Annotated in this window: 111 protein-coding genes, 1 tRNA gene and 1 pseudogene (2 of these 113 running past the window's edge); 54 read left to right on the top strand and 59 right to left on the bottom strand. The window is 68.4% G+C overall.

The annotated features are described in order from the left end of the window. A protein-coding gene (locus tag FFI97_RS16475) for a pirin family protein (protein WP_139700109.1) crosses the window boundary here: on the top strand, positions 1–735 show its 3' portion. It extends 144 nt beyond the left edge of the window; 735 of the gene's 879 nt are visible here — the last part of the coding sequence; its start codon lies off the left edge, out of view; its stop codon occupies positions 733–735. A 27-nt stretch (positions 736–762) separates the two neighbouring features. Here the strand turns inward: FFI97_RS16475 and ureG are convergent, their stop codons facing one another. The 3 genes from ureG to ureE form a co-directional block, all read right to left on the bottom strand. Then, on the bottom strand, positions 763–1,413 hold the full coding sequence (gene ureG, locus FFI97_RS16470; RefSeq protein WP_070063629.1) for an urease accessory protein UreG: 651 nt from the start codon (positions 1,411–1,413) through the stop codon (positions 763–765). Positions 1,414–1,434: 21 nt separating this feature from the next. Next, positions 1,435–2,106, bottom strand: coding sequence for an urease accessory protein UreF (locus FFI97_RS16465; RefSeq protein WP_139700111.1), 672 nt, complete (start codon positions 2,104–2,106; stop codon positions 1,435–1,437). A gap of 151 nt (positions 2,107–2,257) precedes the next feature. Next, entirely contained in the window at positions 2,258–2,863 is a 606-nt protein-coding gene (gene ureE, locus FFI97_RS16460) for an urease accessory protein UreE (protein ID WP_139700113.1), read from the bottom strand. Positions 2,864–2,934: 71 nt separating this feature from the next. Here ureE and FFI97_RS16455 point away from each other — a divergent pair, with 71 nt between their 5' ends. From FFI97_RS16455 to FFI97_RS16440, 4 genes and pseudogenes are all read left to right on the top strand, one after another. Then, complete coding sequence (locus tag FFI97_RS16455; RefSeq protein WP_095743901.1) at positions 2,935–3,162, top strand: AbrB/MazE/SpoVT family DNA-binding domain-containing protein; 228 nt, start codon at positions 2,935–2,937, stop codon at positions 3,160–3,162. After that, positions 3,159–3,563: a type II toxin-antitoxin system death-on-curing family toxin gene (locus tag FFI97_RS16450; protein WP_139700115.1), complete on the top strand. Its 405-nt coding sequence runs from the start codon at positions 3,159–3,161 to the stop codon at positions 3,561–3,563. Before FFI97_RS16455 ends, FFI97_RS16450 begins: the two co-directional genes overlap by 4 nt. A gap of 133 nt (positions 3,564–3,696) precedes the next feature. Beyond that, complete coding sequence (locus FFI97_RS16445) at positions 3,697–4,635, top strand: helix-turn-helix domain-containing protein (protein ID WP_139700117.1); 939 nt, start codon at positions 3,697–3,699, stop codon at positions 4,633–4,635. A gap of 151 nt (positions 4,636–4,786) precedes the next feature. Beyond that, positions 4,787–6,188 (top strand): annotated as a pseudogene (locus FFI97_RS16440) (amidase). A 30-nt stretch (positions 6,189–6,218) separates the two neighbouring features. On the opposite strand, the gene ureC reads toward FFI97_RS16440, so the two are convergent. The 4 genes from ureC to FFI97_RS16420 are packed head-to-tail and all read right to left on the bottom strand — an operon-like array spanning position 6,219 to position 9,185. Further along, complete coding sequence (ureC, locus tag FFI97_RS16435) at positions 6,219–7,937, bottom strand: urease subunit alpha (protein WP_139700120.1); 1,719 nt, start codon at positions 7,935–7,937, stop codon at positions 6,219–6,221. 3 nt (positions 7,938–7,940) lie between these two features. Continuing rightward, complete coding sequence (locus FFI97_RS16430; RefSeq protein ID WP_070063624.1) at positions 7,941–8,246, bottom strand: urease subunit beta; 306 nt, start codon at positions 8,244–8,246, stop codon at positions 7,941–7,943. Between the two features lie 7 nt (positions 8,247–8,253). Next, positions 8,254–8,853 carry a HupE/UreJ family protein gene (locus tag FFI97_RS16425; protein WP_144004464.1) on the bottom strand — a complete coding sequence of 200 codons (600 nt, stop codon included), beginning with the start codon at positions 8,851–8,853 and terminating at the stop codon, positions 8,254–8,256. Between the two features lie 29 nt (positions 8,854–8,882). Next, positions 8,883–9,185: an urease subunit gamma gene (locus FFI97_RS16420; protein ID WP_062474548.1), complete on the bottom strand. Its 303-nt coding sequence runs from the start codon at positions 9,183–9,185 to the stop codon at positions 8,883–8,885. 102 nt (positions 9,186–9,287) lie between these two features. Between FFI97_RS16420 and FFI97_RS16415 the strand changes: the two genes are divergently transcribed. The 4 genes from FFI97_RS16415 (at position 9,288) to FFI97_RS16400 (ending at position 16,061) form a co-directional block, all read left to right on the top strand. Continuing rightward, a complete protein-coding gene (locus FFI97_RS16415) occupies positions 9,288–12,914 on the top strand; it encodes an ATP-binding protein (protein ID WP_139700384.1) in 3,627 nt (1,208 codons plus the stop codon). Next, positions 12,911–13,942 (top strand): response regulator transcription factor, encoded by a 1,032-nt coding sequence (locus tag FFI97_RS16410; RefSeq protein WP_260685010.1) that lies wholly within the window; start codon positions 12,911–12,913, stop codon positions 13,940–13,942. Before FFI97_RS16415 ends, FFI97_RS16410 begins: the two co-directional genes overlap by 4 nt. 84 nt (positions 13,943–14,026) lie before the next feature. Continuing rightward, entirely contained in the window at positions 14,027–14,719 is a 693-nt protein-coding gene (locus tag FFI97_RS16405) for a hypothetical protein (RefSeq protein WP_260685009.1), read from the top strand. 109 nt (positions 14,720–14,828) lie between these two features. Beyond that, positions 14,829–16,061, top strand: coding sequence for a pyridoxal-phosphate dependent enzyme (locus FFI97_RS16400; protein ID WP_139700122.1), 1,233 nt, complete (start codon positions 14,829–14,831; stop codon positions 16,059–16,061). Between the two features lie 27 nt (positions 16,062–16,088). On the opposite strand, the gene FFI97_RS16395 is transcribed toward FFI97_RS16400, so the two are convergent. Further along, the gene (locus FFI97_RS16395; protein WP_062474543.1) at positions 16,089–16,397 is read right to left on the bottom strand and encodes a DciA family protein; all 309 of its coding nucleotides are present in this window, start codon (positions 16,395–16,397) and stop codon (positions 16,089–16,091) included. Between the two features lie 204 nt (positions 16,398–16,601). Between FFI97_RS16395 and secA the strand changes: the two genes are divergently transcribed. From secA to FFI97_RS16370, 5 genes are read left to right on the top strand one after another with little or no spacing between them, the layout of a single operon-like run. Continuing rightward, positions 16,602–19,388 carry a preprotein translocase subunit SecA gene (gene secA / locus FFI97_RS16390; RefSeq protein WP_139700124.1) on the top strand — a complete coding sequence of 929 codons (2,787 nt, stop codon included), beginning with the start codon at positions 16,602–16,604 and terminating at the stop codon, positions 19,386–19,388. 35 nt (positions 19,389–19,423) lie between these two features. Further along, positions 19,424–20,653 carry a bifunctional glutamate N-acetyltransferase/amino-acid acetyltransferase ArgJ gene (gene argJ / locus FFI97_RS16385; RefSeq protein WP_139700126.1) on the top strand — a complete coding sequence of 410 codons (1,230 nt, stop codon included), beginning with the start codon at positions 19,424–19,426 and terminating at the stop codon, positions 20,651–20,653. After that, a complete protein-coding gene (locus tag FFI97_RS16380; protein WP_062474537.1) occupies positions 20,650–21,525 on the top strand; it encodes an ATP-binding protein in 876 nt (291 codons plus the stop codon). The genes argJ and FFI97_RS16380 overlap by 4 nt, the downstream gene beginning before the upstream one ends. Beyond that, positions 21,522–21,980, top strand: a complete 459-nt coding sequence (locus tag FFI97_RS16375; protein ID WP_070063620.1) for an NUDIX domain-containing protein — start codon at positions 21,522–21,524, stop codon at positions 21,978–21,980. The genes FFI97_RS16380 and FFI97_RS16375 overlap by 4 nt, the downstream gene beginning before the upstream one ends. A 37-nt stretch (positions 21,981–22,017) precedes the next feature. Next, positions 22,018–23,982 carry an acyltransferase family protein gene (locus tag FFI97_RS16370; RefSeq protein WP_139700128.1) on the top strand — a complete coding sequence of 655 codons (1,965 nt, stop codon included), beginning with the start codon at positions 22,018–22,020 and terminating at the stop codon, positions 23,980–23,982. A gap of 39 nt (positions 23,983–24,021) precedes the next feature. Here the strand turns inward: FFI97_RS16370 and FFI97_RS16365 are convergent, their stop codons facing one another. The 10 genes from FFI97_RS16365 to FFI97_RS16320 all read right to left on the bottom strand — a co-directional run bounded on the left by FFI97_RS16365 (position 24,022) and on the right by FFI97_RS16320 (position 33,454). Next, positions 24,022–24,231, bottom strand: a complete 210-nt coding sequence (locus FFI97_RS16365) for a DNA gyrase inhibitor YacG (protein WP_062474531.1) — start codon at positions 24,229–24,231, stop codon at positions 24,022–24,024. An 8-nt stretch (positions 24,232–24,239) separates the two neighbouring features. Next, the gene (gene zapD, locus FFI97_RS16360) at positions 24,240–24,995 is read right to left on the bottom strand and encodes a cell division protein ZapD (protein ID WP_070063618.1); all 756 of its coding nucleotides are present in this window, start codon (positions 24,993–24,995) and stop codon (positions 24,240–24,242) included. Positions 24,996–25,031: 36 nt separating this feature from the next. Continuing rightward, positions 25,032–26,063 (bottom strand): hypothetical protein, encoded by a 1,032-nt coding sequence (locus FFI97_RS16355; protein WP_062474527.1) that lies wholly within the window; start codon positions 26,061–26,063, stop codon positions 25,032–25,034. Between the two features lie 6 nt (positions 26,064–26,069). Next, the gene (locus tag FFI97_RS16350) at positions 26,070–27,563 is read right to left on the bottom strand and encodes an MBOAT family O-acyltransferase (RefSeq protein ID WP_139700130.1); all 1,494 of its coding nucleotides are present in this window, start codon (positions 27,561–27,563) and stop codon (positions 26,070–26,072) included. 76 nt (positions 27,564–27,639) lie between these two features. Beyond that, positions 27,640–28,251 carry a dephospho-CoA kinase gene (coaE, locus tag FFI97_RS16345; RefSeq protein WP_185993620.1) on the bottom strand — a complete coding sequence of 204 codons (612 nt, stop codon included), beginning with the start codon at positions 28,249–28,251 and terminating at the stop codon, positions 27,640–27,642. Between the two features lie 13 nt (positions 28,252–28,264). Beyond that, the gene (locus FFI97_RS16340; RefSeq protein ID WP_139700133.1) at positions 28,265–29,230 is read right to left on the bottom strand and encodes a prepilin peptidase; all 966 of its coding nucleotides are present in this window, start codon (positions 29,228–29,230) and stop codon (positions 28,265–28,267) included. Continuing rightward, positions 29,230–30,459 (bottom strand): type II secretion system F family protein, encoded by a 1,230-nt coding sequence (locus tag FFI97_RS16335; RefSeq protein ID WP_139700134.1) that lies wholly within the window; start codon positions 30,457–30,459, stop codon positions 29,230–29,232. Before FFI97_RS16335 ends, FFI97_RS16340 begins: the two co-directional genes overlap by 1 nt. A gap of 24 nt (positions 30,460–30,483) precedes the next feature. Next, positions 30,484–32,217: a type IV-A pilus assembly ATPase PilB gene (pilB, locus tag FFI97_RS16330; protein ID WP_062474518.1), complete on the bottom strand. Its 1,734-nt coding sequence runs from the start codon at positions 32,215–32,217 to the stop codon at positions 30,484–30,486. Positions 32,218–32,332: 115 nt separating this feature from the next. Next, positions 32,333–32,409 (bottom strand) — tRNA-Pro (locus tag FFI97_RS16325). A 52-nt stretch (positions 32,410–32,461) separates the two neighbouring features. Next, positions 32,462–33,454 (bottom strand): polyprenyl synthetase family protein, encoded by a 993-nt coding sequence (locus FFI97_RS16320; protein ID WP_139700392.1) that lies wholly within the window; start codon positions 33,452–33,454, stop codon positions 32,462–32,464. A 182-nt stretch (positions 33,455–33,636) separates the two neighbouring features. On the opposite strand from FFI97_RS16320, the gene rplU reads away from it, so the two are divergent. From rplU to proB, 4 genes are all read left to right on the top strand, one after another. Beyond that, a complete protein-coding gene (gene rplU / locus FFI97_RS16315; RefSeq protein ID WP_062474515.1) occupies positions 33,637–33,948 on the top strand; it encodes a 50S ribosomal protein L21 in 312 nt (103 codons plus the stop codon). A 12-nt stretch (positions 33,949–33,960) separates the two neighbouring features. After that, positions 33,961–34,221, top strand: coding sequence for a 50S ribosomal protein L27 (gene rpmA / locus FFI97_RS16310; protein WP_013543198.1), 261 nt, complete (start codon positions 33,961–33,963; stop codon positions 34,219–34,221). A 72-nt stretch (positions 34,222–34,293) separates the two neighbouring features. Continuing rightward, the gene (gene cgtA, locus FFI97_RS16305; protein WP_062474512.1) at positions 34,294–35,370 is read left to right on the top strand and encodes an Obg family GTPase CgtA; all 1,077 of its coding nucleotides are present in this window, start codon (positions 34,294–34,296) and stop codon (positions 35,368–35,370) included. An 80-nt stretch (positions 35,371–35,450) separates the two neighbouring features. Further along, positions 35,451–36,590, top strand: a complete 1,140-nt coding sequence (gene proB / locus FFI97_RS16300; protein ID WP_062474510.1) for a glutamate 5-kinase — start codon at positions 35,451–35,453, stop codon at positions 36,588–36,590. A gap of 34 nt (positions 36,591–36,624) precedes the next feature. Here the strand turns inward: proB and FFI97_RS16295 are convergent, their stop codons facing one another. Then, positions 36,625–37,218, bottom strand: a complete 594-nt coding sequence (locus FFI97_RS16295; protein WP_139700136.1) for a CNP1-like family protein — start codon at positions 37,216–37,218, stop codon at positions 36,625–36,627. Then, positions 37,166–37,834, bottom strand: coding sequence for an RNA pyrophosphohydrolase (locus tag FFI97_RS16290; protein WP_062474507.1), 669 nt, complete (start codon positions 37,832–37,834; stop codon positions 37,166–37,168). Before FFI97_RS16290 ends, FFI97_RS16295 begins: the two co-directional genes overlap by 53 nt. Before the next feature lie 135 nt (positions 37,835–37,969). Between FFI97_RS16290 and FFI97_RS16285 the strand changes: the two genes are divergently transcribed. Continuing rightward, entirely contained in the window at positions 37,970–39,715 is a 1,746-nt protein-coding gene (locus tag FFI97_RS16285) for a proline--tRNA ligase (protein ID WP_139700138.1), read from the top strand. Beyond that, positions 39,712–40,368 carry a lytic transglycosylase domain-containing protein gene (locus tag FFI97_RS16280; protein ID WP_062474504.1) on the top strand — a complete coding sequence of 219 codons (657 nt, stop codon included), beginning with the start codon at positions 39,712–39,714 and terminating at the stop codon, positions 40,366–40,368. Before FFI97_RS16285 ends, FFI97_RS16280 begins: the two co-directional genes overlap by 4 nt. Positions 40,369–40,384: 16 nt before the next feature. Here FFI97_RS16280 and FFI97_RS16275 read toward each other — a convergent pair whose 3' ends face one another. The 5 genes from FFI97_RS16275 to hemA form a co-directional block, all read right to left on the bottom strand. Then, positions 40,385–41,704, bottom strand: coding sequence for a hemolysin family protein (locus FFI97_RS16275; RefSeq protein WP_070063609.1), 1,320 nt, complete (start codon positions 41,702–41,704; stop codon positions 40,385–40,387). Between the two features lie 92 nt (positions 41,705–41,796). Beyond that, positions 41,797–42,126, bottom strand: a complete 330-nt coding sequence (gene grxD / locus FFI97_RS16270; RefSeq protein ID WP_062474501.1) for a Grx4 family monothiol glutaredoxin — start codon at positions 42,124–42,126, stop codon at positions 41,797–41,799. Positions 42,127–42,158: 32 nt separating this feature from the next. Continuing rightward, complete coding sequence (gene prmC, locus FFI97_RS16265; RefSeq protein WP_139700141.1) at positions 42,159–43,007, bottom strand: peptide chain release factor N(5)-glutamine methyltransferase; 849 nt, start codon at positions 43,005–43,007, stop codon at positions 42,159–42,161. Beyond that, the gene (gene prfA / locus FFI97_RS16260) at positions 43,007–44,095 is read right to left on the bottom strand and encodes a peptide chain release factor 1 (protein ID WP_062474498.1); all 1,089 of its coding nucleotides are present in this window, start codon (positions 44,093–44,095) and stop codon (positions 43,007–43,009) included. Before prfA ends, prmC begins: the two co-directional genes overlap by 1 nt. A gap of 105 nt (positions 44,096–44,200) precedes the next feature. Further along, positions 44,201–45,472 (bottom strand): glutamyl-tRNA reductase, encoded by a 1,272-nt coding sequence (hemA, locus tag FFI97_RS16255; protein ID WP_139700143.1) that lies wholly within the window; start codon positions 45,470–45,472, stop codon positions 44,201–44,203. 111 nt (positions 45,473–45,583) lie between these two features. Here hemA and FFI97_RS16250 point away from each other — a divergent pair, with 111 nt between their 5' ends. Beyond that, complete coding sequence (locus tag FFI97_RS16250) at positions 45,584–45,862, top strand: hypothetical protein (protein ID WP_139700144.1); 279 nt, start codon at positions 45,584–45,586, stop codon at positions 45,860–45,862. 10 nt (positions 45,863–45,872) lie between these two features. Here the strand turns inward: FFI97_RS16250 and FFI97_RS16245 are convergent, their stop codons facing one another. From FFI97_RS16245 to FFI97_RS16230, 4 genes are all read right to left on the bottom strand, one after another. Next, the gene (locus FFI97_RS16245; protein WP_139700146.1) at positions 45,873–46,391 is read right to left on the bottom strand and encodes a GNAT family N-acetyltransferase; all 519 of its coding nucleotides are present in this window, start codon (positions 46,389–46,391) and stop codon (positions 45,873–45,875) included. Then, positions 46,391–47,185 carry an ABC transporter ATP-binding protein gene (locus tag FFI97_RS16240; protein WP_062474493.1) on the bottom strand — a complete coding sequence of 265 codons (795 nt, stop codon included), beginning with the start codon at positions 47,183–47,185 and terminating at the stop codon, positions 46,391–46,393. The genes FFI97_RS16245 and FFI97_RS16240 overlap by 1 nt, the downstream gene beginning before the upstream one ends. Next, entirely contained in the window at positions 47,185–48,081 is an 897-nt protein-coding gene (locus tag FFI97_RS16235; RefSeq protein WP_062474491.1) for an ABC transporter permease, read from the bottom strand. The genes FFI97_RS16240 and FFI97_RS16235 overlap by 1 nt, the downstream gene beginning before the upstream one ends. Before the next feature lie 80 nt (positions 48,082–48,161). Continuing rightward, complete coding sequence (locus FFI97_RS16230) at positions 48,162–49,139, bottom strand: ABC transporter substrate-binding protein (protein ID WP_174250233.1); 978 nt, start codon at positions 49,137–49,139, stop codon at positions 48,162–48,164. A gap of 225 nt (positions 49,140–49,364) precedes the next feature. On the opposite strand from FFI97_RS16230, the gene FFI97_RS16225 reads away from it, so the two are divergent. Beyond that, positions 49,365–49,835, top strand: a complete 471-nt coding sequence (locus FFI97_RS16225; protein WP_056578260.1) for an Lrp/AsnC family transcriptional regulator — start codon at positions 49,365–49,367, stop codon at positions 49,833–49,835. 22 nt (positions 49,836–49,857) lie between these two features. On the opposite strand, the gene FFI97_RS16220 is transcribed toward FFI97_RS16225, so the two are convergent. The 6 genes from FFI97_RS16220 to ugpB all read right to left on the bottom strand — a co-directional run bounded on the left by FFI97_RS16220 (position 49,858) and on the right by ugpB (position 57,355). Further along, positions 49,858–52,362, bottom strand: a complete 2,505-nt coding sequence (locus tag FFI97_RS16220; RefSeq protein WP_139700148.1) for a DUF3772 domain-containing protein — start codon at positions 52,360–52,362, stop codon at positions 49,858–49,860. 51 nt (positions 52,363–52,413) lie between these two features. After that, positions 52,414–53,160 carry a glycerophosphodiester phosphodiesterase gene (gene ugpQ / locus FFI97_RS16215; protein ID WP_139700150.1) on the bottom strand — a complete coding sequence of 249 codons (747 nt, stop codon included), beginning with the start codon at positions 53,158–53,160 and terminating at the stop codon, positions 52,414–52,416. 3 nt (positions 53,161–53,163) lie between these two features. Beyond that, a complete protein-coding gene (gene ugpC / locus FFI97_RS16210; RefSeq protein ID WP_062474484.1) occupies positions 53,164–54,171 on the bottom strand; it encodes a sn-glycerol-3-phosphate ABC transporter ATP-binding protein UgpC in 1,008 nt (335 codons plus the stop codon). Positions 54,172–54,173: 2 nt separating this feature from the next. Further along, entirely contained in the window at positions 54,174–55,025 is an 852-nt protein-coding gene (gene ugpE / locus FFI97_RS16205; RefSeq protein ID WP_062474482.1) for a sn-glycerol-3-phosphate ABC transporter permease UgpE, read from the bottom strand. A gap of 39 nt (positions 55,026–55,064) precedes the next feature. Beyond that, complete coding sequence (ugpA, locus tag FFI97_RS16200; protein WP_062474481.1) at positions 55,065–55,946, bottom strand: sn-glycerol-3-phosphate ABC transporter permease UgpA; 882 nt, start codon at positions 55,944–55,946, stop codon at positions 55,065–55,067. A 98-nt stretch (positions 55,947–56,044) separates the two neighbouring features. Beyond that, positions 56,045–57,355: a sn-glycerol-3-phosphate ABC transporter substrate-binding protein UgpB gene (gene ugpB, locus FFI97_RS16195; RefSeq protein WP_139700152.1), complete on the bottom strand. Its 1,311-nt coding sequence runs from the start codon at positions 57,353–57,355 to the stop codon at positions 56,045–56,047. 227 nt (positions 57,356–57,582) lie between these two features. On the opposite strand from ugpB, the gene serA reads away from it, so the two are divergent. From serA to FFI97_RS16180, 3 genes are all read left to right on the top strand, one after another. Further along, a complete protein-coding gene (gene serA / locus FFI97_RS16190; protein ID WP_070063599.1) occupies positions 57,583–58,815 on the top strand; it encodes a phosphoglycerate dehydrogenase in 1,233 nt (410 codons plus the stop codon). A 129-nt stretch (positions 58,816–58,944) separates the two neighbouring features. Continuing rightward, positions 58,945–62,823, top strand: a complete 3,879-nt coding sequence (locus tag FFI97_RS16185) for a DUF3683 domain-containing protein (protein ID WP_139700154.1) — start codon at positions 58,945–58,947, stop codon at positions 62,821–62,823. Continuing rightward, positions 62,820–63,257 (top strand): HIT family protein, encoded by a 438-nt coding sequence (locus FFI97_RS16180; protein ID WP_139700156.1) that lies wholly within the window; start codon positions 62,820–62,822, stop codon positions 63,255–63,257. The genes FFI97_RS16185 and FFI97_RS16180 overlap by 4 nt, the downstream gene beginning before the upstream one ends. A 15-nt stretch (positions 63,258–63,272) precedes the next feature. Here FFI97_RS16180 and FFI97_RS16175 read toward each other — a convergent pair whose 3' ends face one another. Next, complete coding sequence (locus FFI97_RS16175; RefSeq protein ID WP_139700157.1) at positions 63,273–64,034, bottom strand: hypothetical protein; 762 nt, start codon at positions 64,032–64,034, stop codon at positions 63,273–63,275. Positions 64,035–64,170: 136 nt separating this feature from the next. Here FFI97_RS16175 and FFI97_RS16170 point away from each other — a divergent pair, with 136 nt between their 5' ends. The 16 genes from FFI97_RS16170 (at position 64,171) to FFI97_RS16095 (ending at position 78,028) form a co-directional block, all read left to right on the top strand. Continuing rightward, positions 64,171–64,584 (top strand): gamma-butyrobetaine hydroxylase-like domain-containing protein, encoded by a 414-nt coding sequence (locus FFI97_RS16170; RefSeq protein WP_062477026.1) that lies wholly within the window; start codon positions 64,171–64,173, stop codon positions 64,582–64,584. Positions 64,585–64,755: 171 nt separating this feature from the next. Continuing rightward, positions 64,756–65,487 (top strand): bifunctional demethylmenaquinone methyltransferase/2-methoxy-6-polyprenyl-1,4-benzoquinol methylase UbiE, encoded by a 732-nt coding sequence (gene ubiE / locus FFI97_RS16165; protein WP_056578284.1) that lies wholly within the window; start codon positions 64,756–64,758, stop codon positions 65,485–65,487. A gap of 41 nt (positions 65,488–65,528) precedes the next feature. Next, positions 65,529–66,533 carry a Tim44 domain-containing protein gene (locus FFI97_RS16160; RefSeq protein ID WP_139700159.1) on the top strand — a complete coding sequence of 335 codons (1,005 nt, stop codon included), beginning with the start codon at positions 65,529–65,531 and terminating at the stop codon, positions 66,531–66,533. 57 nt (positions 66,534–66,590) lie between these two features. Beyond that, positions 66,591–67,148, top strand: a complete 558-nt coding sequence (locus FFI97_RS16155) for an SCP2 domain-containing protein (protein WP_062477123.1) — start codon at positions 66,591–66,593, stop codon at positions 67,146–67,148. Further along, entirely contained in the window at positions 67,145–68,710 is a 1,566-nt protein-coding gene (gene ubiB, locus FFI97_RS16150) for a ubiquinone biosynthesis regulatory protein kinase UbiB (protein WP_139700161.1), read from the top strand. Before FFI97_RS16155 ends, ubiB begins: the two co-directional genes overlap by 4 nt. 19 nt (positions 68,711–68,729) lie before the next feature. Next, a complete protein-coding gene (locus FFI97_RS16145; protein ID WP_062477039.1) occupies positions 68,730–70,178 on the top strand; it encodes a sodium:solute symporter family protein in 1,449 nt (482 codons plus the stop codon). Positions 70,179–70,284: 106 nt separating this feature from the next. Then, complete coding sequence (locus FFI97_RS16140; protein WP_139700162.1) at positions 70,285–70,626, top strand: FmdB family zinc ribbon protein; 342 nt, start codon at positions 70,285–70,287, stop codon at positions 70,624–70,626. A gap of 14 nt (positions 70,627–70,640) precedes the next feature. Continuing rightward, a complete protein-coding gene (locus tag FFI97_RS16135; protein WP_062477045.1) occupies positions 70,641–71,273 on the top strand; it encodes a DUF502 domain-containing protein in 633 nt (210 codons plus the stop codon). Positions 71,274–71,310: 37 nt separating this feature from the next. Next, positions 71,311–73,116 carry an aspartate--tRNA ligase gene (gene aspS, locus FFI97_RS16130; protein WP_062477047.1) on the top strand — a complete coding sequence of 602 codons (1,806 nt, stop codon included), beginning with the start codon at positions 71,311–71,313 and terminating at the stop codon, positions 73,114–73,116. 7 nt (positions 73,117–73,123) lie between these two features. Next, complete coding sequence (nudB, locus tag FFI97_RS16125; RefSeq protein WP_139700164.1) at positions 73,124–73,600, top strand: dihydroneopterin triphosphate diphosphatase; 477 nt, start codon at positions 73,124–73,126, stop codon at positions 73,598–73,600. After that, entirely contained in the window at positions 73,597–74,364 is a 768-nt protein-coding gene (locus FFI97_RS16120) for an endonuclease/exonuclease/phosphatase family protein (protein WP_139700166.1), read from the top strand. The genes nudB and FFI97_RS16120 overlap by 4 nt, the downstream gene beginning before the upstream one ends. Positions 74,365–74,503: 139 nt before the next feature. Further along, entirely contained in the window at positions 74,504–75,235 is a 732-nt protein-coding gene (gene folE, locus FFI97_RS16115) for a GTP cyclohydrolase I (RefSeq protein WP_095743929.1), read from the top strand. A 3-nt stretch (positions 75,236–75,238) separates the two neighbouring features. Continuing rightward, a complete protein-coding gene (locus tag FFI97_RS16110; RefSeq protein ID WP_062477059.1) occupies positions 75,239–75,661 on the top strand; it encodes a BLUF domain-containing protein in 423 nt (140 codons plus the stop codon). A gap of 16 nt (positions 75,662–75,677) precedes the next feature. Then, a complete protein-coding gene (locus FFI97_RS16105) occupies positions 75,678–76,559 on the top strand; it encodes a DMT family transporter (protein ID WP_062477062.1) in 882 nt (293 codons plus the stop codon). Between the two features lie 13 nt (positions 76,560–76,572). Next, complete coding sequence (locus tag FFI97_RS16100; protein WP_139700168.1) at positions 76,573–77,397, top strand: DUF429 domain-containing protein; 825 nt, start codon at positions 76,573–76,575, stop codon at positions 77,395–77,397. A gap of 136 nt (positions 77,398–77,533) precedes the next feature. After that, on the top strand, positions 77,534–78,028 hold the full coding sequence (locus tag FFI97_RS16095) for a BON domain-containing protein (RefSeq protein ID WP_062477068.1): 495 nt from the start codon (positions 77,534–77,536) through the stop codon (positions 78,026–78,028). A gap of 81 nt (positions 78,029–78,109) precedes the next feature. Here the strand turns inward: FFI97_RS16095 and FFI97_RS16090 are convergent, their stop codons facing one another. The 5 genes from FFI97_RS16090 to FFI97_RS16070 all read right to left on the bottom strand — a co-directional run bounded on the left by FFI97_RS16090 (position 78,110) and on the right by FFI97_RS16070 (position 81,210). Next, the gene (locus FFI97_RS16090; protein WP_139700171.1) at positions 78,110–78,622 is read right to left on the bottom strand and encodes a hypothetical protein; all 513 of its coding nucleotides are present in this window, start codon (positions 78,620–78,622) and stop codon (positions 78,110–78,112) included. Further along, positions 78,609–78,992 carry a hypothetical protein gene (locus FFI97_RS16085; RefSeq protein ID WP_139700173.1) on the bottom strand — a complete coding sequence of 128 codons (384 nt, stop codon included), beginning with the start codon at positions 78,990–78,992 and terminating at the stop codon, positions 78,609–78,611. The genes FFI97_RS16090 and FFI97_RS16085 overlap by 14 nt, the downstream gene beginning before the upstream one ends. A 49-nt stretch (positions 78,993–79,041) precedes the next feature. Beyond that, the gene (locus tag FFI97_RS16080) at positions 79,042–79,416 is read right to left on the bottom strand and encodes a hypothetical protein (RefSeq protein WP_062477074.1); all 375 of its coding nucleotides are present in this window, start codon (positions 79,414–79,416) and stop codon (positions 79,042–79,044) included. Positions 79,417–79,470: 54 nt separating this feature from the next. Then, on the bottom strand, positions 79,471–79,635 hold the full coding sequence (locus FFI97_RS16075) for a DUF1328 domain-containing protein (RefSeq protein ID WP_070063586.1): 165 nt from the start codon (positions 79,633–79,635) through the stop codon (positions 79,471–79,473). 204 nt (positions 79,636–79,839) lie between these two features. Then, on the bottom strand, positions 79,840–81,210 hold the full coding sequence (locus FFI97_RS16070) for a CHASE3 domain-containing protein (protein WP_139700174.1): 1,371 nt from the start codon (positions 81,208–81,210) through the stop codon (positions 79,840–79,842). Positions 81,211–81,340: 130 nt separating this feature from the next. Between FFI97_RS16070 and FFI97_RS16065 the strand changes: the two genes are divergently transcribed. After that, complete coding sequence (locus FFI97_RS16065) at positions 81,341–81,973, top strand: response regulator transcription factor (protein WP_007837167.1); 633 nt, start codon at positions 81,341–81,343, stop codon at positions 81,971–81,973. Positions 81,974–81,980: 7 nt separating this feature from the next. On the opposite strand, the gene FFI97_RS16060 is transcribed toward FFI97_RS16065, so the two are convergent. After that, complete coding sequence (locus tag FFI97_RS16060; RefSeq protein WP_139700176.1) at positions 81,981–82,385, bottom strand: response regulator; 405 nt, start codon at positions 82,383–82,385, stop codon at positions 81,981–81,983. 257 nt (positions 82,386–82,642) lie between these two features. Between FFI97_RS16060 and FFI97_RS16055 the strand changes: the two genes are divergently transcribed. Further along, complete coding sequence (locus FFI97_RS16055) at positions 82,643–84,664, top strand: AsmA family protein (RefSeq protein WP_144004463.1); 2,022 nt, start codon at positions 82,643–82,645, stop codon at positions 84,662–84,664. A 28-nt stretch (positions 84,665–84,692) separates the two neighbouring features. Here the strand turns inward: FFI97_RS16055 and FFI97_RS16050 are convergent, their stop codons facing one another. The 3 genes from FFI97_RS16050 to gpmA form a co-directional block, all read right to left on the bottom strand. Further along, the gene (locus tag FFI97_RS16050; RefSeq protein WP_139700396.1) at positions 84,693–85,457 is read right to left on the bottom strand and encodes a HesA/MoeB/ThiF family protein; all 765 of its coding nucleotides are present in this window, start codon (positions 85,455–85,457) and stop codon (positions 84,693–84,695) included. A gap of 82 nt (positions 85,458–85,539) precedes the next feature. After that, the gene (locus tag FFI97_RS16045; RefSeq protein ID WP_062477129.1) at positions 85,540–86,982 is read right to left on the bottom strand and encodes a S41 family peptidase; all 1,443 of its coding nucleotides are present in this window, start codon (positions 86,980–86,982) and stop codon (positions 85,540–85,542) included. A gap of 123 nt (positions 86,983–87,105) precedes the next feature. Further along, positions 87,106–87,849 carry a 2,3-diphosphoglycerate-dependent phosphoglycerate mutase gene (gene gpmA, locus FFI97_RS16040; protein WP_013543140.1) on the bottom strand — a complete coding sequence of 248 codons (744 nt, stop codon included), beginning with the start codon at positions 87,847–87,849 and terminating at the stop codon, positions 87,106–87,108. Between the two features lie 105 nt (positions 87,850–87,954). Between gpmA and FFI97_RS16035 the strand changes: the two genes are divergently transcribed. From FFI97_RS16035 to nadA, 6 genes are all read left to right on the top strand, one after another. Further along, positions 87,955–88,338 carry a rhodanese-like domain-containing protein gene (locus FFI97_RS16035; RefSeq protein ID WP_370681259.1) on the top strand — a complete coding sequence of 128 codons (384 nt, stop codon included), beginning with the start codon at positions 87,955–87,957 and terminating at the stop codon, positions 88,336–88,338. A 20-nt stretch (positions 88,339–88,358) separates the two neighbouring features. After that, positions 88,359–88,619, top strand: coding sequence for a glutaredoxin 3 (grxC, locus tag FFI97_RS16030; RefSeq protein ID WP_139700178.1), 261 nt, complete (start codon positions 88,359–88,361; stop codon positions 88,617–88,619). Positions 88,620–88,747: 128 nt separating this feature from the next. Further along, positions 88,748–89,212 carry a protein-export chaperone SecB gene (secB, locus tag FFI97_RS16025; RefSeq protein ID WP_056578332.1) on the top strand — a complete coding sequence of 155 codons (465 nt, stop codon included), beginning with the start codon at positions 88,748–88,750 and terminating at the stop codon, positions 89,210–89,212. 28 nt (positions 89,213–89,240) lie between these two features. Further along, complete coding sequence (locus tag FFI97_RS16020; protein ID WP_139700180.1) at positions 89,241–90,287, top strand: NAD(P)H-dependent glycerol-3-phosphate dehydrogenase; 1,047 nt, start codon at positions 89,241–89,243, stop codon at positions 90,285–90,287. 23 nt (positions 90,288–90,310) lie between these two features. Beyond that, positions 90,311–91,189 carry a carboxylating nicotinate-nucleotide diphosphorylase gene (nadC, locus tag FFI97_RS16015; protein ID WP_139700182.1) on the top strand — a complete coding sequence of 293 codons (879 nt, stop codon included), beginning with the start codon at positions 90,311–90,313 and terminating at the stop codon, positions 91,187–91,189. A gap of 6 nt (positions 91,190–91,195) precedes the next feature. After that, the gene (gene nadA, locus FFI97_RS16010) at positions 91,196–92,311 is read left to right on the top strand and encodes a quinolinate synthase NadA (protein ID WP_070063580.1); all 1,116 of its coding nucleotides are present in this window, start codon (positions 91,196–91,198) and stop codon (positions 92,309–92,311) included. Positions 92,312–92,318: 7 nt separating this feature from the next. On the opposite strand, the gene FFI97_RS16005 is transcribed toward nadA, so the two are convergent. The 7 genes from FFI97_RS16005 to FFI97_RS15975 form a co-directional block, all read right to left on the bottom strand. Further along, positions 92,319–92,681, bottom strand: coding sequence for a 6-carboxytetrahydropterin synthase (locus tag FFI97_RS16005; protein WP_062477101.1), 363 nt, complete (start codon positions 92,679–92,681; stop codon positions 92,319–92,321). A gap of 41 nt (positions 92,682–92,722) precedes the next feature. After that, complete coding sequence (queE, locus tag FFI97_RS16000; protein ID WP_139700183.1) at positions 92,723–93,361, bottom strand: 7-carboxy-7-deazaguanine synthase; 639 nt, start codon at positions 93,359–93,361, stop codon at positions 92,723–92,725. Then, positions 93,358–94,200: a pantoate--beta-alanine ligase gene (gene panC / locus FFI97_RS15995; protein WP_139700186.1), complete on the bottom strand. Its 843-nt coding sequence runs from the start codon at positions 94,198–94,200 to the stop codon at positions 93,358–93,360. Before panC ends, queE begins: the two co-directional genes overlap by 4 nt. 19 nt (positions 94,201–94,219) lie before the next feature. Beyond that, positions 94,220–95,125, bottom strand: coding sequence for a 3-methyl-2-oxobutanoate hydroxymethyltransferase (gene panB / locus FFI97_RS15990; protein WP_139700187.1), 906 nt, complete (start codon positions 95,123–95,125; stop codon positions 94,220–94,222). A 72-nt stretch (positions 95,126–95,197) separates the two neighbouring features. Continuing rightward, positions 95,198–96,781, bottom strand: coding sequence for an L-aspartate oxidase (gene nadB / locus FFI97_RS15985; protein WP_062477111.1), 1,584 nt, complete (start codon positions 96,779–96,781; stop codon positions 95,198–95,200). Between the two features lie 20 nt (positions 96,782–96,801). Continuing rightward, the gene (locus FFI97_RS15980) at positions 96,802–97,638 is read right to left on the bottom strand and encodes a segregation and condensation protein A (RefSeq protein WP_056578351.1); all 837 of its coding nucleotides are present in this window, start codon (positions 97,636–97,638) and stop codon (positions 96,802–96,804) included. Positions 97,639–97,706: 68 nt separating this feature from the next. After that, complete coding sequence (locus tag FFI97_RS15975) at positions 97,707–97,913, bottom strand: DUF3460 family protein (protein WP_070061458.1); 207 nt, start codon at positions 97,911–97,913, stop codon at positions 97,707–97,709. A 39-nt stretch (positions 97,914–97,952) separates the two neighbouring features. Between FFI97_RS15975 and FFI97_RS15970 the strand changes: the two genes are divergently transcribed. Then, positions 97,953–98,456 (top strand): outer membrane protein assembly factor BamE, encoded by a 504-nt coding sequence (locus tag FFI97_RS15970; RefSeq protein ID WP_139700189.1) that lies wholly within the window; start codon positions 97,953–97,955, stop codon positions 98,454–98,456. Positions 98,457–98,465: 9 nt separating this feature from the next. Here the strand turns inward: FFI97_RS15970 and FFI97_RS15965 are convergent, their stop codons facing one another. Further along, a complete protein-coding gene (locus FFI97_RS15965) occupies positions 98,466–99,902 on the bottom strand; it encodes an amidase (protein ID WP_139700192.1) in 1,437 nt (478 codons plus the stop codon). A gap of 140 nt (positions 99,903–100,042) precedes the next feature. Here FFI97_RS15965 and FFI97_RS15960 point away from each other — a divergent pair, with 140 nt between their 5' ends. Beyond that, positions 100,043–100,801: a helix-turn-helix transcriptional regulator gene (locus FFI97_RS15960; protein WP_175497081.1), complete on the top strand. Its 759-nt coding sequence runs from the start codon at positions 100,043–100,045 to the stop codon at positions 100,799–100,801. Positions 100,802–100,811: 10 nt separating this feature from the next. On the opposite strand, the gene FFI97_RS15955 is transcribed toward FFI97_RS15960, so the two are convergent. Continuing rightward, entirely contained in the window at positions 100,812–102,485 is a 1,674-nt protein-coding gene (locus FFI97_RS15955; RefSeq protein WP_139700194.1) for a SulP family inorganic anion transporter, read from the bottom strand. A 134-nt stretch (positions 102,486–102,619) separates the two neighbouring features. Between FFI97_RS15955 and FFI97_RS15950 the strand changes: the two genes are divergently transcribed. Beyond that, positions 102,620–104,332, top strand: a complete 1,713-nt coding sequence (locus FFI97_RS15950; RefSeq protein ID WP_139700196.1) for a hydrogenase maturation protein — start codon at positions 102,620–102,622, stop codon at positions 104,330–104,332. A 7-nt stretch (positions 104,333–104,339) separates the two neighbouring features. On the opposite strand, the gene FFI97_RS15945 is transcribed toward FFI97_RS15950, so the two are convergent. Genes FFI97_RS15945 through FFI97_RS15930 form a run of 4 tightly spaced genes read right to left on the bottom strand, consistent with a single transcriptional unit; the run spans position 104,340 to position 107,519 of the window. Further along, complete coding sequence (locus tag FFI97_RS15945) at positions 104,340–104,564, bottom strand: hypothetical protein (protein WP_095743945.1); 225 nt, start codon at positions 104,562–104,564, stop codon at positions 104,340–104,342. Then, positions 104,551–105,750, bottom strand: a complete 1,200-nt coding sequence (locus FFI97_RS15940; RefSeq protein ID WP_139700198.1) for a CaiB/BaiF CoA transferase family protein — start codon at positions 105,748–105,750, stop codon at positions 104,551–104,553. The genes FFI97_RS15945 and FFI97_RS15940 overlap by 14 nt, the downstream gene beginning before the upstream one ends. Further along, complete coding sequence (locus tag FFI97_RS15935; protein WP_139700200.1) at positions 105,747–106,721, bottom strand: Bug family tripartite tricarboxylate transporter substrate binding protein; 975 nt, start codon at positions 106,719–106,721, stop codon at positions 105,747–105,749. Before FFI97_RS15935 ends, FFI97_RS15940 begins: the two co-directional genes overlap by 4 nt. A gap of 42 nt (positions 106,722–106,763) precedes the next feature. Continuing rightward, positions 106,764–107,519, bottom strand: coding sequence for an enoyl-CoA hydratase/isomerase family protein (locus FFI97_RS15930; protein ID WP_139700202.1), 756 nt, complete (start codon positions 107,517–107,519; stop codon positions 106,764–106,766). A gap of 58 nt (positions 107,520–107,577) precedes the next feature. On the opposite strand from FFI97_RS15930, the gene FFI97_RS15925 reads away from it, so the two are divergent. Further along, a complete protein-coding gene (locus tag FFI97_RS15925; protein ID WP_062478945.1) occupies positions 107,578–108,249 on the top strand; it encodes a GntR family transcriptional regulator in 672 nt (223 codons plus the stop codon). A gap of 20 nt (positions 108,250–108,269) precedes the next feature. Here the strand turns inward: FFI97_RS15925 and metG are convergent, their stop codons facing one another. Then, positions 108,270–110,366 carry a methionine--tRNA ligase gene (gene metG / locus FFI97_RS15920; RefSeq protein WP_139700204.1) on the bottom strand — a complete coding sequence of 699 codons (2,097 nt, stop codon included), beginning with the start codon at positions 110,364–110,366 and terminating at the stop codon, positions 108,270–108,272. 90 nt (positions 110,367–110,456) lie between these two features. Between metG and FFI97_RS15915 the strand changes: the two genes are divergently transcribed. Next, a protein-coding gene (locus FFI97_RS15915; protein WP_139700206.1) for an LpxA family transferase crosses the window boundary here: on the top strand, positions 110,457–110,758 show its 5' end (the start). Its footprint extends 337 nt past the window's final position; 302 of the gene's 639 nt are visible here — the first part of the coding sequence; the start codon lies at positions 110,457–110,459; its stop codon lies beyond the right edge, outside the window.

Genomic DNA, 110,758 nt, shown 5'->3' with positions numbered 1-110,758 from the left:
TTCACCCCGACCGCGCAGCCGCGCGGCGTGGGCCAGCACCCGCACCGCGGCTTCGAGACCGTGACCATCGTCTACAAGGGCGAGGTGTCGCACCGCGACTCGACCGGGCAGGGCGGCACCATCGGCCCCGGTGACGTGCAATGGATGACCGCCGGTGCGGGCATCCTGCATGAAGAGTTCCACTCCGAAGCGTTCACGCGCGACGGCGGCGAGCTCGAGATGGTGCAGCTGTGGGTCAACCTGCCCGCCAAGGACAAGATGGCCGCGCCCGGCTACCAGGCCATCGTCGATGCGCAGATTCCGTCGGTGCCGCTGCCGGAAGGCGCGGGCAGCGTGCGCGTGATCGCGGGCGACTACCTCGGCCACAAGGGACCGGCCCACACCTTCACGCCGATCGACGTGTGGGATCTGCGCCTGAACCAGGGTGCGCAGGTGACGCTGCCGGTGCCCGAAGGCCACACGGCCGCGGTGGTGGTGCTGCGCGGCACGGTGCAGGTGAATGGCGAGACGGTCGTGCGCGACGCGCAGATGGTGCTGCTCGACCGCGCGGGCGACGCGCTCACGCTGGACGCCAACAACGACGCGGTGGTGCTGCTGCTGAGCGGCGAGCCGATCGACGAACCCATCGTCGGCCACGGCCCGTTCGTGATGAACACGCGCGACGAGATCGTGCAGGCGATGAAGGACTTCGGCAGCGGGAAGTTCGGGCAGATGCCGGAGGCCGTGGCGCACTGAGCGCCCACCGCCGCCCTGGTTGAAGAATCAGGCGGCGGTGAGCATGCCGCGCGTTTCGATGAAGGCGACCACCTCGGCGACGCCCGTCAGAGTCTTGAGGTTGGTCATCACGTAAGGGCGCTGGCGGCGCATGCGCTGGGTGTCCTGTTCCATCACGTCGAGGTTCGCGCCCACGTAGGGCGCGAGGTCGGTCTTGTTGATGACGAACAGGTCGCTCTTGGTGATGCCGGGCCCGCCCTTGCGCGGGATCTTTTCGCCGGCGGCCACGTCGATGACGTAGATGGTGAGGTCCGACAGCTCGGGGCTGAAGGTGGCCGCGAGGTTGTCGCCGCCCGATTCGACGAACACCACGTCGGCGTCCGGAAAGTCTTCGAGCATGCGGTCGATGGCTTCGAGATTGATCGACGCGTCTTCGCGGATCGCGGTGTGCGGGCAGCCGCCGGTTTCCACGCCCATGATGCGCTCGGCCGGCAGCGCGCCGGCCACGGTGAGCAGGCGCTGGTCTTCCTTGGTGTAGATGTCGTTGGTGATGGCGACCAGGTCGTACTTGTCGCGCATCGCCTTGCAGAGCATTTCGAGCAGGGTGGTCTTGCCCGAGCCGACGGGGCCGCCGATGCCCACGCGCAGCGGCGGGAGCTTCTTGGTGCGGTTCGGGATGTGGTGCAGGGCGGAGGTCATGGGCGAAAAGGTCCGGTTCGGTCAGCTTCGGAAGAGGCGGGAATATTGTGTTTCATGGCGGGCCGACAACACCGCCAGCAGGGGCGCGAAGGCCTGGCGCTCGTCGTCGCTCAGTTGCATCGCGCGCTCGACGGCCGCAGGGATTTCGTTCGCCAGCCGCGCCAGGATGCGCTGGCCCGCGCTCTGGCCCAGCGGCACGGCCTTGACGGCGGCGGCCACCATGTTCTCGGCCCAGCCGAAGGCGAAGGCCAGGCAGCCGTCCTGCACCGAGGCTTCGGTGCGGCTGGCGGCGAATGCGAAGGCCACGGGGTAGGTCGCGGGCAGGCCGGCGAAGACCTCGGCGGTGTCGGCATGGTGCAGCTTGAGCCACTCGACGAAGGAACGGCCCATCTGCTCGGTCTGCAGGAAGAACTCGGCGGATTCGCGGGTGTGCAGCACCCAGTCGTTGAGGGTGCGGATGCGTTGCGCGTCGTTCGCGCGCCAGGCCGTGATCGCCTGGGCGGCCAGGGCGAGGTCGCCGCGCGCGAAGCTCAGGTGCAGCTGGTCGGAGAGCCACTCGGCGGCGCTGGCTTCGGAGTGGATGCCGGCCCATTCGACCGCGGCCTCGACGCCTTCGGAGTACGAGAAGCCTCCCACTGGCAGGGCGGGGGAGGCTAGCCAGATGAGCTGGAGGAGGCTGTGCGGGGTTGGCATTTGTTTATTGGCGCGCGCCGCTGTTCAGGGCGCGTGCGCAGGCCACCGGGTACTTCCCTCCGCGAATGTCCCCCGGGGCTTCGCCCCTCCTCCTTGATTTCGCTGCGGGAAGCACCCAGTGTCCTGCGCACGGGAAGGGCGGTGGGTCATTTCAATGCGAGTGGCCGTGGGAATGGTCGTGACCGTGGCCGTGATCGTCGTCGAGCAGTTCGGGGGCGAGCACGAGGGGCTTCGGGCCGCTGCTGTGCGAGTGCCCGTGGTCGTGGCCGTGATCATGGCTGTGGCCGCCATGCGAATGCCCCTGGGCGCCGTACGCACCGCCTTCGGGTTCAAAGGCTTCCTCGACGGCGACGACGATCAGGTGCATCGAGCGCAGCATGTCGGCCAGCACGTGGTCGGGTTCGATCTTCAGGTGGTCGGGCTTGAGCTCGATCGGCACATGCCGGTTGCCCAGGTGGTAGGCCGCGCGCGTCAGGTCGAAGGGCGTGCCGTGGGCGGTGCAGTGCGTGATGCGCAGCACGGGCTGCGGCGCCGCGATCACGCGCACCAGCGAGCCGTCTTCCGCCACCAGCACGTCGCCGCCGCGCACCGCGGTGCCGCGCGGCAGGAAGATGCCGATCTGCCGGCCTTGCGAGTCGGTGGCGTCGAAACGGCTTTTCTGGCGCACGTCCCAATCGAGTTCGATGGTGGCGGCACGCTTGAGCAGCACGGGCGCGAGACCGCGGCCCTGGGGCATGAGTTTGTTGGCGGTGAGCATGGCGGGTTGCGACTCCAGATGAGGCGGAATAATATAACGCTTGTTATAACTTTTGCTCGTGGGAGTCCGCCATGTCCGCACTCAAACTGACCCAGATCGGCAACTCGGTCGGTGTCATCCTGCCCAAGGAGGTGCTGGCCAGCATGAAGGTCGGCAAGGGCGACACGGTCTACCTCACGCAGGCCGCGGGTGGCGGCTTCACGCTAACGCCGTACGACGACGCCTTCGAACGCCAGATGGAGGCGGCGCGGCGCGTCATGAAGAAGCGGCGCAACGTGCTGCGCGAGCTGGCGAAATGAGCGCGGCCAACCAGGCCTGGGTCTGGCTCAGCCTGCAGTTGATCCATGCGGTGCATGAAGAGCAGTTGGCCGAGCACGGCGGGCCGGCCGGTGTGCGCGACGAAGGCCTTCTGGCCTCGGCCATGGGCTGGCCGCAGAACCGCGCGCTGTACGAGTCGCCCGATGCGGCCACGCTGGCCGCCGCCTATGCCTTCGGCATCGCGCGCAACCACCCCTTCACGGACGGCAACAAGCGAACCGCTTTCGTCGCGATGGAAGTGTTTCTCGACCTCAACGGCTTCGAGTTGGTGGCGTCCGACCATGACTGCGTGCTCATCACGCTGAAGCTCGCCGAAGGCGGGCTGGACGAAGACGCGCTCGCCCAGTGGATTCGCGAGCACCTGGCACCACGCAACGGCTGAAGCGGCGCGCGCGGCGCGGGTGAGTGAAAACGCAGGCATGGGCACGGTGCAACAAGGGTTCCTCCTTTCTTAGCAAGTACCGGGCCCCGCGAAGGACTTGCCTGCGCGCCCCATCCGCCCCAGCATCCGCGTCATGAACAGCCTGGCCTACCTGACGACCGACGTCGCCACCCCGCTGCGTTTCGACTACTGGCACGACGTCGTGTGCCGCCACTGCATTCCCGCGGCCAGCCGCGCGATGACGGCCGAGCCGTTCGAGGGGCGGCTCGACGTGCGCGAGGTGGGCGCGGTCAGCGTCAACCGCATGTCGGCGCCGATGCATCACTGGTCGCGCGACGCGCCCCACCTGCGCCGGCATCCGCTGGACGACCTGTGGCTGGCGTTCGTGCAGGAGGGCGAAGGCACCTTGGTGCAAGGCGGGCGGCAGGGGCGCCTGCGCAGTGGTGACATGCTGCTCTACGACGCCGGCCGGCCGTTCGAATGCACGCTGGACGCGCGCTCGGTCTACCTGGCGCGCATGCCGCGCCGGCTGCTGCTGCGGCGCTTCGCGAAGGCCGAAGAGTTCACCGCCCGCACCATCGCCGCGGACCGTCCCGGCGCGGCGCCGCTGCACGCGATGCTGCGGGAGACGGCGAATCCGGCCTTTGCGCAGCCGCATTCCGCCGCCGCCGAACGCTTCGGCGGCGCGCTCATCGACCTGCTGGCCGTGACGCTCGAGCTGCAGCAGGACATGGCTGGCGACGCCGGCGCCGAGCGCGGCCTGCATGCGCGCATGACGGCCTACATCGAGCGCCATCTGGACGACCCGGCGCTTTCGCTCGACACGCTGGCGCAGGCGCACCACGTCTCGGCGCGCACCGTGGCGCGGGCGTTCGCGCGCCAGGGCGCCACAGCGATGGGCGCGGTCTGGCAGGCGCGCCTGGCGGCCAGCCGCGAGGCGCTGGTGGGCGGGCGCGCGCACAGCGTGACCGACGTCGCGTTCCAGCATGGGTTCTCCGACCTGTCGCATTTCAGCCGGGTCTTCCGCAAGGCTTACGGCTGTGCGCCGCACACGCTGCTGAAGCCGCGCTGAGCGCCGCGCGCGGGGTGTCCGCCCCAGCACAAGTGCATGTCCGGAAGAGACCAGCGCGGGCCGCCGCGCGCCGATAAGGTTCGCCCGGGGTGGCGGTGTCGCCACTTGGATTCGGACCTTCTTTCTCAACCCTACACACGCGGAGTCAGTCATGGCGGACAAGGAATTGCATCATCTCGAACTGCTGGAGGTCGGCCGGCAGATCCAGTCGCGCGAACGCTCGTCGGAAGAAGTCACGCGCGCCATGCTCGCGCGCATCGAGGCCGTCGACGGCCGCTTGCGCAGCTACGCGACCCGCATGGACGCGCAGGCGCTCGACGAGGCGCGCCGCGCTGACACCGAGATCGCCGCCGGCCGCGCGCGCGGACCGCTGCACGGCGTGCCGCTGGCCGTGAAGGACCTGCTGTGGACCGAGGGCGTGCCGAGCGCGCACGGCATGACCATCCACCAATCGTTCCGCCCGACCGAGGACGCGACCGTGGTGCACCGCTTGCGCGAGGCCGGCGCGGTGATCCTGGGCAAGCTGCAGCAGACCGAAGGCGCCTTTGCCGACCACCATCCGCAGATCGCGTCGCCGGTCAACCCGTGGGACGCCACGCTGTGGCCCGGCGTGTCGTCCAGCGGCTCGGGCGTGGCCACGGCGGCGGGGCTGTGCTTCGGCGCGCTGGGCACCGACACGGGCGGATCGATCCGCTTTCCGTCGGCGGCCAACGGCATCACGGGCCTGAAGCCGACGTGGGGGCGGGTGAGCCGCCACGGCGCCTTTCGAACTCGCCGCGTCGCTCGACCACATCGGCCCGATGACGCGCAGCGCCGCCGATGCGGGCGCGATGCTGGCGGCCATCGCGGGCGCCGACCCGCGCGACCCCACGGCCAGCACGCTGCCGGTGCCCGACTACCTGGCGACGATGACGCGCGGCCTGGCCGGCTTGCGCGTGGGCATCGACCCCGCCTGGACGCTGGACCGCGTGGACGCACCCACGCGCGCCACGCTGGCGGCCGCGATCCGCACGGTGGAGTCGCTGGGCGCCTCGGTGCGCGAGGTGGTGTTTCCCGACACGACGCAGGCGGTGCTCGACTGGTCGCCGCTGTGCGCGGTCGAGACCGCCGTGGCGCACGAGGCCACGTACCCGTCGCGGCGCGATGAGTACGGCCCGGGCCTCGCGGGGCTGATCGACCTGGGCCTGTCGCAAAGCGCCACCGACTACCAGAAGCTGCTGCTGCGCCGCGCCGATTTCACCGGCCGCGTGCGCACGTTCTTCGAAGAGGTCGACCTGCTGCTGATCCCGGCCATTCCTTTCGCGGCGCCGACGCTCGAGCGCGCCGGCCAGCTCGGCGTGGACCCGGAGCTGCTGGCGGGCATGCTGCGCTACACCTGCCCGTTCGACCTCACGGGCAGCCCCACGCTCACCTTGCCGGGCGGCGCCACCGAGGCGGGCGTGCCGGTGGCCTTCCAGTTCGTGGCGCCGCACTTCGGCGAAGACCTGCTGGTGCGCGCGGGATGGGCGTTCCAGCGGGCGACGGACTGGCACCGCCGGCACCCGGCCGTGTGAGTCACCGCAGAAGCCGCAGCGCGGCTTCGTTCAGAACAGGAAGTAGCGCTGCGCCATCGGCAGCACCTTGGCCGGCTCGCAGGTCAGCAGCTGGCCGTCGGCGCGCACGGCATAGGTCTGCGCGTCGATCTCCATCTTCGGCGTGTAGCCGTTGTGGACCAGGTCCTGCTTGCGCACGTTGCGGATGTTCTTCACCGCGCTGAGGTGCTTGCTCAGGCCGTAGCGCTCCTTGATGCCAGCGGCCAGCCCGGCCTGCGAGACAAAGGTCAGCGAGCTCTTCGCCAGCGCGCCGCCGTAGGCGCCGAACATCGGCCGGAAGTGCACCGGCTGCGGCGTGGGAATCGACGCGCTGGGGTCGCCCATCGCGGCCATCGCGATGGTGCCGCCCTTGATGATGGTGAAGGGCTTCACGCCGAAGAAGGCCGGCTTCCAGACCACGAGGTCGGCCCACTTGCCGACCTCGATGGAGCCCACCTCGTGCGCGATGCCGTGCGCGAGGGCCGGGTTGATCGTGTACTTGGCCACGTAGCGCCGCGCGCGGAAGTTGTCGTTGCGTTCGCTGTCCTCGGGCAGCGTGCCGCGTTGCTGCTTCATCTTGTGCGCGGTCTGCCAGGTGCGGATGACGACCTCGCCGACGCGGCCCATGGCCTGGCTGTCGGAGCTGAACATGCTGATCGCGCCCAGGTCGTGCAGCACGTCTTCGGCAGCGATGGTTTCCTTGCGGATGCGCGACTCGGCAAAGGCCAGGTCTTCGGCGATGCCGGCATCGAGGTGGTGGCACACCATGAGCATGTCGACGTGCTCGTCGAGCGTGTTCACGGTGTAGGGCATCGTCGGGTTGGTCGACGAGGGCAGGAAGTTCGCCTCGCCCACCACGCGCAGGATGTCGGGCGCATGGCCGCCGCCCGCGCCCTCGGTGTGGAAGGCGCAGATGGCGCGCCCGCCCACGGCGGCGATGGTGTTCTCGACGAAGCCCGATTCGTTCAGCGTGTCGCTGTGGATCGCCACCTGCGTGTCGGTGGCGTCGGCCACGTCCAGGCAGTTGCTGATGGCCGCGGGCGTGGTGCCCCAGTCTTCGTGCAGCTTCAGGCCCATGACGCCGGCCTCGATCTGCTCGTGCAGCGCATCGGGCAGGCTGGCGTTGCCCTTGCCGAGAAAGCCCAGGTTCATCGGGAAGGCATCGGCCGCCTGCAGCATGCGTTCGATGTGCCAGGGGCCTGGCGTGGCCGTGGTCGCGAAGGTGCCGGTGGCTGGGCCGGTGCCGCCGCCGAGCATGGTCGTCACGCCCGAGGCCAGCGCCTCCTCGATCTGCTGCGGGCAGATGAAGTGGATGTGGCTGTCGATGCCGCCCGCGGTGACGATGGTGCCCTCGCAGCTGATGATCTCGGTGCCCGGGCCGATGACGATGTCCACGCCCGGTTGCACGTCAGGGTTGCCGGCCTTGCCGATGGCGGCGATGCGGCCGTCCTTCAGGCCGATGTCGGCCTTCACGATGCCCCAGTGGTCGAGGATGAGGGCGTTGGTCATCACCGTGTCGACCGCGCCCTGCGCGCGCGTGCGCTGCGACTGCGCCATGCCGTCGCGGATCGTCTTGCCGCCGCCGAACTTCACTTCTTCGCCGTAGCCGCCGGCGCGCAGCGTGTAGTCGGCTTCGACTTCGATCAGCAGGTCGGTGTCCGCAAGGCGGACCCGGTCGCCCACGGTGGGGCCGAAGATTTCTGCGTAGGCGCGTCGCCCGATGGTGGCCATGTTTTAGAGCTTCCCTTGAACGAGGCCGCGAAAGCCGTAGACGATGCGATCGCCGGAAAAATCGACCAGTTCGACGGTGCGCTGCTGGCCCGGCTCGAAGCGCACTGCGGCGCCCGAGGCGATGTTCAGCCGCATGCCGCGCGCGGCGGCGCGGTCGAAGTCGAGGGCGCCGTTGGTCTCGGCAAAGTGGTAGTGCGAGCCGACCTGGATCGGCCGGTCGGCCGTGTTGCGCACCACCAGCGTGAGGGCGCGGCGGCCGGGGTTGAGCGTGTGCTCGCCGTCGTCGGTGAGGAGTTCGCCGGGCGTCATGGCCGCCTCAGACCGCCTGGGCCAGCAGCGTGGCGCCCAGGGCGACGACGGCGGCACCGGCCACGCGCGGCAGCCAGGCGTTGGCATGGCGCAGCGCCCAGCCCAGCGCGATGCCGGCCGCGTGCAGCAGCAGCGTGGCGCTGACCATGCCGGCCAGCGTGAGGGCGGCGCCGTGCTCGCCCGCCAGCTCGTGGCCGTGCGCCACGCCGTGGAAGACGGCGAACAGGCCCACCACGGCCATGGCAACACCGGCCGGCAGGTGCACACGCGTGGCGACCAGCAGGCCCAGCACCAGCAGCGAGGCGGCGATCATCGGTTCGACGGCCGGCAGCTGCACGCCGGCCAGCCCGGCCAGCGCGCCCGCGAGCAGCATGCCCGCGAAGGCCAGCGGCGCCCACAGCAGGTCGGGCCAGGCGCGGCGCGCGACCAGCGCGCTCCACAGGCCGACAGCGACCATCGCCGCGAGGTGGTCCGCGCCGGTCAGCGGGTGCATGAAGCCGGTGACAAAGCCGTGGTGCACGCCACCGTCGACGCCCGTGTGGGCGCTGGCGGCCAGCGGCAGCAGGAGAAGGGTGGCGAGCAGGGCGGAAGTCTTTGCGAAGCGCATGGAGGGGTCTTTCTTCTTGTGGCGGAGGTTCAGACGATCGGCTGGTGGACGGTCACGAGCTTGGTGCCGTCGGGAAAACTGGCCTCGACCTGGATGTCGGGAATCATCTCGGCGATGCCGTCCATCACGTCGGCGCGGGTGAGCACGCTGCGGCCCTCGCTCATCAGCTCGGCGACGCTCTTGCCGTCGCGGGCGCCTTCCATCACGGCGGCGGTGATCAGCGCGACGGCTTCGGGGTAGTTGAGCTTGAGCCCGCGCGCCTTGCGGCGCTCGGCCAGCAGCGCGGCCGTGAAGATCAGCAGCTTGTCTTTTTCGCGCGGGGTCAGTTCCATGGCGGGGGTGGGGTCGGGTGGCGGTCGGTGATTATGGGCAAGGCTGTGGCTTTGCAACAGTCGTGCCCTGTTCGCCAAATGCCGTACCCGGTGGCACGGAAGCTGCACCGAAACGGTGTGAACCCCGCCGACACACCCCTCCTGACCGACGACGCCCCCCAGCGCATCGTCAAGGTGCGGCGCGACTACAACAGCTGGGTCGCGAGCGAAACGCTGGAGGACTACGCGTTGCGTTACACGCCGCAGCGCTTTCGCAAATGGTCCGAATGGCGGGTGGCCAACACGGCCTTCGGGGCGGCCTCGTTCCTGGTGCTGGAGGCGGTCGGCGCCACGCTGCTGGTGCAGTACGGCTTTGCCAATGCCTTCTGGGCGATCCTGGTCACGGGGCTCATCATCTTCCTGGCGGGACTGCCGATCAGCGTGTACGCGGCGCGCTACGGCGTCGACATGGATTTGCTCACGCGCGGCGCGGGCTTCGGCTACATCGGCTCCACGCTCACCTCGCTGATCTACGCGAGCTTCACCTTCATCTTCTTTGCGCTCGAGGCGGCCGTGATGGCCTATGCGCTCGAGCTGGCGCTGGGCATTCCGCCGGTGTGGGGCTACCTGGTGTGCGCGCTGGTGGTGATTCCGCTGGTCACGCACGGGGTGTCGGTGATCAGCCGGCTGCAGCTGTGGACGCAGCCGCTGTGGCTGCTGATGCTGGTGGTGCCCTTTGTCTTCGTGCTGGTGCGCGATCCTGGTGCGTTCGCGGGCATCACGCACTACGGCGGGGCGAAGTCGGGCGCGCAGGGATTCAACCTGCACCTGTTCGGTGCCGCGCTGACGGTCGGCATCGCGCTCATCACGCAGATGGGCGAGCAGGCCGACTACCTGCGCTTCATGCCCGCGCGCACCGCGGGCACGGCGCGTCGCTGGTGGGCGGGCGTGCTGGCGGGCGGGCCGGGCTGGGTGGTGCTGGGCGTGGTCAAGATGCTGGGCGGGGCGGCGCTGGCCTACCTGGCGATCACGCACATGGTGCCGGTGGAGCGCGCGGTCGACCCGAACCAGATGTACCTGGCGGCCTACGAGTACGTGTTTCCGAACTACGGCTGGGCGGTGGCGGCGACGGCGCTGTTCGTGGTGGTCTCGCAGCTGAAGATCAACGTGACGAACGCCTACGCGGGCTCGCTGGCCTGGAGCAACTTCTTCTCGCGCGTGGCGCACAGCCACCCGGGGCGCGTGGTGTGGGTGGTGTTCAACGCGCTCATCGCCTTCATGCTGATGGAGATGAACGTGTTCGAGGCGCTGGGCGACGTGCTGGGCCTGTTCGCCAACATCGCCATCGCCTGGATGATGGCCGTGGTGGCCGACCTGGTCGTCAACAAGCCGCTGGGGCTCTCGCCACCGGGCATCGAGTTCAAGCGCGCGCACCTGTGGGACATCAACCCGGTGGGCGTGGGCGCGATGGCGCTGGCGTCGGTGCTGTCGATCACGGCGCACCTGGGCGTGTTCGGGCCGCTGGCGCAGGCCTTCTCGGCGCTGATTGCGCTGGGCACGGCGCTGGTCGCGTCGCCGCTGCTGGCGTGGGCCACGGGGGGCAAGTACTACCTGGCGCGCACCTCCGATGCCGGCGGCTCCGTGCTGTTCGCGCCGGCCGCGGGTGGGCGCAAGGTGCGCTGGGCGCGGGTCGAGCCGTCGCCGGACGAGGGTGGCAGCTACCAGCGATTGAAGGTGCAGCACTGCGTGATCTGCGAGCGCGAGTACGAAGGCCCCGACATGGCGCACTGCCCGGCCTACCAGGGCGCGATCTGCTCGCTGTGCTGCACGCTCGACGCGCGCTGCGGCGACCTGTGCAAGCCGCACGCGAGCCTGTCGGCGCAGTGGTCCGCGGTGCTGCGCTGGTTGCTGCCGCGCCGCAGCTGGCGTTACCTCGACACGGGGCTCGGGCACTTCCTGCTGTTGATGCTGGTCATCGTGCCGCTGCTGGCGGTGGTGTTCGGCGTGCTCTACCAGCAGGAGCTGCGGGCCCTGAGCGAAAGCGCGCTCGCGCTGGCGGCGCAGGCCGACGTGGGCGGGGCGCTGGTCGCGGTGCAGCAGGCGTCGCTGCGCTCGGGTTTTCTCAAGGCCTACATGGCGTTGCTGGTCATCGCAGGCATCGTCGCGTGGTGGCTGGTGCTGGCGCACCAGAGCCGCAAGGTGGCGCAGGAAGAATCGAACCGGCAGACCCACCTGCTGGTGCGCGAGATTGCCCTGCACCGCGAGACCGACCGCGCACTGCAGGACGCGAAGCAAAGCGCCGAAGAAGCCCGCGAGATCGCCGAGCACGCCAAGCTCGCGGCCGACCAGGCGCGGCGGGCGGCGGACCTCGCGAACCAGGCCAAGAGCCGCTACATCAGCGCCATCAGCCACGAGCTGCGCACGCCGCTCAACAGCATCCTGGGCTACGCGCAGCTCATGGGCGAAGACCACTCGGTGCCGCCGCACCGCCAGCAGGCCGTGGCCGTCATCAAGCGCGGCGGCGAGCACCTGCTGTCGCTCATCGAGGGCACGCTGGCCATCGCCCACATCGAGGCCGGCAAGCTCACGCTCGATGCGCGGCCGATGCGCTTCGCCGATGCGATGCGCGAGCTGGCCGACATGTTCGAGCTGCAAGCGGCCGAGAAGGGCCTGCGCTTCCGTTTCGAGGCGGCCGGCACGCTGCCCGACGTGGTGCGCGCCGACGAAAAGCGCGTGAGCCAGATCCTCATCAACCTGCTGGGCAACGCGATCAAGTTCACGGCGGCGGGGCAGGTGACCTTGCGCGTTGCCTACGCGCGCGAGTTCGCCGCCATCGAGATCGAGGACACCGGGCCGGGCATGACGGCGGCCGACATCGAGCGCATCTTCGAGCCCTTCGCGCGCGGCCACGCGGCGGTGTCGTCGGCACCGGGCGCGGGCCTGGGCCTGACCATCGCGAAGATGCTGACCGACCTGATGGGCGGCGAGATGAAGGTGCGCAGCACGCCGGGCGAGGGCTCGCTGTTCTGCGTGCGGCTGTTCCTGCCGCGGGTGCATGAGGCGGTGGCGGGTGTCGCGCGCATCGCACCAGTGCCGCGCGCGCGGCGCGGCTACGAGGGCGTGCGCCGGCGCCTGCTGGTGGTCGACAACGAGGAGGCCGACCGCGAGCTGCTGGGCCATGTGCTCGCGCCGCTGGGCTTCGAGCTGCGCAGCGCGGCCAGCGGGCACGACGCGCTGGACCTCATCGCCGCGGGCTACCGGCCCGACGCCATGTTCGTCGACCTCGCGATGCCCGGCATCGACGGCTGGGAGACCATCCGTCGCGCGCGCAAGCTGGGGCTCGCCGACGCGTCGGTGGCCATCGTCTCGGCCAACGCCTTCGACAAGGGCCTGGACAACGACGTGGGCATTGCGCCCGAAGATTTCTTCGTCAAGCCTGTGCGCCACACCGAACTGCTCGACTGGCTGGAGCGCCGGCTCGCGCTGCAGTGGACCGACACCGCGGCGCGGCCCGCGCCCGCCGTGGCCGCGCCGCGCGCGATGCAGCCGCCGTCGCTGGCACGCCTGCGCGCGCTCGACGAGGCCGTGGGCCTAGGCTACTTCCGGGGCATCATGAACCAGCTCGACGACATCGATGCCGCGCAGCCCGAGTGCGCCGCGTGGACCGAGGCCCAGCGCGCGCTGGCCCGCCAGTTCCAGTTCGAAGCCATGGGCCGCGCGCTGGCCGAAGCCGCCGAGGGCGCCGCATGACCCTGTTGTCTCCACCGAACCTGCCCGCTTCACCGCTCGCCCGCACGCTGCGCGAGCAGCAGGGCGCCCACGGCGACCTGGTGCTGATCGTCGACGACGTGCCCGACAACCTCGCCGTGCTGCACGACGCGCTCGACGAATCGGGCTACACCGTGCTCATCGCCACCAACGGCGAGCAGGCGCTGCAGCGCGCCGCGCAGGCGCGCCCCGACATCGTGCTGCTCGACGCGATGATGCCGGGCATCGACGGCTTCGAGGTGGCGCGCCGGCTCAAGGCCGATGCGGCCACCGCGCACATTCCCATCGTGTTCATGACGGGCCTGACCGAAACCGAGCACCTCGTGGCCGCGCTCGAGGCGGGCGGGGTCGACTACGTCACCAAGCCGATCAAGCCCAAGGAAGTGCTGGCGCGCATGAACGTGCACCTGCAGGGCGCGCGCCGCGCGCGGCAGGAGGCGCACCAGGCCGGGCAGGCGCGCAATGCGCTCGACGCCTTCGGCTACGCGAGCATCACGGTGCGGCTGCCCGAGGGGCGGCTGATCTGGCAGACGGCGCTGGCGCGCGAGCTGCTCGCGCGCTACTGCGAGACGCAGGCGCCCGAGACGCCGCCGGCCGTGCTCGGCTGGCTGCGCCAGCACGCGCCCGACGCCCGCGCGCGCGGCATCGAGCCGCCCGCGCTGGTCATCGCGCAGGGCGCGCGCAGCCTGAGCCTGCGGCTGCACCGCCAGACCGGCGAGGACGATGCCGGCGACGAATGGATGATCGTCATGCGCGAGGTGTCCGACACCGCCGTGATCGAGGCCATGAGCCTGAGCCTGAAGCTCACGGCGCGCGAGGCCGAGGTGCTGTACTGGGTGGTCAAGGGCAAGACCAACAAGGACATCGGCGAGATCCTCGGCAGCAGCCCGGCCACCGCCAAGAAGCACCTGGAGCGCGTGTACGTGAAGCTGGGCGTGGAGACGCGCACGGCAGCGGCCGGCGTGGCGATCAAGCGCATCCGCGAGCTGCAGCCGCAGTTCGAACTCTGAAGGGTGGGGGATGGCGTTGCCGCGTCATGGCGCGGACTTTCCGGCTTCCTAGAATGAGGCAGGGCTCTCCGAGGGAAGCACGAAATGAAGAACAACAACACGCGCACCGCACGCCTGCTCCTGGCCGCCTTCGCGGCGCTGCCGGGCTTGGGCGCACAGGCCGCCGGCCACTTCGATGTCGACGACGCCGGCGCGCTCGACCCCGGCCAGTGCCAGTACGAAACCTGGTGGGGCCGCAGCGGCGCCGAGCCGGTCACGACGGGTTTCCATGTCGGGCCGGCCTGCCGGGTCGGGCCGGTCGAGCTGGGGCTGAACTTCGACCGGCTCTCGGCGCAGGGCGTGCATTCGGTCACGGGCGGCCCGCAGCTCAAGTGGACCTTTGCCGGCGCGGCCGCAGACGCGCCTTTCAGCGCTGCCGTGTCGATGGGCGCGGTGGCCGACCTGCGGCGCGGCGGTCGCTGGGGCGGCCAGCTGGTGGTGCCGCTGACTTGGCGGCCCACCGGGAGCTTGCAGATTCACGCCAACCTGGGCGCCGACTGGGCACTGGGCACCGGGGCGCGCACGCCGCGCGGCGGCCTGGCCGTGGAATGGGCGCTGAACGACGCCGTGTCGCTGATCGCCGAGCGCCACCGGGCCGGGGGCCTGTGGACCTCGCGCGTGGGCGGCCGCTTCAGCCTGACGCCGCTGATCAGCGTCGACATCAGCACCTCGCGCACCGGGCCGCAGGGCGTGCGCGGCGTGGTGATCGGGCTGAACCACGAATTCAGCTGGAAATGAAATAAGTGAAGGAAAACTGAAATCCGCTGCAATGGGATGAACTCCCGTATCGTGGATTTTGTTGATTTTGAATAAGATTCGGTCACATTTATTAACGAGTCAACGATCCGTGACCCCATCGCCCGTTCTGGACTTCAAGTTCACCGCGCCGCCGGAGAGCCCCGCGCAGACCTTCCTGCCGGGGCGGCCGGCCGGGGTGCTCGGCCGCTCGTTCACGCCGCAGCGCAATCCGCGCCTGCAGGGGCTGCAGTGCCTGCGCTGCGACGCGCTGTACCCGGTCACGCTCGCCAACGACGGCTGCCCGGCTTGCCGGCAGGCCGGCTTCCACGTCGGGCTGCGCGCCAGCTACCGGCCCGGCGGCCCGGACGTGGTGCCGATGCCGTACGTGCAGGGCTTTTCGCTCGGCGAAGGAAACACACCGCTGCACGACATGCCCGAGCTGGCGCGGCAGTTCGACATCGCGCGCCTGAGCATCAAGGACGAATCGCGCAACCCGACCGGCTCACCGAAAGATCGGCTGACCGCGATGGGCGTGGCGCAGGCGCTGGACGCCGGGGCCCACACGCTGGTGCTCGCCTCGTCGGGCAACACGGCGGTGTCGGCGGCGCACTACGCTTGGGCCGCGGGGCTCGGTTGCGAGGTGGCCTCCTACGAGGCGATGCCCGCCACCTACGCCCGCCAGCTCGACGCGCTGGGCGCGCGGCGCTATGTGTTCGCCGACAACACCGGCCGCTGGGGCTTCGTGCGCGAGCGCTCGCAGTACCCGGGGTATTTCGCGCTCTCCAACTACCGCCTGCCCGCGCTGGGCAGCGCACCCTTGGGCGTGGAGGGCTACAAGGCCATCGCCGAAGAGTGCCTGAAGGATGGTGGCCTGCCCGACCACGTCGTGGTGCCGACCGGGCGCGGCGACATGGCCTGGGGCATCTACGCCGGCTTTCGCGAGCTGCTGGCGGCGGGGCGCATCGCGCGGCTGCCGCGGATGTGGCTGGTCGAGCCTTTCCCGCGGCTGTCGCGCGTGCTCGGCGGCGGCGCGCTCAACGGCAGCTACCCCGGTCGCACGGCGCAGCTGTCGAGCGCGGGCGCGACGGTCACTTATCTGCAATGGAAGGCTGCCACGGCCAGCGGCGGCGGTGCCGTGGTGGTGGGCGACGACGAGGCCCGTGCGGCGCGGCGGCTGCTCACCGCGGCCGGCGTGAGCGCCGAACTGGCGGCAGCGGCGGGCCTGGGGGCCGTGCGGCAACTGCGCGAGGCCGAGACCATCGCGGCCGATGCGCATGTCGTGATGGTGCTGACCTCCGACGCGTCGAGCGACCCGAGCTGGCCTGACCGCGCCGTGGCCTGAGCCGCGCGTGCCGTGCAACCCCGGGGCTCAGCGCCCCGTGTGCACCTTGATGCGGATCGTCGCGACGTCCCAGCCCCGGTTCTTCAGCCGCGTGACCAGCATCGGCGACAGCTGGCGCAGCTTGGCGGCCGCGGCGCTGCCCTTGACCAGCAGGCACCACACGTCGCCCTCGGCCGGCCCCGGCTGGATGGCCGCGCGCATGGCCGGTGGAATCAACCCTTCGATCGCCTTCAGCCGCTCGGCCGTGTCCCGCGCGCGCGCCATCAGGCTCCCCAGGGTGGGGGCGCCTGCCGCAGCATCGTGCAGTGAAATGGCGGGGGGCAGTCGGCGATACATGGGTAATCCAGGGGTTAGAAACAAGACAGCTAAAATGCCCGGTTTGCCGACGCGTGCGTCGGCGTTTGTTCCGGAACGGGGCCATCCGACTTCGAGACTTGCGAAGCTTGCATTCGAAGAAGGTGCGCCCAACTGCTTTCACCATATCTTAGGGAATCCGGTCGCAGTGCCTGTCGTGTCAGGTGCCCGCCCCTCTCCACGCCCATGGCAACCAACTTCCTGACCCAGATCTTCGGCAGTCGCAACGACCGGCTCCTCAAGCAGTATCGCAAGACGGTGACGCGCATCAATGCGCTCGAACCCGAATTCGAAAAGCTCAGCGACGACGCGCTGCGCGCCAAGACGCAGGAATTCAAGGACCGCATTGCCAAGGGCGAGTCGCTCGACGACCTGTTGCCCGAAGCCTTCGCCACCGTGCGCGAAGGCTCCAAGCGCGTCATGAAGATGCGCCACTTCGACGTCCAGCTGCTCGGCGGCATGGCGCTGCACAACGGCAAGATCTCCGAAATGCGCACCGGCGAAGGCAAGACGCTGACCGCCACGCTGCCCGTGTACCTGAACGCGCTGTCCGGCAAGGGCGTGCACGTGGTCACGGTGAACGACTACCTGGCCAACCGCGACGCGACCTGGATGGGCCGCCTGTACAACTTCCTGGGCCTGTCGGTGGGCATCAACCTGCCGCAGATGCCGCGCGAGGAAAAGCAGGCCGCCTACGGCAGCGACATCACGTACGGCACGAACAACGAGTACGGCTTCGACTACCTGCGCGACAACATGGTCTACGAGCCCGGCGACCGGGTGCAGCGTGGCCTGAATTTCGCGATCGTCGACGAGGTGGACTCCATCCTGATCGACGAGGCCCGCACGCCGCTGATCATCAGCGGCCAGGCCGAAGACCACACCGACCTGTACCTGGCGATCAACAAGGTGGTGCCGCTGCTCAAGAAGCAGGAAGGCGAAGCTGATCCGCGCACGGGCGAGGGCGTCACGGTGCCCGGCGACTTCACGGTCGACGAAAAGACCCACCAGGTGTTCCTGACCGAAGACGGCCACGAGAACGCCGAGCGCATCCTGGGCGAGCTCAAGCTGATTCCCGAAGGCGCGTCGCTGTACGACCCGGCCAACATCACGCTGATGCATCACCTGAATGCCGCGCTGCGTGCCCGCCACCTGTACCACCGCGACCAGCACTACGTGGTGCAGCAGGGCGAAGTGGTCATCGTCGACGAATTCACCGGCCGCCTCATGAGCGGCCGCCGCTGGAGCGACGGCCTGCACCAGGCCGTGGAAGCCAAGGAAGGCGTCGAGATCCAGGCCGAGAACCAGACGCTGGCCTCGATCACCTTCCAGAATTACTTCCGCCTGTACGGCAAGCTGGCCGGCATGACCGGCACGGCCGACACCGAGGCCTACGAGTTCCAGGAAATCTACGGTCTCGAGACCACGATCATTCCGCCGAACCGCATCAGCAAGCGCGACGACCAGCTCGACCGCGTCTACAAGACCACGCGCGAGAAATACGAGGCGGCGATCCAGGACATCCGCGAGTGCTATGAGCGCGGCCAGCCGGTGCTGGTGGGCACCTCGTCCATCGAGAACTCGGAAATCATCGATGCCCTGCTCGAGAAGGCAGGCCTGCCGCACCAGGTGCTCAACGCCAAGCAGCACGCCCGCGAAGCCGACATCGTCGCGCAGGCCGGTCGCACGAAGATGATCACCATCGCGACCAACATGGCCGGCCGCGGTACCGACATCGTGCTGGGCGGCAACATCGAGAAGATGATCGAGGCGATCGAGGCCGACGAAGGCCGCGACGAAGCCACCAAGCAGGCCGACATCGCCCACGTGCGCGCCGAGTGGACCAAGGACCACGAGTTCGTGAAGTCGCTGGGCGGCCTGCGCATCATCGCCACCGAACGCCACGAGTCGCGCCGCATCGACAACCAGCTGCGCGGCCGTTCGGGCCGCCAGGGCGACCCGGGCTCCTCGCGCTTCTACCTGAGCCTGGACGATCCGCTCATGCGCATCTTCGCGGGCGACCGCGTGAAGGCGATCATGGACCGCCTGAAGATGCCCGACGGCGAAGCCATCGAGGCCGGCATCGTCACGCGCAGCATCGAGAGCGCGCAGCGCAAGGTCGAGGCGCGCAACTTCGACATCCGCAAGCAGCTGCTCGAATACGACGACGTGTCGAACGACCAGCGCAAGGTGATCTACCAGCAGCGCAACGACATCCTCGACGCGGCCGACCTCACGGCGCAGATCGCCGCGCTGCGCGAAGGCTGCTTCACCGACCTCGCGCGCCAGTACGTGCCGCGCGAATCGGTCGAGGAGCAATGGGACCTCGACGCCCTCGAGAAGAGCCTGTTCAGCGAGTGGGGCATCGACATGCCGCTCAAGCAGCAGGTCGAGGCCGCCGATGCCATCTCCGACGAGGAAGTGGTCGAGAAGATCGTGGCCTACGCCAACGAGAGCTTCGACGCCAAGGTCACGCTGATCGGCCAGGAGAACTTCACCCAGTTCGAACGCATGGTGCTGCTGCAGAGCATCGACACCCACTGGCGCGAACACCTGGCCTCGCTCGACTACCTGCGCCAGGGCATCCACCTGCGCGGCTATGCACAGAAGCAGCCCAAGCAGGAATACAAGCGCGAGGCCTTCGAGCTCTTCGGCCAGCTGCTCGACTCGGTCAAGAACGAAGTCACGCGCCAGCTCATGACGGTGCGCGTGCAGTCGGGCGAACAGCTCGAGCAGGCGGCCGAGGAAATGGAAAGCCGCGGCGAAAACGTCTCGAACATCACCTACACCGCGCCCACCGAGACCGGCGAGGTCGAGGTGCGCGTCGACGAAGAGAACCAGCGTCGCCTGGCGGCCGTCGGCACGGGCGCCCTGAGCGCCGAAGCCGCCGCCTTCGCGCGCGTCGGCCGCAACGACCCCTGCCCCTGCGGCAGCGGCAAGAAGTACAAGGCGTGCCACGGCAAGCTGAGCTGAGCTGAAGTCCCGCACCTTTCATTGAGAGAAATCCCATGCCCGTGAACCTGTCCGCTCCCGATCCCGCCGCCTTGTTCGCGGTGCCCGGCGTCCGCATCGGCGTGGCCGAAGCCGGCGTGCGCAAGGCCAACCGCAAGGACCTGACCGTCGTGCTGATCGACGAAGGCTCGGCGGTCGGCGGCGTGTTCACGCAGAACCGCTTCTGCGCCGCCCCGGTGCAGGTCTGCCGCGACCACCTGAAGGCCAACTACGGCATTCGTGCGATGGTGATCAACACCGGCAACGCCAACGCCGGCACCGGCGAAGACGGCCTGATGCGCACGCGCTCGACCTGCATCGCGCTGGCGCGCCACCTGGAGCTGGCACCCGAGCAGATCCTGCCGTTCTCGACCGGCGTGATCATGGAGCCGCTGCCCGTGGACCGCATCGAGGCCGGCCTGCCGGCCGCGCTGGCCGACGCGTCGGAAAACAACTGGGGCCGTGCCGCCGAAGGCATCATGACCACCGACACGATCCCCAAGGCGTTCAGCCGCCGGGTGCAGATCGGCGGTGCCACCGTCACGATCACCGGCATCAGCAAGGGCGCCGGCATGATTCGCCCGAACATGGCGACCATGCTCGGCTTCATGGCGACCGACGCGAAGATCGACCCGGCGCTGATCCAGCCGCTGGCCACGCAGCTGGCCGATGCCTCGTTCAACCGCGTGACCATCGACGGCGACACCTCGACCAACGATTCGTTCGTGGTCATCGCCACGCAGAAGGCCGCACACGCTCCCATCACCTCGCTCGACTCGGCCGACGGCCAGGCGCTCGTCGCCGCGATGCGCGACGTGGCCCGCCTGCTGGCGCAAGCCATCGTGCGCGACGGCGAAGGCGCGACCAAGTTCATCACCATCCAGGTCGACGGCGGCAAGGACGGGGCCGAGTGCCGCCAGGTGGCCTACGCCGTGGCGCATTCGCCGCTGGTCAAGACCGCCTTCTTCGCCAGCGACCCGAACCTGGGCCGCATCCTGGCGGCCGTCGGTTACGCCGGCATTGCCGACCTCGACCAGACCGGCATCGACCTGTTCCTCGATGACGTGCACGTGGCGGTGAAGGGCGGACGCAATCCGTCGTACCGCGAGGAAGACGGCCAGCGCGTGATGAAGCAGAGCGAAATCACCGTGCGCATCGGCCTGGGCCGCGGCGCCGCCAGCGACACCGTGTGGACCTGCGATTTCAGCCACGAATACGTCACGATCAACGCCGATTACCGGTCATGAACGAGCAGTTCCAGAAGCTCATCGAGCGCGCCGAACAGCTCATCGGCCGCATCGAATCGATCCTGCCGCAGCCGCTGGCCGCGCCGACCGACTGGAGCGCCTCCATCGCGTGGCGCTACCGCCGCCGCAGCTCCGGCCATGGCGTGCTGGAGCCCGTGAAGCACGTGGCCACGATGGCGCTCGATTCGCTGAGGGAAATCGACGTCCAGAAGGAAAAGATCGAGCGCAACACGCGCCAGTTCGTCGAAGGCAAGCCGGCCAACAACGTGCTGCTGACCGGCGCGCGCGGCACGGGCAAGTCGTCGCTGATCCGCGCCTGCCTGCAGGCCTACGCGCCGCAGGGCCTGCGCCTGATCGAGGTCGACAAGGCCGAGCTCACCGACCTGCCCGACATCGTCGAGGTGGTGTCGCAGCGTCCCGAGAAGTTCATCGTCTTCAGTGACGACCTGAGCTTCGACGAGGGCGAGCCGGGCTACAAGGCGCTCAAGTCGATCCTCGACGGCTCGATTGCCGCCTCGACGCCCAACGTGCTGATCTACGCCACCAGCAACCGGCGCCACCTGCTGCCCGAGTACATGAAGGACAACCTCACGTACAAGCACACGGACGACGGCGAGGTGCATCCGGGCGAGGTGATCGAAGAGAAGATTTCGCTGTCGGAGCGCTTCGGCCTCTGGGTGAGCTTCTACCCCTTCAGCCAGAACGAATACCTGACGATCGTGGGCCAGTGGCTCTCGTCGTTCGGCGTCGACGACGCGGCCATCGCGGCGGCGCGGCCCGAGGCGCTCGTGTGGGCGCTGGAGCGCGGCTCGCGCAGCGGCCGCGTGGCCTACCAGTTCGCGCGCGACTACGCAGGGCGGGCCGGCGCGTGAGCGAGGCTGTGACATCGGCGCGCAAGCACACCGAAGTGGCCGTCGGCGTGCTGATCCGGCTGGCCGACGAGGCGCTGCTGCTCACCACGCGCCCCGAAGGCAAGGCCTATGCGGGCTACTGGGAGTTCCCGGGCGGCAAGATCGAAGCCGGCGAGACGGTCGAGGAAGCCCTGCGCCGCGAGCTGCAGGAAGAACTGGGCATCACCATCGGCGGCGCCGAGGTCTGGAAGGTCACGGAGCACGACTACCCGCACGCGCTGGTGCGCCTGCACTGGTGCAAGGTGACGGACTGGACCGGCGAGTTCGAAATGCGCGAAAGCCAGGCCATGGCCTGGCAGCAACTGCCGCTCGACGTGGCGCCGGTGCTGCCGGGCGCACTGCCGGTGCTGGCGTGGCTGGTCGAGGAACGCGGCCTGCCCGCGTCGGCCGCCGAGGCGGTGTCGACCGTCGCCTGACGACGCACGGCACGACCGTGGTCCAGAAGTAAGAGATATGCATCCCAAGTACCGTGCCGACATCGACGGCCTGCGCGCCGTGGCCGTGGCCTCGGTCGTCATCTTCCACGCGTTTCCGAAGCTGCTGCCGGGCGGCTTCATCGGCGTCGACATCTTCTTCGTGATCTCGGGCTTCCTGATCACGACGATCATCATGCAGAGCCACGCGGCCGGCGATTTCAGCTACCGCGATTTCTATGCGCGGCGCATCCGCCGGATCTTCCCGGCGCTGATGCTGGTGCTGGCGGGCGTGCTCGCCTTCGGCTGGTACGTGCTGCTCAACAAGGAATTCGTCGAGCTGGGCAAGCAGGCGCTGGGCGGCGTGGGCTTCGTGGCCAACTTCGTCTTCTGGAGCGAGGCCGGGTATTTCGACACGGCCGCCGAGACCAAGCCGCTGCTGCACCTGTGGTCGCTGGGCATCGAAGAACAGTTCTACATTTTCTGGCCGCTGCTGCTCGGGCTGGCCTGGCGCCGTCGCTGGCCGATCGTGCGCGTGCTGTGGGTGCTGGCGGTGGTGTCGTTCCTCATCAACGTGACGACGATCCATCCGTTCCGTACGGCGGCCTTCTATTCGCCGGCCTCGCGCTTCTGGGAACTCATGGTGGGCGGCATCCTGGCCTGCATGCGGATGAAGCCGTCGGCGCCGAGCGTCTGGCGCAGCCATGTGCAGTCGGTGCTGGGCGTGGGCCTGATCGTGCTGGGCCTCGTGATGATCCGCAGCGACAAGGCCTTCCCCGGCTGGTGGGCGCTGCTGCCGACGCTGGGCGCGGTGAGCTGCATCGCCGCCGGCCCGACGGGCGTGTTGAACAAGTACTTCCTGTCGAACCGCGCGATGGTGTGGATCGGCCTGATCAGCTATCCGCTGTACCTGTGGCACTGGCCGCTCCTGGTGTACGCGCGGATCGTCAAGGGCGCGGAGCCGTCGGTGGGCACGCGCGTGACGATGGTGGTGGCCAGCGTGCTGCTGGCCTGGCTGACCTATCGCTTCATCGAACGGTTCACGCGGGCCCGCCTGGGCGCGGGCATGCTGCGCACGCTCGTGGGCACCGGCGCCTTCGTGGCCGTGGCCGGCGTGGCGGTGCTCAACGGTTTGCCCGCACGCCACAACAGCGAGCTGCTGCAGAAGGTGACCGACGCGACGGTGGACGGCGACTACTACGCCGGCTTCTCCTCCGAAAACTTCGGCCCCTACGCGGTGAATCGCATCGGCAACGGCGCCCGCAAGGTGCTGCTGATCGGCGACAGCCACGTCATCGAGTACGGCCCGCGTGCCGCGGAGCTGGCACGCCTCGCGCCCGAGCGCATGGCGACCACGTACTTCTTCACCTACGGCGCGTGCCCGGCCATTCCGAACGTCTTCGCCGAGCAGAACCCCGGCTGCGGCCCGGCCCGCGACCAGTGGATGGCGATGGCGCGCGACCCGCAGATCGACACGGTGCTGATCGGCAGCTGCTGGAACTGCTACTTCACGGGCGATTTCCCGCTGGACTACGTGCTGCGCGCGAACGGCGCGTCGCTCTCCCTGACCCGCGGCGACCGCGCCGGCATCGAGCCCTCGCTGGTGGCGCTGCAGGCGTGGGTGACCGAGCTGGTCAAGCAGAAGAAAAAGGTCTATCTGCTGCTGGACAACGCGCTGGGCGACGACTTCGAGCCGCGCCGCATGATCGAGGGCAGCCGGCTGCGCACGCTCTCGGTGGTGGGCAATTCGCCGACCGCGCCCGTGCTCGCCGACCAGGTGAAGCTCAACCAGCGGCTCCTGCAGATCGCGGCCGCCAGCGGCGCGGAGGCGATCGACGTGCTGGGCGCCCTGTGCAAGGACGGCCAGTGCCCGCGGACGATGCCCGACGGTGCGCCGGCCTACAAGGACCACGGCCATCTGCGGCCCGCGTTCACGCGGCAGTTCGCGACCTACCTGGACAAGGTGTTCCTGGAAGAGGGCGTGCAGCCCGCGGCGGCCAACTGACGACCCCGCAGCCTTGGGCTGCGGCGGCGTGCAGCCAATCTATTGCTGCAGCTTGGGATCGCCGAAGGGCTCTTCGTCGGGCGGTGTCTCCGCCGGCATCCTGAATTCCTCGGTCGCCCAGGCGCCGAAGTCGATGCCCTTGCAGCGTGCGCTGCAGAACGGCCGAAACGGGTTGCGCTCCGCATAAATGCTGTCGCCGCCGCAGGTCGGGCAGCGGACGATGCGTTCGTCTTCTTTCTTCTTGCTCACACCGGGCCTCACGCGCAGAGGGTCAGTTCGAAGGGGGTGTCTTCCGTGCTCGGGTGCAGGCGGTCGTCGGCCTCGTGCCGCATGAGCCGCACCGAGACCATGAGGCGGTTGCCGCTGATTTCCGGGACCAGGCCCAGCTTGGGATCGATGCGCAACCGCAGCAGCTGGAAGCTGCGCCCCTGAGGCAGGTTCTGCTGGAACTGCCCGTGGGTGGCGATCACCTTGTAGGGCACGTCGGCGTCGCGCAGCAGCTTGAGCAGCAGGTAGATCGACGAGGCCAGCGGCGACAGCGTGTTCGACCAGCGTTCCAGGTCGGCGCGGCGGCTGGCCGGCGTGCGGTGCTGCCACGCGTAGTAGGCGGGCAGGTCGAATTCGCAGGTGCCGCCCGGAATGCCGGCGCGGCTGCGGATGCTCATGAGCCACTCGTTCTCGGTGAGTGCCTGTCCCGCCTTGCCGGCCACGCCGTTGAGCGCGCTGAAGTTGCGTTCGAGCTGGTCGACCACCTGGTTCAGCACCGTCTCGGCGATAGCCGGATTGCCCCGGTAGCTGTTGAAGACGTTCTTGTGCTTGTCGAGGTCGCGCAGCACGTCGGCCTTGAGGTCGGCGCGCGCCGCCACGTCCATGATCTCGAAGATCGTGACCAGGGCGTAGTGGTGCGAAAGCGGCGATTCCGAGGGCACCAGTTCCCCGAGGCGACGGAACAGATGCTCCAGCCTCAGGTACGTGCGGATGCGCTCGTTGAAGGGGTACTCGTAGAGGATCACGCGTATTTGTCGGTTTCCTGTCGCGGAATCATAACTTCAGGGCGATTTGGAAGGGGGGGTGGGCATCACTTCGCGCACCGCGGCCAGCATGCGCTCGCCGAGTGCGAGCTGTCCGTGCATGGACATGTGCGTGTCGTTCGAGAAGTAGAAGTCGCGGATCTGCGTGTGCTTTTCGCGGGTGAAGGCGTACAGGTCGGGGCCCAGCTTCGCGTCGCGGAAGCCGCTTTCGAAGTCTTTCGAGAAATCGGGCTTGAGGTAGACCGTGGTCTTGTTGGGCACCACCATCCACAGGAGCGGGATGGTGCTGTGCGCAGCGGTGAAGTTCTTCATTCGCGCCAGCGTGTCGGAGGTCAACGGGCCATTGTCCTCGTCTTCCTGGAAGAAGGGCATCCGGTCGCACTGGCGATGCGAGAAGAATTTGCAACCGTCGGGGACTTTCCTTACCCAGGTGTCACGATCGAAATAGGTGTCTACCGGCGAGTTCTTGGCCTTCCACGTGTGGTAGTAGGTCACGACGCCGGTCATGTACTGCACTTCCCAGTTGGGCGCGAAGGCGGGCACGGTCTCGTCGGGCTCGATGAGGGGCTCGGCCTTGGCGCTGTAGGGGAAGATGGTCTTGCCGTCCTTGCAGCGCTCGCTGTAGCGCATGCGCATGTCCAGCAGGCGCTCCACGCTTTCGATGATGACCAGCTTGCCCTTGAAGCCGGAGTCGTGGACCCACTGGCTGAAGTCGCCGCACAGCGATTCGCCGTACTGGCCCCAGTACGAGGTCGAGACCCGGTAGCCGGCCTTGGCGAGCACGGACTGCCAGCGGTGCGTCATGGAGAAGCTGTCGCCGACGACCATCACGTCCGCCTGTTCGATGGGTGTGCTGGCGAGGTAGACCGGGTCGACCTTGGGCGGCGGGTCGCGCCAGCCGAACTCGCGTTCGGACAGGCGTCCGATGCGCGTGAGGTCGCCGTAGGGCACCGGGCTGGTGAGCGAAATGATCCACAGGGCCATCAGGACGAAGTAGCCGAAGAGGAAGAACCGCAGCCAGACTTTCGCGGGCGTCGTGGTCGTCGTCATGTCGAATCAGAATTGGAAATAGAGGAAGGGGCTGTAGCCGCCCAGCTTCGAAACGCACCACGCGAACAGTGCGAAGGTACCGATGGCGAGCACCACGGTCGACAGGCGGGCCATCACCGGGCGGCCGGCCATCGACTTCGGATGGGGAATCCAGCGCTCCAGGGTGATGGTCGGCGGCAGCGTCAGGCAGATGACGATCGCCACCAGCATGAGCTGGAAGAACTCCGGCTTGCGGAACGGCACCTTGCCGAACTCGCTGAACGCCGAGACCGGCGCGCCGTGCAGGCCCAGCATGCCCTTGTAGATGGACATGGCCGTGTTCATGCCGTCGGCGCGGAAGACGATCCAGGCCACCACCACGCACAGGAAGGTCAGCAGCCAGCCCAGCACGCGCGCGATGCGCCCCGGGGTGGCGTTGCGACGGACCTTGGCGTTCCAGAGGTGGTTGACCATCAGGAACGCGCCGTGCATCGCGCCCCAGACCACGAAGGTCCAGGCCGCACCGTGCCACAGGCCGCCCAGCAGCATCGTGAGGAACAGGTTCAGGTAGCGCCGCGCCGGGCCCTTGCGGTTGCCGCCCAGCGGCACGTAGAGGTAGTCGCGCAGGAAGGTCGACAGCGAGATGTGCCAGCGGCGCCAGAACTCGATGATGTTGGTCGACTTGTAGGGCGAGCGGAAGTTGAGCGGCAGCTGCACGCCCAGGCACATCGAGAGGCCGACGGCCATGTCCGAGTAGCCCGAGAAGTCGAAATAGATCTGCAGCGTGTAGGCCAGCGCACCGAACCACGCGGTGTACAGCGTGGGCTCGATGCCCTTGTGAACGCCGTTGAACATCAGGTCGGCGTACTGCCCCATGGGGTCGGCGATCAGCAGTTTCTTGGCGAGGCCGAAGACGAAGATCGTCAGGCCGATGGCGACCTTGTTCGGGTCCATCCGGTAGGTCGCGGGGTTCGCGAACTGCGGCATCATCTGCGCGTGGTGAAGCACCGGGCCCGCGATCAGGTGCGGGAAGTAGGTGACGAACAGCACGTAGTGGATGAAGCTGCGCTCGTGCACCTTGCCCTGCCAGCAGTCGACCAGGAAGGCGATCTGCGTGAAGGTGTAGAACGAGATGCCGATCGGCAGCACGATGTGCACCAGATCGATCGGCGTGAGACCCGCGGCGACCAGCCCCGCGTCGACGTTTTCCAGGAAGAAGTTGGCGTACTTGAAGACGGCCAGCACGCCCAGGTTGATCACCAGTGAGGCGATCAGCAGCGTCTTGCGCTTGCGGTCGTTGCGCCCCGGCGCGGGCGTCAGCTGCAGGCCGAACCAGTAGTTGACGCAGATGGAACCCAGCAGCAGCGGCAGGGCCTGCACGCTCCACCAACCGTAGAAGAACAGCGAGGCCAGTCCGAGGAAGCCGGCGGCGGCGCGGGCGTTGCGTTTGCCGATCAGGAAGAACCCGATCAGGACCAGCGGGAAATAGAAAAAAATGAAGGGATACGAGTTGAAAAGCATCTCGGGGAGGGCACTGCAGGGGCGAGCGCCTTTTTGTCGTAATCGTTATAGAGCCGCCGGGGCGGCTGGTCTCGGATTATCGCGTGGTGGCCGCAGCCCACAGCTTCCAGAGACCCCGCACCTCGGTGCCCAGTTCCGCGAGCGTCAACGACTCGTTGTAAATCACGGCGTCGGCGGCGGCCCGGCGCGCCTTGCGCGGCGCCTGCTGGGCGATCACGGCGCGCACGGCCTCGGGCTCCCATCCCGAGCGTGTGACCACGCGCTGCAGCTGCGTGTCTTCGCGGGCATCGACCACCAGCACGCGGTCCACGAGGGCGCGCCAGCGGCCGGATTCGACCAGCAGGGGGACGTCGAACACGACGACCGCATCGTCGCCCGCTGCGGCGGCCTGGCGTTGGGTCTCGGTGCCGATCAGCGGATGCAGGATCGCTTCGAGGCGGGCCTTGGCACCCGCGTCGGCGAACACGATCTGGCGCATGGCGGCCCGGTCGAGGCTGCCATCGGGTGCGATGACGGAGGGGCCGAACGCGGCTTCGATGGCAGGCATCGCGATGCCGCCGGCCTGCGCGATGCTGCGTGCGATGGCGTCGGTATCGACCAGCACCGCCCCTTCGGCCACCAGCAGCGACGCGACCGTGCTCTTGCCGCTGCCGATGCCGCCGGTCAGGCCGATGCGCTTCACCGCCATGCCGCTGTCGTTCTCAAAGGGCCAGGGCCCCGAAAGGGAAGGCGAAGGGAATCCACTGCTTGACGACGGCGGGACCGGCCACGAGGCAGATCAGGCCGGCGCCGGCCAGGAACGGGCCGAAGGCGATGGGAATGTCCTTGTGGGCCAGCTTGCCGGCAAAGCGCAGCGTGAGGCCGATCACCGCGCCCACCACCGACGAGACGAGGATGATCGCAATGAGGTAGTCGGCGCCGAGCCAGGCGCCCAGAGCGGCGAGCAGTTTGAAGTCCCCATGTCCCATGCCTTCCTTGCCTGTGGCCAGGCGGTAGGCATGGTACACAAGCCACAGGCTCAGGTAGCCGAACACGGCGCCCCAGACCGCGGCGTTCAGGCTGACGCCGGTCCAGCCCATGGCGGCACCGACCAGGCCGAGCCAGAGCAGCGGGTAGTTCATGGCGTCGGGCAGGAACTGGGTGTCGAAGTCGATCAGGAACTGGCAGATCAGCACGGCGCCGAAGGCCGCCCAGAGCGCGCCCGTGGGGGTGATGCCGAAGCGGTGTGCACACAGGGCGAACAGCGCGCCCGTGATCAGCTCGACGAGCGGGTAGCGGGGGCTGATCGAGGTCTTGCAGCTGGCGCACCGGCCACGCAGCACGAGGTAGCTGAGCACGGGGATGTTCTGGTACCAGCGGATCTTGTGGCCGCACGCGCCGCAGCGCGAGGCGGGGCGCGTGAGATCGAAAGGCGGGAGTTTCTCGAGCGCTTCGGCGGCCTTGTCGGCGGCCGCCTCGAGCCCTGCAGGCGGCACGGCCTTCGGGCCGAAGACCAGCGACCAGAGCGAAGGCATGTCCTTCGACGACATGAGGTTGGCGACCGCATCGCTCAGCCAGCCCCGGTACATCATGACCGGGGTGCGGTAGATCACCACGTTGAGGAAACTGCCGATCAATAGCCCCAGCACACCGGCCAACGCGGTGTCGAACCCTTGCGACGCCAGCATCAGACGACCTGGCCGAGCTTGAAGATGGGCAGGTACATCGACACCACGATGCCGCCGATGATGACGCCCAGGAACACGATGATGATGGGTTCCATCAGGCTGGAGAGGCCGGCCACCATGTCGTCGACTTCGGATTCGTAGAAGTCGGCGGCCTTGCCGAGCATGTGATCGATCGAGCCCGATTCCTCGCCGATGGCCGTCATTTGGATCACCATCGAAGGGAACAGGTTGACGTTGGTCATGGCGGCCGTGAGGCTGGTGCCGGTCGAGACCTCCTGCTGGATCTTGGCGGTGGCGTCACCGTACACCGAGTTGCCCGACGCGCCGCCCACGGAGTCGAGCGCCTCCACCAGCGGTACGCCGGCTGCGAACATGGTCGCGAGCGTGCGGGTCCAGCGGGCGATGCAGGATTTCTCTATCAGCGTGCCGAAGATCGGGAGGCGCAGCAGCAGACGGTCCATGAATTTTTGGACGCGTTCGTTGCGTTTCCAGGCCTGCAGGAAGAAGTAAGTCCCGCCGCCGATGACTCCAAAGATCAGCCACCAGTAAGAAACGAAGTACTCGCTGATGGCCATCACAATCAGCGTCGGTGCGGGTAGGTCGGCGCCGAATGAAGTGAACACTTGCTTGAAGGCGGGAATCACGAAGATCATGATGATCGCCACCACAATGAAGGCTACGACGACCACTGAGGTTGGGTACATCAACGCCGACTTGATCTTCGACTTGATCGCTTCGGTTTTCTCCATGTACGTCGCGAGACGATCCAGCAACTCCTCCAGAATACCGGCCGCTTCCCCGGCTTCCACGAGGTTGCAATAGAGATTATCGAAGTACTTCGGAAACTTGCGAAAAGCAGCCGACAGCGAGGTGCCGGTCTCGACATCGCTGCGGATGTCGTTCAGCAGCTTGGCGACGCTCGGGTTCGCGTTGCCGCGGCCCACGATGTCGAAGGACTGCAGCAGCGGCACCCCAGCCTTCATCATGGTCGCGAGCTGGCGCGTGAAGATCGCGATGTCCTTGGGCTTGATCGCCTTGCCCGAGCGCATGCGGCGCTTCTTGATCTTGGACGCCAGCACGCCCTGGCGACGCAAGGCCGCCTGCACCTGGTTCTCCCCGGCGGCGCGAAGCTCGCCGCGCACCAGCTTGCCGTTGCGGTCCTTGCCTTCCCATTCGAAGACGAATTCCTTGTGCGTGACCTGGGAGCGGGAGGATGCCACTGTTGCCATTCGATCTCCGGTTCAGTGTGTTCGTTATAGGTTGGTGCAGGCGACGACTTCTTCGAGCGAAGTGAGGCCCTGCATGACTTTGCGAAGGCCGGACTGGCGCAGCGAGCGCACGCCTTCGGCTTCGGATTGGTTCGCGATGTCCAGCGCACTGCCGTCGCGCAGGATGATTTCCTGGATGGCTTCCGAAATCGGCATCACCTGGTAGATGCCGACCCGGCCCTTGTAGCCGCCGCTGCAGGCGGCGCAGCCGACCGGGCGGTAGGGCTTCCAGGTGCCGTTGATGTCTTCCTCCTTGAAGCCGGCATCGAGCAGGGCTTCGCGCGGGATGTCGATCGGTGCACGGCACAGCATGCACAGCCGGCGCGCGAGGCGTTGCGCGGTGATCAGGATCACGCTCGACGCGATGTTGAACGGCGCGATGCCCATGTTGCGCATGCGCGTGAGCGTGGTCGGGGCGTCGTTGGTGTGCAGCGTCGACAGCACCAGGTGACCGGTTTGCGCGGCCTTGATCGAGATGTCGGCGGTTTCGAGGTCGCGGATTTCGCCGACCATGATGATGTCGGGATCCTGCCGCAGGAAAGCACGCAGCGCGGCCGCGAAGGTGAGGCCGGCCTTCTCGTTGACGTTGACCTGGTTGACGCCGGGCAGGTTGATTTCCGACGGGTCTTCCGCCGTCGCGATGTTGACGCCCGGCTGGTTGAGCAGGTTCAGGCAGGTGTACAGCGACACGGTCTTGCCCGAACCCGTGGGGCCGGTCACCAGCACCATGCCGTAGGGGCGGCCGATGGCGTGGAGGAGCCGTTCTTTCTCGTCGGCGTCGTAGCCCAGGGCGTCGATGCCCATGCGCGCGCTGCTCGGGTCCAGGATACGCACGACGATCTTCTCGCCGAACAGCGTGGGCAGCGTGCTCACGCGGAAGTCGATCACGCGGTCGGGCCCGATCTTGAGCTTCATGCGGCCGTCTTGCGGCACGCGTTTTTCCGAGATGTCGAGCCGCGAAATGACCTTGATGCGCGAGGCCAGCTTGTCCTTGATGACCGTGGGCGGACTGGCGATTTCGCGCAGCTCGCCATCGACCCGAAAGCGCACCCGGTAGTGGTGTTCGTAGGGCTCGAAGTGGATGTCCGAGGCCCGCATGCTGACGGCGTCGAGCAGCATCTTGTGCAGGAAGCGCACCACGGGTGCGTCCTCGACTTCGGCGATGGCCTGCTCGTTGGCATCGCCCGAGGTGTCGGCCGTGACATCGTCGAATTCGAACTCGGTGCCGACGATGCTGTTGATGGTTTCAGCCGCGCTCGCTGCAGCGGCTTCGATCATGCGCGAGAGCTTGTCGTACTCGGCGATGACCCAGTCCACGCCCATCTGCGACGCGAACTTGATTTTCTCTGCAGCCTGCTGGTCCGACGGGTCGGCCGTCGCGACGATCAGGCGGTTGTTGCGCTTGCTGAGAACGACGATGCGGTAGGCATGGCAGAGCTTCGGATCGAGCAGGTCCTTGGGCAGGCGCTGGTGATCGATGGCATCGAGGTCGAGCAGCGGGGCGCCGAAGGCGCTTGAGAGGGTGTGGGCGAGGTCTGCGGCCGAGACGGCGCCGGTGCCGGTCAGTTCGGCGATGAAGCTGGTGCGGCCGCTCAGCGACTTCTGGTAGATGTCTTCGGCTGTCTTCGCCGCGAGCTTGCCGGCCGACACGAGGGCGCGCGCCAAGCCGGGAAGGGCGATCTGCGTAGTTTCTTTAACGGGAATTTCGGCAGCGGCCATTCAGCGAATGCAAAAGATGTGAAAAAGTGCTTCACGATCATCGCTGAACACGCCTGTGCTGTAAATCGTTACACAGCAACAGGGGCTGACATTAACTGGACCAGTCGAGAAAAACTGGTCGGGGTGAGAGGATTCGAACCTCCGGCCTCTACGTCCCGAACGTAGCGCTCTACCAGGCTAAGCTACACCCCGATTGGTTGCAAGAAAAAGAACTCGTCCTAGATGCCAACTCTGTGGAGGTGTTTCAGGCACGTCGCTCAAGCAACTGAGCCGCCAATTGTAGCAAACCTGAAGCGTGCAAATTCGACGGAAGGTCGCGCAATGCATGAATTGCGCGTTCGGCCTCTGCTGCAGCGGCTGCGCGCGAGGCTTCCAGCGCGCCGGTTTCGCGAACGATCTCCACGATTTTCCCCAGCTGCGCGGTGTCGCCGGCTTCGATCGCGGCGCGCACCAGTGCGCTTTGCTCTGGAGTGCCGCGTTGCATGGCAAAGATCAGTGGCAAGGTGGTCTTGCCTTCGCGCAGGTCGTCGCCGACGTTCTTTCCGGTTTCCTGCGCATCGCCTGCGTAGTCGAGCACATCGTCGATCACCTGGAAGGCTGTGCCCAGCGCCTGTCCGTAGGTGGCGCAGGCTTCTTCGACTTCGGGCGTCGTGCCGGCCAGCACGGCCGCCAGCCGGGTGCTGGCCTCGAAGAGCTTGGCGGTCTTGGAGCGGATCACGCGCAGGTACGCCGCTTCGTCCAGCGAGGCGTCGTGCATGTTCATCAGCTGCAGCACTTCGCCTTCCGCGATCACGTTGGTCGCTTCGGCCAGGATCTGCATGATGCGCATGTTGTTTGCATCCAACATCATCTGGAAGGCGCGCGAATACAGGAAGTCGCCCACCAGCACGCTGGCGGGGTTGCCGAAGGATTCGTTGGCGGTGGCGCGGCCGCGGCGCAGGGTCGATTCGTCGACCACGTCGTCATGCAGCAACGTGGCGGTGTGGATGAACTCCACCACGGCCGCCAGGTTGAAGCGCTGTTCACCGGTGTAGCCGAGCGCGCCTGCCATGAGCAGCAGCAGCGCCGGGCGCAGCCGCTTGCCGCCGGCCGAGATGATGTATTGCGAAACCTGGCTGACCAGCGGAACGCCGGTATTGATGCGTTGGGCGATCACACGGTCGACTTCGACCATGTCGCCGGCAATCAGGTCCAGCACGGTGGCGGTGGGGGAGGTGTCGGCGGCGGGAACTGGCAAAGCGAAGGCGCGGGGCGCTGCGAGGATGAGGGCGGCCCTGGAGGCCGGAACGCGCGAATTATAGGGAGCCGTGCACGATTCCCTGGAGCGTCTCAGCGTCGGGGTGGTGAGTGTTCGCAAACCGCGCTATAATCTTGGGCTCTGCGGAATTCGCTGCGGAGACTCATTTCTAAGAGGTTTACATGTACGCGGTCATAAAAACCGGCGGCAAGCAGTATCGCGTTGCTTCCGGCGAGAAAATTAAAGTAGAACAGATTGCTGCGGACGTAGGCCAGGAAATCGTGATCGACCAGGTTCTGGCTGTCGGAAACGGCGCTGAAATCAAGGTCGGCACGCCCCTGGTGTCCGGCGCAACGGTGACAGTCACGGTGCTGTCGCACGGCCTGCACGACAAGGTTCGCATCTTCAAGATGCGCCGTCGCAAGCACTATCAAAAACGTCAAGGCCATCGCCAGCAGTTCACCGAACTGCAAATCGGCGCGATCGCCGGCTAAGGAGCACATTCCATGGCACAGAAAAAAGGCGGCGGCTCCACGCGAAACGGGCGCGATTCCAAGCCCAAGATGCTCGGCGTGAAGGCCTTCGGCGGCGAACTGATCAGCGCAGGCTCGATCATCGTGCGCCAGCGCGGCACCCAGTTCCACCCCGGCGTGAACGTCGGCGTGGGCAAGGACCACACGCTCTTCGCCCTGGTCGACGGCCACGTGTCGTTCGGTCACAAGGGTGCGCTGAACAAGCACATGGTCAACGTGACGCCCGCGGCCTAAGCCCCGCAGTCACTTCGATCTTTCCGAGGCCCCGCATTGCCGGGGCTTCTTCATTTGTAAACTGGACATCCCATGAAGTTCGTCGACGAAGCCTTCATCGACATCGCCGCGGGCGATGGCGGCAACGGCTGCGTGTCGTTCCGTCATGAGAAGTACAAGGAGTTCGGCGGCCCCAACGGCGGCGACGGCGGCCGTGGCGGCCACGTGTTCGCGGTGGCCGACTCGAACCTCAACACCCTGGTCGATTTCCGCTACTCGCGCCGGCACGAAGCCAAGCGCGGCGAGCACGGCATGGGCTCCGACATGTTCGGTGCCGCCGGCGACGACATCGTCCTCAAGATGCCCGTCGGCACGATCATCACCGACGCTGAAACGGGTGAGGTGTTGTACGAGCTGCTCAAGGACGGCGAGGTCATCACCATCGCCAAGGGCGGCGACGGCGGCTTCGGCAACATGCGCTTCAAGAGCGCGATCAACCGTGCGCCGCGCCAGAAGACGCCCGGCTGGCCCGGCGAGAAGAAGAGCCTCAAGCTCGAACTCAAGGTGCTGGCCGACGTGGGCCTGCTGGGCATGCCGAATGCCGGCAAATCGACGCTGATCAGCGCCGTTTCGAACGCCCGTCCGCGCATTGCCGACTATCCCTTCACCACGCTGCACCCGAACCTCGGTGTCGTGCGCGTCGGCCCCGAGCAGAGCTTCGTGGTGGCCGATTTGCCCGGTCTGATCGAAGGCGCCTCGGAAGGCGCTGGCCTCGGTCACCTGTTCCTGCGTCACCTGCAGCGCACCCGCCTGCTGTTGCACGTGGTCGACATGGCGCCGTTCGACGACAGCGTCGATCCGGTCGCCCAGGCCAAGGCGCTCGTGGCCGAGCTCAAGAAGTACGACGCGGCGTTGCACGAGAAACCGCGCTGGCTGGTGCTGAACAAGCTGGACATGGTGCCGGACGACGAGCGCGCCGCGCGCGTCAAGGACTTCGTCAAGCGCCTGCGCTTCAAGGGCCCGGTCTTCGAGATCTCGGCGCTCACGCGCGAAGGCTGCGAGCACCTGATCAAGGCCGTGTACCAGCAGGTCAAGGCGCAGCAGGTGGCCGAGCACGAAACCGTCGTGGTCGATCCGCGCTTCGTTCCGCTGCCGCCCGAAGGAAACTGAGGGCGTCGCGGCACCTTCGGTGCTGCAAAATGGATAGCAAGCAGCGCAGGCTGCATTCCTGAAACACGCCTTCTTTCTTCATGACCTCGAATTCCGGTTCCACTGCCTTGCGGGATGCCCGCCGTATCGTCGTCAAGGTGGGCTCCAGCCTCGTGACCAACGAGGGCCGCGGCCTCGACGAAGGTGCCATCGGCGAGTGGTGCCGGCAACTGGCCGAGCTGGTGCGCGACGGGCGCGAAGTGGTCATGGTGTCGAGCGGCGCGATCGCCGAGGGCATGAAGCGCCTGGGCTGGAAGACCCGTCCGCACGAAGTGCACGAGCTTCAGGCGGCGGCGGCCGTCGGGCAGATGGGCCTGGCCCAGATGTACGAGACCAAGCTGCGCGAGAACCAGATCGGCAGCGCGCAGGTGCTGCTCACGCACGCCGACCTCGCGGACCGCGAGCGCTACCTCAACGCACGCTCGACCCTCGTCACCTTGCTGCGCCTGGGCGTGGTGCCGGTGATCAACGAGAACGACACTGTGGTCAACGACGAGATCAAGTTCGGCGACAACGACACGCTGGGCGCGCTGGTCGCCAACCTGGTCGAGGCCGATGCGCTGATCATCCTGACCGACCAGAAGGGCCTGTACACGGCCGACCCACGCAAGGACCCCGACGCCAAGTTCGTGCACGAAGCCGCTGCCGGCGACCCGGCGCTCGAAGCCATGGCCGGCGGCGCCGGCTCGAGCATCGGGCGGGGCGGCATGATCACCAAGATCCTCGCGGCCAAGCGCGCGGCGGGTTCCGGCGCTTCGACGGTCATCGCCTGGGGCCGTGAAGCCGACGCGCTGCTGCGGCTCACGCGCGGCGAATCGATCGGCACGCTGCTGGTGGCGCAGACCGCCAAGCACCAAGCGCGCAAGCGCTGGATGGCCGATCACCTGCAATTGCGTGGTGCCGTCATCGTCGACGCCGGTGCGGCTGCGAAGGTGCGCGGCGAAGGCAAGAGCCTGCTGCCGATCGGCATGACGGGTGTGTCGGGCGAGTTCTCGCGCGGCGACGTGATCGCGGTGCGCGACGTCGACGGCGTTGAGCTGGCCCGTGGGCTGGCCAATTATTCGAGCGTGGAGGCCCGGCTGCTGTGCCGCAAGCCGTCGGCCGAGTTCGAGCGGCTGCTGGGCTACGCGGCCGAGCCGGAGATGGTGCACCGCGACAACATGGTGCTGATGCCCGGTTGATCTTCAGGGCGGGGCGCCATGCCCCGCCGCTGCTTCAGGGCAGCTCGCGCAGCGGGTTGCGGATGTTCTGCACCATCTCGTTGACCGAGCTGCGCGGCGCGTTGCCGCGGCACAGGCCCTGCGACGCCAGCGCCGGCACGTAGCTGGAGTTCATGTCCCTCACGCGCTTCCACTCGGGCGACTTCGTTTCCTGCCAGGCGCCGTTGTTGTAACGGGCATAGCTCTTCATCTCCGCCGTCGAGCAGCGCACGCCTTCGTAGAACGCATTGACGGCGCCACCGGCCCGGTTCTGCGCCACCACCACGTAGCGCACGATGCCGTCCTTCGTGATGGCGATGGTGTTCGGATCAACGCCGAACTTCAGCGTCATGTAGGGCGGCATCGCGATCGGCAGCAGACGGCTTTCGCTGAAGGCGGGCGGCGGCGGCACCGCAGTTTCTTCCCACTCCTTGTCCTGCTCGGTGCTCTTGGGCGCCGGTGGCATGCCGGCCTGGGCCCAGTCGGGGTTGTCGGTGTCGTAGCCGCGGGAGGCGCAGGCGGCCAGCAGGCTGACGCAGGCGATGACGAGCGCACGCTCAGCGTGGCGTCGGGAAAGAAGAGGGCGCGCTGTTCTTGGGAGGAGGTTCATCGCTCGCAGAAGGAATGTCGGGATGCGGGTCGAAGCTGCCGCCGGGCGGCAGATCGAGGCCTGCGGGTGCTCCATGGTCCAGCGTGTGGCGCTCGAATTCTCGGGCGCGCACGTTGCTGCGCAGGAAGCGGTTGCGGAAATCCTGCCGGGGCAGGTAGCGAGCAAGCTCGGTAAGCGCCATCTCGTAGACGCCGCGCTTGAACTCGACGACCACGTCGAGCGGGACCCAGTAGTCATGCCAGCGCCAGGCGTCGAATTCGGGATGGTCGGTGGCACGCAGGTTGAGATCCCAGTCGTGGCCGACAAGTTGCAGCAGATACCAGATCTGCTTCTGGCCTTTGTAGTGGCCCCGTGCGTCACGGCGGATGAACCGATCCGGCACCTCGTAGCGCAACCAGTCGCGGGTACGGGCCACGATGCGCACATGCTCCGGGTGGAGCCCGACTTCCTCGTGCAGTTCCCGGAACATGGCTTGCTCGGGACTTTCGCCACGGTCGATGCCGCCTTGCGGAAACTGCCAGGAATGCGTGCGTATGCGCTTGCCCCAGAAAACCTGGTTTCTCTGGTTGAGCAGGATGATGCCGACGTTGGGCCTGAAGCCGTCCCGGTCGAGCATAATCAAACCCCAATTTTTGAACTGAGTCGATTATGCATGCCGGGTTGCACTCGGCAAGCGACCGGTTCCGGGCTCTCAGGGTCTCTCCGGGGTGCCTGTCTCCCTCCTCACTTCGAACCCACCTGCGCGATCCCGATGAAAGCTTCCCGATTTTTTGTCTCCACCCTGAAGGAAGCGCCCGCTGACGCCGAGGTCGCGAGCCATCGGCTCATGATGCGCGCCGGCATGATCAAGAAGCTCGGCACGGGCATCTACACGTACATGCCCATGGGCCTGCGCGTGATCCGCAAGGTCGAGGCGATCGTGCGCGAGGAAATGAACCGCGCGGGCGCCGTCGAGCTCACGATGCCCGTGGTGCAGCCGGCCGAGTTCTGGCAAGAGACCGGCCGCTTCGACAAGATGGGCCCCGAGCTGCTGCGCATCAAGGACCGCCACGACCGCGACTTCGTGATCCAGCCCACCAGCGAAGAAGTGGTGACCGACATCGCGCGCCAGGAAATCCGCAGCTACAAGCAGCTGCCGAAGAATTTCTACCAGATCCAGACCAAGTTCCGCGACGAGCGCCGTCCGCGCTTCGGCCTGATGCGCGGGCGCGAGTTCATCATGAAGGACGCCTACAGCTTCGACCGCGACCTCGACGCGGCCAAGGCCAGCTACCAGGTGATGGCCCAGGCCTACCGCAACATCTTCGACCGCTTCGGCCTGCGCTACCGCGCCGTCGCGGCCGACAGCGGCGCCATCGGCGGCGACCTGAGCGAAGAGTTCCAGGTGATCGCCGCCACCGGCGAAGACGCCATCGTCTACTGCCCCGACAGCACCTACGCCGCCAACATGGAAAAGGCCGAGGCGCTGGCCCCGGCCGGTCCGCGTCCTGCCGCCGCCAACGCGCTCGAGAAGACGCCCACGCCCGGCAAGAGCACCTGCGCCGACGTGGCCGAACTGCTCGGCGTGCCACTGGCCACCACGGTCAAGTCGCTGGTGCTGGCCACCGATGTCCTCGACGCGGCCGGCAACATCCAGGGCGCGCAGATCTGGCTGCTGCTGCTGCGCGGCGACCATGACATGAACGAGATCAAGGTCAGCAAGCTGCCCGGCCTGGACAAGGGCTTCCGCTTTGCCACCACCGCCGAGATCGACGAGCACTTCGGCTGCAAGCCGGGCTACCTCGGCCCGCTGAACCTCAAGAAGCCCGTCAAGCTCGTGGCCGACCGCGAGGCCGCCGTGCTGGCCGACTGGATCACCGGCGCCAACGAGATCGACTTCCACATGACCGGCGTCAACTGGGGCCGCGACCTGCCCGAGCCCGACCTGGTCGCCGACCTGCGCAACGTGGTCGCCGGCGACGCCTCGCCCGATGGCAAGGGCGTGCTGGCCATCGAGCGCGGCATCGAGGTGGGCCACGTCTTCGTGCTCGGTACCAAGTACAGCAAGGACATGAACGCCACCTACCTCGACGAAGGCGGCAAGCCGCAGTTCCTCGAGATGGGTTGCTACGGCATCGGCATCACGCGCCTGCCGGCCGCCGCCATCGAACAGAACCACGACGAGCGCGGCATCATCTGGCCCGACGCGCTGGCGCCGTTCACCGTGGTGGTCTGCCCGATCGGCATGGACCGCAGCCCCGAGGTCAAGGTCGCGGCCGAAGCGCTCTACGAAGAGCTGCTGGCCAAGGGCGTCGACGTGCTGCTGGACGACCGCGGCGAGCGCCCGGGCGCGATGTTCGCCGACTGGGAACTGATCGGCGTGCCGCACCGCGTGGTCATCTCCGACCGCGGTCTCAAGGAAGGCCAGCTCGAGTACCAGGGCCGGCGCGACACCGCCGCCACCAAGGTGCCCGCGGCCGGCATCGCCGACTTCATCGCCGGCAAGCTCGCGGCATGAGCGTGGCGGGGGGCCTTTCGCGACGCAGCTGCCTGCTGGGCAGCGTTGCGGCAGGCGCCCTGACGACGCTGGCGCTGCCCCAGGTGGCCTGGGCCGGCGCGCAGATCGAAGAGCCGCTGATCGACTCGGTGCGCACCGCGCTGAGTTCGGCCATCCACAACAAGGCGCCGCCGGTGCCGCAGTTCGCCGACACCGAGGCCCGCCTCGCGTACCTGCGGTGGCTCGGCGAGATGAGCGAGCGCCTGCGCAAGAAGGTCGCCGACCCGGCCACGCGCATCGAGTTCCTGCAGACCGTCTGGTACGAGGCCAAGCGCTCGGGGCTCGACGTGAGCCTGGTGCTGGGCCTGATCCAGGTCGAGAGCAACTTCCGCAAGTTCGCGGTCTCCAGTGCGGGCGCGCGCGGCTACATGCAGGTGATGCCGTTCTGGACCCGCGTGATCGGCGACAGCGATTCGGCCAAGCTGTTCCACATGCAGACCAACCTGCGCTTCGGCTGCGTGATCCTGCGCCACTACCTCGACCGCGAGAAGGGCGACCTGTTCATGACGCTGGGCCGCTACAACGGCAGCCGGGGCCGCGCGCCGTACCCGAACGCGGTGTTCGCGAACCAGCGGCTGTGGGCTTACGTCGACAGGGACCGCTCGGCGGCCTGAAGGCAGCCGCGGTTGCTCAGTCGGCGACCACGGCCTTGGCGGTCGCCGAGCCCCTGGTCACCATCACCTGGTCGATGCGATAGCTGTCGACGTCCATCACCTCGAAGGTGTAGCCGCCCCAGGTCACGCTGTCCGTGCGCTTGGGCACGCGGCGCAGCATCACCATCAGGAAGCCGGCCAGCGTCTCGTATTCCTCGGCGTGCGGCAGCTCGTCGATGTGCAGCGCGCGCTGCACGTCCTGGATGGGCGTGATGCCGTCGATGAGCCATGAGTTCTCGTCGCGCTTCACGATCTGCTCTTCTTCGGGCGTCGAGGTCGACACCAGGTCGCCCATCACCGTGCTCATCACGTCGTTGAGCGTGATCACGCCGACCACCAGGCTGTACTCGTTGACGATGATCGCGAAGTCTTCGCGCGCCTGCTGGAACTGCTCGAGCACCTCGGTGAGCGAGAGCCGGTCGGGAATCACCAGCGCCTTGTGCAGCGTCAGGCCCTGGTCGAAGGCCAGCGGCTGGCCGCTGAGCACGCGCTGGAACATGTCCTTGGCATCCACGTAGCCCAGCACGTGGTCGATGTCGCCGTCGCACACCGGGTAGGCGGAATAGGGCTCGGCCACGATGCGCGCGCGCAGCACCGACTCGGGGTCGTCGTGCAAAAACCAGGCGATGCTCTCGCGCGCGGTCATCACGCTGCTGACGAGGCGCGTGTCGAGCTCGAACACGTTGGCGATCACCTGCTGCTCGCGCGCCGCCAGCACGCCGGCCTGCGCACCGGCCTCGGTCATGGCCAGGATGTCGGCCGAGGTGATCTTGTCGTCGCGTGCCATCGGCATGCCCAGCACCTTGAACAGCAGGTCGGTCGCGCGCGTGAAGAACCACACCAGCGGCTTGAAGGCGGTGATCAGCAGCAGCATCGGCCCGACGATGCGCACCGCGAGCCGCTCGGGTGCGCTCATGCCCAGGCGCTTGGGGAACAGGTCGGCGAACACCAGGAACACCGCGATCACGATCACGAACGAGCACAGGAAAGCGATGTTGGCCGCCACCTCCACGCTGAGCCAGTTCTCGAAGAAGCGGGCGAAATACGGGCTCAGCGAGCCTTCGCCCACCACGCCGCCGAGGATCGCCACCGCGTTCAGGCCGATCTGCACCACGGTGAAGTAGTGGCCCGGCTGCTCCTGCACGCGCAGCACCTTTTCCGCGCGCGGATCGCCCTCGTCGGCCATCTGGCGCAGACGCAGGCGGCGCGAGGCGGCCAGGCAGATTTCAGCGAGGGAGAAGAAGGCGCTCATCGCGATCAGCAGCGCGATGATGAGCAGGCTTTGGGTGAGGGTCATGGCGGCACGTCGTAGACCGCCATGGTGCCATGACTGGCACCGGGTTCGGGCGCGCGCGGGGCGCGGCGCCCGTCAAGCAGGGAGCGCAGGGCTCAGGCGGACGCGCCGCCGCCGATCACCTGCTGCAGTTCGCCCGACTCGTACATCTCCATCATGATGTCGGAGCCGCCCACGAATTCGCCCTTCACGTAGAGCTGGGGGATGGTGGGCCAGTTGCTGTATTCCTTGATGCCCTGGCGGATGCCGTCGTCTTCGAGCACGTTGACGGTCTTGAGCGTCTTGGTGTCGACGCCCACGGCCTTGAGGATCTGGATGGCGCGGCCCGAGAAACCGCACATCGGGAAGCTGGCGTTGCCCTTCATGAAGAGCACGAGTTCGTTGGACTTGACGAGGTCGTCGATGCGTTGTTGAGCGTCGGACATGGGGACTCCTGAAGAAAAGTGGGCTGGGGGGATTATTTCACCGTGCGCCAGATGCCGCCGGAGCAGCGCGCGATGCCGGCGAGGTCGTCACGGCTTTGCACCTCGGCAAAACCGCGTTCGGCCAGCAGCTGGCGCACCGCCTCGGCCTGGTCGTGGCCGTGCTCCAGCAGCAGCCAGCCGCCGTCGGCCAGGTGGGCGGGCGCGTCGCGCACGATCTGGCGGATGTCGTCCAGGCCGTCGGCGCCGGCGACCAGCGCGCGGGTCGGCTCGTGGCGCAGCGCGGGCAGGTGTAGGTCGCCGGCGGCGATGTACGGCGGGTTGCTGGCGATGACCGCGTAGCCGTCGGCGGCGCCGTCGAGCCAGCTCGATTCGGTGAAGCGCACCGGCAGGCCCAGGCGCTGCGCATTGGCCCGGGCCACCGCGAGCGCGTCGGCGCTGGCATCGACCGCGTCGACCTGCGCGTCGGGGCGCGCATGCTGCAGCGCCAGCGCGATCGCGCCGCTGCCCGTGCCGAGGTCGAGCACGCGCGGGGCGGGGCGGCCGTCGAGGCAGGCCAGGGCCCATTCGACCAGCGTTTCGGTGTCGGGGCGCGGCACCAGCACGCGGGCATCGACCTGCAACTGCAGGCCATGGAATTCCTTCTCGCCCAGCAGGTAGGCGACCGGCTCGCCCGCCGTGCGGCGCGACAGCTGGCGCGCGAACGCGGGCCAGGCCTCGCCGGGAAACGGGTCGGTGTCGTGCGCGAGCAGCCAGGCGCGGTCGTTCACGGGGCGGCCCAGCGCGTGCAGCAGCAGCAGCTGGGCGTCGAGGCGGTCGATGCCCAGGGCCATGGCCGCGGCCAGCGCCTGCGCCACGGTGGGCGGTGCGGTGGTGTCGGTCATCACGCGGGCAGGCTCGATTCGAGTTCGGCCAGCTGCTCGGCCTCGCGCGCGGCGCGCAGCGCCTCGAGCACGTCGCCCAGGTCGCCTTCCATGATGGCGAGCAGCTTGTAGAGCGTGAGGTTGATGCGGTGGTCGGTGAGCCGGCCCTGCGGGAAGTTGTAGGTGCGGATGCGGTCCGAGCGGTCGCCGCTGCCGATCAGGCCCTTGCGCATGGCGGCGTCCTTGGCGGCGCGCTCGCTGCGCTCCTTCTCCTGGATGCGCGCCGACAGCACCTGCAGCGCCTTCGCCTTGTTGCGGTGCTGGCTGCGGTCGTCCTGGCATTCGGCCACGATGCCGGTCGGGATGTGGGTGATGCGCACGGCCGAGTCGGTCTTGTTGATGTGCTGGCCACCCGCGCCGCTGGCGCGGTAGGTGTCGATGCGCAGGTCGGCCGGATTGATCTGCACCGCCACGGTCTCGTCGGGCTCGGCCAGCACGGCGACCGTGCAGGCGCTGGTGTGGATGCGGCCCTGCGTCTCGGTGGCGGGCACGCGCTGCACGCGGTGGCCGCCCGATTCGAAGCGCAGGTGGCCGAAGACGTCGTCGCCGACGATGCGGATCACCACTTCCTTGTAGCCGCCGAGCTCGCTCTCGCTTTCGCTCACCACCTCGCAGCGCCAGCCGGCGCGCTCGCAGTAGCGCGTGTACATGCGCAGCAGGTCGCCCGCGAAGAGGGCCGACTCGTCGCCGCCCGTGCCGGCGCGGATTTCCATGAAGGCGTTGCGTGCGTCGTCGGGGTCCTTGGGCAGCAGCAGGCGCTGGAGTTCGTCTTCGAGCTGCACCAGCTCGGCCTCGGCGCCGGCGATTTCTTCTTTAGCCATCTCGGCCATGTCGGGGTCGTCGAGCATCTCCTGGGCGCCCGCGATGTCGGCCTCGCGCTGCTTGAAGCGCTCGTAGCGGCCGGCGATCTGCGTGACCTCGGCATGCTCGCGCGAGATGGTGCGGTACTGCGCCATGTCGCTCATGATGTCTTCGCGCGAGAGCAGGAAGTCGAGCTCGCCCAGGCGTTGGACGTAGCGTTCGAGTTGGTGGCGCAGAAAGGATTTCACGACGGAAGGGGCTCGAAAAAGGGGGAGGGGAACGCCGCAGTGCAGCGGCAGGGCGCATGAAAAGCGCGGCCCGCGCGGCGGGCGGGCCATCGACGCGCGTCGTCGCTAACGCTCTTTGCGCAGGAACAGGCGCGACAGCGTCTGCGCCGTCTGTTCGCGCGAGGCGGCATCGCCCGCGTGCAGCTCGGCCATGGCGCCGTGCATCATCTTCTGCGTGAGGCCGCGCGACATGGCCTCGAGCACTGCATCAATCGATTCGCCCTTGGCCAGCAGCTTGCGCGCGCGGGCCATTTCGGTGGCGCGCCATTCGTCGGCCTGCGCGTTGAGCTGCTGGATCAGCGGCACGGTGCCGCGCTGGCCCAACCAGTGCATGAAGCTCTGCACGCCGGCGTCGATGATGACCTCGGCCTGCGCCACGGCGGCCTGGCGGTTGGCCTGGCCCTGCTGCACCACCTGGGCGAGGTCGTCCACGGTGTACAGGTAGATGTCCTCAAGCGCCTTCACTTCGGGCTCGATGTCGCGCGGCACGGCCAGGTCGACCATGAACATCGGGCGGTGCTTGCGAGCCTTGAGCGCGCGCTCCACGGCGCCCAGGCCGATGATCGGCAGCGTGCTCGCGGTGCAGCTGATGACGATGTCGAACTCGGCCAGCCGCGCCGGCAGGTCGGCCAGCCGCATGGCTTCGCCGCCGAAGCGCGAGGCCAGCTTTTCGCCGCGCTCCAGCGTGCGGTTGGCGATGGCGATGGCCTTGGGTTCCTTGGCCGCGAAGTGCGTGGCCGCGAGGTCGATCATTTCGCCCGCGCCGACGAACAGCACGCGGGTCTTGCGCAGGTCTTCGAACAGCTGGCCGGCCAGGCGCACGGCGGCGGCGGCCATGCTGATCGAGTGGGCGCCGATCTCGGTCGCGGTGCGCACTTCCTTGGCGACCGCGAACGAGCGCTGGAACAGCTGGTTGAGCGTGCTGCCGAGCGCGCCGGCGGTTTCAGCCGCGCGCACGGCGTCTTTCATCTGGCCGAGGATCTGGGCCTCGCCGAGCACCATGGAGTCGAGCCCGCTGGCCACGCGGAAGGCATGGCGCGCGGCTTCGTCGTCGTGCAGGGTGTAGGCGTGCGAGCGCAGCAGGGCGGGGGCCACGCCGCCGCTCTGGGCCAGCCAGCCGAAGGTGTGGTCGAGCGCGATGTGCTCGGAGGCGCAGTAGATCTCGGTGCGGTTGCAGGTCGAGATGATCGCGGCCTCGACCTGCGGGTGGCTGCTGCTGCCAAAAGAACTGCGCAGGCTGTGCAGCGTCGGGGCGATCTGGTCGAGCGCGAACGCGAAACGACCGCGCAGATCGAGCGGCGCGGTCGTGTGGTTCAAGCCGAGAGCCCAGACTGACATGTCCATGATTATAAAATCAGCAGCCGGGCGAGGTTTGCCGAGGGGCAAATGGCTTTCCCTATGACAGCCATATGCGCCGCCACATGGCCTTGCGCTCACTCACAGCCCCTCATGGACCTGCTGGATCTCTTCAACCACCTGCTTAATTTTGCGGCACCGGCGGCCTTCATCGCCTTGGTGCTGGTGGCGGTCGGGCGCTTCCTCGGCGGCCCGCGCACCGGCATTCCGCACTGGTGGAAGCAATGGGCGATCACCTTCGGGGCCGGCCTGCTGACCTCGCTGGCCGGGCTGATCCTCACGGGCCGCGACGGCTCGATGGCCACCTATGCCGCACTGGCGGTGGTCTGCGGCACCGTGCAGTGGCTCGCGATGCGCGGCTGGGGCCGCTGAGCCGGACTGCTCAGTCCAGCCGGCGGGCCATGTAGACCGAGTCCCCGGGGTAGGTCGCCAGCCGGGCCTGTTGCAGGTCGTCGGCCGGCACCGTGGCCGCATAGCCCTGGCGTTCCCAGAACCCGACCGAAGCCTGCACCGACACCAGCGTCGAATGCCGCCAGCCCGCGCGCAGCGCGTGCGCCCAGGCATGGCGCACGAGGCGCGGCCCCAGGCCCAGCCCCGAGGCCTCGGGGTGCACGGCCAGGTCGTGCAGGTACAGCGCGTCGGCGTCGGGCGCCACCTCGAAATCGCCGTGCAGCGGCGTGAGCTTGCCGCGCTGAGAGGGGTAGGCCGCCAGGTAGGCCCGCACGGCGCCGCCGTGCTCGGCCACCCAGCCGGTGTGCGGCGAGGCCGCCAGCCGCCGCGCGATGAGCACGCCGTCCTCCACGAACCCTGCGCCGTAGCAGGCGAGCTGGATCGCCAGCACCGCGTCGAGGTCGTCCGCGCGCATGTCGCGCACGAGGAGAGCGGAAGGCGTCGCGTCCATCAGGCCAGCAGCAGCTTGTCGTCGTCCAGCTTCTCGCCGCGCGTCTGCTCGAACATGCGCAGCAGGTCGGGCACGTCCAGGCCCGCGCGCTGGTCGCCGGCCACGTCGAGGATCACCTGGCCTTCGTGCAGCATCACGGTGCGCGTGCCGTAGTCCAGCGCCTGGCGCATGCTGTGCGTGACCATCATCGCGGTGAGCTGGCTGCCTTCGACGATCTTGGCGGTGAGCTCCAGCACGAAGGCGGCGGTCTTCGGATCGAGCGCGGCCGTGTGCTCGTCCAGCAGCAGGATGCGCGAGGGCCGCAGCGACGCCATCAGCAGGCTCACGGCCTGGCGCTGGCCGCCTGAGAGCAGGCCGATGCGGTCGGCCAGACGGTTTTCCAGGCCCAGCTTCAGGATCGACAGCTTCTCGCGGAACAGCTCGCGCAGATTGCGGTTGAGCGAGAAGCCGAAGCCGCGCCGCTCGCCGCGCTTCCACGCCAGCGCCATGTTTTCCTCGATGGTCAGCGCCTCGCAGGTGCCGGCCATCGGGTCCTGGAACACGCGCGCCACCATGCCCGAGCGCTGCCAGGCGTTCAGGCGCGTCACGTCCTTGCCGTCGATGTCGATGCGGCCCTTGTCGACCATCAGGTCGCCGCTGATCGCGTTGAGAAAGGTCGACTTGCCCGCGCCGTTGGAGCCGATCACGGTGACGAACTGGCCGGTCGGAATGTCCAGGCTCAGGCCGCGCAGCACGCGGTTCTCGATCGGCGTGCCCGGGTTGAAGGTGATTTCGAGTTGTTGCGCGCGCAGCATCAGTTCTTCCCCTTGAAGAGTCCGCCCAGCTTGCGCTTGTAGGCGGGCACCAGCAGCGCGAACGCCACCAGCACGGCGGTGACCAGGTTCAGGTCCTGCGCCTGCAGGCCCATGAAGTCGGTGTTCAGCGCCATCGCGATGAAGAAGCGGTACAGCAGCGCACCCAGCACGCAGGCCAGCGTGGTGATGACCATGCTGCGCGCGGGCAGCAGGGTCTCGCCGATGATCACGGCGGCCAGGCCGATCACGATCGTGCCCACGCCCATCGAGATGTCGGCCGTGCCCTGGCTCTGCGCGAACAGCGCGCCGGCCAGTGCCACCAGCGCATTGGAGAGCGCCAGGCCCGCCATGGTCTGGAAGTCGGTCGAGATGCCCTGGGCCCGCGCCATGCGCGCGTTGCCGCCGGTGGCGCGCATCGCCAGGCCTGCTTCGGAGGCAAAGAACAGGTCGACGACGATCTTCGCGGCGATCACGATGATCAGCAGCAAGAGCGGCTTGGCCCACTGCTCGGGCATGCCGCCGAAGCTGACCATGCTGAACACCGTGGGTTCGGTGATGAGCGCCACGTTGGGCTTGCCCATCACGCGCAGGTTGATGGAGTACAGCGCGATCATCACCAGGATGCTCGCGAGCAGCTGCATGATCTTCAGCTTGACGTTGAGCCAGGCCGTGAGCCAGCCCGAGGCGGCACCGGCCACGCAGGCCACGGCCGTGGCGGCGGCGGGGTTCCAGCCTGCGACGATGAGCGTCGCGGCCACGGCGGCGCCCAGCGGAAAGCTGCCGTCCACCGTGAGGTCTGGAAAGTTGATGATGCGAAACGACATGAAGACGCCCAGCGCGACCAGTCCGAAAATCAGACCGATCTCGATGGCGCCCAGCGAAGCAATGAGGGACATGGGGGCTTCCGGCGGGAGCGCAGTCGGCGGGCCCCGGCGCCCGGCCTGCGCCGGGAGCGGAAGGCCCGCCGGGGCGGCGTTTACTTGGTGCTGACGACCTTTGCCGACTTCAGCAGCGCGTCCGACAGGGTCACGCCCTGCAGCTTGGCCGCGCCGGGGTTCACCACCAGCTCGAAGTTGGTGCTGGTCTGCGAGGCGATGGTGCCGGGCTTCTCGCCCTTGAGGATGCGCACCACGATCTTGCCGGTCTGGCGGCCGATGTCGGTGTAGTTCAGGCCCAGCGCGGCCACGGCGCCGCGCTCGACGGTGGCGGTGTCGGCGGCCACCACGGGCAGCTTGGCCTGCTGGGCCACCTTCACGATGCCCTCGAAGGCCGAGACCACGTTGTTGTCGGTGGGCGTGTAGATCACGTCGGCCTTGCCGACCAGGCTCTGGGCGGCGGTGGGCACGTCGACCGTGCGCGCGGCGGCGGCTTCGACCACCGTCATGCCGGCGGCCGAGGCGGCCTTCTTGAGCGACTCGACGATGGCCACCGAGTTGGCTTCGCCGGGGCTGTAGATCACGCCGACGCGCTTGGCGTTCGGCACGACCTTCTTGATCAGGTCGATGTGCTTCTCCAGCGGCGACAGGTCGGACACGCCGGTCACGTTGGTGCCCGAGGGCTCCCAGTTCTTCACCAGCTTGGCGGCCACCGGGTCGGTGATGGCCGAGTACACGACGGGAATGGTCTTGGTGGCGGCCACGGTCGCCTGCGCCGACGGCGTGGCGATGGCGACGATCACGTCGGGCGCATCGCCCACGTACTTGCGGGCGATCTGGGCGGCGGTGCCCACGTTGCCCTGGGCGCTCTGGTAGGTGAACTTGAGGTTCTTGCCCGCTTCGTAGCCGGCGGCCTTCAGCTCTTCCTTCACGCCGTCGCGCACGGCGTCCAGTGCCGGGTGCTCGACGATGGCGGTCACGGCGACCGACTTGTCGGCGGCCAGCGCCGGTGCGGCGGCGAGCACGCCGAGGGCCAGGGCCACGGCGCTGAAGGGGGTGCGAAGCAAAGCGTTTTTCACGTAAGGGTCTCCGGGTGGGGAAAGGGGTGTGGGTGCGTTCGAAGCCGCCGGCAAGGCACCGACAAAGCACCAGGGCGCGCAATTTAGCGGCCCGGCGTGGCGCAACGCCGTCCGGGCGCGTCGAAGTCTAGATCGTACTTTGCACAATTAAGGTGCATGAATGCCTCGGGCTTTCCCCGCTTTAGGAAACATAATTGCATCATTGATGCGTATGGGGATACGAAATTGCAGATCATCGAACTCGACCGGACCGATCGGCGGATTCTGGACCACCTCCAGGCGCACGGTCGCGCGTCCAACCTGGACCTGGCCGAGGTGGCCCAGCTGTCGCCCGCGCAGTGCCTGCGGCGCCACCGGCGGCTCGAGGAACTGGGGCTGATCAGCGGCTACGCCGCGCGGCTCAACGCGCGCCACATCGGGCTGGGCGTGATCGCCTTCATCCACGTCACGATGGCGCGCGGCCACGTCGACGAGCTGCCCAAGTTCCAGGACCTGATCGCCGACATGCGCCAGATCCTGGAGTGCTACTCGGTGACCGGCGACTTCGACTACGTGCTCAAGGTGGTCGCGCGCGACCTGGAGGCGCTGTCGCAGTTCCTCATGCACACGCTGATGCACATGCCGGGCGTGTCGGCCGTGCGCTCCAGCGTGTGCCTGAACGAGATCAAGTGCACGGGGGCGCTGCCGCTCGAATAGGGCAGCGGGCGCAACAGGCGCTTCAGGTGCTGGTGGTGCCCGGCAGCGGAGACGCCGGCGTGGCGGGCGCCGGCGACGGCTCGGCGGGCAGCACCGGCGCGGGCGCCGCCATCACCAGCGTCGTGGGCGTGGCCAGCGGCAGGTCGGCCTGCTTGAGCGCATCGAGGATCGTGAACAGCAGGTCGCTGCGCACGCCGCCCGCGAGCCGGGGGCTCGGCACGTAGGCGATGGCCTGGAAGATCAGCAGCCCGTTCTCGATGCCTTCGAGCGTGAGCGAAGGCGCCGGCGTTTCCAGCACGCCCTCGTGCGCGCGGCAGGCCTCGAGGATCAGCTCGCGCACGCGCTGCGCGTCGGTGGTCAGCGGCATGGGCAGGCGGATCAGCACGCGGCCCTCGGCGTTGGCCAGCGTCATGTTGCGCACGGTCTTGGTGATGAACTCCGAGTTCGGCACGATCAGCGTCGAGCGGTCGCCCAGTTGGATTTCCGTGGCGCGCACGTTGATGCGCCGCACGTCGCCCTCGGTGGTGCCCAGCACCACCCAGTCGCCTACTTTCACCGGCTGCTCGGCCAGCAGGATCAGCCCCGAGATGAAGTTCTGCACGATGGCCTGCAGGCCGAAGCCGATGCCCACCGACAGCGCGCTCGCCACCCACGCGATGCGCTCGATGCCGATGCCCAGCGCCGACAGCGAGAACGCCACCACCAGGATGCCGCCCACGTAGCCCAGCAGCGTGGTGATCGAGCTCTGCATGCCCGGCTCGAACTGCGTGCTCGGCAGGTAGCTGCGCGAGAGCCAGCGCTTGAACACCCGCAGCACGATGAAGCCGATCACCGCCACCGCCACGGCGCTGAGGATCGCGCCCGGCACCAGCTGGAACTCGCCCACCTTCACGCCGGTGCCGAGCTTGCCGCCGCGCTGGAACACCTCGCCCGGGCCCGTGCCCAGCGGCGCGGCCAGCGCCACCAGCATGTAGAAGAACAGCGCCACGCGGCTCAGGCCCGAGAGCACCGTGGCCGCCTGGTCCAGCGTCTGCGGCGCCAGGCCGAAGCTCTTCTGCAGCCGCTGGCCGGAGGCGCTGCGCGAGGACACCACGGCCATGAACAGGTCGTCGGCGAACTTGAACAGCACATAGAAGGCCGCCGCGACGATGCCGCTCCAGGTGAGCTGCGAGGCCAGGAAGCTCGCCAGCGCCACGTAGCCGAAGGCCACCAGCACCCAGATGGTGATGACCAGCACCACGATCAGCGCCACCAGCACCCCGACCCACATCGGCCGTTCCGGCAGGCCGGCGTCGGGTGCGTCGGCGCGCAGCGCCTTCAGTCGGTACACGACGGTGCCGACCAGCGCGGTGAGCAGCAGCGCCGTCGCCACGTGCGTGGTGACCACGGCGGCAAAGCTGGCATCGATGAGCGCGTTGAGTTCGGCGGGCGTCCACGCCAGCGCGGCCACCAGCGCCACCAGCCACGGCAGTGCCGACAGGCGCTGCGCCGTGAGGTCGGGAATGGCCGGCAGGCGCCACGACGGCCGCCCGGTGGCCAGCAGCCCGCGCCCCAGGCCGATGATGAACGCCATGAAGGTCAGCGTCTGCGCCGCCGACTGCAGCGCCTTGCGCGCCTGCGCGTCCCACGTGGCGTGCGCCTTGAGCACTTCGACGACGCCGTGCGCGGCCACGGCGACCAGCAGCACGTGCGTGGCGACGATGGCGATCACCAGCAGCGAGCGGCGCAGCCGCCCGGCCGGCAGCACGCGCGTGGCCAGGTGCGCCAGCCCGCGCTCGGCGGCCCAGACGCCGAGCCATGCGAGCAGCAGCGCGCCGATGAACGAGGCGATCACCGGCGTGCGGCTTTCAGGCTGCAGCGCCTGATCGAAGCCGTCGCCGAGCGCCGCCCCGATCGCCTGCAGCCGTTCGAAATCGTCGGGCCAGGCGTCGCGCAGGTCGTCCCAGAACTCGCTGCCGAGCGGCGAGGCGGCGCGGCTGGTGAGCTCGGCCTCGAACTGCTGGCGCCGCTGCGACACCACGTCGGTGCCGCGCTGGCGCACGTCGATCGCCAGCAGCTTGGCCAGGCGGATGTCCGCATCGAGCGCATTGCGCTCCTTGGTCAGCTGCGCGCGCTGGCGCGTGATGTTGGGGTCTTCGGTGGCGCCAGCGGCGGGCGGGTTGCCGAGTTCGCCGAGCCGCGCGTTCAGGTCGGCCAGCTCGCCGGTGCGGGCGGCGACGAACTTGTCGGCTTGCACGCCGATCTCGTTGATCTGCGCGAGCTGCTTGCGTGCGTCGTCTTCGGCGCCCGGAACGACCGTGGCGTTGGCTTTGCCCGAAGGGGCGATCCGGGCGAACTGCGCGCGCAGCTCCGCGATGGTGGGGGGCGGGGCGGCGGCCGCCGCGGTGTTGGCGCTGTTGTTGGGGTTGCCGTTGCCTGCGTTCATGCTGGCGTCCGGCTGCGCGAAGGCGCCGCCGCACGTCAGCAGGGCCCACAGAGCCAGGAGGGCGGGAAGGCACAGGCCCGCCAGGCGAGAGGTCCGATTCATGGCCGCATCATAGAAGCCGCCATGACGTAAGAACGGGTAAGAAATGCAGCGTCAGCCCGCGGGGCTGAACAGGTCCACCCGGTCGGTGATGATGCCGTCGGTGCCCAGGTCGATGAGCCGCTGCGCGGCCCAGTCGTCGTTCACCGTGTAGCTCAGCGAGCGCAGGCCCGCGCCATGCACCTGCGCCACGGTGGTGGCGTCCCACAGCGCGTGGTTGCAGACGATGGCCTGGCAACCCAGGCTCGATGCCGTGTCGAGCCAACCGTTCCAGAGCGTGTCGAGCAGCAGGCCGCGCGGCAGCTCGGGCTGCACGGCCTGTGCGCCCTTCAGCGCATCGACCTTGAACGAGGTGAGCAGCGGCGGCACGGCCGCACCCTGCCACAGGCGCGCGGCTTCGCGCGCCACCACCTCGCCGGTCTCGCGTTCGGTGCCGGGCGTGGGCTTGATCTCGATGTTCAGCAAGAGGTCGTTGGCGAGGCAGAAGCGCGCCAGGTTCTCCAGCGTGGGCAGCGGCTCGCCCGCGAAGGCGCGCGAATGCCAGCCGCCGGCGTCGAGCTGCGACAGCGCGCTCCACGCCTGCTGGCCGCCGATGCCATGGCCGTTGGTGGTGCGATCGAGCGTGGCGTCGTGCATCAGGAACACCACGCCGTCGGCGCTGAGCTTGGCGTCGCACTCGAACATGCGGTAGCCGTGCGAGGCGCCGAAGCGGAAGGCCGCGAGCGTGTTCTCGGGCGCCAGCTTGCCGGCGCCGCGGTGCGCGACCCAGCGGGGGTAGGGCCAGGGGCTGCGTTCGGCCATCGCTCAGTCGGCGCGCTTGCCGGAGCCGGCGTCGAACCAATGGAGCTTGTCTTCGCGCGCGGCGATCTTCACCGTGTCGCCGGCCACCGGCGGGTGGTCGCCTTCGTCGGTGCGCATGATGATCTGTTCTTCGCCGATGCGGCCATACACCAGGCGCTCGGCGCCCAGCAGTTCGACCTGCTCGACCTGCACCGTCCAGCCGCTTTCGTCGAGCTTCATGTGCTCGGGGCGGATGCCCAGGATCTGGCCCGGGCGCACGCCCGGTGCGTGCTTGAGCAGGTTCATCGGCGGCGAGCCGATGAAGCTCGCCACGAAGGTGGTGGCGGGCCTGGAGTACACCTCTTCGGGCGTCGCGAACTGGTCCATCACGCCTCCGTTCATCACGATGATGCGCTGCGCCAGCGTCATGGCCTCGACCTGGTCGTGCGTGACGAACAGCGAGGTGATGCCGAGCTCGCGGTGCAGCTTCTGGATCTCGAGGCGGGTCTGGGCGCGCAGCTTGGCGTCCAGGTTCGACAGCGGTTCGTCGAACAGGAACACCTGCGGCTGGCGCACGATGGCGCGGCCCATGGCCACGCGCTGGCGCTGGCCGCCCGAGAGTTCGCGCGGCTTGCGTTCGAGCAGGTGGCCCAGCTCGAGGATCTTGGCCGCCTTGTCGACGCGCACCTTGATCTCGGCCGTCGGCACCTTGGCGATCTTCAGGCCGTAGGCCATGTTCGCGAACACGCTCATGTGCGGGTACAGCGCGTAGTTCTGGAACACCATGGCGATGTCGCGCTCGGAGGGTTCGAGCTGGTTCACGACCTTGCCGCCGATGCAGATTTCGCCGGCGGAGATTTCCTCCAGGCCCGCGACCATGCGCAGCAGCGTCGACTTGCCGCAGCCCGAAGGGCCGACGATGACGATGAATTCATGGTCGGCGATCTCGGCGCTCACGCCGTGGATGACCTGGTTGGCTTTCGGCCCGTGACCGTAGCGCTTGATGACGTTGCGTAGAGAGAGAGCAGCCATAGTTATTTTTCAGTGTCCACGAGGCCCTTGACGAACCACTTTTGCATCAGGATCACCACCAGCGCGGGCGGCAGCATCGCCAGGATGGCGGTGGCCATCACGACGTTCCATTCGTTCTGTCCGTCGCCGCCGGCAATCATCCGCTTGATGCCGACCACCACGGGGTACATGTCTTCGCTCGTGGTCGCCAGCAGCGGCCACAGGTACTGGTTCCAGCCGTAGATGAACTGGATCACGAACAGCGCCGCGATCGAGGTCTTGGACAGCGGCAGCAGCACGTCGAAGAAAAAGCGCATGGGGCTGGCGCCGTCCATGCGCGACGCTTCGGTGAGCTCGTCGGGCACCGTGAGGAAGAACTGGCGGAACAGGAAAGTCGCCGTGGCCGACGCGATCAGCGGCACCGTCAGGCCCGCGTAGGTGTTCAGCATGTTCAGGTCGGACAGCACCTTGTAGGTGGGCAGGATGCGCACCTCCACCGGCAGCATCAGCGTCACGAAGATGGCCCAGAAGCAGATCTTCTTGAACGGGAAGCGGAAGTACACGATGGCGAAGGCCGACAGCAGCGAGATGGTGATCTTGCCGATGGCGATGACCATGGCCGTCACGAAGCTCACCCACATCATGTGCGCCACCGGGGCGTTGGAGCCCGCGCTGCTCTCGCGCCCGAACAGCGCGCCCTTGTAGCTGTCGACGATGTTCGAGCCGGGGGTCAGGGGCATCGGCGCCTGCACGATCTCCTGGGCCGTGTGCGTGGAGGCCACGAACGCCAGGTAGAGCGGGAAGGCGACGATGAACACGCCCAGGATCATGATGACGTGGGCCAGGATGCCCTGCGTGCCGCGTTTCTCAACCATGCTGTGCTCCGCCGGATTCGATTTGTTCTTGTTGCTTCATCAGTACTGCACTTTCTTCTCGACGTAGCGGAACTGGATGACGGTCAGCGCCACCACGATCACCATCAGCACCACCGACTGCGCGGCCGAGCCGCCGAGGTCGAGGCCCTTGAAACCGTCGTGGTAGACCTTGTAGACCAGGATGGTCGTGTCCTTGCCCGGACCGCCCTGCGTGGCCGCATCGACGATCGCGAAGGTGTCGAAGAAGGCGTACACCACGTTGATCACCAAGAGGAAGAAGGTGGTGGGCGACAGCAGCGGGAACTGCACGGTCCAGAAGCGGCGCCACGGGCGCGCGCCATCGATGGCCGCGGCCTCGATCAGCGACTTCGGGATCGACTGCAGGCCGGCCAGGAAGAACAGGAAGTTGTAGGAGATCTGCTTCCACACCGAGGCCATCACGATCAGCGTCATGGCGTGGCCCGAGTCGAGCAGGTGGTTCCAGTTGATGCCGATCTTGCCCAGGGCATAGGCCACCACGCCCAGCGAGGGCGAGAACATGAAGACCCACAGCACGGCCGCCACGGCGGGCGCCACGGCGTACGGCAGGATCAGCATGGTCTTGTAGAACATGCCGCCGCGCACGATGCGGTCGGCGAACACGGCCAGCATCAACGACAGGCTGATGCCGATGCCGGCCACCAGCACCGAGAACAGCGCGGTGGTCTTGAACGACTCGGCGTAGGCCGGGTCGTCGAACAGGTGGCGGAAGTTGTCGAACCCGACGAACTCGACCGACGTGCCGAACGCGTCCTGCTGCTGCAGCGACTGCAACAGCGCCTGGCCGGCCGGCCAGAAGAAAAACACGAGGATCACCGCCATCTGCGGTGTCAGCAGCAGCCAGGGCAACCAGCCCGAGCGAAAGAAAACGCGTTTTTCCATGAAGCCCCTACATAAAAAATCCCGCCCGGCGCACCCTGGAAGAAGGGCGTGCGGGGGCGGGCGATATTAGCCGGACACGGAGCCCGGATCTTCAATCGTTAGCTTTTGTTCGCCTTTTGGAAGCGTTCGAGCTGTTCGTTGCCGCGGGTCACGATCGAATCGAGGGCTTCCTTGGCGGTCTTCTTGCCGCCCCAGACCTGTTCGAGCTCTTCGTCCTCGATGGCGCGGATCTGCACGTAGTTGCCCAGGCGGATGCCGCGGCTCTTGTCGGTGACCTTGCGGATCATCTGCGTCACGGCCACGTCGGTGCCGGGGTTCTGCTTGTAGAAGCCCGACTCTTCGGTGAGCTTGTACGAGGCGGTGGTCACCGGCAGGTAGCCGGTGCGCTTGTGGCTGGCGGACTGCACTTCAGGCGTCGAGATGAAGCTGAAGAACTTGGCCACGCCCTTGTACTCGGCCGGCTTCTTGCCCGACATGACCCACAGGCTGGCGCCACCGATCACGGTGTTCTGCGGTGCGCCCGGCACGTCCGGGTAGTAGGGCAGGGGTGCCAGGCCGTAGGCGAACTTGGCGTTCTTGGCCACGTTGCCGTAGAAGCCCGACGACGTGTTGATCATGGCGCACTCGCCCGACACGAACGAGGCTTCAGGCACGTTGCCGCGGCCCTTGTAGATGAACAGGCCCTGCTTGGACATGCTGGCCAGGTTCTCGATGTGGCGCTGGTGCAGGGGCGAATTCACCTTCAGGCGCGCGTCCAGGCCCTGCAGGCCGTTGGCCTTGCTGGCGAACTCCACGTTGTGCCAGGCCGAGAAGCTCTCGACCTGCGTCCAGTTCTGCCAGGCCGTGGTGAACGGGCACTTGTGGCCGCTGGCCTTGAGCTTGGCGGCGGCGGCGACCACTTCGGGCCAGGTGGCGGGTGCCTTGTCGGTGGGCAGGCCGGCCGCCTTGAAGGCGTCCTTGTTGAAATAGAAGATCGTGGTCGAGCTGTTGAACGGGAAGCTCAGCATCTGGCCGTTGGGGGCGGTGTAGTAACCGGCCACGGCGGGGATGTAGGCGGACGGGTCGAACTTCTCGCCCGCGTCCTTCATGACCTGGCCGACCGGAATGACGGCGCCCTTGCTGGCCATCATGGTGGCGGTGCCCACTTCGAACACCTGCAGGATGTGCGGTGCGTTGCCCGAGCGGAAGGCCGCGATGGAGGCCGTCATCGATTCGTCGTACGTGCCCTTGAAGGTCGGCACGATCTTGTATTCCTTCTGGCTCTCGTTGAACTGCTTGGCCAGGTCGTTGACCCACTCGTTGTTGACGGCGGTCATGGAATGCCACCACTGGATCTCGGTCTGGGCCTGGGCTGCATTGAACAGCGTGGCGGCCAGCGCCGATGCCAACGCGAGCGTCTTGAATCGCATGAAGACTCCTGAAGGGAAAAAATGGAAAGCGCGAATGCTAGGGCATGTGCGTGACACAGCCGCGTCACATTGGGGCACGGACCGAAGGGTTCCTCCAATCGGGGAAACCCCTTTGGCGTCAAGCCCGGCGCGGGTTGCGGGCCTCATGCTGCGCTGCACCATGCTAGCATCGCCCTCCCTTTTTTGGCCTAGCTTGTCGCCATGGCCGGGGCTTCCTTGAGTACGCCATGAGCAGCAAAACCTCCCTCGACAAAAGCAGGATCAAGTTCCTTTTGCTCGAAGGCATCCACCCCTCGGCCGTGGAGGTGCTGCGCGCCGCCGGCTACACCAACATCGAGTCGCTGCCGGGTGCGCTGCCCGACGCCGAACTCAAGGCCAAGATCGCCGACGTGCACTTCGTGGGCATCCGCTCGCGCACCCAGCTGACGGCCGAGGTGTTCGCCGCCGCGCACAAGCTGGTGGCCGCCGGGTGCTTCTGCATCGGCACCAACCAGGTTGACCTCGAAGCCGCCCGCGAGCACGGCGTGGCTGTGTTCAACGCGCCGTATTCCAACACCCGCTCGGTGGCCGAGCTGGTGCTGGCCGAAGCCATCCTGCTGCTGCGCGGCGTGCCCGAGAAAAGCGCCGTGGCGCATCGCGGCGGCTGGCTCAAGTCGGCCGAGAACGCCTTCGAGATCCGCGGCAAGACGCTGGGCATCGTGGGCTACGGCTCCATCGGCGCGCAGCTGTCGGTGCTGGCCGAGGCGCTGGGCATGCACGTGGCTTTCTACGACGTGGTCACCAAGCTGCCGCTGGGCAACGCCCGCCAGGTGCGCGAGCTGCACCAGCTGCTGGGCCAGAGCGACATCGTGACCCTGCACGTGCCCGAGACCCAGGCCACGCAATGGATGATCGGCGCGGCCGAGATCGCCGCCATGAAGCCGGGCGCCATCCTGCTGAACGCCTCGCGCGGCACCGTGGTCGAGATCGAGCCGCTGGCCGAGGCCCTCAAGAGCAAGAAGCTGCTGGGCGCCGCCATCGACGTGTTCCCGGTCGAGCCGCGCACCAACAAGGACGAGTTCCAGTCGCCGCTGCGCGGGCTGGACAACGTGATCCTCACGCCGCACATCGGCGGCTCGACCATGGAGGCGCAGGCCAACATCGGGCTCGAGGTGGCCGAGAAGCTGGTCAAATACAGCGACAACGGCACCTCGACCTCGTCGGTCAACTTCCCCGAGGTGGCGCTGCCGGCGCACCCGGGCAAGCACCGCCTGCTGCACATCCACCGCAACGTGCCGGGCGTGCTGTCCGAGATCAACAAGATCTTCTCGGACAACAACATCAACATCTCGTCCCAGTTCCTGCAGACCAACGAGAAGATCGGCTATGTCGTGATGGACATCGACGCCGCCTCGTCCGACCTGGCGCTGGAAAAGCTGGCGAAGGTGGGCGGGACGATCCGCAGCCGCGTGCTGTTCTGAGCCCGCCGGGGCCCGTGCGGGCTCCGCGATAGGGAATAGCGGCCGGGCACGGCAAAGCCCCCGGGGCCTGCCCTAAAATCGACCCCCCGGCTACATGGGCGCGCAGCGCCTGGCCAAGGGCCCCACCCGATGAATGCTCCGACCGCGTTGAATACGCTGTTGTCACAGGCCGCAGAGCCTGTACGACTGCGCGAGATCCCCTACAACTACACCAGCTTCTCCGACCGGGAGATCGTGATTCGCCTCCTGGGCGAGCGCGGCTGGGACCTGCTGCAGACCCTGCGCGCCGAGCGCCGCACCGGCCGATCGGCGCGCATGCTCTACGAGGTGCTGGGCGACATCTGGGTGGTGCAGCGCAACCCCTACCTCGTCGACGACCTGCTGGACAACCCGCGCCGCCGCGGCCAGCTGGTCGACGCCCTGCGCCACCGCCTGGGCGAGGTGCAGAAGCGCCGCACCCCCGACAGCGACCTGCCGCGCGACCAGCTGGTGGGCGAGCTCACCGGCCTCGTCAGCCAGGCCGTCGCCGCCTTCGACGACACCTTCCGCGACGTCGCCGCCCTGCGCCGCAAGGCCACGCGCGTGCTGCGCCGGCTCACGGCCAAGGACAACATCAAGTTCGACGGCCTCTCTCGCGTGTCGCACGTGACCGACGCCACCGACTGGCGCGTCGAGTACCCCTTCGTCGTGCTGTGCCCCGACACCGAGGCCGAGATGGCGCTGCTGGTCAAGGGCTGCATCGAGCTGGGCCTGACCATCATTCCGCGCGGGGGCGGCACCGGCTACACCGGCGGCGCGATCCCGCTGACCTGGAAGAGCGTGGTCATCAATACCGAGAAGCTCGAGGCCATGACCGAGGTCGAGCACGTGGCGATGCCCGGCCTCGACCACCCCGTGCCCACCATCTGGACCGAGGCCGGCGTGGTCACGCAGCGCGTGGCCGACGCGGCCGAGCGCGCGGGCTTCGTGTTCGCGGTCGACCCGACCTCCGCCGAGGCCTCGTGCGTCGGCGGCAACGTCGCCATGAACGCCGGCGGCAAGAAGGCCGTGCTCTGGGGCACGGCCCTGGACAACCTCGCCTCGTGGCGCATGGTCACGCCGCAGGCCGAATGGCTCGAAGTGACCCGCATCGGCCACAACCTGGGCAAGATCCACGACGCCGAGAGCGCCCTGTTCGAGCTGCAGTACTTCGCCGCCGACGGCAAGACCAAGCTGCGCACCGAGCGCCTCGACATTCCGGGCAAGACCTTCCGCAAGGAAGGCCTGGGCAAGGACGTGACCGACAAGTTCCTTTCGGGCCTGCCGGGCATCCAGAAAGAGGGCTGCGACGGCCTCATCACGAGCTGCCGCTGGGTGGTGCACAAGATGCCGGCGCACACGCGCACCGTGTGCCTCGAGTTCTTCGGCAACGCCAAGGACGCGGTGCCCAGCATCGTCGAGATCAAGGACTTCATGTTCGCCGAGCAGAAGCGCTCGGGCGTGCTGCTGGCCGGCCTGGAGCACCTGGACGATCGCTACCTCAAGGCGGTCGGCTACGCGACGAAGTCGAAGAAGCACGGCGGCCTGCCGAAGATGGTGCTGTTCGGCGACATCGCGGGCGACGACGCCGACGCGGTGGCGCGCGTCACCTCCGAAGTGGTGCGCATCGCCAACTCGCGCAGCGGCGAAGGCTTCATTGCCATCAGCCCCGAGGCGCGCAAGAAATTCTGGCTCGACCGCAAGCGCACGGCCGCCATCAGCAAGCACACCAACGCCTTCAAGATCAACGAAGACGTGGTGATCCCGCTGCCGCGCATGGCCGAGTACAGCGACGGCATCGAGCGCATCAACATCGAGCTGTCGCTGCAGAACAAGCTGGCGCTCACCGACGCGCTCGAAGCCTTCCTCACGCGCGGCAACCTGCCGCTGGGCAAGACCGACGACGCGCACGAGATTCCCGCGGCCGAGCTGCTGGAAGACCGCGTGGCGCAGGCTGTTGCGCTGGTGCACGAGGTGCGCGCGCTGTGGGCCGGCTGGCTGCAGAACGTCGACACGCTGTTCCCGCAACTGCAGGACCACACGCTGCGCGCCAGCTGGAAGACCCAGCTGCGCCAGCCGCTGCAGGAGATTTTCTCGGGCGCCGAGTTCGGGCCGATCCTGGCCGAGTGCACGGCCATCCACAAGCAGGTGCTCAAGGGCCGCGTGTGGGTCGCGCTGCACATGCACGCGGGCGACGGCAACGTGCACACCAACCTGCCCGTGAACAGCGACAACTACGAGATGCTGCAGACCGCGCACGCCGCGGTGGTGCGCATCATGGCGCTGGCACGCAGCCTGGACGGCGTGATCTCGGGCGAGCACGGCATCGGCATCACGAAGCTCGAATTCCTGAGCGACGAAGAGCTGCGCCCCTTCACCGAATACAAGGCCCGGGTCGACCCCGAAGGCCGCTTCAACAAGGGCAAGCTGCTGCGGGCGCCCGCGGGGCAGGCGCAGACGCTGCACGCCGACCTGACCAACGCCTACACGCCGAGCTTCGGCCTCATGGGGCATGAGTCGCTGATCATGCAGCAGAGCGACATCGGCGCCATCGCCGACAGCGTCAAGGACTGCCTGCGCTGCGGCAAGTGCAAGCCGGTGTGCGCCACCCATGTGCCGCGCGCCAACCTGCTCTACAGCCCGCGCAACAAGATCCTCGCGACCTCGCTGCTGGTCGAGGCCTTCCTCTACGAGGAGCAGACCCGGCGCGGCATCAGCATCAAGCACTGGGAAGAGTTCGAGGACGTGGCCGACCACTGCACCGTGTGCCACAAGTGCCTCACGCCGTGCCCGGTGAAGATCGACTTCGGCGACGTGTCGATGAACATGCGCAACCTGTTGCGCAAGATGGGCCAGAAGAGCTTCCGCCCCGGCAACGCGGCCGCGATGTTCTTCCTGAACGCGACCAACCCGCAGACCATCAAGGCGGTGCGCGCCGGCATGGTGGGCATCGGCTTCAAGGCGCAGCGCATGGCCAACGACCTGCTGCGCGGCCTTGCGAAGAAGCAGACCGGTGCACCGCCGGCCACGCTGGGGCCTGCACCCATCAAGGAGCAGGTGATCCACTTCATCAACAAGAAGATGCCGGGCAACCTGCCGAAGAAGACGGCGCGCGCGCTGCTCGACATTGAGGATGCGGACTACGTGCCGATCATCCGCAACCCGAAGACGACGACCTCGGAAACCGAGGCGGTCTTCTACTTCCCGGGCTGCGGATCGGAGCGGCTGTTCTCGCAGGTGGGCCTGGCCACGCAGGCGATGCTCTGGCATGCGGGCGTGCAGACAGTGCTGCCGCCGGGGTACCTGTGCTGCGGCTATCCGCAGCGCGGCAGCGGCCAGTTCGACAAGGCCGAGAAGATGATCACGGACAACCGCGTGCTCTTCCACCGCGTCGCCAACACGCTCAACTACCTCGACATCAAGACGGTGGTGGTGAGCTGCGGCACCTGCTACGACCAGCTGCAGGGCTACCAGTTCGACAAGATCTTCCCGGGCTGCCGGATCATCGACATCCACGAGTACCTGCTCGAAAAGGGCATCACGCTGGCCGATGCGGGCGGTGGCGGCTACCTGTACCACGACCCCTGCCATTCGCCGATGAAGCAGCAGGACCCGATGAAGACCGTGAAGGCGCTGGTCGGCGACAACGTGCTCAAGAACGACCGCTGCTGCGGCGAGTCGGGCACGCTGGGCGTGTCGCGGCCCGACATCTCGACGCAGATCCGCTTCCGCAAGGAAGAAGAGCTGAAGAAGGGCGAGGCCGCGCTGCGCGAGAGCGGCAATGTCGGCGCGACCGACAACGTGAAGATCCTCACCAGCTGCCCGAGCTGCCTGCAAGGCCTCTCGCGCTACGGCAACGACCTGAACAACGGCCTGCTCGAAGCCGACTACATCGTGGTCGAGATGGCCAACAAGCTGCTCGGCGACGACTGGATGCCCAACTACGTGGCCGCTGCCAACCAGGGCGGCATCGAGCGGGTGCTCGTATGACGGCGGTGGCCGGTTGCCCGCTGTGCGACGCGCCCGGCGGGCGCATCGTGTTCGAAGGCGCGAAGCTGCGCGTCATCCACGCGCAGGAAGAAGGCTTTCCGGCCTTCTATCGCGTGGTGTGGCGCGACCATGCGGCGGAGCTCTCCGACCTCGATGCGGCCGACCGCGTGCTGTGCATGGAGGCCGTGGTGCGCGTGGAGCAGTGCCTGCGCGACGCGCTGGCGCCCACCAAGCTCAACATCGCCGCGCTCGGCAACATGGTGGCGCACCTGCACTGGCACGTGATCGCGCGCTTCGACTGGGACAGCCATTTCCCCGGTTCGGTCTGGGCTGTCGTTCAACGGACCGCGCCAGCCGAGCGGCTGGCCGCCGTGCAGGCGCTGCTGCCGCAGGCGGAGGCCGACATGGTCCGACGGCTCGCGTCGCTGGCCTGAGGCCTTCGCTTCTTCTTAGTTGGCCGCGGCGGTGCGCGTCGCGCTGCCTGCCTTGCGGTCCGCGCAGGCCTGTTTGAATTCCGGCGTGGCGCGCGTTTCCTTCGAGAAGCGCTTCGAGGCCACGCTGCCGTCCCTGCACACGCGATCGAGCTCGGCCTGCGCGCTCTTGTTGCCCGCATGCGCGGCGTGGGCCAGCAGGCGCACCGCGTGGAAGGGCAGTGCGCCCGAGCTGCCGGGTGACGCGGTTGCTGCAGCGGTCGTCGGCTGCGGTGTTGCTGCAGCCTTGACCGGCTCCGCAGGCAGTGTGCGCGCGGTGCCCGCAGAGGTCGGCATGCGCTCGACGGCGGTGAAGTCGCCGCTCTTGCCAGCGCGCTCGACCATCTGCCGGTAGCTGTCCATCATGAACGACGTGTCCTTGGGCGTGAGCTCCTTCGCCGGCTTGGCAAGGTAGGCCGCGACCTCGGGTGGCAGCGCGGCGTTCACGGTGCTCAGTTCATGCGCGCCGCCGAAGCCGCGCGAGCCGGCCTGGGCGGCATGTGCCGCATCGTCGCCCAGCGCCATCGCGCCCTTGGCGGCCACGCCGGTTGCACCTTCGGCTGCCACCGCGCCGGCGCCGACCGCCGCGCCCTTGCCCGCGACGCCGGCCGCCTTGCCGGCGGTCGCAGCCTTGCCTGCCGCTTTGCCGATCAGGCCCCAGAAGGCATGGGCCGGTGGGGCGAGGGCGGTGCCCGCGAGCGCGGCGCAGAGGACGAGGGCGGCCCGGTTTGGACGCGACAAGAGGAGGAGAGGGCGTGTGCGTGACGGCATGCAGCGATGCTAAGCGCAGGCGGCCGACACGCTGGCGCGCAGCGCGCGGCATACTGCGCGAGTCCCACCCCTTTTCTCTTTTTCTCTTCTTCCGAACGGATTCCCCATGGCAGGTTTGCAAGCCGGCGCGCCGACACCCCAATCGATCACCGTGCACGGGCAGTCGCGCGTGCTCGAGGTCGGCTTCTCGGATGGCGCCACCTTCCGTATCCCCTTCGAGCTGATGCGCATCTATTCGCCGTCGGCCGAGGTGCAGGGCCACGGCCCGGGGCAGGAGGTGCTGCAGACCGGCAAGCGCGACGTCGACCTGGTCGGGCTCGAGCCGGTGGGCAACTACGCGGTGCAGCCGGCCTTCAGCGATGGCCACAACTCCGGCATCTACACCTGGAGCCTGCTCTATGACCTGGGCGCGCGGCAGGCCGAGCTGTGGGCCGATTACGAGCGGCGCCTGGCCGCGGCGGGCGTGGACCGCGACGCCCCGATGGCCGACAAGGGCGGCCACGCCTGCAGCAGCCACTGAGCGTTGAGGAACCGAGGGTAAACATACCCTGTTGCTATTGAAAAGATAGCCTTACACACAGCAAAGACGCGCGTTGCGGCGGCCCTCCGTTGGAGGAAAAAGCAACAAATGTCCGCCGTGCCCGCGGGGTCGTCGCCTTGAAGGAATGCCTTCCGGCCTAACATCCAGCGCATGAGTACAACCCACTTCGGCTTCGAGAAAGTCGACGAAAGCGAGAAGGCGCAACGCGTTCGCGGCGTCTTCGACTCGGTGGCCTCGCGCTACGACATCATGAACGACCTGATGTCGGCCGGACTGCACCGGGCCTGGAAGGCCTACACCGTGATGGTCGCGAACGTGGGCGAAGGCTCGCGCGTGCTCGACATCGCGGGCGGCACCGGCGACCTCGCGCTCGCCTTCTCGAAGAAGGTCGGCGCCACGGGCCAGGTGGTCCACACCGACATCAACGAAGCCATGCTGCGCACCGGCCGCAACCGCCTGCTCGACGCCGGCGTGGTGCTGCCCACCACGGTCTGCGACGCCGAGAAGCTGCCCTTTCCCGACGACCACTTCGATGTGGTCACTGTGGCCTTCGGCCTGCGCAACATGACGCACAAGGATGTTGCCCTCAAGGAAATGAACCGCGTGCTCAAGCCGCGCGGCAAGCTGCTGGTGCTCGAGTTCTCGAAGGTCGCCAAGCCGCTCACGAAGGCCTACGACTGGTATTCGTTCAACGTGCTGCCGCGCCTGGGCAAGCTCGTGGCCGGCGACGATGCGAGCTACCGCTACCTGGCCGAATCGATCCGGATGCATCCCTCGCAAGAGGAGCTCAAGACCCTCATGAAAGAGGGCGGTTTCGGACATGTGGACTATCACAACATGACGGGGGGAATTGCTGCCCTCCATGTTGGAATCAAGTGTTGATCACGATGACGACGCGAATTTTTCGCTCAAGAGGAGACGGCATGAAGAGTTTGGGTTCTTTGTTCTTGGCAGCAGCACTGGTGCTGGTGAGCGTTCAGGCGGAAGCTGCTCGCATGGGTGGCGGCAAGTCCGTCGGTCGCCAGTCGTCCAACGTGACGCAGCGCCAGGCCACGCAGCCCGCGGCCCCCGCGCAGCAGAACGCGACCAATGCGGCGCCCAAGCCCGCAACGCCCGCCGCCGCTGCACCGAAGCGTCCGTGGGGCGCGATGCTCGGCGGTCTCGCCGCCGGCCTGGGCCTGGCATGGCTCGCGAATTCGCTCGGCCTGGGTGCCGGCTTCGCCAACATCCTGCTGATCGCGCTGCTGGCTTTTGCCGCGCTCGCGGTGTGGCGCATCTTCAAGGCGCGCTCGGCCGCGTCGTCGGGCAACGCCAACCGCCAGGGCGCTTTCGCCTTCCAGGGCGCCGGCAGTCCCGCCGATGCACGCGCACCGGCACAGTACAGCCCGGCCAACGTCGGCAACGACGCCTCGGCACGGCCGTGGGAGCGCAACGCCACGGCGTTCGACGCCGCGCCGGCATCGCACGGCAGCAGCCTGTCGGCCGCGGGTGCCGCAGCCGGCGGCAGCATGATCGGTTCGGCACTGGCCGGTTCGCAGTCCTGGGGCATCCCCGCGGGCTTCGATGCCGACGGTTTCCTCACCGCCGCCAAGCGCAACTTCGTGACCCTGCAAGACGCCTGGGACCGCGCCGACGTGTCGATGCTGCGTTCCATGATGACCGACAGCATGGTCGAAGAGATCCGCACGCAGCTGGCCGATCGCGCCAGCCACACGGGCGGTGCGCTCAACAAGACCGAGGTCGTGATGCTCGACGCGAAGCTGCTGGGCATCGAAGAGCTGCCCGACGCCTACATGGCGAGCGTGGAGTTCTCCGGCATGATCCGCGAAGACGCCTCGGCGGGCCCGGCCCCGTTCCGTGAAGTCTGGAACATGACCAAGACCGGCAGCGCCGGCTGGCTGGTGGCAGGCGTGCAAGCGCTGCAGTGACAAAAACCTGAGCCACGGCCGTCACCCGGCCGTAGCACTGACGGGATAATGGGGACCATGGCTACACCATCGTCCCCTTTTTCTTTGCTCGGCGACCTGTTCAACCGCATCGGCGAACGCCTGCAACCGCCGGCCTGGGCCGTCCACGAAATCCAGCACCGCGCGGTGCTGTTCCTGAACCACGTGCTGCAGCAGGAACCCGAAGCGCAGCAGCGGCTGCTGCGCCAGCAGGGCAGGGTGGTGCGCTTCCAGTGGCGCTTTGTGACGATGGAGTTGGTGGCCACGCCGGCCGGCCTGCTCGACCTGGCACCTGCCGGCTCCACGCCCGAACTCACGCTCACCGTGATCGATGACTCCCCCTTCGACATCGCCCGCGCCACGCTGCGCGGCGACAAGCCTTCCGTGCAGATCGTCGGCGACGTGCAGCTCGCGGCCGAGGTCAACTGGCTGGTCGACCACGTGCGCTGGGACGTCGAGGACGACCTGGCCCGCGTGATCGGCGACGTGCCCGCGCACACGCTGGGCAATGGCGTGCGGCGCGTGGTCGGCGCGCTGCGCCAGTTCGTCGGCGACCGCTCGGCCCGTGCCGGCGGTGCGGCGGGCCACGCCGAATGAGTCGCTTCTATCGCGGCCTGTTCATCGTCTGGGTCGCACTGCGCTATGGCCTGGACGAGCTCGTGCTCACGAGCTTCCAGAAGCCCTGGCTGCGCGTGGTGGCGCGCATCGTCTCCGTTGGACGCAACCTCGACGCGCCGCGCGGCCAGCGCCTGCGCGAGGCGCTGGAGCGGCTGGGCCCCATCTTCGTGAAGTTCGGCCAGGTGCTGTCCACGCGGCGCGACCTGCTGCCGCCCGACATCGCCGACGAGCTCGCCTTCCTGCAGGACCGCGTGCCGCCGTTCCCCTCGGCGGTGGCGGTCGCGACCATCGAGCGCGCCTTCCGCCGCCCGGTGAGCGACGTGTTCGTGCAGTTCGACGAAACGCCCATCGCCAGCGCCTCGATCGCGCAGGTGCACTTCGCGACCATCCGCACCAACCAGGGCGAGATCCGCGACGTGGCGGTGAAGGTGCTGCGCCCCAACATGCGCGGCGTGATCGAGAAGGACCTGGCCCTCATGGCCATGATGGCCGGCTGGATCGAGAAGCTCTCGCCCGACGGCAAGCGCCTGAAGCCGCGCGAGGTGGTCGGCGAGTTCGACAAGTACCTGCACGACGAGCTCGACCTCGTGCGCGAGGCCGCCAACGCCGCGCAGCTGCGCCGCAACATGGCCTCGCTCGACCTGGTGCTGATCCCCGAAATGTTCTGGGACTTCTGCCACCCCGAAGTCATCGTGATGGAGCGCATGAACGGCGTGCCCATTGCCCAGATCGACAAGCTGCGCGCTGCCGGCGTCGACATTCCCAAGCTCGCGCGCGACGGCGTGACGATCTTCTTCACGCAGGTGTTCCGCGACGGTTTCTTCCACGCCGACATGCACCCGGGCAACATCCAGGTGAGCCTGGCGCCCGAGACCTTCGGGCGCTACATCTCGCTCGACTTCGGCATCATCGGCACGCTCACCGAGTCCGACAAGGAGTACCTCGCGCAGAACTTCGCGGCCTTCTTCCGGCGCGACTACAAGCGCGTGGCCGAGCTGCACCTGGAGAGCGGCTGGGTGCCGCAGGGCACGCGCATCGACGAGCTCGAGGCGGCGATCCGCACCGTGTGCGAGCCGTACTTCGACCGGCCGCTGAAGGAAATCTCGCTGGGCATGGTGCTGATGCGCCTGTTCCAGACCTCGCGCCGCTTCCACGTCGAGATCCAGCCGCAGCTGGTGCTGCTGCAGAAGACCCTGCTGAACATCGAGGGCCTGGGCCGCAGCATCGACCCCGAGCTCGACCTCTGGGCCACGGCCAAGCCCTTCCTCGAGAAGTGGATGATCGACCAGATCGGGCCGAAGAAGCTGTTCCAGCAGCTGCGGGCCGAGGCGCCGCGCTACGCGAAATTGCTGCCGCAATTGCCGCGTTTGCTGCACGATTTCCTGGAAAATCGGCCGCCCGATCACCGCCGCGAGTTGCAGGAGCTGCTGGCCGCGCAGAAGCGCACCAACCGGCTGCTGCAGGCCATCCTCTATGGCGGCATCGGATTCGTCCTGGGGTTGCTCGCCATGCAAGTGCTGGTGCGCGTGCGTTTGTTCTAGAGGCTGGAGGAGTTTCGCCGTGTTGTTGACGCTGGTCATCGTCTATCTGCTGGTCACCATCGCCATCGGCCTGTATGCGGCCAAACGGGTGAAGAACACCACCGACTTCGCGATCGCGGGGCGGCACCTGCCGCTGTTCATGATCATCACGACCACCTTCGCGACCTGGTTCGGGTCCGAGACGGTGCTCGGCATCCCGGCCAAGTTCATCGAGGGCGGCCTGAGCGGCGTGGTCGAAGACCCGTTCGGCGCGGGCACCTGCCTGATCCTGGTGGGCCTGTTCTTCGCGGGCAAGCTGTACCGCATGACGCTCTTGACCATCAGCGACTACTACCGCGAGCGCTACGGCCGCAGCGTGGAAGTGGCCTGCTCGCTGATCATCATGCTGAGCTACCTGGGCTGGGTCTCGGCGCAGGTCACGGCGCTGGGGCTGGTGTTCAACGTGCTGTCGGCCGGCGCCATCAGCATCCCGCTGGGCATGGTGATCGGCGTGGTCTCGATCCTGGCCTACACGCTGTTCGGCGGCATGTGGTCGGTGGCCGTGACCGACTTCATCCAGATGATCATCCTGGTCGTCGGCCTTGCGGTGATCGCGATGTTCGCGGGCGACATGGCCGGCGGCGCCGACAAGGTGGTGGCCTTCGCGGTCAGCAAGGACCTCTTCAAGTTCTGGCCCGAGCCCAACTGGCACGACATGGTGTTCTTCTTTGCCGCGGCCATCACGATGATGCTGGGCTCCATTCCGCAGCAGGACGTGTTCCAGCGCGTGATGTCGGCCAACAGCGTCAAGGCCGCGACCCGCGGGCCGGTGATCGGCGGCGTGGCCTACATCCTGTTCGCCTTCGTGCCGATGTTCCTGGTGGCCAGCGCGCTGCTGATCATGCCGGAGGAGGTGGCCGTGCTGCTGAAGGAGGATCCGCAGAAGGTGCTGCCCACGCTGGTGCTGCAGAAGATGCCCTTCGTGATGCAGGTGCTGTTCTTCGGCGCGCTGCTCTCGGCCATCAAGTCGACCGCCTCGGCCACGCTGCTGGCGCCCAGCGTCACCTTCACCGAGAACATCTGGCGCCAGTTCCGTCCCGCCGGAACCGACCGCGAGAACCTGATGACCATGCGCATCACGGTGCTGCTGTTCAGCGCCGCCGTGCTGGCCTACGCGATCCGCATGCAGGGCACGCCGATCTACGAACTGGTCTCGGGCGCCTACCAGGTGCCGCTGGTCGGGGCCTTCGTGCCGCTGGTGTGCGGCCTGTACTGGCGCCGCGCCACCACCCAGGGCGCCATCGCCTCGATCGTGGGGGGCATCGGCGTCTGGCTGCTGTTCATGGCCATGCCCTGGGGTACCGCCTTCCCGGCCCAGCTGGCGGGCGTGCTGTCCTCCTTCGCGGGCATGGTCATCGGCTCGCTGCTGCCGCAATGGATAGCGAACACTCACACGCCGCACCGCCTCCTGGCGACCGAGCCGGCCTGACGGCGGGCCGGGCCGGGCCCCCACGGCCCCTGCGGGCGGGGGCGCCCCTATAATCGAGGGCTTTGCGAGCGGCAGCTGCGTCGCTCATTCCCACCCCCGATTTCCCATGCCCATTTACGCCTACAAGTGCAGTTCCTGCGGCTTTGCCAAGGACGTTCTGCAGAAGATGTCGGACACGCCGCTCTCGGTGTGCCCGGAATGCGGTGCGAGCGCATTTGAAAAGCAGGTCACGGCCGCCGGCTTCCAGCTCAAGGGCTCGGGCTGGTACGTGACCGACTTCCGCGAGGGCGGCGGCAAGAAGTCCGAGGCCGCCACCGCGCCCACTGCGTCCGGCGACGGCGCCAAGTCGGCCGATGCTTCTTCTTCGTCCCCCGCCTCCAGCCCCGCACCGGCGCCCGCTCCTGCGCCGGCCCCCGCTGCAACGGCTGCCGCCAAGAGCGGCGACTGACGGAACCCTCTCCCATGTCCGCCCTGCGCAAATGGTTGTTCTCCGGCTTGCTGGTGATCGTTCCGCTGTTCATCACCCTGGCGGTGCTGAAGTGGATCATCGACACGCTCGACCAGACGCTGTGGGTGCTGCCGGGCGCATGGCAGCGCTGGCTCTACGACAACAACATCCGCGGGCTCGGTGTGCTGCTCACGCTGGCCATCCTGCTGGTGGTCGGTGCCATTGCGAGCAACTTCGTCGGCAAGCGCCTGCTCGGCTGGGGCGACGCCGTGGTGCGCCGCATTCCGGTCGTGCGCTCGATCTACTCGAGCGTCAAGCAGGTGTCGGACACGCTGTTCTCCGAGAACGGCAACGCATTCCGCACGGCAGTGCTGATCCAGTGGCCGCGCGAGAGCGTGTGGACCATTGCCTTCGTGACCGGCGCGCCGGGCAACGAGGTGGCCGAGTACCTAGGCAGCGAGGAATTCCTCAGCGTCTACGTGCCGACCACGCCCAACCCCACGGGCGGCTACTTCGTCATGCTCAAGCGCAGTGACTGCGTCGAACTGAAGATGAGCGTGGACGAAGCGCTCAAGTACATCGTCTCGATGGGCGTGGTCGTTCCAGGCGGCCCCTCCTCGGTGGCGATCAAGCCATCCAACTCATAAAAACGAACGCGCCACGACGGCGCCGGAAGTCATCTCTATGGCCATGCGTACTCACTATTGCGGTCTTGTGACCGAAGCCCTGTTGGGCCAGACCGTCACCCTGTGCGGGTGGGTCAACCGTCGCCGCGACCACGGCGGCGTGATCTTCATCGACGTGCGCGACCGCGAAGGCTACGTGCAGGTGGTGTGCGACCCCGACCGCGCCTCGACCTTCGCCGTGGCCGAGAACCTGCGCAACGAGTTCTGCGTGCAGATCACCGGCCTGGTGCGCGCGCGCCCCGAAGGCACGACCAACGACAGCCTCAAGAGCGGCAAGATCGAAGTGCTGTGCCACGAACTGAAGGTGCTGAACCCCTCGGTCACGCCCCCGTTCCTGCTGGACGACGACAACCTGTCGGAAACCACCCGCCTCACGCACCGCGTGCTCGACCTGCGCCGCCCGGCCATGCAGCGCAACATGATGCTGCGCTACAAGGTGACGATGGAAACGCGCAAGTTCCTCGATGCCAACGGCTTCATCGACATCGAGACGCCGATGCTGGGCAAGTCCACGCCCGAAGGCGCGCGCGACTACCTCGTGCCCAGCCGCGTGCACGACGGCAGCTTCTTCGCGTTGCCGCAGTCGCCCCAGCTGTTCAAGCAGCTGCTGATGGTGGCCGGCTACGACCGCTACTACCAGATCGTGAAGTGCTTCCGCGACGAAGACCTGCGCGCCGACCGCCAGCCTGAATTCACGCAGATCGACATCGAGACCTCGTTCCTCGCCGAGGAAGAGATCCGCGAGATGTTCGAAGGCATGATCCGCAACGTGTTCCGCAACGCCGCGGACATCGACCTGCCGGTGTTCCCGACCATGAGCTACGCCGACGCGATGTTCAAGTACGGCTCGGACAAGCCCGACCTGCGCGTGAAGCTCGAGTTCACCGAACTCACCGAACTGATGAAGCGCGTCGAGTTCAAGGTGTTCTCCAACGCCGCCACCATGGCCGGCGGTCGCGTGGTCGCGCTGCGCGTGCCCGGCGGCGGTGCCGAGGGCGGCCTGTCGCGCGGCGAGATCGACGCCTACCAGGAGTTCGTGAAGATCTACGGTGCCAAGGGCCTGGCCTACATCAAGGTCAACGACGCCGCCGCCGGCCGCGACGGCCTGCAAAGCCCGATCGTCAAGAACCTGGACGACGCCACGCTGGCCGAGATCATCGCTCGCACGGGTGCGCGCAACGGCGACATCCTGTTCTTCGGCGCCGACAAGGAAAAGGTCGTCAACGATGCCATCGGCGCGCTGCGCGTGAAGATCGGCCACAGCGCCTTCGGCAAGAAGGCCGGCCTCTTCGACGACCGCTGGGCACCGCTGTGGGTGGTCGACTTCCCGATGTTCGAGTTCGACGAGGAAGGCCAGCGCTGGAGCGCCGTGCACCATCCGTTCACCGCACCGAAGGACGGCCATGAAGACCTCATGGACACCGCGCCCGAGAAGTGCATCGCCAAGGCCTACGACATGGTGCTCAACGGCATCGAGATGGGCGGCGGTTCGGTGCGGATCCACCGCGAGGAAGTGCAGAGCAAGGTGTTCCGCGCGCTGAAGATCAGCGCCGAGGACGCGCAGCTCAAGTTCGGCTTCCTGCTGGACGCGCTGCAGTACGGCGCCCCGCCGCACGGCGGCATCGCCATCGGCCTGGACCGCCTCGTCATGCTCATGACCGGCGCCGAGTCGATCCGCGACGTGATCGCCTTCCCCAAGACCCAGCGCGCGCAAGACCTGCTGACGCAGGCGCCGAGCCCGGTCGACGAGAAGCAGCTGCGCGAACTGCACATCAAGCTGCGCAACACGCCGCAGGCGGCCTGATGCAGCCATGACGACCGGCACCCGGCCCTGGAAGATCCCGGAGTCGGTGCTGGTCGTGATCCACACGCCGGCACTCGATGTGCTGCTCATCCGGCGTGCGGATGCCGAGTCCGACTTCTGGCAGTCGGTCACTGGAAGCAAGGACGCAGTCGACGAGCCGCTCGCGCTCACCGCCGCACGCGAAGTGGCCGAGGAGACCGGCATCGATTGCAGTGAAGGCACGCCGCTGGCGTCGCAACTGGTCGACTGGCAACTGCGCAACATCTACGAGATCTACCCCGGCTGGCGCGCGCGCTACGAGCCCGGCGTCACCCACAACACCGAGCACCTGTTCGGCCTGTGCGTGCCCGAGCGCCTGACACCCCGGCTCGACCCGCGCGAGCACACCGACTGGCAATGGCTGCCGTACCACGAGGCGGCGGACGCCTGCTTTTCCCCGTCGAACGCCGAAGCCATTCTGTTGCTGCCAGAATTTGCGCGATGAACCCACCGGCCGCCGCAGCAGCAACGCAGAACCTCCGGGTCGCGACCTACAACATCCACAAGGGTGTGCAGGGGATCGGGCCGGCGCGTCGGCTCGAGATCCACAACCTGGGCCACGCCATCGAGCAGCTCGATGCCGACATCGTCTGCCTGCAGGAAGTGCGCAAGATGAACCGCCAGGCCGCCGCCCGCTTTCCGCGCTGGCCCGAGCTGCCGCAGGCCGACTTTCTGGCGCCCGAGGGCTACACGGCCGTCTACGAGACCAACGCTGTCACGCGCCACGGCGAGCACGGCAACGCGCTGCTCACGCGCTGGCCGGTGATCCGCACCAGCCACCAGGACATCTCCGACCACCGCTTCGAACAGCGCGGCCTGCTGCATGCCGTGATCGACGTGGAAGGGCGCCGGGTGCACGCCATCGTGGTGCACCTGGGGCTCATCAAGGGCAGCCGCGTGCGGCAGGTGGCCCGGCTGCGCGAGTTCATCGAGCGCGAGGTGCCGGCCGACGAGGCCGTGGTGGTGGCCGGCGATTTCAACGACTGGGGCGCGCGCATGCGCTACGCCATGAACGCCATGGGCCTGCGCGACACCAGCGACCTGCGCGGCCCGCGCACGCTCACATACCCCTCGCGCCTGCCCGTGACGCAGCTCGATTTCGTCTATGGCCGCCAGCTCGAACCGCTGGCCTGCAACGTGCCGCGCGGCCCGATCTGGGCCCGCATGTCCGACCACCTTCCGCTGGTCGCCGACTTCGCGCTGGCCTGAGCTCGCCCCCAGGCTTCGCGCACTGCGTGTCGCTTCTCCAACCCCCTGCCGGGGGCAACACCAGCGGCCCGGCAAAGCCGGTTCCGCGGTGTTTCCCCTCTGGCGGTGCTGAAAAAGGGTTCACTGATACCATCTGCGGATGCTGAGGAAAACCGACGTCGAACCGCTTCCCGATCGAAAAGACGATGACGAGGGCACGCCCGTCTCCGTCAAGATCCGCGAGCGACTGAATGCAGCGCGCAAGCGTTTCAACGCCAACGACAACATCGCCGAGTTCATCCAGCCGGGCGAACTGGAGTCGCTGCTCGACGAGGTCGAGGTCAAGATGAAGGCCGTGCTCGAGAGCCTGGTCATCGACGTCGAGAACGACCACAACACCGACAACACCGCGCGCCGCGTGGCCAAGATGTACCTCAACGAGGTGTTCCGCGGCCGCTATGTGCCGGCACCTCCGCTCACCGAGTTTCCCAACGCCGAGCACCTGAACGAGCTGATGATCGTCGGCCCGATCACCGTGCGCAGCGCCTGCTCGCACCACTTCTGCCCGATCATCGGCAAGCTGTGGATCGGCGTGATGCCCAACGAGCACACCAACGTGATCGGCCTGTCCAAGTACGCGCGCCTGGCCGAATGGGTCATGGGCCGTCCGCAGATCCAGGAAGAAGCCGTGGTGCAGCTGGCCGACCTGATCCAGGAAAAGACCCAGCCCGACGGCCTGGCGCTGGTCATGGAGGCCGAGCACTTCTGCATGGCCTGGCGCGGCGTGAAGGAAATGGACAGCAAGATGATCAACTCCGTCATGCGCGGCGTGTTCCTCAAGGATCCGAGCCTGCGTCGCGAATTCCTCTCCCTCCTGCCACGAAAGAGCTGAGCCATGCTGGTCCGACTTCTCTATGCCAGTCGCGCCGTCGATACCAGCCCCGAGGCCATCGAGGCGATCCTCGCGAAATCGCGCACGCACAACCCGGCCTGCGGCATCACGGGCATCCTCTGCTACGGCGCCGGCACCTTCCTGCAGGCCATCGAGGGTGGTCGCGACGCCATCAGCGATCTCTACGGCCACATCCAGCGCGATCCGCGCCACAAGGACGTGGTGCTGCTGCACTACGAAGAAATCTCCGAGCGCCGCTTCGGTGGCTGGACGATGGGGCAGGTCAACCTCTCCAAGCTCAACGCCTCGACGCTGCTGAAGTACTCCGAGAAGCCCGAGCTCGACCCGTACAAGGTCTCGGGCAAGGTCTCGCTCGCGCTGCTCGAAGAACTGATGGCCACCGCCGCCATCGTCGGCCGCCACTGATCCCGGTTCGACCGGGGTGCCCCTTTCCGCGTTCGCACTGATCCTGCTGGCTGGCGTCATCCACGCCAGCTGGAACATCGCCGCCAAGAAGGCGAACGGCGATTCACGCTTCGCGTTCCAGAGCGGCGTGTTCATGGCCGTGGTGTGGGCGCCCGTGGGCATCACGCTCGGCTGGAGCGTCGTGCCGACCTGGGGCACGAAGGAGTGGGCCTTCATCGTGCTGAGCGGCGTGCTGCACGTCTTCTATTACGTCGTGCTGTTGCGCGGCTACCGCAAGTCCGATCTCACGGTGGTCTACCCGCTGGCGCGCGGCTCGGGGCCGCTGCTGTCGTCGCTGGTCGCGATCCTGTTCCTGGGCGAGAAGATCAGCCTCGTCGGCGTGGCCGGCATCTTCGGCGTGGTGCTCGGCGTGTTCCTGGTGGCCGGCGGCCCGCGCCTCTTTCACAAGAAGCATGACCCGGTGCAGCGCGAGCGCGTGCACAAGGGCATGCGCTACGGCGTGCTGACCGGCGCCTTCATCGCGGCCTACACGGTCACCGACAGCTACGCCGTCAAGTTCCTCGCCATGTCGCCGATCCTGCTCGACTACATGAGCAACTTCGTGCGCCTCGTGCTGCTGCTGCCCGCCGCGCTGCAGGACCGCGCGACCACCGTGCGCATGTGGCGTGAGCAGTGGAAGTACGCGCTGCTGGTGGCGGCGATCAGCCCCGTCTCGTACGTGCTCGTGCTGTACGCGGTGCAGCAGGCGCCCATCTCGCACGTCGCGCCGGCGCGCGAGGTGTCGATGCTGTTCGCCGCGCTGATCGGCGGGCACCTGCTGCGCGAAGGCGACCGCATGCTGCGGCTGCTGGGCGCGCTGTTCATCGCGGCTGGCGTGATCGCGCTCGCACTGGGTTGACCGAAGGCGGGCGATGCTCTTCGGCTGCGATTTCTCGAGCGCACCGACCGCCCGCAAACCCATCGTCGTGGCCGTCGGCGAGAGCGCAGGCCCGGACGCTGTCACGCTGACCGGCCTGCACCGCTTCGCCACGCTCGACGCCTGGGGCCAATGGCTCGACAGCAGCACGCCCGCCTGGGTCGGCGGATTCGACTTTCCCTTCGGCCTGCCACGCGAACTGGTCGAGCACCTGCAGTGGCCGGCCGCGTGGGACGCGCTGATCGCCCACTACGCCGGCCTGAGCCGCGCCGAGATCCGCGACACCTTCGCCGCCTTTTGCGCGGCGCGTCCGGTCGGCGGCAAGTTCGCGCACCGTGCGACCGATGCGCCGGCCGGATCGAGCCCGTCGATGAAATGGGTGAACCCGCCGGTCGCCTACATGCTGCACGCCGGCGTGCCGCGCCTGCTCGCGGCCGGCGCCACCTTGCCGGGCCTGCACACGGGCACGCACAAGGAGCGCATCGCGCTGGAGGCCTATCCCGGCCTGCTGGCCCGCGAGCTGATCGGCCGGCGCAGCTACAAGAGCGACGACCTCGCGCGCCAGTCGCCCGAACGCGAGGCCGCGCGCGCCGACCTGCTGGCCGCGCTCGAGGCCGGACGCTCGCGGCTCGGCCTGCGCCTCCAACTCACGGCCGCGCAGCGCGACGGGCTGCGCGCCGACGCCAAGGGCGACGAGCTCGACGCGGTGCTGTGCCTGCTGCAGGCCGCCTGGGCCCGCCAGCGCGCCGGCAGCCCCGGGCCGGGCTACGGATTGCCGGGGTCCATGGACCCGCTCGAAGGCTGGATCGTCAGCGCCTGAGCGGCCTGCCGTCGCTTGCTTGTCCTACAGCGCTTCGGGCCTGTGGCGACACCCGGGCGCGGGCGGTGGGGACTAGATTGACTGGCGTGGACCAAGCCGGTCCATGCACCCATTTCCGACCGCAGGAGGATTTCCCATGACAACGTCGAACCGTTCCCTCGCTCCCTTTGCCACCTCGCGCACCTGGCTCGCCGTGCTCGCCGCCGGCGCCGCGCTGACCCTGGCCGCCTGCGACAAGCCGGGCAACCAGACCGCCGGTGAAAAGCTCGACAGCGCCGTCGCCAAGACCGAGCAGGCGGCCTCCGATGCCAAGGCCAAGACCGAACAGGCCGCGGCCGATGCCAAGACCGGCATGGCCGGCGCCACGGCCGATGTGAAGGAAGCCGCCAAGGACGCCACCGCCGCCGTGACCGCCACGGTCGACGATGCCGCGATCACCGCCTCGGTCTCGGCCGGCCTGGCCAAGGACCCGGACCTGAGCGCGATAAAGATCGACGTCGACACCAAGGGCGGCGCCGTGAGCCTCAAGGGCCCGGCACCGACGGCCGCCGCCAAGTCGCGCGCCGAGGAGATCGCCAAGGCCGTGCAAGGCGTGAAGTCGGTGAACAACCAGCTCGAAGTGAAGGGCTGACCGGCCCTTGCGCCGCGCCCAGCAAAAAAGCCCGGTTCGACCGGGCTTTTTCTTGTCTGCATGCCACGCGTTGGCGTGACGTCAGGGCGGGTCTTGCCGAGGCGGTCGCGCAGGCTTCTGCAGCAGCGTGTTGACCAGGTCGGCCACGTCGGAGGTCTTGAGCACCGCCGCGATCACGGCCGTGGCCGAGAGCAGCCGCCAGGGCCGCACGAGCACCAGCAGCGAGCCCGTGGCGGCCGCGGCGGCCATGAGCTTGACGGGCTCGGTGCGGGCGTAGTGTTCGAGCAGGGGGCGGGCCAGCTGGCCGGCCGCGTGCGCGGGATGGCGACGCCACCAGCGCTGCACCACGCCGCGCGCCATCGTGCTCCAGACGTTGTGGCGGCGCCCCGGCGAGGCGGGTGGCGCATCGCTGGCGTCGGTGTGTGCGTATTCGAGATCGTCGTCGGTGTCGCCGGCAGCCAGGGCGCGATGGGGCGCCGGCGCGTCGGGCTCGCCGCCGTTCAGTTGCCGCACGAGCGCGCGGCGCGAGAGGGCCAGCCGCTGTTGCGGCGTGAGTTGCGGTGCGCCAGGGCGGCGGGGATCAGGGCTGCTCATGGCGGGCTCCGGCGGCATGCAGCGCGTCGAGGTCCGCGGCCAGCTGGGCGCGCAGATCGTCGAAGCCGTAGTTCGGACTCGGGCGGGTGGCGATCCAGGTGCAGATCGCCGCGATCACCACCGCCACGGCAGGCACGACCACCAGCACCCAGTGGAAGCTGCCGTGCAGCACGCCGAGCAGCACGGCCACGCCGATCAGCCCGAGGGCGAGCACGGCGGTGGCCACGGCCAGGACGCCCGCGACCAGTCGGGCAACCAGGCCGCGTCCCGCCACGGCACTCTCCTGCCGGACAAGGGCTGCGTAGTTGGCGATGTGATCGGCAATGAGCTCCGGGTGCCCGAGCACCGTCGAGAAGATCGGATGAAGCATGTGCGAGGGTGGTCGGGCGGGGTCGGTCGGTCAGTGGCGATGCAACGGATCAGTAGTCGTCGCGGTTGCGGCGGCTGGCCAGCACGATCAGTGCCGTGATGGCGGCGCCGGCAGCGGCGGCCAGCAGCACCGAGCGCACGGGCTGGTCGGAGATGTAGCGGCCCGTCACGTCGGCGGCCTGCTCGATGCGGCGGTGCGCGCGGGCGCTGGTGGTCGAGGCGGCGTCGAGACCGCGCTGCACGGCTTGCTGCACGCGTGCGGCCAACTGCTCGACACCCGGCTCGGCGTCGCGACGCAGTTCGCGGACCTTTTCGCCCGCCGCATTCACCGCGTTCTGAGCGTAGGCGCGGGTGGTTTCGGCCGCTTCCTGGGCGGTCTGGCGCACGTCGTCGGCGAGTTGCGAAGGGGTCTTGGTCGTGTTCATGGGAGAGTCCTTTCCGGGAAGATGAAATGCGGGAGCCTGTGGATCGTAACTACGCTACTTGCGTCGTAGCAAGCCGGCCAGGAAGCTGGCGATGGCGAGCACGGCAAAGATGATGAAAAGGACCTTGGCGATCCCCACCGCGCTGGCGGCAATGCCACCGAAGCCGAACACGGCAGCGATGAGTGCGATGACCAGAAATACCACGGCGTAGTGCAGCATGCGGAACTCCTTCGAGGCTTCCCTCTTTGTGGTTTGAAACCATGCATCCGGGCGCATCACGGAAGACGCGGCCCGGTGCCGGATGACACAGGACCCACCTTAAGGGCGGGGCCGCATCGGCCCTGTCAGCGACTGGGGCGGGGGTGCGTAGGAGGCGACCGAGTCGCCGCAGGCCCGGGGCGTGAAGAAATGCCAGCGCCTGCGTCAGGCGCCGCGCGACGCGGGGGTGTCGAGGCTCGCCGGCGTGCCGGCCTGCGGTGTCGGCTTCACCACCGGCAGCATCGCGGTGAGCCGCGTACCCTGGCCTGGCGCCGAGGTGATGGTGAGCTTGCCGCGCGCCGCCTCGACCCGGTGGCGCATGCCCGCCAGGCCGTGCGTCGACGGGCGCATGCGCTGCGCGTCGAAGCCCTTGCCGTTGTCGGCCACCTCCACGATCACGTGGTTGGCGTAGTTCTTCAGCACGATGGTGGCTTCGCTCGCCTCGGCGTACTTGCCGATGTTGGTCAGGCTCTCCTGCACCATGCGGTAGATCGTGAGCTGGCGCGACTCGTCCATGGTCACGGGCTCCAGCGCCATCTCGATCTCCAGGCCCGAGCGCTCTCCGAACTCGCGCCCCAGGATTTCCAGCGAGGCGACCAGCCCGAGGTTGGAGAGCGACGAAGGCCGCAGGTCCTCGATGATGCGGCGCTTCAGCGCGATGCCGCTGTTGAGCAGCTCGGTCAGATGCTGCAGGCGCTGGATCGCGTCGGGTGAGTCGGCCAGGCGCGACTTCAGCCGCGCCACGTCGAGCTTGGCGGCCGTGAGCAGCGAGCCCAACTCGTCGTGCAGCTCGCGCGCCAGGTAGCCGCGCTCGGTCTCGCGCACGTCCTGCAGGTGGGTGGCGAGTTCGGCCAGAGAGGCGGTGCGCTCGCGCACCTCGTCTTCGAGGGCATTGCGTTCGCGTTGCAGCGCTTCCTGCTGGCGCTCGCCCACGGAGCGCAGCGCGTGCGTCTGGCGCAGGTACAGGAAGAAGGCGATCAGCGCCGCCAGCGCCACGATGCCGGTGCCGACGCGCGCCAGCTGCAGCGACTTCATCACCTGCAGCTGGCCGGCCTGCAGCGTCGCGTTGCTGGTCTTCACCAGCTCGTTGGCGGTGGCGCGGATGGCTTCCATCTCCTCGCGGCCGACATCGGTGGTCATGACGAACTTCCAGGCGTCCTCGTTGCCCTCGTGGCGCAGCCGCACGCTCATGTCCATCTCGGCGATCTTGCGCAGCACGTGCTTGGACAGCTCGGACAGTTGGGTGCGCTCGGCCGGGCGTTCGGCGTACAGCTGGCGCAGCGTGGCCAGGTTGCCGTCCACCTGCTTGACCGCGATGTCGTAGGGCTGGCGGTAGGCGGCTTCGCCCGTGAGCAGGAAGCCGCGCTGGCCGGTTTCGGCGTCCAGCATGTTCTGCAGGATCTGGTTGAGCGTGCCGCGGATCTGCTGCGCCTCGTCGATGTCCGCCAGGGCGCGGCTCGATTGCCGGTATCCTGCCTCGTTGATGCCCACGAGGGCCAGTGCGGCCAGCGCCGCGAGCAACAGGCTCACGGCCATTTTTTGGGGGGCTAACCAGTGCATGACACCCTTAGGGTCGCATTCAATGCAACTTCGTGAATAATTGATAACAATCAGGGACCGGCATGCTGCGGCTTCCAAAGCTGCGGCACAACGACGAAAGTAACAGATGATCAAAATTGGAATTGTGGACGACCACGCCATCGTGCGATCGGGCCTCCGGCAGTTCTTCTCCGAGCACGTGGACCTGCGCGTGGCGGGCGAGGCAGCGAGCGGCCGTGAAGCCATCGAGCTGGTACGCACCACCGAACTGGACGTGCTGGTGATGGATCTCTCCATGCCGGGACAAAGCGGTATCGATGCACTCGCCATGATCCGCGCCAAGGCGCCGGACGTGGGGATACTGATCCTCAGCGGCTACCCCGAGGAGCACTACGCGATGAACCTGATCCGTCAGGGCGCCAGCGGCTACCTCAACAAGGAATGCGATCCGATCGAGATCGTGAACGCCATTCGCACCATTTCGCTGGGCCGGCGCTACATCACGCCCGCCGTGGCCGAACTGCTGGCCCGCCAGCTCGACCGCAAGGACGACGCCGCGCCGCACGAGCAGCTCTCGGAGCGCGAGTTCCAGGTGTTCCTGAAGCTGGCCAAGGGCGAGACCGCCGGCGACATCGCCAAGACGCTGTCGCTGTCGGTGAAGACGGTGAGCACCTACCGCACGCGGCTGATGGAGAAGATGAACCTGTCCTCCAACAGCGACCTGACCTACTACGCGCTGAAGAACAAGCTCATCGATTGAGCTGCGCCTAGGCATCGCCGGGCACGGACCGCAGCGCGGCGGCCTGGCGGATGCAGAAGTCGACCAGTGCGTCGATCTCGTTCGACTTGTCGAACACCGCGTCGACCCCGAACTCGGCGCAGCGGCGCCGGATGTCGGGCGTCGCATAGTTGCTGAGCACCACCACCTTCTGGCCGGGCTTGCGCGACTGGCAGGCCTGAAGGATGCCCAGGCCACTTCCCTGCTTGAGAAAGAGATCGACGATGGCCAGGTGCCATTCGTCGGCATGGTCGCGCAGCCAGTCGCGCGCGTGCTGCTCGGTTTCCGCAAAGCCCACGACCGTGGTGCAGGTGAGCTCTTCCAGAGTGCCGATGAGGTTTTCACGGATCGTGGGGTTGTCTTCGACAACGTAGGTCTGCAATCTGGAATCCATGCCGAACCGCGCTTCCTCTGAGGTGGGCAGGTGCTCGTGTCCAAGCGCCCTGCGGAGGAGAGAGCCTGCCCATGGACATTGAGGCTTTCCCGCAGCGGATCATGCAGGGTTCAAGGGCCGCGCGTTGTAGGCGGGTTCCGACGCATGTGCAGGCGGCTGTCTCCACGCCGCCTCTCGCCCGCCCGTAGGCCAAGCCGCACGGGGTCTGCGGCCCGCCGCCGACCCGGTTCGGGCGCGCATCCGGGTAAGAATCGACCATGGCAACCCAATCCCTTCGCACCCGGCCGCGCTGGCAGAAGTTGCTGGCGGCCTTCGTGCTGCTGGTCGCCGTCCTGCTGACCGCGTTCGCGCTCCTCGTGGCCTTCTTTCCGTGGGACACGCTGCGCGAGCCGCTCAACCGCTTCGTGAGCGAGAAGACCGGGCGCAAGTTCGAGATCACCCGCCGGCTCGACGTGGACCTGGGCTGGAAAGCCGCCACCATCCACTTCGACGGCATCGAATTCGCCAACCCCGACTGGGCGCGCGACCCCTACCTGGTGAAGGCCGAGCGCGCGAGCTTCGAGATCCGCCTGTGGCCGCTGATCGACAAGCGGGTGGTCATTCCGAGCCTGGCGCTGACCGCGCCCACCGTCGGCCTGCAGATGGAACCCGACGGGCGCCGCACCTGGGCCTTCGGCAAGGACACCTCCGACACCGGCACCGTGCCCACCATCGGCCTGATCCAGGTCGACAAGGGCGCCGTCGACTTCCTGGCCCAGCACCTGGGCGTCGACGTGCACGCGGACCTGGACTACGACAGCAACCGCGGCGAGCTGCCGCTGCACTACCGCATCAAGGGTCGCTACAAGGGCCAGCCGCTCACGGCCGACGGGCGCACCGGCAACGTGCTGCAGATCAACGCCGCGGGCGCGCCGCCGTTCCCGCTCGAGATCAACGCCGCCGCCGGCCAGACCCGGCTCAAGGCCAATGGCACGGTGGCCCAGCTCGCGGGCTTCGACGGCATCGACGCCACGTTCCAGATCAAGGGCCAGACGCTGAGCGCGCTGTACCCGCTGCTGGGCATCGTGCTGCCGCAGACCCCGCCCTATGCGCTGAGCGGCGGCCTGCGCAAGCGCGGCAAGCTCTGGGAGGCGGCGGGGCTCAACGGCCGGCTGGGCCTGTCGGACATCGGCGGCGACATGGCCTTCGACCAGGCCGGCAAGGTGCCGCGCCTGTCGGGCACGCTGCGCTCGCGTGTCATGGACATGGACGACCTCGGCCCGCTGATCGGCCTGCCGCCCACGGCGCGTTCGGCCAACGCGGTGGAAGGCGTGGCGCCGGTCGCCTCGGCCCAGCCCAAGCGCCCGCCCGGCGGCAAGGTGCTGCCGACCAACCCCTTCGACTTCGCGCGGCTGCACGCCATGAACGCCGACGTGAGCTACACCGCCGAAACCATCCGCAACGTGCGCGAGGTGCCGCTGGACCGCGGCAGCGCCAAGATCAAGCTGACCGACGGCGTGCTGTCGCTCGACCCGCTGGACCTGGGCGTGGCCAACGGCAAGCTCGTGGGCGCGATCCGCATCGACGCCACCAAGACGCCGGCCGACATCCGCGCCTCGCTCGACGTGCGCGGCCTGCGGCTGGCGCGGCTCATTCCCAAGCTGGAGAACTCGGGCAACAGCGTCGGCCGGCTCGACGGGCGCATCAACCTGTCGGGCGCCGGCAATTCGGTGGCTGGCTGGCTGGGCGGCGCGTCGGGCGACATGGCGGTGCTGTCGGGCCGCGGCCAGTTCGGCAACCTGATGCCCGTGTTCGCGACGCTGGTGGGCGGCGACATCCTGAAGTTCCTGCTGCGCGGCGACCGCGACGTGGAGCTGCGCTGCGCCGCGCTGGCCTTCGACGTGAACAAGGGCGTGATGAACGGGCGCACGCTGGTGCTGGACACCACCAACGCCGTCTTCACCGCCACCGGCCAGGCCAACCTCGCGACCGAGTCGCTGGACTTCGTGATCCGGCCCGAGCCCAAGAGCGCCAGCTTCCTGTCGCTGCGTACGCCATTGGTCGTGAGCGGCACCTTCGGTGCGCCCAAGGGCGGCGTCGAGATCGGGCCGCTGGCCGGCCGCGGCCTGGCGGCGCTGGCGCTGGGCGCCATCAACCCGCTGCTGGCGCTGGCCGCGACCATCGAGACCGGCCCCGGTGAGAACGCCGACTGCACGGGCGTGCTGGCACTGGCGAACCGGCCCACGGCCGGGGCCGCCGCGCGCGGTGCGGCGCGGGCCAAGGGGGCTCGCCAGCCTTAACGAAAGAAAGAAGAGGGCAGGCGGGCGCTCAGGCGCCGGCCTGGGGCCGCTGCGCGCAGACGCTGCAGTGCGGGTCGCGCGAGACGCGCAGCGTATCGAAGCCGGTGCTGCGACCGTCGAACATCAGCAGCTTGCCCGCCAGCGACGGGCCGATGCCGGCCAGCAGCTTGAGCGCCTCGCTGGCCTGCAGCGTGCCGATGGTGCCGACCACCGGGCCGAACACGCCGAGCACCGCGCAGCGCGTTTCCTCGAAGCTGGCCTCGGGCGGGAACAGGCAGGCGTAGCAGGGGCAGGCGGCGTCGCGCGTGTCGTACACGCTCAGCTGGCCGTCGAAGCGGATCGCCGCGCCCGCCACCAGCGGCTTGGCGTGCGCCACGCAGGCGCGGTTCACGGCCTGCCGGGTGGCGAAGTTGTCGCAGCAGTCGACCACCACGTCGGCCTCAGCCACGAGCCGCGACAGCAGCGCCTCGTCGGCGCGCACGGCGTGGGTCTCGATGGCGATGTCGGGGTTGATGTCGCGCATGGCCTGCGCGGCGGATGCGACCTTGGACTGGCCCACCCGCGCGTGGGTGTGGGCCACCTGCCGCTGCAGGTTGGTGAGATCGACCTCGTCGTCATCGACCAGCACGATGTGGCCGACCCCCGCTGCCGCGAGGTACAGGGCCACCGGCGAGCCCAGCCCGCCGGCGCCGATGACGAGCACCCGCCCGGCGCTGACGCGCGCCTGGCCGTCAATGCCGAATTCTTCGAGGAGGATGTGCCGCGAATAGCGCAGCAGGTCGTGATCGTCCATGCGCGCCTGCCTGGGCCTGTGCGGGGGAGGGGAAAACGCCGGTGGCGCGAACCGCACGGTGCGTGCGGCCCGCTCGCCGGGATCAGTTTTCCTTCTTCTCGTCCTTGTTGTCGACGATGACCTGCGTCTTGCTCACGAGCACCGGCTGGCCCTTCAGGCGGTTGAGCGCCTGCACCAGCGGGAAGTCCTTGTCGGTGCCGAACTCGGGCACCTTGCGGTCCTGCGGCGGCTTCTTGGCTTCTTCCTCGAGGCGCTTGCGGGCTTCGTCGCGGGCCTTTTCACGCTCGGGGTCCTTCACCTCGGGGCCCTGGCCGCTGGCCAGGTGCTTCTCGAGGTCGGCCTCGCGCATGCGCAGGGCGGCGAAGGGGCTGCCCTCGGCGCTTTCGTCGACCAGCACGTTGGGCACGATGCCCTTGGCCTGGATCGAGGTGCCGCTGGGGGTGTAGTAGCGCGCGGTGGTGATCTTCAGGCCGGTGTCCGGGCCGAGCGGGCGCACGGTCTGCACCGAGCCCTTGCCGAAGGTCTGGCTGCCCATGATGGTGGCGCGCTTGTGGTCTTGCAGCGCGCCGGCCACGATCTCGCTGGCCGAGGCCGAGCCTTCGTTCACCAGCACCACCAGGGGCACGTTCTTGAGTGCTGCCGGCAGGTTGCGCAGCGGGTCGCTGCCCGAACGGCGCTGGTAGTACTCGGGCGCCGCCTTGTAGATCGACTTGCTTTCGGCCAGCTGGCCGTCGGTGGTGACCACCGTGACGTTCTCGGGCAGGAAGGCCGCCGACACCGCCACCGCCGCATCGAGCAGGCCGCCCGGGTCGTTGCGCAGGTCGAGCACCAGACCCTTGAGGTTCGGGTCTTCCTTGTAGAGCTCCTCGATCTTCTTGACGAAGTCGTCGACCGTGCGCTCCTGGAACTGCGACAGGCGGATCCAGCCGTAGCCCGGCTCGATCATCTTGCCGCGCACCGACTGGGTACGGATTTCCTCGCGCGTGATCGTGACCGGGAAGGTGCGGCTCTCGTCCTTGCGGAAGATGGTCAGCAGCACCTTGGTGTTGGCCTCGCCGCGCATGCGCTTGACGGCTTCGTTCAGCGACAGGCCGCGCACGGCGGTGTCGTCGATCTTGGTGATCAGGTCGTTCGGTTTCAAGCCGGCGCGGAAGGCCGGCGAGCCCTCGATGGGGGAGACGACCTTGATGAGGCCGTCTTCCTGCGAGATTTCGATGCCCACGCCGACGAAGCGGCCCGTGGTGCCCTCGCGGAATTCCTTGAAAGACTTCTTGTCGAAGTACTGCGAGTGCGGATCGAGCCCGGCGACCATGCCCGAGATGGCGTCCGAGATGAGTTTCTTCTCGTCGACCGCTTCGACATAGTCGCTCTTGACCATCCCGAAGACGGCCGCGAGCTGCTGCAATTCCTCGAGCGGGAGCGGCGCGAGCGAACCCCGCGCGACCGTCTGCAGCGAGACGGTGGTCAGGACGCCAGCAACGGCGCCGGCGGCGACCCAGCCGGTGATCTTCAGTTTCTGGCCCATCATGAGTGAAATGTCCTGTATGTCGACGGCTGTCGAACCAATATACACAGCTTGGAAGCAAATTGCCTGCCGGGGTTCCACGGAGGAACCGGCAGGCGGGGTTTTCTTCTTTTGCTTACGTCTTCAGCCCTTGCCCTGCGAAGCCACCGCGGCGGCGGCCTTTTCGGCGGCCGCGGCATCGCCCAGGTAGTAGTGGCGCAGGGGCTTGAGGTCGTCGTCCAGCTCGTACACGAGCGGGATGCCGTTCGGGATGTTCAGGCCGACGATGGCGTCGTCCGAGATGCCGTCCAGGTACTTCACCAGCGCGCGGATCGAGTTGCCGTGCGCGGCCACGACCAGGCGGCGGCCGGTGCGGATGGCCGGGGCCATCGACTCGTTCCAGAACGGCAGCACGCGCGCCACCGTGTCCTTCAGGCATTCGGTCAGCGGGATCTGCTCGGGCGAGAGCTTGGCGTAGCGCACGTCGGAGCGCTCGCTGCGCGGGTCGTCGGCTTCCAGCGGCGGCGGCGGGGTGCTGTAGCTGCGGCGCCAGACCAGCACCTGCTCGTCGCCGTACTTCTTGGCCGTTTCGGCCTTGTTCAGGCCCTGCAGGCCGCCGTAGTGGCGCTCGTTCAGGCGCCAGGAGTGCACCACGGGCAGCCAGGTGCGGTCGAGTTCGTCGAGCGTGTGCCAGAGGGTGCGGGTAGCGCGCTTGAGCACGCTGGTGTAGGCCACGTCGAAGTCGTAGCCCTCGGCCTTGAGCAGCCGGCCGGCCTGCTTGGCCTGCTCGACGCCGGTTTCGGTCAGGTCGACGTCGGTCCAGCCGGTGAAGCGGTTTTCGAGGTTCCAGGTCGATTCGCCGTGGCGGATCAGTACCAGTTTGTGCATGTCGGAGGCCTTTGGCAGCGCGTGGGAAAACCAGCATTCTAAAATCCCGGGTTTGCCATCCAAGGAACCCCCGTGAAATTGATCGAATTCGTCACCGCGAACTGGATGCTGATCCTGATGGCGCTCACCTCGGGCGGCATGCTGGCCTGGCCGATGCTCCGGGGTGCGGGCGGCGGCACGCTCACGGCCCAGGGTGCCGTGCAGCTCATCAACCGCGAACGCGCGGTGCTGGTCGACGTGCGCGAACCCGAAGAATTCGCGACCGGCCACATGATCGGCGCCAAGAACGTGCCCCTGAACCTGCTGGACGAAAAGCTGGCCAGCACGGTCAAGAACAAGAACGTGCCGCTGCTGCTGGTGTGCGCCACCGGCGCCCGCGCCCAGCGCGCCGTGGCCACGGCCAAGAAGCTCGGCTACGAGCAGGCCCAAGCCGTCGCTGGCGGGCTCAAGGCCTGGAAAGAGGCTAACCTGCCGGTTGAAAAAGCCTGATTTTCCCCAAGGTAGAGCGCATGCAAGCCGTCAAGATGTACACCACCGCCGTCTGCCCGTACTGCACGCGTGCAAAGCAGATCCTCAAAGTCAAGGGCGTCGAGCAGATCGAAGAGATCCGCATCGACACCGATCCGCAAGCCCGCACCACCATGATGGAGATCACCCAGCGCCGCACGGTGCCGCAGATCTTCATCGGCGACACCCACGTGGGCGGCTGCGACGACCTCATGGCCCTGGACAGCCGCGGCGGCCTGGTCCCGCTGCTGCAAGGCGCCTGAAGTCCCACGCGGCCGGGCGTCACGAAAGTGCGCGGGCCGTCGGGCGATAATCGTTTGTTCCCTCATCTGCAGCCCGCTGCGGGACCCTCTCCCCGGCGGGCATTGTTTTGATCCTCGAAAGTTCAGCCATGGCCGACCAGCAAGCCCAAGATCCCGTGTTCCAGATCCAGCGCGTCTACCTCAAGGACCTGTCGCTCGAACAACCCAACTCGCCCGCGATCCTGCTGGAGCAGACGCAGCCCACCGTCGACATCCAGCTCGGCGTGGACGCCCAGCCCGTGGCCGACGGCATCTTCGAGATCACCGTGTCGGCCACCGTGCAGACCAAGATCGAAGACCGCACCGTGTTCCTGGTCGAAGCCAAGCAAGCCGGCATCTTCGAGATCCGCAACCTGCCGGAAGACCAGATGGGCCCGATCCTGGGCATCGCCTGCCCGCAGATCGTCTACCCGTACCTGCGCGGCAACGTGGCCGACGTGATCCAGCGCGGCGGCTTCCCGCCCGTGCACCTGGCCGAAATCAACTTCCAGGCCATGTACGAGCAGCAGCAAGCCCAGGCCGCCGGCCAGGCTGCCCCCACCCTGGCCCAGTAAACCGGCCGCACGACGCCGCCAGCGCACGATGAAGATCTGCGTTCATGGCGCCGGTGCCTGGGGCACGGCCGTCGCAGTCAACGCGGCGGCCCGCCACGAGGTCACGCTGTGGGCGCGCGATGCCGCCCAGGCCGACGCCATGTCGGCCGCGCGTGAAAACACCCGCTACCTTCCCGGGCTGGCCCTGCCGGCCTCGCTGGCCGTGCGCGCGGGCGACATCGCCCAGGCGCAGGCCGGGGCCGACCTCGTCATCGTGGCCACGCCCATGGCCGCCCTGCGCGACCAGCTGCTCGCCCTGCGCGGCACCACCGCCCAGGTGGCGTGGCTGTGCAAGGGCGTCGAACCCGCGCTCGATGCCTCTCCCACCGCCTACGGCCTGCTCGCCCACGAGATCTGGGCCCAGGTCGCTCCCGAACTGAAGGCGGGCGTGCTCAGCGGCCCCAGCTTTGCGCAGGAGGTCGCCGAAGGGCGTCCGACCGCGCTGGTGGCCGCCAGCCCGCACGCCGGCGTGCGCGATGCGCTGGTCGACGCCTTCCACGGCCCGGCCTTGCGCGTGTACGCCAACGACGACATCGTCGGCGTCGAAGTCGGCGGCGCCGTGAAGAACGTGCTCGCCATCGCCACCGGGCTGTGCGACGGCCTCGCGCTCGGGCTCAACGCCCGCGCGGCGCTGATCACCCGCGGCCTGGCTGAAATGACCCGCTTCGGCCTGGCGCTCGGCGCCCGCGCCGACACCTTCATGGGCCTGTCGGGCCTGGGCGACCTCGTGCTGACCGCCACCGGCGACCTGTCGCGCAACCGCAAGGTCGGGCTGCTGCTGGCCCAGGGCCGTACGCTCGCGCAGGCCGTCGATTCGCTGGGCCACGTGGCCGAGGGCGTGTACTGCGCCCGCACCGTGGTGCAGCGCGCGCGCGGCCTGGGCATCGAGATGCCCATCGCCGAAGGCGTGGTCGCGCTGCTCGACGGCCAGGTGAGCCCGCGCGACGCCGTGGCGGCGCTGACCGGGCGCGACCCGGTGCCCGAGTCGGTGCAGCAACAGCCGCCCGCCGGCCCGGCCTCGCGCCATTCCTCCTGAAGAAGATTAGAGATTCCAGAGACATGAGCCCTCGCTTTGATTTCTCGGCGTCGGCCGTCGCCGCGCTGGCCGAGTCCGACGTCGCCCGCGCCCTGCAGGAAGACGTCGCCGACGGCGACCTGACCGCCTCGCTGGTCGACGCCTCCCGCACCGCCCATGCCCGCGTGCTCGCGCGCGAAACCGCCGTGGTGTGCGGCGCGCCCTGGGTCGAGGCCACCGTGCGGCGGCTCGATCCGCAGGCGCGCATCACCTGGCTGTGCGGCGAGGGCCAGCGCTGCGCCGCCGACCAGCCCGTGCTTGAAATCGAAGGCGGCGCCCGCGCGCTGCTGACGGCCGAGCGCACCGCGCTCAACTTCCTGCAGCTGCTGAGCGCCGTCGCCACCAAGACCGCGCTGTACGCCGACGCCGTGAAGGGCACCCGTGCCCGCATCGTCGACACCCGCAAAACCCTGCCGGGCCTGCGCCTGGCGCAGAAGTACGCGGTGCGCACCGGCGGCGGGCTGAACCACCGCATCGGCCTGTACGACGCGGTGCTCATCAAGGAAAACCACATCGCCGCGGCCGGTGGCGTGGCCGCCGCCCTGCGCGCGGTGGCGCCCGTGGCCGCGCAGGCCGCCTTTGTCGAGGTCGAGGTCGAGACCCTGGCCCAGCTGCAGGAAGCGCTGGACGCCGGCGCCCGCATGGTGCTGCTCGACAACATGGACCTGCCCACGCTGCGCGAGGCCGTGCGCCTGAACGACGCCGCGGGCGAGAGCCGCAAGGCCGTGCTCGAGATCTCGGGCGGCGTCACGCTCGACGGCCTGCGCGCCCTGGCCGAGACCGGTGTCGACCGGATCTCGATCGGCGCGTTGACCAAGGACGTGAAGGCCATCGACTACTCGATGCGCTTCCTGACCCACTGAACCGCCATGACGACCGCTTCCGTCATCGATGTCGACTACGAACAGCCCGCGCAAGGCGCGGTCTGCGACACGCGCCACGCCTGGGCCCGCGTGCCCCCCGAGCCTTCGCCCGACGAGCGCATTGCGCTGAAGGCGCGCATCCGCCGCCTGCTGCGCGAGCGCAACGCGGTGATGGTGTCGCACTTCTACGTGCACCCCGACCTGCAAGATTTGGCCGAGGAAACCGGCGGCATCGTGAGCGATTCGCTCGAGATGGCGCGCTTCGGCCGCGACCACGCCGCCACCACGCTGGTGGTGTCGGGCGTGCGCTTCATGGGCGAGACCTCGAAGATCCTCTCGCCCGAAAAGCGCGTGCTGATGCCCGACCTGGACGCCAACTGCTCGCTCGACCTGGGCTGCCCGGTCGACGCCTTCAGCGCCTTCTGCGACGAGCATCCCGACCGCACCGTGGTGGTCTACGCCAACACCAGCGCGGCCGTGAAGGCGCGCGCCGACTGGCTCGTCACTTCCAGCTGCGCGCTCGACGTGGTGAACGCATTGCATGCGGCCGGCCAGAAGATCCTCTGGGGCCCCGACCGCCACCTGGGCGACTACATCCGCCGCCAGACCGGCGCCGACATGGTCAGCTGGAACGGCGCCTGCATCGTGCACGACGAATTCAAGGCGCTCGAACTCGAGCTGCTCATGAAGGAACACCCGAAGGCCAAGGTGCTGGTGCATCCCGAATCGCCGTCCGATGTGATCGCACTGGCGCATGCGGTGGGCTCCACCTCGGCCATCCTGAACGCGGCGCAGCGCTTCGACGCGACCGAGTTCATCGTCGCGACCGACACCGGCATGCTGCACAAGCTGCGCACGCTGAACCCCGGCAAGACCTTCATCGAAGCGCCCACGGCGGGCAACGGCGGCACCTGCAAGAGCTGCGCGCACTGCCCGTGGATGGCGATGAACGGGCTGGTCGAACTGGCGAACGCGCTGGAGACCGGCGCGGGCGAGATCCACGTCGATCCGGCACTCGGCGTGCGCGCGCGCGTGCCGATCGACCGCATGCTGGCGTTCACCGCCGGGCTGAAGAACGGCCAGGCGCCGGGCAGCCTGGTGGCTGGCATCGGCGCCGCCTGACCGGCGGCTAGAACTCCACCGTACAGCTGTCGCCCAGCGCCTCGCGCCACACGCGCACGCGCGCCAGCGACGGCCGCAGGTCGGGCAGCGCGTCGGCGATGAACACGCACAGGTTTTCCAGCGTCGGCGGATGCAGCCCCGGCACGTCGTCCAGCAGGTGATGGTCGAGCTGTTCGCGCACGTCCTCGAGCCGGCGGCGCAGGAGGCCCAGGTCGATCACCATGCCCGTCACCGGGTCGCGCTCGCCCGCCAGCCACACCTCCGCGTGGTAGGTGTGGCCGTGAATGCGGCGGCTGCCTTCGACCTCGATCTCGCGTTTGAGCGTGTGGGCGGCGTCGAAGAAGAAGCGTTGGCTGATGGTGAAGCGCATCGTCAGAAAAAGGAAACTCGAAACTGAAAGGGGCTGCCGCGTCAGCGGATGCCCGTGATCTTGTGGGTCTGCACGCTCAGGCGCCACACCGGCTGCTTCATGCATTCGGCGATGCACAACTCGGTGTTGGCGAGCCGGTCGGGCCCGTCCATCGGTTGCAGGAAGCGGTGCGTGAACTCGCCCGTGCGCGCCATCGCATCGAGGTCGATGCCGACCTGCGGCCACACCAGCTTCAGCTCCTGGCCGCGCTGCTGCACCCAGGGCGCGCCGGCCTTGGGGCTGATGCACAGCCAGTCGATGCCAGCGGGCGCGACGACCGTGCCGTTGCTCTCGACCGCGATGCGGAAGTGCCGCGCGTGCAGCGCGTCGACCAGCGCCGCATCGACCTGCAGCAGCGGCTCGCCGCCGGTGAGCACGACCAGCCGGTGCGCGGTGTCGCCGGCGGGCCATTGCGCGGCGATGGTGTCGGCGAGCAGGTCTGCGTTCTTGAACTTGCCGCCCAGCGTGCCGTCGGTGCCGACGAAGTCGGTGTCGCAGAAACGGCAGACGGCCGTGTCGCGGTCTTCCTCGCGGCCGGTCCAGAGGTTGCAGCCGGCGAAGCGGCAGAACACGGCCGGCATGCCGGCCTGGCCGCCTTCGCCCTGCAAGGTATAGAAAATTTCCTTGACGCTGTAGGTCATGTCGCGAGCGGCGTGTCGATTTCGAGGTTGTCGATGAGCCGCGTGCTGCCCAGCCGCGCGGCGGCCAGGGCCACGAGCGCATCGCCGGCCTGCGGCGCCTGCAGGTCGGCGCGGCGGCGCAGCACCAGGTAGTCGGGCTGCCAGCCGCGCTGCGCGAGCGACTGCATGGCGCGCGCCTCGAGGGCGGCCACGTCGCGCTCGCCGGCGCGCACGGCCTCGGCCATGGCCCGCAGCGCCTGCGACAGCTGCACGGCCTCGGCGCGCTCGGTGGCGCTCAGGTAGCCGTTGCGCGACGAGAGCGCCAGGCCGTCGTCGGCGCGGAAGGTCTCGCCGCCCACGATCTCGATCGGCAGCGCGAACTGCCGCACCATGTGGCGGATCATCATGAGCTGCTGGTAGTCCTTCTTGCCGAACACGGCCACGCGCGGCTGCACGCACTGGAACAGCTTCATCACCACCGTGCACACGCCGATGAAGAAGCCGGGGCGGAAATGCCCTTCGAGCAGGTCGGCCAGCGCCGGGTCGGGGTGCACCTTGCAGGTCTGGGGCTCGGGGTAGAGCGCCTTCTCGTCGGGCGCGAACAGCACGTCGCAGCCGGCGGCGCGCAGCTTCTCGCAGTCGCTGTCCCAGGTGCGCGGGTAGGTGTCGAAGTCTTCGTGCGGCAGGAACTGCAGGCGGTTCACGAAGATGCTGGCCACGGTGGCGTCGCCCAGCGGCTTGGCCTGGCGCACGAGCGCGAGGTGGCCCTCGTGCAGGTTGCCCATGGTGGGCACGAAGGCGGGGCGCTGGCTGGAAGACAGGTGCTGGCGCAGTTCGTCGATGGTCTTGGCGATGTACATGGTCGGTGTCCTTCTGTGCTTACCAGGCGTGGAGCCGGTCGTCGGGGAAGCTGCCGTTCTTCACGGCCTGCACGTAGGCCTGCAGCGCGGGCAGCACGCCCGGCGCATCGGCCATGAAGTTGCGCACGAACTTCGGCATCTTCCCGAGGTTGATGCCCAGCATGTCGTGCAGCACGAGCACCTGGCCCGCGGTGCCCTTGCCGGCGCCGATGCCGATGGTGGCGCAGTGTTTCAGCTCCGTGGTGAGTTCGGCGGCCAGCGCGGCCGGCACCATCTCGAGCACCAGCATGGCGGCGCCCGCATCCTGCAGCGCGTGGGCCTGCTGCTTGAGCAGCGCGCCAGCGGTGTCGCCCTTGCCCTGCACGCGGTAGCCGCCGAGCGCATGCACGGTCTGCGGCGTCAGGCCCAGGTGGGCGCACACGGGAATGCCGCGCTCGACCAGGAAGCGCACCGTTTCGGTGGTCCAGCCGCCGCCTTCGAGCTTGACCATGTGCGCGCCGGCCTGCATCAGCACGGTGGCGCTGGCCAGGGCCTGCTCGCGCGACTCCTGGTAACTGCCGAAGGGCAGGTCGGCGATCAGCCAGGTCGTGCCCTGCACGCGGCGCAGGCCGCGCGAGACGCTGTCGGTGTGATAGCGCATGGCCTCCAGGCTCACGCCCACGGTGCTGTTCAGTCCCTGGCAGACCATGCCCAGCGAGTCGCCGACCAGCAGGCAGTCGATGCCGGCCGCGTCGGCCATGGCCGCGAAGGTGGCGTCGTAGGCGGTGAGCATGGCGATCTTCTCGCCGCGCGCGTGCATGTCGGCCAGCCGCGGCAGGCTCACGGGCTTGCGCTGCGCCAGGGGCGAGGCGGGCGGCAGCGTGCCGTAGGGCGTGGCGGCCGGGGCTTCGGACGGTGGTGTGGGTGGGGTAGGGGTGTTCGACATGGTTGGCTTTCTCCCTGCGGGCGTCGGTGGCCGGGCATCCTGAGGGTGATCGAAAGGTGACGAAGGGTGGGCTCAGTCGACCGGCGGCACCAGCACGGTGGGTGCGGTGGGCTCGGCCAGCGAAGGGTAATCGCGACTGAAATGCAGGCCACGGCTCTCGTGGCGGGCCTGCGCGGAACGCACGATCAGCTCGGCCACCTGCACCAGGTTGCGCAGTTCGAGCAGGTCGCGCGTGACGTGGAAGTTCGCGTAGAACTCCTGGATCTCGGCCTGTAGCAGCGCGATGCGATGGCTCGCACGCTCCAGGCGCTTGTTGGTGCGCACGATGCCGACGTAGTCCCACATGAAGCGGCGCAGCTCGTCCCAGTTGTGGGAGATGACCACGGCTTCGTCGGCATCGGTGACGCGGCTTTCGTCCCAGGCGGGCAGCGCGGCGCGTTCGCGCGACGGCGCCTGCGCAATGGCGTCGGCCGCGGCGCGCGCGAACACCATGCATTCGACCAGCGAGTTGCTGGCCAGCCGGTTGGCGCCATGCAGGCCGGTGCAGGCGGTTTCGCCGATGGCGTACAGGCCCGGGATGTCGGTGCGACCGGCTAGGTCGCTGAGCACGCCGCCGCAGGTGTAGTGCGCGGCGGGCACCACGGGAATCGGCTCGCGGGTGATGTCGATGCCCAGCTCCAGGCAGCGCGCCAGGATGTTGGGGAAGTGCTCCTTCAGGAACGCGGGCGGCTGGTGCGAGATGTCGAGGTACACGCAGTCCAGGCCGTGCTTCTTCATCTCGAAGTCGATGGCGCGGGCCACCACGTCGCGCGGCGCGAGTTCGGCGCGTTCGTCGTGCTTGGGCATGAAGCGCGTGCCGTCGGGCAACTTGAGCAGGCCGCCTTCGCCGCGCACCGCCTCGCTGATCAGGAACGACTTGGCGTGCGGGTGGTACAGGCAGGTCGGGTGGAACTGGATGAACTCCAGGTTCGACACCCGGCAGCCCGCGCGCCAGGCGGCGGCAATGCCGTCGCCGGTGGCGGTGTCGGGGTTGGTGGTGTACAGGTACACCTTGCCCGCGCCGCCCGTGGCCAGGATGGTGTGCGGCGCGCGGAAGGCCAGCACCTCGTCGGTCTCGTCGTCCAGCGCGTACAGGCCCTGGCACGACGGATCGGCGAGCCCGAGCTTGGTGCCGGTGACCAGGTCGACCAGCGTGTGGTGCTCGAACAGCGTGATGTTGGGCGTGCGGCGCACGCGCTCGATCAGCACCTGCTGCACGGCCGCGCCGGTGGCGTCGGTCACGTGCACGATGCGGCGCTGGCTGTGGCCGCCTTCGCGCGTCAGGTGCAGGTCGCCGCCTTCTTCCGAGAAGGGCACGCCGAGTTCGCGCAGCCAGCCGATGGCCTGCGGCGCGCCCTCGACCACGAAGCGCGTGGCCTCGGGGTCGCACAGGCCGGCGCCGGCCACCAGCGTGTCTTCCACGTGGGCGTCGAAGCTGTCGCCCGCCGCCAGCACGGCCGCGATGCCGCCCTGCGCCCAGGCGCTGGAGCCGTCGTTCAGCGCGCGCTTGGTGAGCACGGCCACGCGGTGCGTGGGGGCCAGGTGCAGCGCGGCGGAGAGGCCTGCGAGGCCGCTGCCGACAATGAGGACGTCGAAGTCGCGAACGGCGGAAGTCACAGGCGTGGGAACCGGTTGGGTCAGGCCGGCGAGTAGGCCAGCCGGACGTAAATAGGGGCGAAGGCCTCAGCCTGCGTGATGTCGATCAGCGTCTCCTTCGCGAGCTCGAGCATCGCGATGAAGGTGACGATCAGCACCGGCACGCCGCGCGAGACGTCGAAGAGCTTCTCGAACTCGACGAAGCGCTGGCCCTGCAGGTGGCGCAGCACGATGCTCATGTGCTCGCGCACGTTGAGCTCTTCGCGCGAGATCTTGTGGTGCTGCACGAGCTTGGCGCGCTTCATGATGTCGGCCCAGGCGTCGCGCAGCTCGACCACGTCGACGTCGGGAAAGCGCGGCTTGATCGACTGCTCGATGTAGACCTGGGCCTTCCAGAAGTCGCGCCCGTAGGTCGGCAGCGCGCTGATGGCGGCGGCCTGCAGCTTGGTCTGCTCGTACTCCATGAGCCGGCGAACCAGCTCGGCGCGCGGGTCTTCGGCCTCTTCGCCGTCGGCCACCTTCTTGGGCGGCAGCAGCATGCGCGACTTGATCTCGATCAGCATCGCGGCCATCAGCAGGTACTCGGCCGCGAGTTCGAGGTTGGTCTGGCGGATCTCGTCGACGTAGCTCAGGTACTGCCGCGTGAGTCCCGCCATCGGGATGTCGAGGATGTTGAAGTTCTGCTTGCGGATCAGGTACAGCAACAGGTCGAGCGGGCCCTCGAAGGCCTCCAGGAAGACCTGCAGCGCCTCGGGCGGGATGTACAGGTCCTTCGGCATCGCGAACAGCGGCTCGCCGTAGAGCCGGGCCAGGGCGACCTGGTCGACGACCTCGGGCATGCTGGCCACGATCGTGCCGTTGTCCTCGTCTGCGCTCATGAGGAAGTTGCTATCAACTTAATAGCTGTGCGCGCAGGCTGGGCGGCGGGATGCCGGGTGGGCACCATTCACTTGGGTTGGGTCTGGTAGACGTACGGCTGCATCGGCACGCGCGCTTCGCTGTACTCCTCGAGCAGGCTGCGGTCGAGGTGCTTGTCCCACAGCAGGGCGCGGCCGGCGCGCTGTTCGGATTCCAGCGTCGGCTTCTTTTGCTTCATCTCCTCGATGAAGTTCGTGATCTCGGAGGTGTAGTGGGGGCGGCGGAAGATGGACATAGACTGGACCTTTATCGCTCGAATTTTACCGGGGACGGCATGCAACGATTTCAGAAGGGCCGGATCGGCCTCATGGCAGGACTGCTGGCGGCGCTGATCGGGCTCGCGGGCTGCGATCCGCAGCGCATCAGCGAACTCGAAGAAGGCGTCTCGACCGAGGCCGACGTGCGCGCGCGTTTCGGTGAGCCGGAGAACGTCTGGGACGTGCCCAACGGCCGCGTGCTGGAGTTCAACCGCCAGCCGCAGGGCCAGAAGAACTACATGATCACCATCGGCGCCGACGGCAAGATGAGCGCGCTGCGCCAGGTGCTCACGCCCGAGAACTTCGCCAAGGTGCAGCCCGGCATGATGATGGAAGACCTGCGCAAGCTGCTGGGCAAGCCGGCCAAGGTCACGCCCTATGCGCTCAAGCGCGAGACCGAATGGGAATGGCGCTGGGTGCAGCCACCGAATTCGTCGATGGTCTTCACCGCCACGCTGAACGACGACCAGCGCGTGGTGCGCAGCGGGTCGTCGCCCGACCGGGGCACCGAGGCGCCCTGAGCGCGGTGCCTACAGCGCCGCCGCGTGCAGCGCCGGGCGCCGGGCGGCCCAGGGCATGGCCTGCTCGAGCTGCGCGGCGAGCTGCAGCAGCGTGGCCTCGTCGCCCATGGGCGCCATGCATTGCACGCCGATCGGCAGGTCGCCGGCCATCCCCAGGGGCAGCGAGATCGCCGGCTGGCCGGTGAGGTTGGCCAGCGGCGTGAAGGTCGCGTAGTCGAACAGGTGGTCGAAGAAACCCTGTGCATCGCGCGCGGGGTCGTCCTGGTCGAGGTAGCCCAGCGCCACGGGCGGGGTGCGCATCGTCGGCGTGAGCAGGATGTCGTGCTGCGCGAAGAAGGGCGCCACCTCGCGCGAGACCGCATTCATCTGCGCGAGCGCCAGTTCCAGGTCGAGCGCGCTCAGGCGCAGCCCGTGCTCGGCGGTGGCGCGGGTGCAGGCCTGCACCTGGCTCAGCGCCTTCTCCAGAGGCATCTGCAGCGCCTGCGCCACGCCCGCCACGCCGGCCGCCAGCAACGAGGACCAGAAGGTGCGCGTGGCCGAGAAGAAGGCCTCGTGCGCATACGACGGCGTCGCCCATTCCACGGCATGCCCGAGACCGGCGAGCGTGCGCGCCGTTGCCTCCACTGCGTCGACGCAGGGTTGCGCCGCCGGCTGCGTGCCCGGGAACTGCGTGCTCACCGCGATGCGCAGCCGGCGCGGCGCTGACCGGATGGCCTGTGCGTAGGGCTGCGCGGGCGCGGCCATCAGGAACGGATCGCCCAGCTCGGGGCCGTGCATGAGGTCGAGCGCGGCGGCGGCGTCGCGCACGGTGCGGCAGACCACGCCCTCCATGCCCAGGCCCATCAGCGGCTGGCCGTAGCCCGGGCCGGCGCTGATGCGGCCGCGGCTGGACTTCAGCCCGATCAGGCCACAGGCGGCGGCGGGCACGCGGATCGAACCGCCGCCGTCGTTGGCGTGCGCCATGGGCACGATGCCGGCGGCGACCGCCGCGGCCGAGCCCCCGCTGGAGCCGCCCGCGCTGTGCGCCAGGCTCCACGGGTTGCGCGTCGCGCCGCCGAGGGCGCTCTCGGTGGTGGCGTTGAAGCCGAGTTCCGGGGTCCAGGTGCGCCCCAGCGTGGCCAGGCCGGCGCGGCGAAAGCGCGCCATCAACGCGCTGTCTGCGGCAGCCGGCAGCCCGTCGCCGAACAGCCGGCTGCCGGCCTGGCAGCGCACGCCCTCGGCCTGCAGCACCAGGTCCTTGATGAGGAAGGGCACGCCGCCCAGCGGACCCTGCGCGTCGTGCGACAGCGGGGCGTCGAAAAGCTCGGCCATGGCGTTGATGCGCGGGTTGAGCGCGGTCGCCGCCTGGCGCGCGCACTGCTGCGCTTCGGCGGCGCTGATGTCCTTGCGGCGGATGCATTCGGCCAGCCCGGTAGCGTCGAGGCGGCTGTAGTCGGCGAGGTTCATGGCAACGGGGTCCTGTTTGTGTGTGATGTGGGAACGCCGTGCAGCGTAGGGCGGGGTGTCCGGCAGCGGCAGTCGTTCAGATGAACGATGCGGGAATCTCCGCAACCTCCGCGGGCGGGCGGCCCCTAAGATCGCGCCGCATGGCGCACAGCAGTTCTTCTTCGGGGTCGTGCATTCCGGCCGCACAGCTCGGCGCGCTGCTGCTCGATCTGTATCCGCGGGCCGCCGCGCCCGAGGCCTCGGCCGCCGGCGGGCTGCTGGACTGGCTGGCCGGCCACATTGCGTTCGATGCCGCCTGGTTCGGCCGCTCGGTGTTCGCCGCCGGACGGCTCGAGCCGCGAGACGGCCACACACGCGGGCTGGCGCCGGATTTCGTGGCCGACTGGTGCCGTGTGCGCCACCTCGATCCGATGGTGGCCGCGGTGATGGCACGACCGGGCCATGGCATGGCGATGGCGTCGCACGAGCTGCCGCCGGTGGGGTCGCTGCGCGCCTTCGCTTCGGACCATCGCCTCGACCGGGTGCTCAGCGTGATGCTGCATGCGCCCGATTCGCCGTGGTGGACGCACCTGTCGCTGTACGGCCGCGAAGCCGCGAGCTTCGGCGCGCGCGAGCACGCGCTGCTGGAATTGCTGATGCCTCACCTGGTTTCGGCGCAGGCGCTGCGGCTGCGGGAGACGCCGGCGCCAGGCGTCTCGGCCCTGGCGGTGCTGAGCCGTCGCGAGGCCGAGGTGGCCCGCCTGTTCGGCGAGGGGCACAGCTACAAGATGGTGGCCCGCAGGCTCGACAGTTCCCCGGCGACGGTGCGCCACCACCTGCGGCAGGTGTACGCCAAGCTCGGCGTCACGAGCAAGGTGCAGATGGCGCGGCTGGTGTGCGGCGAGGCCGCGCAGGCCTGACGAGCCCCGCCTAGGAGGTCGTTGCGGGCCGGCCCGAGGTCAGCTCCTCGGCGAAGCCCGAGCGCTCCAGCACCTCCAGCGGCTGCGGCTGCAGCGACTCGATGCGCAGCAGCCCGTCGCGTGCCAGCACCGCCCGGTGCAGCTGCCGCAGCGCATCGACGCCGGTGGCATCGATGTAGATCAGGTGCGTGGCGTCGAGCACCAGCGTCATGCCGCGCGGTGCGCGCTCCGCGGCGTTCACTGCTTCGTCGAGCTTGGCCGCCGCGCCGAAGAACATGGCGCCGTACAGCCGGTAGGTGAGCACCGGCGGCTGCAGCGTCACCAGCTCGACGCTGAACAGCCCGCTCATGCGCCGGATGAAGAGCGCGCACGCCAGCACGATGCCCACCTGCGCCGCCACCGTGAGGTCGAACACCACCGTGAGGAAGAAGGTGCCGAGCATCAGCAGGCGGTAGTGGCGGCTGAAGTGGCGCAGCTGGCCGGGCGTGAACTCGCGCCATTCGCCCATGTTCAGTCCCACGAACACCAGGATGCCCGCCAGCACCGCGAGCGGCACGTGGCGCGCCAGCGGCGCCGCCAGCAGCACCACGACCAGCAGCGTGACCGCATGCACGATGCCCGCAATGGGCGAACTGCCGCCGGAGCGGATGTTGGTCACGGTGCGCGCGATGGTGCCCGTGGCCGGCATGCCGCCGAAGAAGGGCGTGACCAGGTTGGCGATGCCCTGCGCCATCAGCTCCTGGTTCGGGTCGTGGCGCGGCTGGCCGCTGACCTGGTCGGCCACGCGCGCGCACAGCAGCGACTCGATGGCGCCGAGCAGCGCGATGGTCAGCGTCGGCGTCACCAGCTGCTTGACGGTCTCCCACGAGAAATCGGGCAGCGCGAAGGCCGGCACGCCCTCGGGAATGCCGCCGAAGCGCGTGCCGATGGTCTCCACCGGCAGCGCGAAGCCCCACGACACCAGCGTGAGCGACACCAGCGCGACGATCGGCCCCGGGATGCGCCCGACGATCTGCACCGGGCGCGTCTGCACCCAGCGCCCGCCCACGCGCTGCACCGCGCGCGCCAGCGCCGAGTCGCCGCGAAACAGCCGCGACCACGCCAGCAGGCCGAGCACGCAGGCCAGCCCGAGCGCGAAGGCGTGCGGGTTGAAGGTGTCCAGCCGCAGCGCCATCGCGTGCAGCTGCGAGAACACATCGGCCGGCATGCGCTCCACCGTGAGGCCGAGCAGGTCTTTCAGTTGCGACAGCAGGATCAGCACCGCGATGCCGTTGGTGAAGCCCACCACGATCGACAGCGGCACGAAGCGCACCAGCCGCCCGAGCCCGAACAGCCCCGCCATGAACAGCAGCACGCCCGCGCAGGCGGTGGCGATCAGCAGGTTGGCCACGCCGTAGCGCTCGACGATGCCGTAGACGATCACGATGAACGCGCCTGCCGGCCCGCCGATCTGCACGGCCGAGCCGCCCAGCAGCGAGATCAGGAAGCCCGCGATGATCGCCGTCCAGATGCCCGCCTCGGGCTTGAGCCCCGAGGCGATGGCAAAGGCCATGGCCAGCGGCAGCGCCACGATGCCCACCGTGGCGCCCGCGCCGAGGTCTCCCAGGAACCGCCCCCGGTCGTAGCCGGCCATCGTGTCCAGCAGGCGGGGGCGAAAGCGGGTGAGGTTCAGCGGCGACGACATGTGCGGTCATTGTGGCCCGGCCGTCGCGGCGGCCCGGCGATTTCCCGGCGGTGAGTACTTTCAGTCAGCTTATCGGCGGCGAGGCTGAAAGATACATTTTTGACGTTTAGAAACAAACGTCAATGAGGTCGCCCATGCACATCCTGCTCGTCGCGAGCGCGTTCAACAGCCTCACGCAGCGCGTGCTGGCCGAGCTCCAGGACCGGGGCCACACCGCAGGCATCGTGCTGGCGCTCGGCGACGACGAGGCCTTGCGCGAAGCGGTGCGCCAGCACGCGCCCGCGCTCGTCATCGCACCGATGCTGACCACGGCGATTCCCGAGGACGTCTGGCGCGCCCACACCTGTCTCATCGTGCATCCGGGCCCGCCCGGCGACCGCGGCCCGTCCTCGCTCGACCGGACGCTGCAGGGCGGCGTCGACAGCTGGGGCGTCACCGTGCTCGAGGCCGTGGCCGAGATGGACGCGGGCGATGTCTGGGCCTGGTCGCCGCTGAAGGTGCCGCCGCAGGCCGGCAAGAGCGACCTGTACCGCGGCGAGGTGGCCGATGCCGCCGTCGACGCCGTGCTGCTGGCTGTAGAGCGCTTCGCCTCGGGCACCTACAAGCCGAAGCGGCAGAAGGCGGCCGACCTCGCCGCCGGCTGGCGGCCCTTCATGAAGCAGGCCGAGCGCCGCATCGACTGGGCCACGCAGACCACCGAATCGGTGCTGCGGCAGCTGCGCGCGGCCGATTCGCAACCCGGCGTGCTCGACGAGCTGCTGGGAGCGCCGTGGTACCTGCACGGCGGCCATGCCGAGGACGAACTGCGCGGCACGCCCGGCGAACTGATCGCCACCCGCGCCGGCGCCGTCTGCCGCGCCACCGTCGACGGCGCGGTCTGGCTCACCCAGCTGCGGCCCTGGCGCGAGCCGGGCTCCGGGCTGCCGAGCTACAAGCTGCCGGCCGTCGAGGCACTGGGCGCGCGATTGCCTGCCGGCCTGCCCGAGGTGGCCGCGCCGCTCGAGCTGCCGGCCGGTCGCCGCACCTGGAGCGACATCCGCTACCGCGAGCACGGGCCGGTCGGCGTGCTGAACTTCTCGTTCGCGGGCGGGGCCATGAGCACCGCGCAATGCCGGCGTCTGCTGGCTGCCTACCGCTTCGCCTGCACCCGGCCGACCTCGGTGCTGGTGCTCGGCGGGCTGCGCGACTTCTTCTCCAACGGCATCCACCTCAACGTGATCGAGGCGGCGGCCGATCCGGCCGAAGAGTCATGGGCCAACATCCACGCCATGAACGACCTGGTCGAGGCCGTGCTCACGACCACCGATCGACTCACCGTGGCCGCGTTGGGCGGCAATGCCGCGGCCGGCGGCGTGATGCTCGCGCTCGCGGCCGACGAGGTGTGGTGCCGCGACGGCGTGGTGCTCAACCCGCACTACAAGCTCATGGGCCTGCACGGCTCCGAATACTGGACCTACAGCCTGCCGCGCCGCGTGGGCGTCGACGAGGCCGCGCGGCTCACGCAGTCGGCGCTGCCGGTGAGCGCGAAGCGCGCGGTGGCGCTGGGCCTGGCGCAGCGCGTGCTGCAGGCCGCGCCGGAAGAACTGGGTGACGAGGTCGGCCGGCTGGCCGCGCAACTGGCGGCATCGCCGGACCTGGCCGCGCGCCTGGCGGACAAGCAGGCGGCGCGTGCGCGCGATGAAGCGGCCAAGCCGCTGCAGGCGTACCGTGACGAGGAGCTGGCGCACATGCGGCGCAACTTCTTCGATCCCGCCGAGCCGCACGCGGCGTTGCGTTCGGCCTTCGTGCGCAAGGAAAAGGCGCAGCACACGCCCGCGCACCTCGCGGCGCTGGGCCTGCCGCGCTGAGCGGCCGTCAGTCCTTGCTGTCGGGAATCACCGCGTCGGCCGCCGCGCCCACGGCCTTGCCGGTGATGCGCGCGGTGCCGATGGCGGCATCGGCCGCGAGGCCGACCGCGCCGGCGCCCACGCTCACGGCGGTGCTCGCGACGCTGACCACCGCGCAGCCGCTCAGCAGCAGCGCACCCGCGAGGCCGAGCGCGGAAAGGACGAGGGGGCGGAGGCGGTCACTGCGTTGCATGGGCGGATTCTGCACCCGCAGCGCTGGATCGGGCGAGCGAAGCCAGGATCGCCTCGCGGTCCTGGTCCAGCCGCGGCGGTTGCCGCCGCACCTGCGTGCGCAGCCCGCCGACGTGCACCGGGTTGCCCGCCACCGTGAGCGGCTGGCCGCCCTGCGTGCGCACCTGCACCAGCATCTCGCGCGCCTGCACCTGCGGGTCGTTCACCACCGCCGCCACGTCGTTGTAGTCGCCGGTGGGAATGTTGTGCTGCATCAGCAGCGCCTGCCAGTGCGCGCAGGGCGCGGTCGACAGGCGCTCTTCGAGCAGCTGCTTCAGCGCCTCATGGTGCTGGCAGCGCGCCGGGTTGGTGGCAAAGCGCGTGTCCCCGGCGAGTGCGGGCAGCTCGAGGGCGGTGCACAGGCGCTGGAACAGCGCGTCGTTGCCCGCTGCGATCACGAACCAGCCGTCGGCCGCGCGGAACACGTCGAAGGGCGTGATCGACGGGTGCCGCGAGCCGATCGGCCCCGGTGCGCGACCCTCGGCCTCCATGCGCGAGATCGCGTTCTCGAGCAGCGCGACCTGGCAGTCGAGCATGGCCACGTCGACCCGATCCCCCACGCCCGTGCGCCCGCGCTGCAGCAGCGCGGCCTGCGTGCCGACGGCCGCGTACAGCCCGGCGCCTAGGTCGCCGATCGACACGCCCACGCGCGTCGGCGGCGCGCCCGGGTGGCCGGTGAGGCTCATGATGCCGCCCATCGCCTGCACCACCATGTCGTAGGCGGGGCGCCTGCTGTACGGCCCGGTCTGGCCGAAACCCGAGACCGAGGTGAACACGAGTTTCGGAAAGCGCGCGTGCAGCGTCGGCCAGTCGTAGCCCAGCTTTTCCATCGTGCCGGGCCGGAAGTTTTCGACCAGCACGTCGGCCGTGGCCAGCAGCTGCTCGAAGACCGCCCGGTCGGCCGGCGCCTTCAGGTCGAGCGCGATCGACTCCTTGTTGCGGTTGACCGACATGAAGTAGGCCGAGTCGCCTTCGACGAAGGGGCCGATCTGCCGCGCGTCGTCGCCCAGGCCGGGTTGTTCCACCTTGATGACGCGCGCGCCCAGGTCGGCGAGCAGCAGCGTGCAGTACGGGCCCGCGAGCACGCGCGTGAGGTCGATGACGGTGAAGCCCTGCAGCGGGCCTGCCTTGGGTGCGTGCGTGCTCATTCGACGCTCGCGCCCGAGCGCCCGGTGAGTTCCTTCGACTTCGCGCCTTCGGCCAAGGCCCAGGCGCGGAATTCGGCCAGCGACTTCGACGGCGCCGACTCGTTGCCCGACTTCTCCATTCGCGCCTTGACCTCGGGGTCGTTCAGCGCCGCCACGCTGGCGTCGAACAGCTTCTGCGCCACCTCCGGCGGCAGGCCGGCCGGGCCGAAGAGGCCGAACCAGAAGGTGTAGTCGTAGCCCTTCACGCCGGCCTCGGCCACGCTGGGCACGTCGGGAAAGAGCGGCGAGCGCTGGCCCGAGGTGACGGCCAGCACGCGCAGCTTCTGGCCCTGCGCCATCGGCAGCACCGAGGGCGGCGTGCCGAAGGTGAGCTGCACGTCGCCCGCGGCCACGGCCTGGATCGACGGCGCGCCGCCCTTGTACGGCACGTGCAGCATCTGCACGCCGGCCGCCTTCTCGAACGACAGGCCCGCCAGGTGCGTCACCACGCCCGCGCCCGACGACGAGTACGCCAGCTTGCCGGGGTTCTGCCGCGCCTCGGCGATCAGCGCCTGCACGGTCTTGGCGCTCACGTCCTTGTTCACCGCGAGCAGCATCGGCGCCGAGCTCCAGCGCGAGATCGGCACGAAGCTCTTCGCACCGTCGTATTTCACGCTCTTGTAGAGCAGCTTGTCGCTGCCGTAGAGGTTGGCGCTGCCCAGCAGCAGCGTGTAGCCGTCGGGTGCGGCGCGCGCGACCTGGTCCGATGCGATGGTGGTGCCGGCGCCCGGCTTGTTGTCGATGACGATCGGCTGGCCGAGCAGCTTGCCCAGCTTGTCGCCGACGATGCGCGCCACGGTGTCGGCGCCGCCGCCGGCGGGGAAGCCCACCAGCAACGTGATCGGGCGCGAGGGATAGGTGTCGGCCAGTGCGCCGGCCGAGGCCAGCAGCGCGGCGGCGGCGAACGAGAGGGCTCGCAGTTCTTGCTTCATGGGTTGTCTCCTGGGTCTTGTGTGGGGAAGGGGCGGGCGCGCTCAGCGGCCCTGGAACACCGGCGTGCGCTTCTCGCGCCAGGCCCGGCCGCCCTCGGCGAGGTCTTCGGAGGCGACGGTGCGCTGCACCTCGCGCGAGATCGCGGCCGCGTCGGCGGTGCCGCGCGCGATCTGGTTCAGGTGCTTCTTCATGCCCAGCAGTGCCAGCGGCGCCATGCCCGCGAGCACGGTGCGCAGGCGCTGCACTTCGGCGTCGAGCGCGGCGGCGTCGTCGACCAGCTGCGTGAGAAAGCCGCAGTCGCGCATGGCGGCGCCGTCGAGCTTCTCGGCGGTGAGGAAGAGGCGCTTGGCCGTGTCCAGCCCCAGCCGCGACACGTAGCGCTCCATGCCGCTCTGGTAGTAGTGCAGGCCGAGCCGGGCGGCCGGCATGAACATCTCGGCGCTGCGGGCGCCCACGCGGAAATCGCAGGCCAGCACGAGGTCGGTCGCGCCGCCGTAGACGCCGCCGTGCACCGCCGCGATGGTGACGGCGCGGCAGTTTTCGAACACATCGACCATCTCGCCGAAGCTGCGGCCCTCGGTCTGGCTCTGGGCGGCCACCTCTGATATATCAAACCCGCTGCAGAAGTACTTGCCCTCGGCGCGCAGGACCAGCACCAGCACCTCGGGCGTGCGGTTCACTGTGTCCACATGCTGGATCAGCACGGGAAGATCGTCCGGCGTGAGCTTGTTGGCGGCCTGGGGACGGTGCAGCGTCAGATAGGCCACGTGGCCGTCGATCGCGAGGGTGGGAGACATTGATGTACCAAACAGATGAATTAATATATCTGTAAGGTTAGCTAATATCCAGATCGCCATGCAACCCGCGAAAACCCTCGACACCCACAGCCTGCAGGACCGCATCCGCGCCCGGCTCGAACAAGACATCCTGGGCGGCGTGCTGTCGCCCGGCATGGCCATCGACGAAAAGGCCCTGGCCCTGAGCTTCAACACCTCGCGCACGCCGGTGCGCGAGGCGCTGCTGCTGCTCAGTGCGCGCGGGCTGGTCGACATCGTTCCGCGCACCGGCATCTACGTGCGCCAGCTGCGGGCGAACGAACTGGTGGCGATGATGGAAGCGCTCGGCGAGCTCGAAGGCGTGCTGGCGCGGCTGGCCGCGCTGCGCATCGGCCCGGCGTTGCGCGAGGAGCTGCTGCGCGCCCTGGCCGGCACCGCCGCGCAGGCGCAGGCGGACGACGCCGAGGCCTACCAGCAGGCCAACGCCGCGCTGCACGACGTGATCTACCGCGCCAGCGGCAACCCCTTCATCGTGGAGCAGGCGCAGACCGTGCGGCTGCGCATCTCGGCCTACCGTGGGCGGATGTTCGAGAAGCCCGGCCGGCTCGCCGCTTCACAGCGGGAGCACGAACGGGTGGTCGAGTGGATTCTCAAAGGCCATGCGGACAACGCCGCGGAGGCGATGCGCGACCACATCTCGGTGGGCGGCAAGGTGTTTGCCGACCTCGTGTTGAACAACAAGTTCGGCTAGTTCTTCTTTGCGTCGTCGGGTCAGCGCACGCGCATGCCCGGCGTCGCGCCGGCCCAGGGCTCGAGCACGTGGATGCCCGGGTGGGCCTTTTCGTCGCCGTGGCTCGCGGCCAGCACCATGCCTTCGCTGACGCCGAACTTCATCTTGCGTGGTGCGAGGTTGGCGACCAGCACGGTGAGCTTGCCCACGAGCTGCTCGGGCTGGTAGGCCGAGGCGATGCCGCTGAACACGTTGCGCGTCTTGCCCTCGCCCGCGTCGAGCGTCAGGCGCAGCAGCTTGGTCGAGCCCTCGACCTTCTCGCAGGCCACGATCTTCGCGATGCGCAGGTCGATCTTCGCGAAGTCGTCGATGGTGATGGTCGGCGCGATGGCTTCGCCGCCGGGCAGCTCCTGCGCTTCGGTGGCGACGGGTGCGGCAGCCGCGGCTTCGGGCACGTCGAACAGCTTGTCGACCTGCTTGGGGTCGGCGCGCTGCATCAGGTGCTTGTAGTCGCCGATGGCGTGGCCGGCCGGCAGGGTCTGCGCGGCGTCGGCCCAGGTGAGTGGGGCGATCTTCAGGAAGGCCTCGACGTTCACGGCCAGCGCCGGCAGCACGGGCTTCAGGTACAGCGTGAGCAGGCGGAAGGCCTCGATGCACACCGTGCACACGTCGTGCAGGCGCGCCTCGGCGCCTTCCTTCTTGGCCAGTTCCCAGGGCTTGTTCTGGTCGACGTACTCGTTCACCTTGTCGGCCAGCGCCATCACCTCGCGCAGCGCGCGGGCGTAGTCGCGGCCGTCGTACAGCGACTGCACCTGCGTGGCCGCGGCGCGCAGCGTGGACAGCAGCGTTTCGCCGTCGGCCGACACTGCACCCAGCTGGCCGCCGAAGCGCTTGCCGATGAAGCCGGCCGCGCGGCTGGCGATGTTGATGTACTTGCCCACGAGGTCGCTGTTCACGCGCGCCACGAAGTCGTCGGGGTTGAAGTCGATGTCCTCGTTGCGGCCGTTGAGCTTGGCGGCGATGTAGTAGCGCAGCCATTCGGGGTCCAGGCCGATCGACAGGTACTTCAGCGGATCGATGCCGGTGCCGCGGCTCTTGCTCATCTTCTCGCCGCTCACCGTCAGGTGGCCGTGCACGTACACGGCGTTGGGCGCCTTGCGGCCGCTGAAGTGCAGCATCGCGGGCCAGAACAGCGTGTGGAAGGTGATGATGTCCTTGCCGATGAAGTGCACCTGCTCCAGCTCGGGGTCGGCCATGTACTCGGTGTACGAGATGCCGTCGCCGCCCAGCTCGATGCAGCGCTTGTCCAGCAGGTTCTTGAGCGACGCCAGGTAGCCCACGGGCGCGTCCAGCCACACGTAGAAGTACTTGCCCGGCGCATCGGGGATCTCGATGCCGAAGTAGGGCGCGTCGCGGCTGATGTCCCAGTCACCCAGGCCACCCTTGCCTTCGTCGTCCTTGTAGAGCCACTCGCGGATCTTGTTCTGCACCTCGGGCTGCACGTGGCCGGGGGCGGCGGTCCATTCCTTCAGGTAGGCCTCGCAGCGCGGGTCCGACAGCTTGAAGAAGAAGTGCTCCGAGCTGCGCAGCTCGGGCTTGGCGCCCGACAGCGCCGAGTACGGGTTGATCAGTTCGGTGGGCGCGTACACGGCGCCGCACACCTCGCAGTTGTCGCCGTACTGGTCCTTCGAGTGGCAGTTGGGGCACTCGCCCTTGATGAAGCGGTCGGCCAGGAACATGCCCTTGGCCGGGTCGTAGAACTGCTCGACGCTCTTGGTCTCGATGAGGCCGTTGGCGCGCAGGTCGCGGTAGATGTCCTGCGCCAGCTGGTGGTTCTCGGGGGCGTCGGTCGAGTGCCAGTTGTCGAAGGCGATGTGGTAGCCATCGAGGTAGGGCTTGCGGCCCGCGGCGATCTCGGCCACGAAGGCCTGCGGCGTCACGCCGGCCTTGTCGGCCGCGATGGTGATGGCCGCGCCGTGCGCGTCGTCGGCGCACACGAAGTTGACGTCGGCGCCATTCATTCGCTGGTTCCGCACCCAGATGTCGGCCTGGATGTATTCCATCATGTGGCCGATGTGGAACTTGCCGTTGGCATACGGCAGGGCGGTGGTGACGAAGAGCTTGCGCGGGGCGGACATCGGGGAGGGCGCTTTCGGGAGTGGTACGGACGGAACCGGGCATTTTAGGTGGCGGCGTCCGCCCGTGCGTTCGGTGGCAGCATCGACCCCATGACGCATGCCATCGACCTGTCCGCCTACGTTGCGGGATTCGCCGCTTCTCCCCTGGCGCCCTGGGGCGCGCTCCTGCCCTGGGAACTGCCGCCGCGCGCGCCCGAGATCGTGCGCCGGTTGCTCGCGGCGCTGCCGGCGCACGCGTATGCCATCGACGGCGAGGTGGCCGTTCACCGCGACGCCGTGGTCGAGCCCGGCGCGGTGCTCAAGGGGCCGTTGATCCTGGGCGCGGGCTGTTTCGTGGCCGCGGGCGCCTACCTGCGCGGCGGCAACTGGTTCGATGCGCGCTGCACGATCGG

Source organism: Variovorax sp. KBS0712 (assembly GCF_006323185.2).
GTDB classification, from domain to species: domain Bacteria; phylum Pseudomonadota; class Gammaproteobacteria; order Burkholderiales; family Burkholderiaceae_C; genus Variovorax; species Variovorax boronicumulans.
Note: the sequence above shows the minus strand (reverse complement) of the source record. Positions and strands in the feature narration are given on the sequence as shown.

Bases quoted from the DNA above. Each gene is read 5' to 3' on its own strand.
- FFI97_RS16285 (WP_139700138.1), top strand. From the start codon at position 37,970: ATGAAAGCTTCCCGATTTTTTGTCTCCACCCTGAAGGAAGCGCCCGCT.
- FFI97_RS16085 (WP_139700173.1), bottom strand. From the start codon at position 78,992: ATGCTTCATCCGATCTTCTCGACGGTGCTCGGGCACCCGGAGCTCATT.
- FFI97_RS16455 (WP_095743901.1), top strand. From the start codon at position 2,935: ATGTCCGCACTCAAACTGACCCAGATCGGCAACTCGGTCGGTGTCATC.
- FFI97_RS16185 (WP_139700154.1), top strand. From the start codon at position 58,945: ATGAATGCTCCGACCGCGTTGAATACGCTGTTGTCACAGGCCGCAGAG.
- FFI97_RS16430 (WP_070063624.1), bottom strand. From the start codon at position 8,246: ATGACGCCCGGCGAACTCCTCACCGACGACGGCGAGCACACGCTCAAC.
- ugpQ (WP_139700150.1), bottom strand. From the start codon at position 53,160: ATGGCCGAACGCAGCCCCTGGCCCTACCCCCGCTGGGTCGCGCACCGC.
- FFI97_RS16140 (WP_139700162.1), top strand. From the start codon at position 70,285: ATGCCCATTTACGCCTACAAGTGCAGTTCCTGCGGCTTTGCCAAGGAC.
- FFI97_RS16405 (WP_260685009.1), top strand. From the start codon at position 14,027: ATGAAGAACAACAACACGCGCACCGCACGCCTGCTCCTGGCCGCCTTC.
- FFI97_RS16450 (WP_139700115.1), top strand. From the start codon at position 3,159: ATGAGCGCGGCCAACCAGGCCTGGGTCTGGCTCAGCCTGCAGTTGATC.
- FFI97_RS16050 (WP_139700396.1), bottom strand. From the start codon at position 85,457: ATGGACGATCACGACCTGCTGCGCTATTCGCGGCACATCCTCCTCGAA.
- FFI97_RS16090 (WP_139700171.1), bottom strand. From the start codon at position 78,622: ATGAGCAGCCCTGATCCCCGCCGCCCTGGCGCACCGCAACTCACGCCG.
- FFI97_RS16445 (WP_139700117.1), top strand. From the start codon at position 3,697: ATGAACAGCCTGGCCTACCTGACGACCGACGTCGCCACCCCGCTGCGT.
- FFI97_RS16060 (WP_139700176.1), bottom strand. From the start codon at position 82,385: ATGGATTCCAGATTGCAGACCTACGTTGTCGAAGACAACCCCACGATC.
- prmC (WP_139700141.1), bottom strand. From the start codon at position 43,007: ATGACCGACACCACCGCACCGCCCACCGTGGCGCAGGCGCTGGCCGCG.
- FFI97_RS16355 (WP_062474527.1), bottom strand. From the start codon at position 26,063: ATGACGACGACCACGACGCCCGCGAAAGTCTGGCTGCGGTTCTTCCTC.
- FFI97_RS16335 (WP_139700134.1), bottom strand. From the start codon at position 30,459: ATGGCAACAGTGGCATCCTCCCGCTCCCAGGTCACGCACAAGGAATTC.
- secA (WP_139700124.1), top strand. From the start codon at position 16,602: ATGGCAACCAACTTCCTGACCCAGATCTTCGGCAGTCGCAACGACCGG.
- rplU (WP_062474515.1), top strand. From the start codon at position 33,637: ATGTACGCGGTCATAAAAACCGGCGGCAAGCAGTATCGCGTTGCTTCC.
- coaE (WP_185993620.1), bottom strand. From the start codon at position 28,251: ATGGCGGTGAAGCGCATCGGCCTGACCGGCGGCATCGGCAGCGGCAAG.
- FFI97_RS16160 (WP_139700159.1), top strand. From the start codon at position 65,529: ATGAAGAGTTTGGGTTCTTTGTTCTTGGCAGCAGCACTGGTGCTGGTG.
- FFI97_RS15965 (WP_139700192.1), bottom strand. From the start codon at position 99,902: ATGAACCTCGCCGACTACAGCCGCCTCGACGCTACCGGGCTGGCCGAA.
- FFI97_RS15940 (WP_139700198.1), bottom strand. From the start codon at position 105,750: ATGAGCACGCACGCACCCAAGGCAGGCCCGCTGCAGGGCTTCACCGTC.
- queE (WP_139700183.1), bottom strand. From the start codon at position 93,361: ATGACCTACAGCGTCAAGGAAATTTTCTATACCTTGCAGGGCGAAGGC.
- FFI97_RS16035 (WP_370681259.1), top strand. From the start codon at position 87,955: ATGCTGATCCTGATGGCGCTCACCTCGGGCGGCATGCTGGCCTGGCCG.
- pilB (WP_062474518.1), bottom strand. From the start codon at position 32,217: ATGGCCGCTGCCGAAATTCCCGTTAAAGAAACTACGCAGATCGCCCTT.
- FFI97_RS16170 (WP_062477026.1), top strand. From the start codon at position 64,171: ATGGCAGGTTTGCAAGCCGGCGCGCCGACACCCCAATCGATCACCGTG.
- FFI97_RS16370 (WP_139700128.1), top strand. From the start codon at position 22,018: ATGCATCCCAAGTACCGTGCCGACATCGACGGCCTGCGCGCCGTGGCC.
- ugpC (WP_062474484.1), bottom strand. From the start codon at position 54,171: ATGGCTGCTCTCTCTCTACGCAACGTCATCAAGCGCTACGGTCACGGG.
- cgtA (WP_062474512.1), top strand. From the start codon at position 34,294: ATGAAGTTCGTCGACGAAGCCTTCATCGACATCGCCGCGGGCGATGGC.
- FFI97_RS15950 (WP_139700196.1), top strand. From the start codon at position 102,620: ATGCACATCCTGCTCGTCGCGAGCGCGTTCAACAGCCTCACGCAGCGC.
- FFI97_RS16340 (WP_139700133.1), bottom strand. From the start codon at position 29,230: ATGCTGGCGTCGCAAGGGTTCGACACCGCGTTGGCCGGTGTGCTGGGG.
- ureG (WP_070063629.1), bottom strand. From the start codon at position 1,413: ATGACCTCCGCCCTGCACCACATCCCGAACCGCACCAAGAAGCTCCCG.
- ureE (WP_139700113.1), bottom strand. From the start codon at position 2,863: ATGCTCACCGCCAACAAACTCATGCCCCAGGGCCGCGGTCTCGCGCCC.
- ugpE (WP_062474482.1), bottom strand. From the start codon at position 55,025: ATGGTTGAGAAACGCGGCACGCAGGGCATCCTGGCCCACGTCATCATG.
- FFI97_RS16005 (WP_062477101.1), bottom strand. From the start codon at position 92,681: ATGCGCTTCACCATCAGCCAACGCTTCTTCTTCGACGCCGCCCACACG.
- aspS (WP_062477047.1), top strand. From the start codon at position 71,311: ATGGCCATGCGTACTCACTATTGCGGTCTTGTGACCGAAGCCCTGTTG.
- grxC (WP_139700178.1), top strand. From the start codon at position 88,359: ATGCAAGCCGTCAAGATGTACACCACCGCCGTCTGCCCGTACTGCACG.
- FFI97_RS16120 (WP_139700166.1), top strand. From the start codon at position 73,597: ATGAACCCACCGGCCGCCGCAGCAGCAACGCAGAACCTCCGGGTCGCG.
- ugpB (WP_139700152.1), bottom strand. From the start codon at position 57,355: ATGCGATTCAAGACGCTCGCGTTGGCATCGGCGCTGGCCGCCACGCTG.
- FFI97_RS15945 (WP_095743945.1), bottom strand. From the start codon at position 104,564: ATGCAACGCAGTGACCGCCTCCGCCCCCTCGTCCTTTCCGCGCTCGGC.
- FFI97_RS16110 (WP_062477059.1), top strand. From the start codon at position 75,239: ATGCTGGTCCGACTTCTCTATGCCAGTCGCGCCGTCGATACCAGCCCC.
- FFI97_RS16410 (WP_260685010.1), top strand. From the start codon at position 12,911: ATGACCCTGTTGTCTCCACCGAACCTGCCCGCTTCACCGCTCGCCCGC.
- ubiE (WP_056578284.1), top strand. From the start codon at position 64,756: ATGAGTACAACCCACTTCGGCTTCGAGAAAGTCGACGAAAGCGAGAAG.
- folE (WP_095743929.1), top strand. From the start codon at position 74,504: ATGCTGAGGAAAACCGACGTCGAACCGCTTCCCGATCGAAAAGACGAT.
- nudB (WP_139700164.1), top strand. From the start codon at position 73,124: ATGACGACCGGCACCCGGCCCTGGAAGATCCCGGAGTCGGTGCTGGTC.
- rpmA (WP_013543198.1), top strand. From the start codon at position 33,961: ATGGCACAGAAAAAAGGCGGCGGCTCCACGCGAAACGGGCGCGATTCC.
- FFI97_RS15925 (WP_062478945.1), top strand. From the start codon at position 107,578: ATGCAACCCGCGAAAACCCTCGACACCCACAGCCTGCAGGACCGCATC.
- FFI97_RS16275 (WP_070063609.1), bottom strand. From the start codon at position 41,704: ATGACCCTCACCCAAAGCCTGCTCATCATCGCGCTGCTGATCGCGATG.
- FFI97_RS16395 (WP_062474543.1), bottom strand. From the start codon at position 16,397: ATGTATCGCCGACTGCCCCCCGCCATTTCACTGCACGATGCTGCGGCA.
- FFI97_RS16240 (WP_062474493.1), bottom strand. From the start codon at position 47,185: ATGCTGCGCGCGCAACAACTCGAAATCACCTTCAACCCGGGCACGCCG.
- FFI97_RS16180 (WP_139700156.1), top strand. From the start codon at position 62,820: ATGACGGCGGTGGCCGGTTGCCCGCTGTGCGACGCGCCCGGCGGGCGC.
- FFI97_RS16075 (WP_070063586.1), bottom strand. From the start codon at position 79,635: ATGCTGCACTACGCCGTGGTATTTCTGGTCATCGCACTCATCGCTGCC.
- FFI97_RS16350 (WP_139700130.1), bottom strand. From the start codon at position 27,563: ATGCTTTTCAACTCGTATCCCTTCATTTTTTTCTATTTCCCGCTGGTC.
- FFI97_RS16065 (WP_007837167.1), top strand. From the start codon at position 81,341: ATGATCAAAATTGGAATTGTGGACGACCACGCCATCGTGCGATCGGGC.
- ugpA (WP_062474481.1), bottom strand. From the start codon at position 55,946: ATGGAAAAACGCGTTTTCTTTCGCTCGGGCTGGTTGCCCTGGCTGCTG.
- FFI97_RS16290 (WP_062474507.1), bottom strand. From the start codon at position 37,834: ATGCTCGACCGGGACGGCTTCAGGCCCAACGTCGGCATCATCCTGCTC.
- nadA (WP_070063580.1), top strand. From the start codon at position 91,196: ATGACGACCGCTTCCGTCATCGATGTCGACTACGAACAGCCCGCGCAA.
- FFI97_RS16020 (WP_139700180.1), top strand. From the start codon at position 89,241: ATGAAGATCTGCGTTCATGGCGCCGGTGCCTGGGGCACGGCCGTCGCA.
- FFI97_RS16070 (WP_139700174.1), bottom strand. From the start codon at position 81,210: ATGGCCGTGAGCCTGTTGCTCGCGGCGCTGGCCGCACTGGCCCTCGTG.
- argJ (WP_139700126.1), top strand. From the start codon at position 19,424: ATGCCCGTGAACCTGTCCGCTCCCGATCCCGCCGCCTTGTTCGCGGTG.
- serA (WP_070063599.1), top strand. From the start codon at position 57,583: ATGAGCAGCAAAACCTCCCTCGACAAAAGCAGGATCAAGTTCCTTTTG.
- FFI97_RS16425 (WP_144004464.1), bottom strand. From the start codon at position 8,853: ATGCGCTTCGCAAAGACTTCCGCCCTGCTCGCCACCCTTCTCCTGCTG.
- FFI97_RS15970 (WP_139700189.1), top strand. From the start codon at position 97,953: ATGCAACGATTTCAGAAGGGCCGGATCGGCCTCATGGCAGGACTGCTG.
- FFI97_RS15935 (WP_139700200.1), bottom strand. From the start codon at position 106,721: ATGAAGCAAGAACTGCGAGCCCTCTCGTTCGCCGCCGCCGCGCTGCTG.
- proB (WP_062474510.1), top strand. From the start codon at position 35,451: ATGACCTCGAATTCCGGTTCCACTGCCTTGCGGGATGCCCGCCGTATC.
- FFI97_RS15980 (WP_056578351.1), bottom strand. From the start codon at position 97,638: ATGAGCGCAGACGAGGACAACGGCACGATCGTGGCCAGCATGCCCGAG.
- FFI97_RS16045 (WP_062477129.1), bottom strand. From the start codon at position 86,982: ATGGGCCAGAAACTGAAGATCACCGGCTGGGTCGCCGCCGGCGCCGTT.
- secB (WP_056578332.1), top strand. From the start codon at position 88,748: ATGGCCGACCAGCAAGCCCAAGATCCCGTGTTCCAGATCCAGCGCGTC.
- panC (WP_139700186.1), bottom strand. From the start codon at position 94,200: ATGTACATCGCCAAGACCATCGACGAACTGCGCCAGCACCTGTCTTCC.
- FFI97_RS16155 (WP_062477123.1), top strand. From the start codon at position 66,591: ATGGCTACACCATCGTCCCCTTTTTCTTTGCTCGGCGACCTGTTCAAC.
- FFI97_RS16380 (WP_062474537.1), top strand. From the start codon at position 20,650: ATGAACGAGCAGTTCCAGAAGCTCATCGAGCGCGCCGAACAGCTCATC.
- hemA (WP_139700143.1), bottom strand. From the start codon at position 45,472: ATGTCAGTCTGGGCTCTCGGCTTGAACCACACGACCGCGCCGCTCGAT.
- FFI97_RS15930 (WP_139700202.1), bottom strand. From the start codon at position 107,519: ATGTCTCCCACCCTCGCGATCGACGGCCACGTGGCCTATCTGACGCTG.
- FFI97_RS16465 (WP_139700111.1), bottom strand. From the start codon at position 2,106: ATGCCAACCCCGCACAGCCTCCTCCAGCTCATCTGGCTAGCCTCCCCC.
- ubiB (WP_139700161.1), top strand. From the start codon at position 67,145: ATGAGTCGCTTCTATCGCGGCCTGTTCATCGTCTGGGTCGCACTGCGC.
- FFI97_RS16135 (WP_062477045.1), top strand. From the start codon at position 70,641: ATGTCCGCCCTGCGCAAATGGTTGTTCTCCGGCTTGCTGGTGATCGTT.
- FFI97_RS15960 (WP_175497081.1), top strand. From the start codon at position 100,043: ATGGCGCACAGCAGTTCTTCTTCGGGGTCGTGCATTCCGGCCGCACAG.
- FFI97_RS16280 (WP_062474504.1), top strand. From the start codon at position 39,712: ATGAGCGTGGCGGGGGGCCTTTCGCGACGCAGCTGCCTGCTGGGCAGC.
- metG (WP_139700204.1), bottom strand. From the start codon at position 110,366: ATGTCCGCCCCGCGCAAGCTCTTCGTCACCACCGCCCTGCCGTATGCC.
- gpmA (WP_013543140.1), bottom strand. From the start codon at position 87,849: ATGCACAAACTGGTACTGATCCGCCACGGCGAATCGACCTGGAACCTC.
- FFI97_RS16220 (WP_139700148.1), bottom strand. From the start codon at position 52,362: ATGAATCGGACCTCTCGCCTGGCGGGCCTGTGCCTTCCCGCCCTCCTG.
- nadC (WP_139700182.1), top strand. From the start codon at position 90,311: ATGAGCCCTCGCTTTGATTTCTCGGCGTCGGCCGTCGCCGCGCTGGCC.
- FFI97_RS16095 (WP_062477068.1), top strand. From the start codon at position 77,534: ATGACAACGTCGAACCGTTCCCTCGCTCCCTTTGCCACCTCGCGCACC.
- FFI97_RS15975 (WP_070061458.1), bottom strand. From the start codon at position 97,913: ATGTCCATCTTCCGCCGCCCCCACTACACCTCCGAGATCACGAACTTC.
- FFI97_RS16235 (WP_062474491.1), bottom strand. From the start codon at position 48,081: ATGTCCCTCATTGCTTCGCTGGGCGCCATCGAGATCGGTCTGATTTTC.
- FFI97_RS16420 (WP_062474548.1), bottom strand. From the start codon at position 9,185: ATGGAACTGACCCCGCGCGAAAAAGACAAGCTGCTGATCTTCACGGCC.
- panB (WP_139700187.1), bottom strand. From the start codon at position 95,125: ATGTCGAACACCCCTACCCCACCCACACCACCGTCCGAAGCCCCGGCC.
- FFI97_RS16055 (WP_144004463.1), top strand. From the start codon at position 82,643: ATGGCAACCCAATCCCTTCGCACCCGGCCGCGCTGGCAGAAGTTGCTG.
- ureC (WP_139700120.1), bottom strand. From the start codon at position 7,937: ATGGCCACCATCGGGCGACGCGCCTACGCAGAAATCTTCGGCCCCACC.
- FFI97_RS15955 (WP_139700194.1), bottom strand. From the start codon at position 102,485: ATGTCGTCGCCGCTGAACCTCACCCGCTTTCGCCCCCGCCTGCTGGAC.
- FFI97_RS16295 (WP_139700136.1), bottom strand. From the start codon at position 37,218: ATGAACCTCCTCCCAAGAACAGCGCGCCCTCTTCTTTCCCGACGCCAC.
- FFI97_RS16100 (WP_139700168.1), top strand. From the start codon at position 76,573: ATGCTCTTCGGCTGCGATTTCTCGAGCGCACCGACCGCCCGCAAACCC.
- grxD (WP_062474501.1), bottom strand. From the start codon at position 42,126: ATGTCCGACGCTCAACAACGCATCGACGACCTCGTCAAGTCCAACGAA.
- FFI97_RS16245 (WP_139700146.1), bottom strand. From the start codon at position 46,391: ATGGACGCGACGCCTTCCGCTCTCCTCGTGCGCGACATGCGCGCGGAC.
- FFI97_RS16080 (WP_062477074.1), bottom strand. From the start codon at position 79,416: ATGAACACGACCAAGACCCCTTCGCAACTCGCCGACGACGTGCGCCAG.
- FFI97_RS16250 (WP_139700144.1), top strand. From the start codon at position 45,584: ATGGACCTGCTGGATCTCTTCAACCACCTGCTTAATTTTGCGGCACCG.